The 115,343-nt window shown below is 41.8% G+C and carries 106 protein-coding genes and 5 pseudogenes (1 of these 111 running past the window's edge); 63 read left to right on the top strand and 48 right to left on the bottom strand.

Features of this window, described 5'->3' with window-relative positions; translation table 11 throughout:
* The 5 genes from V7K53_RS31060 to V7K53_RS31040 form a co-directional block, all read left to right on the top strand.
* A protein-coding gene (locus V7K53_RS31060) for a trifunctional serine/threonine-protein kinase/ATP-binding protein/sensor histidine kinase (protein WP_335201321.1) crosses the window boundary here: on the top strand, positions 1-5,243 show its 3' portion. 178 nt of this gene lie to the left of the window's left edge; 5,243 of the gene's 5,421 nt are visible here — the last part of the coding sequence; its start codon lies off the left edge, out of view; the stop codon is at positions 5,241-5,243.
* Between the two features lie 165 nt (positions 5,244-5,408).
* A complete protein-coding gene (locus V7K53_RS31055; RefSeq protein WP_335201320.1) occupies positions 5,409-6,674 on the top strand; it encodes a M16 family metallopeptidase in 1,266 nt (421 codons plus the stop codon).
* A gap of 66 nt (positions 6,675-6,740) precedes the next feature.
* Positions 6,741-8,036 (top strand): M16 family metallopeptidase, encoded by a 1,296-nt coding sequence (locus tag V7K53_RS31050; RefSeq protein WP_335201318.1) that lies wholly within the window; start codon positions 6,741-6,743, stop codon positions 8,034-8,036.
* Between the two features lie 106 nt (positions 8,037-8,142).
* Positions 8,143-9,138: a peptidoglycan-binding domain-containing protein gene (locus tag V7K53_RS31045; protein WP_335201317.1), complete on the top strand. Its 996-nt coding sequence runs from the start codon at positions 8,143-8,145 to the stop codon at positions 9,136-9,138.
* Positions 9,139-9,573: 435 nt separating this feature from the next.
* Entirely contained in the window at positions 9,574-9,927 is a 354-nt protein-coding gene (locus V7K53_RS31040; protein WP_292749212.1) for a phage holin family protein, read from the top strand.
* 4 nt (positions 9,928-9,931) lie between these two features.
* On the opposite strand, the gene V7K53_RS31035 is transcribed toward V7K53_RS31040, so the two are convergent.
* The 3 genes from V7K53_RS31035 to argS all read right to left on the bottom strand — a co-directional run bounded on the left by V7K53_RS31035 (position 9,932) and on the right by argS (position 12,881).
* The gene (locus V7K53_RS31035; protein WP_335201316.1) at positions 9,932-10,402 is read right to left on the bottom strand and encodes a cobalamin biosynthesis protein; all 471 of its coding nucleotides are present in this window, start codon (positions 10,400-10,402) and stop codon (positions 9,932-9,934) included.
* 37 nt (positions 10,403-10,439) lie between these two features.
* Complete coding sequence (locus V7K53_RS31030) at positions 10,440-11,003, bottom strand: Uma2 family endonuclease (RefSeq protein WP_335201315.1); 564 nt, start codon at positions 11,001-11,003, stop codon at positions 10,440-10,442.
* Between the two features lie 114 nt (positions 11,004-11,117).
* The gene (argS, locus tag V7K53_RS31025; protein ID WP_335201314.1) at positions 11,118-12,881 is read right to left on the bottom strand and encodes an arginine--tRNA ligase; all 1,764 of its coding nucleotides are present in this window, start codon (positions 12,879-12,881) and stop codon (positions 11,118-11,120) included.
* A 727-nt stretch (positions 12,882-13,608) separates the two neighbouring features.
* Between argS and V7K53_RS31020 the strand changes: the two genes are divergently transcribed.
* Positions 13,609-14,442, top strand: a complete 834-nt coding sequence (locus tag V7K53_RS31020; RefSeq protein WP_335201313.1) for a DUF4114 domain-containing protein — start codon at positions 13,609-13,611, stop codon at positions 14,440-14,442.
* Positions 14,443-14,566: 124 nt separating this feature from the next.
* On the opposite strand, the gene V7K53_RS31015 is transcribed toward V7K53_RS31020, so the two are convergent.
* Positions 14,567-15,835, bottom strand: coding sequence for a tetratricopeptide repeat protein (locus V7K53_RS31015; protein WP_335201312.1), 1,269 nt, complete (start codon positions 15,833-15,835; stop codon positions 14,567-14,569).
* Positions 15,836-16,056: 221 nt separating this feature from the next.
* Between V7K53_RS31015 and V7K53_RS31010 the strand changes: the two genes are divergently transcribed.
* Positions 16,057-17,205, top strand: coding sequence for a DUF711 family protein (locus tag V7K53_RS31010; RefSeq protein WP_335201311.1), 1,149 nt, complete (start codon positions 16,057-16,059; stop codon positions 17,203-17,205).
* A 2-nt stretch (positions 17,206-17,207) separates the two neighbouring features.
* On the opposite strand, the gene V7K53_RS31005 is transcribed toward V7K53_RS31010, so the two are convergent.
* Positions 17,208-17,876 (bottom strand): 2OG-Fe dioxygenase family protein, encoded by a 669-nt coding sequence (locus tag V7K53_RS31005; protein WP_335201310.1) that lies wholly within the window; start codon positions 17,874-17,876, stop codon positions 17,208-17,210.
* A gap of 239 nt (positions 17,877-18,115) precedes the next feature.
* Here V7K53_RS31005 and sfsA point away from each other — a divergent pair, with 239 nt between their 5' ends.
* The gene (gene sfsA / locus V7K53_RS31000; protein ID WP_335201309.1) at positions 18,116-18,841 is read left to right on the top strand and encodes a DNA/RNA nuclease SfsA; all 726 of its coding nucleotides are present in this window, start codon (positions 18,116-18,118) and stop codon (positions 18,839-18,841) included.
* 192 nt (positions 18,842-19,033) lie between these two features.
* On the opposite strand, the gene V7K53_RS30995 is transcribed toward sfsA, so the two are convergent.
* On the bottom strand, positions 19,034-19,435 hold the full coding sequence (locus V7K53_RS30995; protein WP_292776453.1) for a fasciclin domain-containing protein: 402 nt from the start codon (positions 19,433-19,435) through the stop codon (positions 19,034-19,036).
* A gap of 144 nt (positions 19,436-19,579) precedes the next feature.
* Between V7K53_RS30995 and V7K53_RS30990 the strand changes: the two genes are divergently transcribed.
* Positions 19,580-19,738, top strand: a complete 159-nt coding sequence (locus tag V7K53_RS30990; protein ID WP_335201308.1) for a hypothetical protein — start codon at positions 19,580-19,582, stop codon at positions 19,736-19,738.
* 299 nt (positions 19,739-20,037) lie between these two features.
* Here the strand turns inward: V7K53_RS30990 and V7K53_RS30985 are convergent, their stop codons facing one another.
* Positions 20,038-20,178: a hypothetical protein gene (locus V7K53_RS30985; RefSeq protein WP_335201307.1), complete on the bottom strand. Its 141-nt coding sequence runs from the start codon at positions 20,176-20,178 to the stop codon at positions 20,038-20,040.
* Here V7K53_RS30985 and modA point away from each other — a divergent pair.
* From modA to V7K53_RS30970, 3 genes are all read left to right on the top strand, one after another.
* Complete coding sequence (gene modA, locus V7K53_RS30980; RefSeq protein ID WP_335201306.1) at positions 20,177-21,031, top strand: molybdate ABC transporter substrate-binding protein; 855 nt, start codon at positions 20,177-20,179, stop codon at positions 21,029-21,031. The genes V7K53_RS30985 and modA overlap by 2 nt on opposite strands.
* 66 nt (positions 21,032-21,097) lie before the next feature.
* A complete protein-coding gene (locus tag V7K53_RS30975; RefSeq protein WP_335201305.1) occupies positions 21,098-21,703 on the top strand; it encodes a DUF642 domain-containing protein in 606 nt (201 codons plus the stop codon).
* A gap of 246 nt (positions 21,704-21,949) precedes the next feature.
* A complete protein-coding gene (locus V7K53_RS30970; protein WP_335201304.1) occupies positions 21,950-22,603 on the top strand; it encodes a DUF642 domain-containing protein in 654 nt (217 codons plus the stop codon).
* On the opposite strand, the gene V7K53_RS30965 is transcribed toward V7K53_RS30970, so the two are convergent.
* Together V7K53_RS30965 and V7K53_RS30960 are read right to left on the bottom strand one after the other, a co-directional pair.
* A complete protein-coding gene (locus V7K53_RS30965; RefSeq protein ID WP_335201303.1) occupies positions 22,600-22,764 on the bottom strand; it encodes a hypothetical protein in 165 nt (54 codons plus the stop codon). The genes V7K53_RS30970 and V7K53_RS30965 overlap by 4 nt on opposite strands.
* Positions 22,765-23,029: 265 nt before the next feature.
* Positions 23,030-23,691, bottom strand: a pseudogene (locus tag V7K53_RS30960) (IS1 family transposase); the annotation flags it as partial.
* Here V7K53_RS30960 and V7K53_RS30955 point away from each other — a divergent pair.
* The 3 genes and pseudogenes from V7K53_RS30955 to V7K53_RS30945 all read left to right on the top strand — a co-directional run.
* Positions 23,680-23,793: pseudogene (locus V7K53_RS30955) on the top strand (iron chelate uptake ABC transporter family permease subunit); the annotation flags it as partial. The pseudogenes V7K53_RS30960 and V7K53_RS30955 overlap by 12 nt on opposite strands.
* A gap of 199 nt (positions 23,794-23,992) precedes the next feature.
* Positions 23,993-24,220 (top strand): hypothetical protein, encoded by a 228-nt coding sequence (locus V7K53_RS30950; protein WP_335201302.1) that lies wholly within the window; start codon positions 23,993-23,995, stop codon positions 24,218-24,220.
* Positions 24,195-25,016: an ABC transporter ATP-binding protein gene (locus V7K53_RS30945; protein ID WP_335201301.1), complete on the top strand. Its 822-nt coding sequence runs from the start codon at positions 24,195-24,197 to the stop codon at positions 25,014-25,016. Before V7K53_RS30950 ends, V7K53_RS30945 begins: the two co-directional genes overlap by 26 nt.
* Positions 25,017-25,072: 56 nt before the next feature.
* Here V7K53_RS30945 and V7K53_RS30940 read toward each other — a convergent pair whose 3' ends face one another.
* A complete protein-coding gene (locus V7K53_RS30940) occupies positions 25,073-25,252 on the bottom strand; it encodes a hypothetical protein (protein WP_335201300.1) in 180 nt (59 codons plus the stop codon).
* A 50-nt stretch (positions 25,253-25,302) separates the two neighbouring features.
* Positions 25,303-27,369 carry a vWA domain-containing protein gene (locus tag V7K53_RS30935; RefSeq protein WP_335201299.1) on the bottom strand — a complete coding sequence of 689 codons (2,067 nt, stop codon included), beginning with the start codon at positions 27,367-27,369 and terminating at the stop codon, positions 25,303-25,305.
* Positions 27,370-27,672: 303 nt separating this feature from the next.
* Between V7K53_RS30935 and V7K53_RS30930 the strand changes: the two genes are divergently transcribed.
* The 4 genes from V7K53_RS30930 (at position 27,673) to V7K53_RS30915 (ending at position 30,845) form a co-directional block, all read left to right on the top strand.
* Entirely contained in the window at positions 27,673-28,521 is an 849-nt protein-coding gene (locus V7K53_RS30930; RefSeq protein ID WP_335201298.1) for an alpha/beta hydrolase, read from the top strand.
* 136 nt (positions 28,522-28,657) lie between these two features.
* A complete protein-coding gene (locus tag V7K53_RS30925; protein ID WP_335201297.1) occupies positions 28,658-30,115 on the top strand; it encodes an alpha-amylase in 1,458 nt (485 codons plus the stop codon).
* 252 nt (positions 30,116-30,367) lie between these two features.
* The gene (locus V7K53_RS30920) at positions 30,368-30,499 is read left to right on the top strand and encodes a hypothetical protein (RefSeq protein WP_335201296.1); all 132 of its coding nucleotides are present in this window, start codon (positions 30,368-30,370) and stop codon (positions 30,497-30,499) included.
* Between the two features lie 127 nt (positions 30,500-30,626).
* On the top strand, positions 30,627-30,845 hold the full coding sequence (locus V7K53_RS30915; protein ID WP_335201295.1) for a hypothetical protein: 219 nt from the start codon (positions 30,627-30,629) through the stop codon (positions 30,843-30,845).
* Positions 30,846-30,969: 124 nt separating this feature from the next.
* Here V7K53_RS30915 and V7K53_RS30910 read toward each other — a convergent pair whose 3' ends face one another.
* Both V7K53_RS30910 and V7K53_RS30905 read right to left on the bottom strand, forming a co-directional pair.
* Positions 30,970-32,367, bottom strand: coding sequence for an ATP-binding protein (locus tag V7K53_RS30910; RefSeq protein WP_335201294.1), 1,398 nt, complete (start codon positions 32,365-32,367; stop codon positions 30,970-30,972).
* Between the two features lie 286 nt (positions 32,368-32,653).
* Positions 32,654-33,670 (bottom strand): FecCD family ABC transporter permease, encoded by a 1,017-nt coding sequence (locus tag V7K53_RS30905; protein WP_335201293.1) that lies wholly within the window; start codon positions 33,668-33,670, stop codon positions 32,654-32,656.
* Positions 33,671-33,777: 107 nt separating this feature from the next.
* Here V7K53_RS30905 and V7K53_RS30900 point away from each other — a divergent pair, with 107 nt between their 5' ends.
* Entirely contained in the window at positions 33,778-34,020 is a 243-nt protein-coding gene (locus tag V7K53_RS30900) for a hypothetical protein (RefSeq protein ID WP_335201292.1), read from the top strand.
* A gap of 60 nt (positions 34,021-34,080) precedes the next feature.
* On the opposite strand, the gene V7K53_RS30895 is transcribed toward V7K53_RS30900, so the two are convergent.
* Entirely contained in the window at positions 34,081-34,704 is a 624-nt protein-coding gene (locus tag V7K53_RS30895) for a 4Fe-4S single cluster domain-containing protein (protein ID WP_335201290.1), read from the bottom strand.
* Positions 34,705-35,195: 491 nt separating this feature from the next.
* Here V7K53_RS30895 and V7K53_RS30890 point away from each other — a divergent pair.
* Positions 35,196-35,380 (top strand): annotated as a pseudogene (locus V7K53_RS30890) (glycosyltransferase); the annotation flags it as partial.
* On the opposite strand, the gene V7K53_RS30885 reads toward V7K53_RS30890, so the two are convergent.
* Together V7K53_RS30885 and V7K53_RS30880 are read right to left on the bottom strand one after the other, a co-directional pair.
* A complete protein-coding gene (locus tag V7K53_RS30885; RefSeq protein ID WP_335201353.1) occupies positions 35,358-35,606 on the bottom strand; it encodes an ISAs1 family transposase in 249 nt (82 codons plus the stop codon). The pseudogene V7K53_RS30890 and the gene V7K53_RS30885 sit on opposite strands and share 23 nt — an antisense overlap.
* A gap of 40 nt (positions 35,607-35,646) precedes the next feature.
* On the bottom strand, positions 35,647-35,976 hold the full coding sequence (locus tag V7K53_RS30880) for a transposase family protein (protein WP_335201289.1): 330 nt from the start codon (positions 35,974-35,976) through the stop codon (positions 35,647-35,649).
* A 151-nt stretch (positions 35,977-36,127) separates the two neighbouring features.
* On the opposite strand from V7K53_RS30880, the pseudogene V7K53_RS30875 reads away from it, so the two are divergent.
* A pseudogene (locus tag V7K53_RS30875) lies at positions 36,128-36,439 on the top strand (hypothetical protein); the annotation flags it as partial.
* Positions 36,440-36,550: 111 nt separating this feature from the next.
* Here the strand turns inward: V7K53_RS30875 and V7K53_RS30870 are convergent.
* Positions 36,551-37,792 (bottom strand): peptidase, encoded by a 1,242-nt coding sequence (locus V7K53_RS30870; RefSeq protein ID WP_335201288.1) that lies wholly within the window; start codon positions 37,790-37,792, stop codon positions 36,551-36,553.
* 643 nt (positions 37,793-38,435) lie between these two features.
* Between V7K53_RS30870 and V7K53_RS30865 the strand changes: the two genes are divergently transcribed.
* From V7K53_RS30865 to V7K53_RS30850, 4 genes are all read left to right on the top strand, one after another.
* The gene (locus V7K53_RS30865) at positions 38,436-40,508 is read left to right on the top strand and encodes a serine/threonine-protein kinase (protein ID WP_335201287.1); all 2,073 of its coding nucleotides are present in this window, start codon (positions 38,436-38,438) and stop codon (positions 40,506-40,508) included.
* 256 nt (positions 40,509-40,764) lie between these two features.
* Positions 40,765-42,009, top strand: a complete 1,245-nt coding sequence (locus tag V7K53_RS30860) for an O-antigen ligase family protein (RefSeq protein ID WP_335201286.1) — start codon at positions 40,765-40,767, stop codon at positions 42,007-42,009.
* Between the two features lie 15 nt (positions 42,010-42,024).
* Positions 42,025-43,170, top strand: coding sequence for a glycosyltransferase family 4 protein (locus tag V7K53_RS30855; protein WP_335201285.1), 1,146 nt, complete (start codon positions 42,025-42,027; stop codon positions 43,168-43,170).
* Between the two features lie 28 nt (positions 43,171-43,198).
* Positions 43,199-43,390 (top strand): hypothetical protein, encoded by a 192-nt coding sequence (locus V7K53_RS30850; RefSeq protein WP_335201284.1) that lies wholly within the window; start codon positions 43,199-43,201, stop codon positions 43,388-43,390.
* A gap of 24 nt (positions 43,391-43,414) precedes the next feature.
* Here the strand turns inward: V7K53_RS30850 and V7K53_RS30845 are convergent, their stop codons facing one another.
* Both V7K53_RS30845 and V7K53_RS30840 read right to left on the bottom strand, forming a co-directional pair.
* Entirely contained in the window at positions 43,415-46,117 is a 2,703-nt protein-coding gene (locus V7K53_RS30845; protein ID WP_335201282.1) for a chloride channel protein, read from the bottom strand.
* Between the two features lie 227 nt (positions 46,118-46,344).
* Positions 46,345-47,658, bottom strand: coding sequence for a TldD/PmbA family protein (locus V7K53_RS30840; protein WP_335201281.1), 1,314 nt, complete (start codon positions 47,656-47,658; stop codon positions 46,345-46,347).
* A 15-nt stretch (positions 47,659-47,673) separates the two neighbouring features.
* Here V7K53_RS30840 and V7K53_RS30835 point away from each other — a divergent pair, with 15 nt between their 5' ends.
* The gene (locus V7K53_RS30835) at positions 47,674-47,829 is read left to right on the top strand and encodes a hypothetical protein (RefSeq protein ID WP_335201280.1); all 156 of its coding nucleotides are present in this window, start codon (positions 47,674-47,676) and stop codon (positions 47,827-47,829) included.
* Between the two features lie 185 nt (positions 47,830-48,014).
* Here V7K53_RS30835 and V7K53_RS30830 read toward each other — a convergent pair whose 3' ends face one another.
* The 3 genes from V7K53_RS30830 to V7K53_RS30820 form a co-directional block, all read right to left on the bottom strand.
* Entirely contained in the window at positions 48,015-48,875 is an 861-nt protein-coding gene (locus V7K53_RS30830; protein ID WP_335201279.1) for a Tab2/Atab2 family RNA-binding protein, read from the bottom strand.
* 286 nt (positions 48,876-49,161) lie between these two features.
* Positions 49,162-49,809 (bottom strand): HAD-IA family hydrolase, encoded by a 648-nt coding sequence (locus V7K53_RS30825; RefSeq protein ID WP_335201278.1) that lies wholly within the window; start codon positions 49,807-49,809, stop codon positions 49,162-49,164.
* A gap of 165 nt (positions 49,810-49,974) precedes the next feature.
* A complete protein-coding gene (locus V7K53_RS30820; RefSeq protein WP_335201277.1) occupies positions 49,975-51,168 on the bottom strand; it encodes an NAD(P)/FAD-dependent oxidoreductase in 1,194 nt (397 codons plus the stop codon).
* Positions 51,169-51,363: 195 nt separating this feature from the next.
* Between V7K53_RS30820 and V7K53_RS30815 the strand changes: the two genes are divergently transcribed.
* A complete protein-coding gene (locus V7K53_RS30815; protein ID WP_335201275.1) occupies positions 51,364-52,350 on the top strand; it encodes a methyltransferase domain-containing protein in 987 nt (328 codons plus the stop codon).
* 331 nt (positions 52,351-52,681) lie between these two features.
* On the opposite strand, the gene V7K53_RS30810 is transcribed toward V7K53_RS30815, so the two are convergent.
* The 7 genes and pseudogenes from V7K53_RS30810 to V7K53_RS30780 all read right to left on the bottom strand — a co-directional run bounded on the left by V7K53_RS30810 (position 52,682) and on the right by V7K53_RS30780 (position 62,581).
* Complete coding sequence (locus V7K53_RS30810; RefSeq protein ID WP_335201274.1) at positions 52,682-52,918, bottom strand: hypothetical protein; 237 nt, start codon at positions 52,916-52,918, stop codon at positions 52,682-52,684.
* Between the two features lie 14 nt (positions 52,919-52,932).
* Entirely contained in the window at positions 52,933-54,960 is a 2,028-nt protein-coding gene (locus V7K53_RS30805; RefSeq protein WP_335201273.1) for a serine/threonine-protein kinase, read from the bottom strand.
* A 630-nt stretch (positions 54,961-55,590) separates the two neighbouring features.
* Positions 55,591-56,685, bottom strand: a complete 1,095-nt coding sequence (locus tag V7K53_RS30800; RefSeq protein WP_335201272.1) for a serine/threonine-protein kinase — start codon at positions 56,683-56,685, stop codon at positions 55,591-55,593.
* Between the two features lie 682 nt (positions 56,686-57,367).
* Positions 57,368-57,928: a hypothetical protein gene (locus V7K53_RS30795; protein ID WP_335201271.1), complete on the bottom strand. Its 561-nt coding sequence runs from the start codon at positions 57,926-57,928 to the stop codon at positions 57,368-57,370.
* A gap of 121 nt (positions 57,929-58,049) precedes the next feature.
* Positions 58,050-59,273, bottom strand: a complete 1,224-nt coding sequence (locus V7K53_RS30790; protein ID WP_335201270.1) for a type II secretion system F family protein — start codon at positions 59,271-59,273, stop codon at positions 58,050-58,052.
* 81 nt (positions 59,274-59,354) lie between these two features.
* Positions 59,355-60,485: pseudogene (locus V7K53_RS30785) on the bottom strand (type IV pilus twitching motility protein PilT); the annotation flags it as partial.
* Between the two features lie 89 nt (positions 60,486-60,574).
* On the bottom strand, positions 60,575-62,581 hold the full coding sequence (locus V7K53_RS30780; RefSeq protein ID WP_335201269.1) for a GspE/PulE family protein: 2,007 nt from the start codon (positions 62,579-62,581) through the stop codon (positions 60,575-60,577).
* A gap of 376 nt (positions 62,582-62,957) precedes the next feature.
* Between V7K53_RS30780 and grpE the strand changes: the two genes are divergently transcribed.
* Both grpE and dnaK read left to right on the top strand, forming a co-directional pair.
* Positions 62,958-63,704 carry a nucleotide exchange factor GrpE gene (gene grpE / locus V7K53_RS30775; protein ID WP_335201268.1) on the top strand — a complete coding sequence of 249 codons (747 nt, stop codon included), beginning with the start codon at positions 62,958-62,960 and terminating at the stop codon, positions 63,702-63,704.
* Between the two features lie 226 nt (positions 63,705-63,930).
* Complete coding sequence (dnaK, locus tag V7K53_RS30770; RefSeq protein WP_335201267.1) at positions 63,931-65,889, top strand: molecular chaperone DnaK; 1,959 nt, start codon at positions 63,931-63,933, stop codon at positions 65,887-65,889.
* Between the two features lie 247 nt (positions 65,890-66,136).
* On the opposite strand, the gene V7K53_RS30765 is transcribed toward dnaK, so the two are convergent.
* Entirely contained in the window at positions 66,137-66,415 is a 279-nt protein-coding gene (locus V7K53_RS30765) for a hypothetical protein (RefSeq protein WP_335201266.1), read from the bottom strand.
* 166 nt (positions 66,416-66,581) lie between these two features.
* Here V7K53_RS30765 and dnaJ point away from each other — a divergent pair, with 166 nt between their 5' ends.
* From dnaJ to V7K53_RS30730, 7 genes are all read left to right on the top strand, one after another.
* Positions 66,582-67,712 carry a molecular chaperone DnaJ gene (dnaJ, locus tag V7K53_RS30760; protein ID WP_335201265.1) on the top strand — a complete coding sequence of 377 codons (1,131 nt, stop codon included), beginning with the start codon at positions 66,582-66,584 and terminating at the stop codon, positions 67,710-67,712.
* Positions 67,712-67,969 (top strand): sulfurtransferase TusA family protein, encoded by a 258-nt coding sequence (locus tag V7K53_RS30755; RefSeq protein WP_099102520.1) that lies wholly within the window; start codon positions 67,712-67,714, stop codon positions 67,967-67,969. Before dnaJ ends, V7K53_RS30755 begins: the two co-directional genes overlap by 1 nt.
* Positions 67,966-69,087 carry a small ribosomal subunit biogenesis GTPase RsgA gene (rsgA, locus tag V7K53_RS30750; RefSeq protein ID WP_335201264.1) on the top strand — a complete coding sequence of 374 codons (1,122 nt, stop codon included), beginning with the start codon at positions 67,966-67,968 and terminating at the stop codon, positions 69,085-69,087. Before V7K53_RS30755 ends, rsgA begins: the two co-directional genes overlap by 4 nt.
* A gap of 3 nt (positions 69,088-69,090) precedes the next feature.
* Positions 69,091-69,258, top strand: a complete 168-nt coding sequence (locus V7K53_RS30745; protein ID WP_442940520.1) for a Uma2 family endonuclease — start codon at positions 69,091-69,093, stop codon at positions 69,256-69,258.
* Positions 69,259-69,934: 676 nt separating this feature from the next.
* A complete protein-coding gene (locus V7K53_RS30740; RefSeq protein WP_335201263.1) occupies positions 69,935-71,524 on the top strand; it encodes a glycoside hydrolase family 57 protein in 1,590 nt (529 codons plus the stop codon).
* A gap of 29 nt (positions 71,525-71,553) precedes the next feature.
* Positions 71,554-71,784 (top strand): DUF6888 family protein, encoded by a 231-nt coding sequence (locus V7K53_RS30735; protein WP_335192985.1) that lies wholly within the window; start codon positions 71,554-71,556, stop codon positions 71,782-71,784.
* Positions 71,768-71,965 (top strand): DUF6887 family protein, encoded by a 198-nt coding sequence (locus tag V7K53_RS30730; protein WP_069070282.1) that lies wholly within the window; start codon positions 71,768-71,770, stop codon positions 71,963-71,965. The genes V7K53_RS30735 and V7K53_RS30730 overlap by 17 nt, the downstream gene beginning before the upstream one ends.
* Before the next feature lie 82 nt (positions 71,966-72,047).
* Here V7K53_RS30730 and V7K53_RS30725 read toward each other — a convergent pair whose 3' ends face one another.
* The 5 genes from V7K53_RS30725 to petC all read right to left on the bottom strand — a co-directional run bounded on the left by V7K53_RS30725 (position 72,048) and on the right by petC (position 75,185).
* The gene (locus V7K53_RS30725; RefSeq protein ID WP_335201262.1) at positions 72,048-72,734 is read right to left on the bottom strand and encodes a Uma2 family endonuclease; all 687 of its coding nucleotides are present in this window, start codon (positions 72,732-72,734) and stop codon (positions 72,048-72,050) included.
* 136 nt (positions 72,735-72,870) lie between these two features.
* Complete coding sequence (locus V7K53_RS30720; protein ID WP_335201261.1) at positions 72,871-72,996, bottom strand: hypothetical protein; 126 nt, start codon at positions 72,994-72,996, stop codon at positions 72,871-72,873.
* Between the two features lie 35 nt (positions 72,997-73,031).
* Positions 73,032-73,382, bottom strand: a complete 351-nt coding sequence (locus tag V7K53_RS30715) for a DUF6717 family protein (protein ID WP_335201260.1) — start codon at positions 73,380-73,382, stop codon at positions 73,032-73,034.
* A 163-nt stretch (positions 73,383-73,545) separates the two neighbouring features.
* Positions 73,546-74,547, bottom strand: coding sequence for a cytochrome f (gene petA / locus V7K53_RS30710; RefSeq protein WP_292734102.1), 1,002 nt, complete (start codon positions 74,545-74,547; stop codon positions 73,546-73,548).
* 98 nt (positions 74,548-74,645) lie between these two features.
* Positions 74,646-75,185, bottom strand: coding sequence for a cytochrome b6-f complex iron-sulfur subunit (petC, locus tag V7K53_RS30705; RefSeq protein ID WP_292816980.1), 540 nt, complete (start codon positions 75,183-75,185; stop codon positions 74,646-74,648).
* 229 nt (positions 75,186-75,414) lie between these two features.
* Between petC and V7K53_RS30700 the strand changes: the two genes are divergently transcribed.
* On the top strand, positions 75,415-75,723 hold the full coding sequence (locus V7K53_RS30700) for a DUF3067 family protein (protein WP_335201259.1): 309 nt from the start codon (positions 75,415-75,417) through the stop codon (positions 75,721-75,723).
* Between the two features lie 136 nt (positions 75,724-75,859).
* On the top strand, positions 75,860-76,426 hold the full coding sequence (locus V7K53_RS30695) for a hypothetical protein (RefSeq protein ID WP_335192993.1): 567 nt from the start codon (positions 75,860-75,862) through the stop codon (positions 76,424-76,426).
* A 147-nt stretch (positions 76,427-76,573) separates the two neighbouring features.
* Here V7K53_RS30695 and V7K53_RS30690 read toward each other — a convergent pair whose 3' ends face one another.
* From V7K53_RS30690 to tatC, 5 genes are all read right to left on the bottom strand, one after another.
* Positions 76,574-76,903, bottom strand: coding sequence for a hypothetical protein (locus V7K53_RS30690; protein WP_335201258.1), 330 nt, complete (start codon positions 76,901-76,903; stop codon positions 76,574-76,576).
* Positions 76,890-77,261, bottom strand: coding sequence for a hypothetical protein (locus V7K53_RS30685; protein WP_335192997.1), 372 nt, complete (start codon positions 77,259-77,261; stop codon positions 76,890-76,892). Before V7K53_RS30685 ends, V7K53_RS30690 begins: the two co-directional genes overlap by 14 nt.
* Positions 77,262-77,305: 44 nt before the next feature.
* Positions 77,306-78,520 carry an NRAMP family divalent metal transporter gene (locus V7K53_RS30680; RefSeq protein ID WP_335201257.1) on the bottom strand — a complete coding sequence of 405 codons (1,215 nt, stop codon included), beginning with the start codon at positions 78,518-78,520 and terminating at the stop codon, positions 77,306-77,308.
* Entirely contained in the window at positions 78,517-78,945 is a 429-nt protein-coding gene (locus V7K53_RS30675; protein ID WP_335201256.1) for a hypothetical protein, read from the bottom strand. Before V7K53_RS30675 ends, V7K53_RS30680 begins: the two co-directional genes overlap by 4 nt.
* Before the next feature lie 235 nt (positions 78,946-79,180).
* A complete protein-coding gene (gene tatC, locus V7K53_RS30670; RefSeq protein ID WP_335201255.1) occupies positions 79,181-79,975 on the bottom strand; it encodes a twin-arginine translocase subunit TatC in 795 nt (264 codons plus the stop codon).
* A 523-nt stretch (positions 79,976-80,498) separates the two neighbouring features.
* On the opposite strand from tatC, the gene V7K53_RS30665 reads away from it, so the two are divergent.
* The 8 genes from V7K53_RS30665 to V7K53_RS30630 all read left to right on the top strand — a co-directional run bounded on the left by V7K53_RS30665 (position 80,499) and on the right by V7K53_RS30630 (position 91,099).
* Entirely contained in the window at positions 80,499-80,729 is a 231-nt protein-coding gene (locus tag V7K53_RS30665; RefSeq protein ID WP_335201254.1) for a hypothetical protein, read from the top strand.
* Between the two features lie 177 nt (positions 80,730-80,906).
* Positions 80,907-81,764: an SDR family oxidoreductase gene (locus tag V7K53_RS30660; RefSeq protein WP_335201253.1), complete on the top strand. Its 858-nt coding sequence runs from the start codon at positions 80,907-80,909 to the stop codon at positions 81,762-81,764.
* 677 nt (positions 81,765-82,441) lie between these two features.
* Positions 82,442-83,773, top strand: coding sequence for a P-loop NTPase fold protein (locus V7K53_RS30655; protein WP_335201251.1), 1,332 nt, complete (start codon positions 82,442-82,444; stop codon positions 83,771-83,773).
* Positions 83,749-88,923: an nSTAND1 domain-containing NTPase gene (locus V7K53_RS30650; protein ID WP_335201249.1), complete on the top strand. Its 5,175-nt coding sequence runs from the start codon at positions 83,749-83,751 to the stop codon at positions 88,921-88,923. The genes V7K53_RS30655 and V7K53_RS30650 overlap by 25 nt, the downstream gene beginning before the upstream one ends.
* A gap of 489 nt (positions 88,924-89,412) precedes the next feature.
* Positions 89,413-89,643 (top strand): DUF433 domain-containing protein, encoded by a 231-nt coding sequence (locus tag V7K53_RS30645; RefSeq protein ID WP_335201248.1) that lies wholly within the window; start codon positions 89,413-89,415, stop codon positions 89,641-89,643.
* Positions 89,640-89,993, top strand: coding sequence for a DUF5615 family PIN-like protein (locus V7K53_RS30640; RefSeq protein WP_335201247.1), 354 nt, complete (start codon positions 89,640-89,642; stop codon positions 89,991-89,993). The genes V7K53_RS30645 and V7K53_RS30640 overlap by 4 nt, the downstream gene beginning before the upstream one ends.
* 181 nt (positions 89,994-90,174) lie before the next feature.
* Entirely contained in the window at positions 90,175-90,402 is a 228-nt protein-coding gene (locus tag V7K53_RS30635; protein ID WP_335201246.1) for a hypothetical protein, read from the top strand.
* 73 nt (positions 90,403-90,475) lie between these two features.
* The gene (locus tag V7K53_RS30630) at positions 90,476-91,099 is read left to right on the top strand and encodes a Uma2 family endonuclease (RefSeq protein WP_335201245.1); all 624 of its coding nucleotides are present in this window, start codon (positions 90,476-90,478) and stop codon (positions 91,097-91,099) included.
* Here the strand turns inward: V7K53_RS30630 and V7K53_RS30625 are convergent.
* On the bottom strand, positions 91,093-91,227 hold the full coding sequence (locus tag V7K53_RS30625) for a hypothetical protein (RefSeq protein WP_335201244.1): 135 nt from the start codon (positions 91,225-91,227) through the stop codon (positions 91,093-91,095). The two genes, V7K53_RS30630 and V7K53_RS30625, sit on opposite strands and share 7 nt — an antisense overlap.
* Before the next feature lie 509 nt (positions 91,228-91,736).
* On the opposite strand from V7K53_RS30625, the gene V7K53_RS30620 reads away from it, so the two are divergent.
* From V7K53_RS30620 to psb35, 3 genes are all read left to right on the top strand, one after another.
* A complete protein-coding gene (locus V7K53_RS30620; protein WP_335201243.1) occupies positions 91,737-92,891 on the top strand; it encodes a KamA family radical SAM protein in 1,155 nt (384 codons plus the stop codon).
* 3 nt (positions 92,892-92,894) lie between these two features.
* Positions 92,895-93,884, top strand: coding sequence for a D-alanine--D-alanine ligase family protein (locus V7K53_RS30615; protein WP_335201242.1), 990 nt, complete (start codon positions 92,895-92,897; stop codon positions 93,882-93,884).
* A gap of 319 nt (positions 93,885-94,203) precedes the next feature.
* On the top strand, positions 94,204-94,431 hold the full coding sequence (gene psb35, locus V7K53_RS30610; protein ID WP_289797416.1) for a photosystem II assembly protein Psb35: 228 nt from the start codon (positions 94,204-94,206) through the stop codon (positions 94,429-94,431).
* A gap of 126 nt (positions 94,432-94,557) precedes the next feature.
* On the opposite strand, the gene V7K53_RS30605 is transcribed toward psb35, so the two are convergent.
* Positions 94,558-94,998 carry a Crp/Fnr family transcriptional regulator gene (locus V7K53_RS30605; protein WP_069074674.1) on the bottom strand — a complete coding sequence of 147 codons (441 nt, stop codon included), beginning with the start codon at positions 94,996-94,998 and terminating at the stop codon, positions 94,558-94,560.
* 604 nt (positions 94,999-95,602) lie between these two features.
* Here V7K53_RS30605 and V7K53_RS30600 point away from each other — a divergent pair.
* Both V7K53_RS30600 and V7K53_RS30595 read left to right on the top strand, forming a co-directional pair.
* On the top strand, positions 95,603-96,277 hold the full coding sequence (locus tag V7K53_RS30600) for a cadmium resistance transporter (RefSeq protein ID WP_335201240.1): 675 nt from the start codon (positions 95,603-95,605) through the stop codon (positions 96,275-96,277).
* 241 nt (positions 96,278-96,518) lie between these two features.
* On the top strand, positions 96,519-97,190 hold the full coding sequence (locus V7K53_RS30595; RefSeq protein ID WP_335201352.1) for a pentapeptide repeat-containing protein: 672 nt from the start codon (positions 96,519-96,521) through the stop codon (positions 97,188-97,190).
* A 563-nt stretch (positions 97,191-97,753) separates the two neighbouring features.
* Here the strand turns inward: V7K53_RS30595 and V7K53_RS30590 are convergent.
* Positions 97,754-99,439: a SulP family inorganic anion transporter gene (locus V7K53_RS30590; protein ID WP_335201239.1), complete on the bottom strand. Its 1,686-nt coding sequence runs from the start codon at positions 99,437-99,439 to the stop codon at positions 97,754-97,756.
* 397 nt (positions 99,440-99,836) lie between these two features.
* Between V7K53_RS30590 and V7K53_RS30585 the strand changes: the two genes are divergently transcribed.
* From V7K53_RS30585 to V7K53_RS30550, 8 genes are all read left to right on the top strand, one after another.
* Positions 99,837-100,100 carry a hypothetical protein gene (locus V7K53_RS30585; RefSeq protein ID WP_335201238.1) on the top strand — a complete coding sequence of 88 codons (264 nt, stop codon included), beginning with the start codon at positions 99,837-99,839 and terminating at the stop codon, positions 100,098-100,100.
* Positions 100,101-100,218: 118 nt separating this feature from the next.
* Positions 100,219-101,022, top strand: a complete 804-nt coding sequence (locus V7K53_RS30580) for a PspA/IM30 family protein (protein WP_194046522.1) — start codon at positions 100,219-100,221, stop codon at positions 101,020-101,022.
* Positions 101,023-101,024: 2 nt separating this feature from the next.
* Complete coding sequence (locus V7K53_RS30575; protein ID WP_335201237.1) at positions 101,025-101,399, top strand: HNH endonuclease; 375 nt, start codon at positions 101,025-101,027, stop codon at positions 101,397-101,399.
* Between the two features lie 162 nt (positions 101,400-101,561).
* Positions 101,562-103,301: a DnaJ domain-containing protein gene (locus tag V7K53_RS30570; protein WP_335201235.1), complete on the top strand. Its 1,740-nt coding sequence runs from the start codon at positions 101,562-101,564 to the stop codon at positions 103,299-103,301.
* Between the two features lie 57 nt (positions 103,302-103,358).
* Positions 103,359-103,976, top strand: a complete 618-nt coding sequence (locus tag V7K53_RS30565; RefSeq protein WP_335201234.1) for a Uma2 family endonuclease — start codon at positions 103,359-103,361, stop codon at positions 103,974-103,976.
* Positions 103,977-104,637: 661 nt separating this feature from the next.
* Positions 104,638-106,089 (top strand): glycoside hydrolase 100 family protein, encoded by a 1,452-nt coding sequence (locus V7K53_RS30560; protein WP_335201351.1) that lies wholly within the window; start codon positions 104,638-104,640, stop codon positions 106,087-106,089.
* Positions 106,090-106,165: 76 nt separating this feature from the next.
* Entirely contained in the window at positions 106,166-107,668 is a 1,503-nt protein-coding gene (locus V7K53_RS30555; RefSeq protein WP_335201233.1) for a 16S rRNA (cytosine(967)-C(5))-methyltransferase, read from the top strand.
* 57 nt (positions 107,669-107,725) lie between these two features.
* The gene (locus V7K53_RS30550; protein ID WP_335201232.1) at positions 107,726-108,148 is read left to right on the top strand and encodes a tellurite resistance TerB family protein; all 423 of its coding nucleotides are present in this window, start codon (positions 107,726-107,728) and stop codon (positions 108,146-108,148) included.
* A gap of 140 nt (positions 108,149-108,288) precedes the next feature.
* Here V7K53_RS30550 and V7K53_RS30545 read toward each other — a convergent pair whose 3' ends face one another.
* Positions 108,289-109,722, bottom strand: coding sequence for a cobyrinate a,c-diamide synthase (locus V7K53_RS30545; protein WP_335201231.1), 1,434 nt, complete (start codon positions 109,720-109,722; stop codon positions 108,289-108,291).
* Positions 109,723-109,957: 235 nt separating this feature from the next.
* On the opposite strand from V7K53_RS30545, the gene V7K53_RS30540 reads away from it, so the two are divergent.
* Positions 109,958-110,599: a glutathione S-transferase family protein gene (locus V7K53_RS30540; protein WP_335201230.1), complete on the top strand. Its 642-nt coding sequence runs from the start codon at positions 109,958-109,960 to the stop codon at positions 110,597-110,599.
* Between the two features lie 190 nt (positions 110,600-110,789).
* Here V7K53_RS30540 and V7K53_RS30535 read toward each other — a convergent pair whose 3' ends face one another.
* Entirely contained in the window at positions 110,790-111,158 is a 369-nt protein-coding gene (locus V7K53_RS30535) for a hypothetical protein (protein ID WP_335201229.1), read from the bottom strand.
* A 111-nt stretch (positions 111,159-111,269) separates the two neighbouring features.
* Between V7K53_RS30535 and V7K53_RS30530 the strand changes: the two genes are divergently transcribed.
* A complete protein-coding gene (locus V7K53_RS30530; protein ID WP_335201227.1) occupies positions 111,270-111,452 on the top strand; it encodes a hypothetical protein in 183 nt (60 codons plus the stop codon).
* A gap of 25 nt (positions 111,453-111,477) precedes the next feature.
* Here V7K53_RS30530 and V7K53_RS30525 read toward each other — a convergent pair whose 3' ends face one another.
* The 3 genes from V7K53_RS30525 to V7K53_RS30515 form a co-directional block, all read right to left on the bottom strand.
* Positions 111,478-113,256, bottom strand: a complete 1,779-nt coding sequence (locus V7K53_RS30525) for a cadherin-like domain-containing protein (RefSeq protein ID WP_335201226.1) — start codon at positions 113,254-113,256, stop codon at positions 111,478-111,480.
* A gap of 164 nt (positions 113,257-113,420) precedes the next feature.
* Complete coding sequence (locus V7K53_RS30520; protein ID WP_335201225.1) at positions 113,421-113,576, bottom strand: hypothetical protein; 156 nt, start codon at positions 113,574-113,576, stop codon at positions 113,421-113,423.
* A 94-nt stretch (positions 113,577-113,670) separates the two neighbouring features.
* Positions 113,671-114,369: a calcium-binding protein gene (locus V7K53_RS30515; RefSeq protein WP_335201224.1), complete on the bottom strand. Its 699-nt coding sequence runs from the start codon at positions 114,367-114,369 to the stop codon at positions 113,671-113,673.
* Between V7K53_RS30515 and V7K53_RS30510 the strand changes: the two genes are divergently transcribed.
* Complete coding sequence (locus tag V7K53_RS30510; RefSeq protein ID WP_335201223.1) at positions 114,307-115,050, top strand: sensor histidine kinase; 744 nt, start codon at positions 114,307-114,309, stop codon at positions 115,048-115,050. The genes V7K53_RS30515 and V7K53_RS30510 overlap by 63 nt on opposite strands.
* Positions 115,051-115,343 lie beyond the last annotated feature (293 nt).

The raw sequence follows: 115,343 nt of genomic DNA, 5'->3' as shown, positions 1-115,343 counted from the left end.
ATTTGAATCTACCTGGAATCATCCAAACCCATAGTCTAGAAACCTATCAGAATGGCTATGTGTTAGTGATGGAAGACTTTGGGGGAATTTCTCTAAAGCAGTGGCAAGACAGAGTAGAGAATAGAAAAATAGAGGAAACACCACAAGCTCTGATTGATTTTTTACAAGTAGCGATCGCACTGTGCAATACATTAGATATTCTAATTCGTCATCGTGTCATTCACAAAGATATTAAACCCGCCAATATTTTAATTAATCCAGAAACTAAAGAAGTTAAGTTAATTGACTTTAGTATTGCATCTTTATTACCACGAGAAACTCAAAGCCTTATGAGTCCTAGTGTATTAGAAGGGACACTTGGCTATTTGTCTCCAGAGCAAACTGGAAGGATGAATCGGGGGATTGATTACCGTACTGATTTTTATTCTCTGGGTGTAACTTTTTACGAATTACTAACAGGACAATTACCATTTCAATCGCACGAACCGATGGAATTGGTACATTGTCATATTGCCAAACTTCCGCCTTTAGTACATGAGATTAATCCACAAATTACACCTGTACTCTCATCTATTGTCAGCAAATTGATGGCGAAAAATGCCGAAGACCGCTATCAGAGTGCATTTGGGCTAAAATATGATTTAGAAAATTGTTTGGCTCAACTCAAAGAGACGGGGAAAATTGTAAGTTTCCCAATTGCTCAACGGGATGTGTGCGATCGCTTTATTATCCCAGAAAAACTCTATGGGCGCGAGCATGAAGTTGAAACTCTGCTCAAAGCATTTGAACGCGTTAGCAACAACCAAACAGAATTAATGCTGGTGGCTGGTTTTTCTGGTATTGGTAAAACAGCTTTAGTTAACGAGGTTCACAAACCTATTGTCCGGCAACGGGGCTACTTCATCAAAGGTAAATTTGACCAATTTAATCGGAATATTCCTTTCTCCGCTTTTGTGCAGGCATTTCGAGACTTAATGGGACAATTACTGAGTGAAAGTGATGTCCAATTGTCAACTTGGAAAAATAAAATTTTACAAGTGCTGGGCAATCAAGGGCAAGTCATTCTTGAGGTAATTCCTGAACTAGAACAAATTATTGGTCAACAACCACCTGCAACTGAACTTTCACAAAGTGCAGCCCAGAATCGCTTTAATTTACTCTTTCAAAAGTTCATTCAGGTATTCACTACAAAAGAACATCCATTAGTAATTTTTCTTGATGATTTGCAGTGGGCTGATTCTGCATCGCTCAAATTGATGCAGTTGTTGATGAGCGAGTTAGGAAGTGGAGCTTTACTTTTAATTGGGGCTTATCGAGACAATGAAGTATCTACCGCGCATCAATTGATGTTGACTTTAGCGGAGATTCGCAAAGCCAATGGTACAATTAACAACATTACTTTAGCTCCGTTAAGTAAAGCTAGTTTAAATCAATTGGTGGTTGATACCTTAAGTTGTTCGAGTAAAACTGCCCAACCACTAACGCAACTCGTCTATCAAAAAACTCAAGGAAACCCATTTTTTGCAACGCAATTTCTCAAAGTATTATATGAAGATGGACTGATTACTTTTAATTTTGCTCAAGGTTACTGGCAATGTGATATTGTTGCTGTGAAAGCACTGGCCCTTACGGATGATGTTGTAGAATTCGTAGCGCTACAGTTGCAGAAGTTGCCCGATGCAACGCAAGATATGTTGAAATTAGCTGCATGTATTGGCAACCAGTTTGATTTGCTAACCTTAGCAATTGTTTCTGAAAAATTGGAAACCGAAACGGCAGCATCTTTATGGAAAGCTTTGCAAGAAGGGTTAGTTTTACCTACTAGTGAAGTTTATAAATTTTTTCAAGATAATGAGCATAATTCTGACTCAAACCCCTTCAATTCTAATGTCCAAATCCCTATCTATAAATTTTTACATGACCGGGTGCAGCAAGCGGCTTACTCTCTAATTCCAGATGAAGAGAAACAATTTACCCATCTTAAAATTGGTCAATTACTCTTACAAAATACCTCTGAATCACAGCAAGAAGAGCGAATTTTTGAGATTGTCAGTCAGTTGAATCAAGGAATATTGTTAATTACCCAACCGGCTGAACGTCAACAATTAGCTCAGTTAAATCTGAATGCTGGTCGAAAAGCGAAAGAATCTACTGCTTATGGTGCAGCAATTCATTACTTCTATTCTGGAATGCAGTTGCTACCGATTAATAGTTGGGAAATCGCCTACGAATTAACTAGAAGTTTATACGAAGAAGCTGCCGAAGCTGCCTTTCTCAACAATGGATTTGAGCAGATGGAATCTCTGATTCAGGTTGTCATCGAACAAACAACCACCTTACTAGATAGAGTGAAAGTTTATGAAGTTCAACTCCAAGCTTATCAGGTGCGGAATCAATCATTCAAAGCGATCGCAACTGGACGCGAACTTCTGGCTCAACTTGGGGTAATATTACCTGAATCAGTAACACCTCCAGACATTCAGCAATATGTGGTCAACACCCTCTCGACTTTGGCAGCCAGAAGTATTGAGGGCTTAGTTGATTTGCCATTGATGGACGATACCAAAGCTTTGGTTGCTTTGCGGATTATGGCTAGCATTGCTCCCGCCATCCACCAAACTGCCCCTTATCTGTTCCCAATTATTGCCTGTGAAGAGGTGAATTTATCTCTTAAATATGGCAATGCACCACTTTCTGCACCAGGATATGCAGATTTTGGAATTGTACTTAATATTTGTAACCAACTCCAGTCAGGCTACGAATTTGGACAGCTAGCTTTAATGCTTGTGGATAGATTTAAAGCAAAATCTGTTCAAAGTATGACTCTATTTAAGGTGGGTGCATTAAATCAATTTAATAAACAACATGTTCGCACCTCAATTAGTTTATTACAGGAATCCCATAGTCTTGGGTTAGAGACAGGCGATTTTTTTCATGTGCTGGCATCGATGATTTTCAAGTTATTCTATGTCTATTTAAGTGGCACAGAAGTTTTGGAAATTCTCTTAGCAGATATCAAAGCCTACGAGTCTAATTTTGCCCAAAATCAGCGCTTATTAAATTGGTCGAATATAATCTGTCAAAGCATTAACAATTTAACCAAATATAGCGATCGTACAGAGCGCTTCATTGGTGAAGACGATCGAGATGAACAACTATTATCTGTGCTGCTCGAAGAGAATGACGAATTAACACTCCATGTATTTTTCCTAAGTAAATTAACACTCAGTTATTTGTTTGAGAATTTTCCGGCGGCAGTTGAAAATGGAAATCAGGGAGAGCAATACCTCAACGGTGGCGCAGGAATGCTATCTGTGCCTGTTTTCTACTATTACGATTCTTTATCTCGTCTGGCTGTCTATCCAACGGCTGAACCATCTCAACAAGAACAATTACTCTTAAAGGTTGGCGAAAATCAAGAAAAATTGCAGTTTAAAGCCAACTTCGCACCAATGAATTTCCAGCACAAATTTGATTTGGTGGAAGCAGAACGGCATCGGGTTTTGGGCGAAAAAATAGCAGCAATAGAATTATACGATCGCGCCATAACTCTAGCGAAAGCAAACGAATATATCCAAGAAGAAGCCTTGAGCAATGAGTTAGCTGCCAAGTTCTACCTCGACTGGGGCAAAGAAAAAATCGCCCAAGTTTATATGCAAGAAGCTTATTACTGCTATGCCCGTTGGGGTGCTAAAGCTAAAACTGAGGATTTAGAAAAACGCTATCCTCAACTTCTGGCTCCCATCTTACAAGGGCAGCATCATCGCTTTCAACTGAATTCAACTGTTGATGCATCATCATTTCCTCATCAAACTATCCACACAAATCTTTCTAGCAGCAGTATTTCAGAAGCACTCGATTTTGCCACCATCTTTAAAGCCGCACAAGTTCTTTCCAGTGAAATTCAATTAGAGCAATTACTCACTACTCTTTTGCAAGTAGTAATGGAAAATGCTGGGGCACAAAAAGCTGCATTACTTGTACTTCAACAGGGCGACTTAGTGGTTGAAGCTGTAGCTACTATCAATGAAGGAGTCAGTCTGGTATCTGCACCATTGTCAACCAGCGAAGGCATTCCCGTCACACTGGTGAACTATGTCAAACGCAGCTTGAAAACTGTTGTGCTGGATGATGCGACAGCACAAACTTATTTTATTGCCGACTCATATTTCATGCAGCAACAACCTAAGAGTGTGTTGTGTACGCCGATGTTAAATCAAGGTAAACTCATTGGGCTGCTATATCTAGAAAATCCGCTGACAATTGGGGCATTTACAAGCGATCGCACCGAAGTTATCCAACTGCTATGCGCTCAAGCTGCCATCTCTCTAGAAAATGCCCGTCTTTATCAAGAATCTCAAAATTATGCCCAAGAGTTAGAGCGATCGCTACAAGAACTTGAGCATACCCAATTACAAATGGTGCAAAATGAAAAAATGGCAACCTTGGGTAATTTAGTTGCTGGGGTGGCACATGAAATTAATAATCCGATTGGATTTCTCAAAGGCAGCCTTAACAATGCCGAAGACTATATTCAAGACTTACTCGCCCATATCCAATGCTACCAACAACATCATCCCAATCCGGCGATCGCAGTCATTGAGCATGGCGAAGAAATTGACCTAGAATTCCTGACTGAAGACTTACCAAAGCTAGTAGACTCAATGAAGGTGGCTTCAGAAAGGATTAAAGATATTAGCATCAGTCTCCGCACTTTTTCCAGAGCCGATACAGCCGAAAAAGTTGCTTGTAACCTCCATGAAGGGATTGAGAGTACGCTGTTGATTTTGAAGTATCGCCTCAAAGCTAACGAAAAACGTCCAGCAATTGAAGTCATCACTGAATATGGAAAATTACCACCAGTTAAGTGCTTTTTAGGACAGCTAAATCAAGTATTTATGAACATCCTTGCTAACGCCATTGATGCCTTAGATACATCCTGCGAGGGGCTTTCTTTTGCTCAAGCACAAGACAATCATCACCAAATACTGATTCACACCGAAGTATCCAGCGAGCAAAACATGGTGGCAATTCGCATCAAAGATAACGGTCAGGGGATGCCAGAGGAGATTAGAGCAAGGATCTTCGATCGCCTATTTACAACCAAAGAGGTTGGGAAAGGAACGGGATTAGGACTCGCGATCGCTCGTCAAATTGTTGAGGAAACCCATGATGGGCGGTTGAGTTGCAATTCTGTGCTTGGTGAAGGAACAGAATTTGTCATTGAGATTCCAGTGTTTTAACTAATTTGTGATTTTCCTCTCAATGCATAACGCGTCTAATTTTTCGGTAATGTGGAAAACAGCAATAGCATAATTCTTCAAATCTGTATAATTTGATTCTAAATTAGGTATCGTTCAGAGTTAAGATGACACAATTGCGTCAAATTGTGGTTAAAGCTACAAAAATTGTTAAAACAACTAACTTATACCGTATTTCCAGCCTCAGTCTTCCGACTAGAGAGTGGTTTAACTTTTATTCATCAAGAAATTCCCACCACTCCCGTAGTTGTGGCGGATGTTTGGGTGCGTGCTGGAGCCAGCCTAGAGCCAAAACCGTGGTTTGGTATGGCGCACTTTTTAGAACACATGATTTTTAAAGGTACGGCGACGCTACCCCCTGGAATGTTCGATTCCAAAGTGGAAAACCGGGGTGGTGTGAGCAATGCGGCGACAAGCTATGATTATGCTCATTATTCACTCACCACAGCTGCCCCTTATTTAAAAGATACTCTTCCCTACTTGGGAGAACTTCTGCTCAATGCGGCAATTCCAGAAGATGAATTTAGCCGGGAACGGGATGTAGTCCTAGAGGAAATTCGCTCTTGTCAGGACGATTCTGATTGGATAGGATTTCAAGCTCTAATTCAAAGCATCTATCCGCATCACCCTTACGGACGTTCGGTTTTGGGTACTGAGCAAGAACTGATGCAGCAATCGCCAGAAGCAATGCGCTGTTTTCACCACGCCCACTATCAACCGGAAAACATGACGGTGGTAATTGCAGGGGGTATAGCCCAGCAACCAGCTTGGGAAATGGTAAATCATTCATTTGCTGATTTTGCTGAACGCTCGAATTGTCCGCAATTTGAGAAAGTAGCAAAGCCAGTCATAGCAGGAATTCACCGTCAAGAACTGTGTTTACCACGCATAGAGCAAGCGCGATTGTTAATGGCGTGGCTGGTACCCGGAGTAGAAGATATACGTACTGGCTATGGTTTAGATTTGTTGTCGGTATTGTTGGCAGAAGGGCGGACTTCGCGTTTAGTGCGTGATTTGCGCGAAGATTTGCAATTGGTACAGGGAATTTGCAGTAGTTTTTCTCTACAACGGGAATCGAGTTTATTTACAATTACTGCCTGGTTAGAACCAGAAAATCTAGAGGAAGTTGAGTCCTTAATTTGCGCTCATTTGGATGATTTGCAGACTAAAGGAATTAGCGAACAAGAACTTGCCCGCACACGCAGACTTCTATGTAACGAGTATGCCTTTTCTACCGAAACGCCAAATCAACTGACAGGGCTTTATGGGTATTACAATACCATTGCCCAAGCTGAATTAGCTGTGACATATCCCCAGCAAATTCAGTCTTTTGATGCCAAAGAACTGCAAAAATTAGCTAAACAGTATCTATCGCTGGAGAATTATGCGATTACTATACTTAAACCGTGTTAGTCATTAGTTATTAGTCATTAGTAATTAGCAAAAGACGAATGACGAAGAACAAATGACAAATGACAAATGACAAAGGACAAACTAGAAATGACAACCTTGCTGCAAAAATCGCCCATCCATCGCACTGTATTGAACAATGGCCTTGTCGTGCTGGTGGCAGAAAATCCGGCTGCGGACATTATTGCGGCGCGAATCTTTGTGCGTGCCGGTAGTTGTAATGAAAACCGGAAGCAAGCAGGGTTGGCGCATTTGCTCTCAGCAGTGATGACAAAAGGATGTGATGGACTTTCTAGCTTGGAAATTGCCGAAAAAGTTGAGTCTGTAGGGGCGAGTTTGAGTGCGGATGCTGGCACTGATTATTTTTTGCTATCTTTCAAAACCGTAACATCCGATTTTGGGGAAATTTTAACATTGGCAGGGCGGATTTTGCGATCGCCGACTTTTCCCGAAACTCAAGTGGAACTAGAACGGCGTTTAGCACTCCAGGATATTCGTTCTCAAAAAGAGCAACCGTTCAATGTCGCCTTTGAACAAATGCGGCAGGTAATGTACCAAAATCATCCCTACTCCATGTCAGTGCTGGGAGATGAAACTACCATGAGTTGCTTAACTCGTGCAGATTTAGTGGAGTATCACCAGACTTATTTCCGTCCAGATAATGTAGTAATTAGTATTGCTGGTAGAGTCACACCCACAGATGCAGCAGCGTTAGTGGAAGAAGTTTTTGCTGATTGGGAATCCCCATCTCAGGCACTACCAATACTAAATCTACCTGAGATTAAGGTGGAACCGCAGGTAAGGGTTAAGCCAATACAGACACAACAATCAATCGTGATGCTTGGGTATTTGGGAACATCGGTGAGTTCTGTTGACTACGCCGCCCTGAAGTTGCTATGTACCTACTTAGGAAATGGGCTTTCTAGTCGCTTGTTTGTCGAATTGCGGGAAAAACGTGGTTTAGCTTACGAAGTATCCGCCTTTTACTCCACAAGGCTATTTCCAGCCTCCTTTGTAGTTTACATGGGTACAGCACCAGAAAATACCAGCATTGCTCTAGAAGGACTGCGTACAGAAGTAGATTTGTTGTGTACCACTGAAGTATCCGAAAGCGCGCTCCAAGCTGCTAAAAACAAGATCCTGGGGCAATACGCCTTGGGTAAACAAACCAACGGGCAAATTGCTCAGATATACGGTTGGTATGAAATTTTGGGCTTAGGAATTGATTTTGACACCAAGTTCCAAGAATTGATTGCAGCAGTGAGTGCCAAGGATGCGATCGCTTCAGCTTGTAAGTATTTAAAAGAACCTTACTTGTCTTTAGTTGGTCAAGAAGAAGCAATTAATCGAGCGATCGCGAACTGAAAATGTGCCGCAGCCACGCCCATCAGAGATATTGTAAAATACAGCAGCTGTTTTTTAGACCAAGCGGCTGTACCATTAGCATGAGAATATTCTGGGAGTGAATTCCATGCAAAGCAGCCTGACAGCAAGTATTTTGAGTTACTTAAAATTACTAGACCCAACTGTAAATCGCTGTAGAATGGAAAAACGGCAAAAGGATTGGTGGCCAAAGAGGTCTAAATCTTTATCAGCCATTAAAATACTCTTGTTCTCCGCTACGCCTCTACTTATTACCTCAACGACTCTAGTATCAATAGCAGCACCACAAAAAATTGTCCAAGTAAATCCTGGAAATAGTATCAACCGCCCTAGCCTCAAAGTTGGTAGCCAAGGCGAACGTGTAGCTGAACTTCAGGCAGCTCTGAAACTTTTGGGTTTTTATTCTGGTGCAGTAGATGGTATTTATAATGAAAATACAGCTACTGCTGTTTCCCGATTTAAACAAGCAGCTGGCTTGAATCCAGATGGCGTTGTTGATGCCAGCACTTGGCAACGACTTTTTCCTAATCAACCAGTAGCAGCATCAACTGCCCCTTCATCCCAGCCAAGATTTAACTCAGCTACAAATTTTCCTGTTCCAACCCAGGCTAGTAACCTTACCAACGTTGGAAATCCCAACCCCAACCCTCCCAGACAAGCTGTAACACAAGTTCCGACTAGACCAGAACCAAAACCTACTACCCCAAAAAAAGCTGTAACCCAAGTTACGACCAATCCTGAACCAAGACCTGCTACTCCCAGAAAAACTACAACTTCTAGCACAAAGAAACCGCCGAAGCGTACTACATCAACTACTAGAACTCAGTCAAACACAACTACAAAACGAACTCCTGGTATTCAATACACCTCAGAAGGATTGCCAATTTTGCGTATAGGATTACGTGGTTCTGAAGTTGTTAAGTTGCAACAACAACTGAAAAAGCTGGGTTTCTTAAAAGGTGATGCCGATGGAGACTTTGGCGAGACAACCGAAGCAGCGGTGAAAACTGCACAAAAACGCTATGGTTTAGAACCTGACGGCGTAGTTGGTGGCTCTACCTGGGAGGTTCTTTTGCGGCGTTAGGCATAGTATGAGCATAGCCAGCGTCTCCTTTGCGTGTAAGCAAAAACGTTGACAAAATGCTCCGAAGTTCTGATAACTTATTTCTTTTTTGGAAATCCCCAAGTTACAGAGGTTTTTCAACTTCAATAAACCTCTGTAGGGGTTTTGCGCTTCAAAGCATTTTTGATGAATTTAACTAAATCACCGTAAGTTCCCCACTTAAACTGTACTCAGGTTAGTGTGGGTAGTTCACTGCGGTACATCCTGCAATACGATAAAGATATACCGATTAGAAGTATCTCTCTTGCCAGTACTGAAAAATTACATTGATTTTAGGCTGATAAAAGATGGTGGCAACTTTAGGAGTCAAGCACAACAACACTCGACAGTGTTACAAATCACAACTGGCAATAGTGAAATTAATTAAACTTACTGCTAATTCCTCTAAAAAAACTTATGCAACACTTTTTATTAACTTGGCTCGGTACTGCGGTGGCGTTATTCATTACAGCTAATATCGTTCCGGGATTCTTTATCAAGAATTTCGTGACTGCCTTAATCGCTGCCTTTGTAATTGGTTTGGTTAATGCATTTATTAGACCAATTTTGCAGATTTTGGCGTTTCCGATTACCTTGCTCACCTTTGGTTTATTTACATTGGTGATTAACGCCTTAGCCCTTTGGCTGGCAAGTGTCCTAACTCCTGGTTCTGGTTTTGAAATTCAGGGTTTTTTACCTGCTTTGTTAGGTTCAATTGTACTAGCAATTGTTTCTAGCATAATTAACTATTTTTTGAGAGTTGTTGACTAGAAAATTAAGAAACTTTTGTAATACTAATAATATTTAAAGCTTGGGCAATAGCAAGAGTTACCGCTCCTGGTTGCCCTTGTATTTGGAAAATTTGTTTAGGAACTAAAAACTTCACTCGCAATTCTTCTATGTTTGTAAAGGGGAAAACAGTCAAAGATGTGAGTTGAGAAGCTGCAAGAATAGCAGCTGCCTCTGCTACGCTAGGTGTACCTACTTTATCGTCGGTAATTGTGGCAGGGTTGGGGACACAGACAGAGCGAAGTATTTCCGCAGGAAAGGTTTTTAGAGGCAAATTGCGGAGGCGACAAAGTTTGATTAAGCCAACTTCCGAGGCTTTAGTATCAATGGTAGCAATACCTGCGATCGCACTTGGAAAAAGTTGATTTTCTCGAAATACTTGCTCAATTGCCAGATCGATCAACTCCCATGATGTTCCCCGTTTACAACCGATTCCTACCCATAAAACCTGTTGCACTTGGTGTATTTCCTTACTCAATTCGTCAGGGTTTGGTTTACTCCAACAGCCAACCAAATAAATCTCCTACAGTCAGCCTCAACTCACTTGCAAAATCTGGCACAGGGAGTAAAGCTTCTGATTCATCCAACATGACTGGCTGTTGGTTGCGGATGTAGACAAATACCGTTTGTTCTTCTGGATCGATCAGCCAACCCATTTGTGTTTCATAATTCAGGCAATGTAAAATATTTTTTGTAACTTTCGTTTGTCTTTGGTCAGGCGATAGAATCTCAATAGTCCAATCGGGAGCTACTTGGAATACATTGGCAACTTCACCATTTTCATCGCGAGGAATTCTTTGCCAAGTAAACACAGAAATATCTGGAACTATTGACCTTCCACCAAAAGTACACCGCAGTTCTGGAAAAGCACGAGCAATTCGCTGGGGCTTGACTATTAAGTTGACAGTGCTAACCATTTCACCTTGAATTATACTGTGCTTTCCCTGTGGCATAGGTTTTTGAATAATTTGACCATCGATGTATTCACTAGCGGGTTTCGTTTCTGGTAAAATTAGAAACTCTGCCAAAGTTATGTTTTTAGATGGTGTCCGTACCATAACCGATCGCCTCCAGTCCAGCAATTCTAATTAAAAAACCGCAAAGTACACAAAGAAAAAATCAGCTTAACTCTTACTCTGCGTACCTTAGCGTACCTTTGCTTTAAAAAAATATTACATCCTCTCCAATACCTGAATTCCCAACAGAGATAATCCCAGTTTCAGAGTTCTAGCAGTCAAATCACATAAAACTAAACGGGATGTGCGCTGCGGTTCCTGTGCCTCTAACACCTGAACTCCCTGATTGCGATCGTAAAACTGATTAAACTTTTTACTCAGTTCGTACAAATACTCACATAAACGATTAGGCAGCAAGTCTTGCTCTACACTACTAATAATTTCATCCAGTTGAAGTAAATATTTTGCCAGCGCTAATTCTGTTTCATGTTCCAACAAAACAGCATTATTTTCCAACTCTTTAAAGTTAATATCACCCTTGCGGCTAATCCCCTGAATCCGCGCATAAGCGTACAGCATATAGGGCGCAGTATTACCTTTAAAATCCAGCATTTTGTCGTAGCTGAAGATGTAGTTACTGGTGCGATTTTGGCTTAAGTCTGCATACTTAACTGCGCTGATTCCAACTACTCTAGCAACTTCATTAATGAATTCTTCACTTTCTTGGCGTTCTTCTTCTTGTAATCTAGTTTTTAAGTCAGCATGGGCACGAGAAACAGCTTCATCTAATAAATCCCGCAACCGCACAGTATCACCAGAACGGGTTTTGAATTTTTTACCATCTTCTCCTAACACCAACCCGAAGGGAACATGGACTAATTCCACATCATCAGGAATCCATCCGGCTTTGCGTGCCACTTGGAAAAATTGGGCAAAGTGGTTTCCTTGTCCAGCGTCTGTAACATAAATTATCCGCTTTGCTTCATCCTGCTGAATCCGGTAGCGGAGAGATGCTAAGTCTGTTGTTGCGTAGTTATAGCCGCCATCTGATTTCTGCACAATTAAGGGCAAAGGTTCACCTTCTCTATTTGTAAACCCTTCCAAGAAAACACATTTTGCCCCTTGATTTTCTACCAGTAATCCAGATTTATCTAAATCTTCTACAACCCCAGATAGTAAAGGGTTATAGAAAGATTCTCCGCGTTCAGTTAACTTGATATCTAGCAACTCATAAATTATTTGAAACTCCCGCCGCGACTGTTCGCACAACAGTTTCCAAGCATGGAGTGTATCTTCTGCACCTGCTTGTAATCTGACGACTTCTTGGCGTGCTGTCTCTTGAAAAGCTTCATCAGCATCAAACCGCAGTTTGGCTTTGCGATAAAAAGAGACTAAATCACCAATATCTAAGGCATTAGCGGTGGTAAGCGCATCTGGGTAAACTTCCCGCAGATAGGCAATTAACATTCCAAACTGCGTACCCCAATCACCGACATGATTTAACCGCAGTACATCATGTCCTTGAAATTCTAAAATTCGGGCGATGGAATCACCAATAATTGTCGAACGCAAGTGTCCGACGTGCATTTCTTTGGCAATATTGGGACTGGAAAAATCAACAATTTCCCGCTTTGGCGTTTGCGCGGCTGGAACTCCCAGCCTGGGATCGGCTTGAATCGCGTTTAGTTGTGCTTCTAAATATGCTGTTTTCAGCTTGAGATTGATAAATCCTGGCCCAGCGATTTCTGGCGGTTCGCAGATTTCGGATACATCTAGTTTCTCAACGATCGCACCTGCGATCGCTCTTGGTTGCTTTCCTAACTTTTTACTCAGGGATAAAGCCACATTCGCCTGATAATCGCCAAATTTAGGATTGCTAGCAGGAACCAAAATTGGATCTACTCCAGCCAATTCAGCGCCAAAAGCCGCGATTAAAGCCTGCTCTACCTGAGCTTTTAGTTTTTCTTGTGTAGCGTTCATATATAGATTTTATCTGTGAAAGGGGGAATGTAGCTCTGGAAAAGCTTGATTATTTTAACCTTAAAAGATATTCATCAAGTCTAAGCAAAGACTGTCAATTTAAGGTATAACCCCCTGAAATTGTCTCCCATCCTTGGCATAACTTCTAGATTCTGACGATACCGAAGTCGATTTTGACAGACTACTAGTTAATCAAGCCAACTAAAGCGTAGTACGTAGTAAACACTTTAGCGCTTAAAACAAAGACTAAACTTATTTACCCAGGTTTCATTGATTTGATAGATTACTACGTTTCCCAACGTAAGTACGGAGATCTTCTCTATTTGTATAGCAGCGTATTAACTAAGCCTTGGCTTTGTTGATACGGATGACGGCACACCATTAGTTATCTACCTCATTTCAATGAAAATTCTTATAGATTAAGCTTTTAGCTTTTCACTATAGAAATTGCACATCTGATTTTCATAAAAAGTATATATTATTCATGAAGTTTTAATCATGCATAAGTTTAACTACTAAGTGTTGATAACAGTCTAATACTAGATAAAAAGTCTCTTTTTTCAGTAAAAATACTTTAGATAAAGGGCTATTTAAATATACTAGCAAAAGTAAATAGACAGATTGACGTTGCAGAAGTCTAGCTGTTAGAAGTAAGAGACAACTGAAGAGAGATAGCTGCTCATAAAAGCATTATCTAAATTGTCTTTCCTACTTAATGGCTCATAATATGAAACCTAATTTATTCACTGCCTTGATTGCCGCTACAGCTACATTAACCGGATTAGTTTCCAAAGTAGAAACTGCATCTGCTGCTGATTTTAATTGGAATAGTTCATGGACTCAACCAACTGTATATAATAAGTCTCAAACTGGTTTTAACGACGCTCCTTTTCAACAATTTGTCCAAGCAGAAAGTGCTGCCCTTCCAAACAGCGGACAATTTCAATTAGACCCCAGTAAATTAAATCTAAAATACGACCACGATGTTTCTGTTTACTTTATTAATGAGGGCGCAGGTTATAGAAACCAGTTAGCCTTTGAAGCTACAGGAACTACTAACAAGTCTGGGCTGCTTTTTAATGATATTTCTTGTGAAGGGACTGGATGTGTTGGCGGCTGGGGCGGTAACGCACTAAAACTAGGTGATGGGGTCAAAGTTGGTAATGTTACCGCAGGTACTCAACTTGATTTATGGTTGAGAGCCGATGGTTTGAACCGTGGCAACTCTGCCAATATATTTGGTACTAAAACTGCCTCTAATGCTGACGGACTACAGCACGCAGTTGCTTATGCTTACAACAACTACATCCTCCTGGCATTCGAGGATTTATACGGAGGTTTATACGCTTCAGGGATAGATTCTGCAACTGGTAAGTGGAATGAAAGTTCCGATCGCGACTTTAATGATGTTGTCGTCGTTCTTGATATCGGTGAGGCAAATGTTAAAGCGTTAATTGGTGCTACTGTTCCTGAACCATCTGTTACTATATCAATGTTTGCGGTGGGAGCAGTTGGTATGTTTGGATTGCGCCGCCGCCGTCAAAGTCGCACTTCTAACTAAACTTTGAGACGGTGCTTAATATAAGGTGCATTTAGTTCCATTGGAAAATAACAGGCGATCGTTCGCATTTTCACCCGTATAAATAATGTACGGGTGATTTTACGTTTGTAGTGGTATTTATATTTTATCTATTGCGATCGCGTTCTAAATCATCAATGACTTTTTGCAAATACCACTCGTCTGACATCCCAGGATGATAATCTTTGTTTTGCTGAATCAATCGTTCGGCAATTTCCCAGTATCCCCCAACCATTCGTAAAAGTCGCTGACGTAGCAGGTGATATTTTTGCTTTTTTGACTCTGGACTAAATTTCTGGATTTTTTCTAGGCTATTTAAGACTTGTTGATAATTTTCCCAGTCTTCTTGTTCGCAAAAAATACTCCCTGCCCGTTGATAATCTTCTACGGCGTTTTGTATTTCTTCTAAGCAAGTATAAGCAATGCCGCGATTGTAATAAGCTTGAGCATCATCAGAATTGATTTGCAACGCTTGGGTGTAATCTTGAATTGCACCGAGATAATTGCCCGTTGCCCGATAGACATTACCTCTGGCAATATAAACTAAGCCATCTTCGGGTTGCATCTGAACTGCTTGGTTGAGATCCGCGATCGCACCTTGATGATCTCCCAAGACAGAACGGGCTTTACCTCGGTTGCGATAGACAATGGCATCTTGAAAATTTAGTCGTAATGCTTGATTAAAATCTGCGATCGCTTCTCGATAATTCCCCATTTTATAACGCACAACCCCACGACAGCAGTAAGCTTGGGCATCTTGCGGATCGGCTTTTAATACCCAGTTTAAATCGGCGAGTGCTTCTTGAGTATCTCCCTTTTCAGCTTTTTCTAATAATTGCGTGAAATAATCATTGGTGGATAAAATTGGCGCATTGCTGGAAGGCGATTCCTGAAGGGCAGGTAATTCTTTAGGTTGTAGCTGTTTAATTCGTTCTAGACAAAGACGACAATTCTCTTTGTCCATTTGCTCTAGATATAACCCAGCAGCTTTTTTAAAGTTAGCGATCGCATCTTGAATATAACCCTGTTTGCGCCGCACCATTCCCCGCAGATTATAAGCAGCAGCATAATTGAGATTGAGACGAATCGCACGTTCAACATCATCTAGCGCTCCCGATAAATTTTTCAGCGCTACCCTAGCCAATCCCCGACAATAATATGCCTCTACACTCTCAGGATTCAGCTTTAGGGCTTCGGTATAATCTGAAACAGCTTTCAGAATTGCTCCTGAGTCATAATGTGCTAAACCCCGTTGTAAATAAGCTTCGCTAAAGTAAGGTGTCACTTGTAAAGCATGGTTAAATTCCTCAATTGCTCCCGCGTAATCTTTTCGCCTAGCCTTTTCCAATCCCCTATTGTAAAATTCGTCATTCATGGCATTTGTTTGGTTGATTCAGTTAATTGAATTCCAGCAGGCTTGTTTGTAGCCTAACCTATGCACTCGCCTTCATATTTTAAGTATATTTCATATTTTTTGTGAAATAAAAACAACACACTACCCTAAGTTGTTATAAATGGAATTTATCCAATAGAATATTGTACAATTACAAATTCTAGAGTTAAGTTTCATTCAAATATCACTAATTATTTATACTAATGAAAATTAGAACTATTACAACAGGTATATCAATTCAATCTCTCCAATATCAGGAAAAAATTAAGCAAGCTGCTGAGTTTAATCAGCAGGTGCAGATTTTGTTTGAAAAACAAGGATATGAAGTCCAAACAACTAGAATTGCTACTAATAGCTGGGAAGAATATCTGCAAGGCTTATCAAAAATCGAAATTATTAATGAAATTCAAGCTCTCGAACAACTTTGTCAAAATTTAAATATCAGCTTTTTCAATATTGGTTATGCCAGCAAATCTGAAACTATAGATATAATTCCAGATATCAATAAAAATACATCAACTATTTATTGCTCTAGCAAAATTGGGGACAGAGAAAACGGTATAAATTTTGAGAATGCTAAAGAATCTGCCAAAGCTATTAAACGTATTTCCCAAGAAAGTGAAAATGGCTATGGTAACTTTCGTTTTTGTGCATGGGCAAACTGCCAGCCAGATATCCCATTTTTTCCTACGGCATACCATATAGGCAATACATCTTTTGCTATAGGTTTAGAGTTAGGTGATTTAGTAATGCAAGCATTTTCACAAGCAAAGAATATTCTTACAGCAGAGCAACACCTGCAATTAATTTTAGAATTAGAATTAAATAAAATCGCAGTTATTGCTGAAAAAATCTCCGATAAATTTGCCGTTATATATAGAGGAATTGATACATCTCTAGCTCCATCTTTAGATAAAGAAAATAGTATTGCTTTTGCTTATGAAAAATTGATTAATGGCAAGTTTGGGCATTCAGGAACTCTCGCAATTTCTGGGATGCTGACTCGCGTATTGAAAAATGTATCAGTAAAAATCTGTGGTTATTCTGGACTAATGCTTCCAGTTTGTGAAGATGTTGGACTAGCTACCAGAGCTAATGAGCAAACATATAATATTACAAATTTATTATTATATTCAGCAGTTTGTGGCTGTGGACTGGATACAGTTCCGATTCCAGGTGATATCACAATAGAAAAAATTACAGCTTTATTAATTGATATGGCAACTTTAGCTATCAAATTAGATAAACCACTATCAGCAAGATTATTTCCAATTCCAAATAAAAAAGCTGGGGAAATGACTACATTCAATTCCCCATATCTCGTAGATTGTAAAATATTTACGGTTGACTAAAATTATTCTGAAAGCAAGCTGGGAGAAGTTAGCACAAAAACATCTCTACTTCCTTGAGCATCAATCTGTGGTTTGATAGGAGTGGTAAAGTGGAAAAACTCATGATCGTTGACTAATAAGAGTTCTCCCGGATTTAGAACTTTGCTAAACACAGGCTTTTGTTTTTTGTCAGTATATAGATGTGTTTCTCCACCTTGGATATTATCTCTATCTACTGAAAATATACCAATAAAATCAGTACCATCTTGATGGATACCTTCAGGTGCTGGATTACCCAAATTATCCGCCGAACAAATAGTTCGAATTTGATGAACTCCGATTTCAGCTTCAGGATGAAGTTTACAAGAATCACTAAATGCTAAGACAAGATTCTTAAAAATATCAAGTTCTATAAGTGCATCTTCTAATTCTGCAAACTCTCTTTTTATGTCACCCACTAATGGATTATACTCTTTACTTTGAAAGAGGTAGCCATGAGGTAATTTGATTAATTGATTTCCAGAAACCGTGAACCGAGATAATCTTCTGGAACGATAAGTGCCTTTGATATAAGGGTCAATAGGCATATTACTAAAAAAGGACTTAAAACCTTCTGGATTGATAGAATTTACCTTTCTTAGAGTAAACAGAAAAGCATATTCTAATTCTGTTGCTGTCCACACTTTTTGCATAGGATTTACCTCCTTGCACGTTGAAATTTTCCCAGATTGTTATGGGAGGCTTGTAATACTTAGTATATGCTACTTTTTATTACTATGTTGTCAATTTAACTACAAAAATTGACAATCCATGATATATGAAGTTACTCAACTTCTGTCGCAGGGCAGAGTAGCTGCTGAAAAGATTTGCAGATATGGGTTCGGTGGGCAAAAAATCGACGTATATTTACAAACAGCAACAAGGTTCCATAATGATAGATTGGCTTTACCGTTACCCGGCTTTATATCCTGGTATTTTACTCAAGCGTTACAAGCGGTTTTTTGCTGACGTTCAACTGACTTCTGGCGAAATAGTGACAGCACACTGTCCCAATACAGGGCCAATGACTGGAGTATCGACACCTCTAAGTGCCGTACAGCTTTCCAAAAGCGATAATCTTAACCGCAAATTGGCTTACACTTTAGAACTAATTCAGGTACATGACAATGAGCCGACTTGGGTAGGCATAAATACTTTTTTGCCCAATCGGGTGGTAAAGCTAGCTTTGGCGAAACATCTTTTCCCGGAATTGGGCAACTACAGCCAAATCAAGGGTGAGGTAGTTTATGGACTAGATAAAAAAAGTCGAGTGGATTTTTTCTTAACAGGCAGTGATCAGGAACGCCCGATTTATTTAGAAGTGAAAAATACAACTTTGTCTGAAGGGAGATTAGCCCTATTTCCTGACACGGAGACTACAAGAGGACAAAAACACTTGCGAGAACTGATGGCGTTGTTACCTTTCACTCGTGCGGTGATGCTTTACTTTATCAATCGCGGTGATTGTATCGAGTTTTCCCCTGGCGATCGCACAGATCCTATATATGGTAAATTATTGCGGGATGCGATCGCTCTCGGTTTAGAAGTCTTACCTTGCCGTTTTGAAATTTCCCCCGAAGGTATCCGTTATTTAGGTTTGGCAAAACTAAAAATTTGATTACAGCTAATTAACAGAGACTAGCAATTGCAACGTTTCTACATGCATAAAACAATAAATCCATCTAGATCCTGTCTAGATGGATTTATTGGTAGTTGATGTTTACTAAAAAACATTCAACCAGACTCTAATGAAGAAACGACTATAGGTAGTCGCCACCCCAGAAATAGCGATCGCTATTCTGACGTTTTGTTATGCAGGAATCAAAACTGTGTCAATGACGTGGATGACACCGTTATCAGCAGCAACATCTGCTGTTGCAACAGTTGCATCATTGATCTTAACGCCATTAGAAGCGTCAATTTTTACATCTGAACCTTCAACTGTTTTAGCTGTCTTCAGCTTAACTACATCAGCAGCAAGTACCTTGCCTGAAACAACATGATAGGTCAAGATTTTCTTGAGCTTTGCAGGATCTTTCAATAATGCATCTACAGTACCAGCTGGAAGCTTATTAAACGCTTCGTCAGTGGGTGCGAAGACGGTGAATGGACCTGCACCTTTAAGTGTATCTACCAGACCAGCCGCTTGGATTGCTGCAACTAGTGTCTTGAAAGAACCATTGTTGGTAGCAGTGTCAATTATGTTGGCCATGTGTTTTACCTAGTTCTGTGTAACTTGTTACAAATCTAAACTATTAGTTTAATAAAATCTATCTATCATTAGGTGTATGTTAAATCATTTTTTTTATTGATACCATAAGAGTTTGTATACATTTTTATACAAATAAAGAATTATATGTACATCCCTCAGGTGGATGAGTTATGGGCAATGCTGGATGCGCTCACTCTTTTTTACATACTGGTAGAGGCGATGAAGCGATCGCATCCAAAGATTGTTAGAGCAGCACTCACGATACCAACAAAGTTAGTTAGACTGACGAACAAAAGCATTTAGTTGGTATAAATAAAGCTTTAGATGTTTAGGATCTCTCTGAAAGTTTTATAGCAAAATCCTACTATATAGACTATGCAAGGTTTTTAGAGAATTTAAATATACTTGCATTAGCTTTTTGTCATGGTTCGCTGACCAAAAAAGTTGGTAATAAGCGTATTTAACTGATATTATTTCATCACTAAATACATTTCACTCGCTGTTTGTGTAATTCCACTTGGAAATAACAAACGGCCCATTACACCAATGCTTTTAGCAATTGTGATTGGCCGTTTATTTCCAGAATTTATGATGCGTAAGATTTACGCCAAAAATTTCTCTAACTCCCATTTATCTATATCCTCTACCTTCTGTGTAGTTGGTATTTCTATTGCCTGTGCATAAGTCAGGTATGTCAACAATGAGACTTTTAGGTAATATTTTCCCCAAACTATAACTTTCATGAACAGAAGAAGACTTATTGCTTGGATTGCTACAGCAGTGAGCAGCATGATGCTGGTAATAGGCTTGCAGTTCGTTAATTTATCACCAGCAAGCTCTGTAACGACACTTAACGTATATGCGGCTGTCAGCTTAACAAACGCGCTGAATACCATTAAGACTCAGTACCAAAATGCTAACCCAGGCGTCAATGTTGTTTATACGTTTGGTGCTTCTGGTACTTTACTGAGTCAAATACAAGCAGGAGCGCCAGCAGATATTTTCATTTCTGCTGCTAACAGCCAAATAGATGTATTGCAGAATTCAACCCCAAGTAAATTGGTTGCAGGTAGCCGTAAAAACGTTGTCAAAAACCGTCTAGTTTTGATTGCGCCTACGACATTTCCCGTTAGTGCTGGTAGTACTGCCCTCACTAGCTTCAATGGTTTGACCAATGCCAACATTACTGGTATTGCCATAGGTGACTACACAGGTACTCCTCCAGTTGTGCCAGCAGGAAATTATGCCAAACAAGTTCTCACTAGCCGAGGTATTTTTACTACTCTCAGTCCTAAATTATACCGTGCTGCCAATGTGCGTGCCGTCTTAACTGCTGTTGAAAATAAAACTCTTGTAGTTGGAGGTGTAACTAAAACTATCAGTGCGGGTGCTGTTTACAAAACTGATGCGGCCATTTCTAACAAGGTAAGAGTCGTACAAACTGCCCTCACAACAGAGAGCGATGCGATTGTTTATCCACTGGGTATACTCACTAGAACTAAAGTTTTAACGACGGCACAGAGTTTTTCTAACTACTTAAGTGGTAGTACTGCTCAGAATATCTTCAAAAATACTTACGGGTTTATCCTGCCTTAATCACCAGAAAGTAAATCAATCTTGTACTCGTTGTCGTGAATTTTGAACTATTTGGAGTCATGTCTTGTGAAGTTCACTAAAAAACTCTCAATTATTGTTTGTAGTTTGACTACTGCTTTCCTTCATACTGCTGTGATTACTAATACTTATAAGTCAGCAGCACAAGCTGAAAGACAAGAACTGATTATCAACGGGGGATTTGAATACGACTCTCTTATAGATCCAACTAATCCCGAAACTACAAATCCTAATGTTACAGGATGGGTTAAATCTGGTAATCCGATAGATATATCAGGTACTAAAATTGACAATTTTCCTAATACTGGTAAGCAGGGATTATCGCTTGGTGGATTTTCAGCCATTAGCTACATATCACAGACTATACCTACATTTCCTGGTCAACGCTATAAACTTATTTACTATCTTGCATCGACAGAAGAGGCACCCGATCTGAATAACAAATTTAAGGTTTTTATAGGTGGAAAAAAGGTTTATGTTCAAAAAAATACTCCTTACCAATCCTACACACAATACACATTAAATTTTAAAGCAGAAGGAAAATCCACTGAAATAAAGTTTGGCTCCCAAGCCAAGTATGCGTTTTTATATTTGGATGATGTGAGTGTCAAAGCTACACCTAAACATCAAGGGAAAAACTATGGGGATGAATAAACCATAGGTGAAAGCCTAAGCAATGTCTGGCTCAATAGTGTCAAGAATGCCACTAAAATTCATCTGATTGGTTTATTGAGAAAATTTGCCTTGGATGTATGAATCATTATCCACATCTATAGCTAACTCTTATAAACGAGAAGAAAGTGTTTATTTCTATTGACACTATTGAAAGCCAGCTAGCATGAATGTAACTATCAACTTGTTTTCATTGTCAAAATTTAGAATTATTTGGAGTCAAATTTCATGAATTTAACTAAAAAACTCTCAATTATTGTTTTTAGTTTTACTACTATTTTAATTAGCACTGCTGTGATTACTAATATTTATAATGCAGCAGCACAAGCGGCAGAACTTGTTAAAAACGGAAGCTTTGAACTCGATCCTCTCGTAGATCCTAACAATCCCAATGCTACAAATCCGAATATTACAGACTGGACTAAGTCTGGCGATCCGATGGATGTATCAGGGATAAGAATAAGCAATTTTCCTCAGCATGATAGTGGTAATCAGGGCTTATCACTTAGTGGATTTATAGACCTCAGCTACATATCACAGACACTTTCTACACAACCTGGTCAGAAATACGAACTTAGTTACTATTTAGCATCTATAGATGAGGCCCCTGACCTTGATAATCAATTTCAGACATTTGTAGGTGGAAATAAGCTTTTTGATCAAAAAGACATTTCTTTTCAACCATACACGCAATATAAGTTCAATTTCACAGCAGATGCATCATCCACAGAGTTAAAGTTTGGGGATTGGGATAAATATGGATTCTTATACTTGGATAATGTGAGTGTAAAACCTGTACCTGAGCCATCAACTATTGGAGGAATAGCAGTTACTGTTGGATTGTTGGGAATATGGCTGAAGAAAAAGAAGGCAATTAGCTAGGAAGAATAGCCCTCTTTTTCTTCAGCCACTTTACCAACAAGTTCTGATTGGGGGCCAATTTGAATTCCTTTATCCATTTGGGTAATTAAAGCCTCTTTAATAAAAGATGGGTTATGACCAAAAAGATTAATTCCCAATCCCATCATTATATTCGTTACCATCTACATCCCATATTTTGGAACCCAAAGAGCGATTAGCAACAATGGGATAATACATTTCTTTCAAGAGTAGATTAAATTCTCCTAAATTTTTATCATCAGATAAAAATTTAGGAGAATTTTGACACATTTGCTTTAATGTTTTGGTGCGATCGCTGTAGCTATTGATAAAATATTGTAAGTAGTCTTGCTGCTTAGTAAGTCCGGCTTTAGCTAGCAGCTTAGTTAGATTGTCTGAATTTTAGGCGTTGCTGAATCAAAATATGAATCATGCGATCGCCTCAAGGTTGCGGGCGCTATGCACCCGCACCGACACAGAACCATTCTTGAGATAATATATTACTAATCTAATTGATAGTTTCAGCATTTCTACGGTTTTAGAATAACAAAATGTTTTCCAATGTAGCCTAGCAAGATAATGTCGAAAACGACTGTTTTCTCCTTCTACCCGTGTCATATATATTTTACTAACAAGGCGATCGCCTGAATCAACAAAACATGGATAAACTTTATAACCATCTGTGACGTAAAAATAAGACTCCCAACACTTGATTCTCTGCCACAAAAGTTAAAATGTTTCTGAACTTCTGTCTCCTAATACCCAAGCTATAACTCCTGGAACACTGTGATTGACGACTGTCCACAACCAAACTTTGTTTTTTTCGATCCCACAGAAGTTTCGAGTTCATCTATTTCTCTTACTTCTGGTATCTCTTCTATTTTCGGTTGTTCTGGTAGGATGTTAGCTACCTCTTTCACCCAATTTATAACCGTAGTATGATAGCGAAGCGTTAGCGAGTCCGCGAGCGTCTGTACTTTTTTTACCCTTTCAATTGCGCGAGAACCAGAACTATTAACGTACATTTCTAGGCATTCACGCTTAATATCTTCAGAACATCCTTTTGGTTCATAAGATTCGATATATTGGCGCAATTATTAATTCGACCACAAGAAATACCCGTGGGAATTATGACAGCTTTAGTTGGTGCGCCATTCTTCGTTTACTTAGCCAAATATCAAGTAAAAAAATGAAGAGAAACTTACTGATTTTTCGTTATACAAAACTAGGATTTTCCTTTCGGATTCAAAACCAAGTTCCCAGCACTTTATTTATCTTGATAATTATCACCTTAGCAGCGATGGTAATTAACATAAGTAGAGAAAAATTCTTTTTTAGGTGTAGCATTAATAAAAGCGAATAGTGTGATATTTCATGTCCAGGTAATTAGTTATGATTCCCATAGTCATTGCACCCTACGCGCCAGTTGCTCATGCCATGACCGCGCTGGCTCCCCTTAATCCCCTATCTACCTGCGGGGAGGGGAAACAAAGCGCTGATTTAGTGGGGTGGGGTTCTTTGGGTTTTATAAGTAATCAAGCGGATATGATATTACATACTTACAAAATTATCGAAGATTCTCTTAAGTTTAATTATGTCAATGTCATTATTGAGCGATAATTTACATTATCAAATGTCAGCTAACAATTTGACTTTGGGTTATGACAATGCAACTATTATTAAGCATTTAGATTTAAACATACCAACAGGAAAAATAACTGCTTTAGTTGGTGCAAATGGCTGTGGAAAATCCACTTTACTACGGGGTTTAGCCAGATTATTAAAACCTCGTTGCGGTACAGTCTATTTAGATAAAACAGATGTATTTAAGCTATCAACAAAAGATGTTGCTAAAAAATTAGGAATTCTTACCCAAGGCCCCGTTGCACCAGAAGGATTAACCGTTCGAGATTTGGTAGCTTGTGGAAGGTTTCCTTATCAAAATTGGTTGCAGCAGTGGACAAAAGAAGATGAAAAATTAGTAGAACTAGCGTTAGAAATTACTGGAATTAAATATTTGGCAGAACGGGAGTTAAATACTCTTTCTGGTGGACAACGACAACGTGCTTGGATTGCAATGGCATTAGCTCAAGATACGGATATTTTATTGTTAGATGAACCAACTACTTTTTTAGATTTGGCACACCAAATAGAAGTTTTAGATTTATTGTATGATTTGAACCAAAACCAGCAACGAACGATTGTCATGGTGTTACATGATTTGAATCATGCCTGTCGTTATGCTGATTATTTGGTAGCCGTGAAAGAAGGTCAAATTTTTGCAGTTGGCGAACCTGATTTGACGATCACTGAAAAGATGGTAAGGGAGGTGTTTGGATTAGAATGTCGGGTGATCCCAGACCCGGTTTCTGGTACACCGATGTGTATACCAGTGGGAAGAAAGGGGAGAAAATAGAAGCAAATCAAAACCTTACACAGCAGAATACAGTTCAGTTAAGCATTTCTTCTTTCTTATCTTGCAGAGTAGGGAATCAGTTTTCTGACTAGCAGCGATCGCAAAACATCTCGCAGATATGCAATGCTCTCTTCTGAAATTAAATTGCTGTATTTATTGCAGATATCTAATACAGTAGAGAGCGATCGCTCTTTTGTAGATTGTGAATCTCTCCAAGATATTACAGCGGTTTTCAAGTAATTGAACTACAACACTCCCTACTCCCCGTCTCAGTTGTGGTCTAAAATCATTTTCTTGTAATCAACCCTCTAGATTGCTCCACTAGGCGAATAAACTCACCCCGATAGCCCTCCTGGTCTTCCCCCTTCCCTTGAGTTGCCAATTTCATCACCAAATCATAACTAGCATCTCCCTTATACTCAGAGTCACGCAACACCATCCCAAAGGTCGCTACCGCAGCAGCAAATCTCAGGTTTGTGGAGGGTATCTGGTCGGTTCTCAAATCATCATCTTGGATGGTTTGGGTAATTAATTGACTGGTGCTGTCTTGGGGCAACTTATAGCGCAGTTTCACCTGCATCAACTCATTACCAGCAGTATCCGAGGCAGTTTCACCAGAACGCTGATACCGCAAAGGGTCTATCTCTGGGAGTTTCACATCGCTTTTTGTACCAGTGGGAATTATTTCATAAAGCGCTGTCACAGAATGACCAGCCCCAATATCACCTGCATCTTTCTTGTCATCATTGAAATCCTGGTTTTGCAGCAGGCGGTTTTCGTAACCAATTAAGCGATATGCCTGAACTTTCGCCGGATTAAACTCCACCTGAATTTTCACATCCTTAGCAATAGTAAACAGAGTTCCCCTGAGATCGTTAACTAAAACCTTTTTGGCTTCCAATAGGGTATCGATGTAAGCGTAGTTGCCGTTACCCTTATCAGCCAGTTGTTCCATTTTTCCATCCTTATAATTGCCTGTGCCAAATCCCAACACCGTCAGGAAAATTCCCTGCTCTCGCTTTTGTTCAATTAATCGCGTCAGGTCGCCATCACTGGAAACCCCGACGTTAAAATCTCCATCGGTAGCTAAAATGACTCTGTTATTACCAGACTTGAGGAAGCTTTCTTTGGCTATCTTGTAAGCTAGTTCAATGCCCTGACCGCCAGCAGTCGAGCCTCCAGCCTTTAAGCGGTCAATCGCCGCCAGAATTGTTGATTTTTGACTACCAGGAGTAGCTGGTAACACCAATCCAGCATTCCCCGCATAAACTACCAAACTTACCCGGTCTTCAGGACGCAGTTGATTCACCAACAATTTGAGCGACTGTTGCACCAAGGGTAATTTATTCGGGTCATCCATAGAACCGGAGACATCAATCAGAAATACTAAGTTACTCGGTGGTAAGGTTTTGCTTTCTAGGCGTTTACCTTGCAAACCTACCTGTACCAGCTTGTGTTGAGGATTCCAGGGAGCAGCAGCAACTTCAGTGGTGACGGAAAAAGGTCGTTCGCCTTTTGGTTGGGGATAACTGTAGGTAAAATAATTGATTAATTCCTCAATTCGCACTGCATCCTTGGGTGGTAATTCTCCTTGAGTAATAAATCGTCGCACGTTGCTATAAGATGCTGTATCTACATCAATGGAAAAGGTGGAAAGGGGATCGTTACCGACGCGATGAAAGGGATTATCTTCAATCCGGTTATAGTTTTCTGTATTGAATCCGCTACCTGTTTGAGGTTCCGGGGCAACCCTTCCAATACTGCCACTTTGGAGTTTAGGCATATTAGCACGGTTAGCAACTTGATCCTGCACAGATGAGCCAGACGGAATACTAAGGGGTAGGGCTGTGGGTAAAGGTTGAGTCTTTCGGGTAGACTCAGTTTGAATACGTTCTCTGGTAGGCTGATTCGGAGTGATAGGACTACGAGCTTCCAATTCCTCTATCGGACTTTTTAGGGTTGCTAACTCCGGTGCAAATTCTGCCTGCAAGCGTTGCAGAATTTTCATATCTGCTGGGGCGACTATCTTGGGGTCAGTCGCTATCAGTTCATTGCTGCGATTCACACAGGCATTCAAGACTGTAGCAAACTCAGTCCGGGTTACAGGAAGAGTGCCAAAATTTTGGACGGGAACAACACAACTATACTGTTTTACCAATGCCTGGAGTGCTTGGTAGTCAGGGTGATTGGGTAGAATGGAAGTTTTTGGGGTAGAACTGGCAGGAGTCTGATTGGCTGGAACTGCAACCGTAGCAGACTGGCGTAAAATCGCAATTCCGACTGACGGTATCAATAAAAACAATATTACAATACTGACTCGCTGCCACATTTTCGACGGAATCGGGTAAGACATGGCTAAATCCTCACACTAAATTTTTTCTGTCACATTTGACTATTTACCTAGAATAGTCCTGAGCAGCTTGGGATTTGATAACCGTTTCAGTTTTGGTAACTGTAACTCATACAACACTAAGCATTCCCATCTAGTATTAGGGAATATCACAGTATTTGTTGGTATCGGCTCAGTAATCTGGGTTAAGTAAATTACTCATTTGTGACAAAGTTGGCGTGAAGTTTGATGAAGTTGTATTAGAGTTAGGAAACATCAAAAATCGGGAAACCTGGAAATAAAGTTTTACCTGATAAATAAAAGCTAATGGATAAACAGCAAATTATAAAACTGCTAATTGGTGATTTGACTTGGCAACGGCTAGTTAAATCTTTAATCTTTATCTATCTATTTTTTGCCGCATTTATTTATTTTCGGGCAGATAGCATGATTTTTCTATCTCAACCTTCTAGCTATCAAGATGACCCAACAATTCTGAAGTTAAGGAGTGGAAAAGATACGAATATCTCAGCTACATACTTATTGAATACTCAAGCTAAATATACTATTCTTTATTCTCATGGTAATTCTGAAGATTTAGGAGATATCAAGCAGATTTTAGAAAAATTACACGCGTGGGGTTTTAGTGTCTTTGCTTTTGATTATCGCGGTTATGGTACGAGTCAAGGAAAGCCGACAGAAAGTCATGCATACGAAGATATCAATAGCGCTTACAATTATTTGACCCAAAATTTAAAAATTCCACCTGAAAAAATTATAGTTTTGGGGCGTTCGGTTGGTGGTGGTTCTGCGGTCAATTTAGCAATGCAGAAACCAGTCGCTGGTTTAATTATTGAAAGCTCGTTTATTTCCGCTTTTCAAGTAATAGTGCCTTTTCGGATTTTACCTTTTGATAAATTTCCTAATCTGGACAAAATCAAAAAAGTAAAATCTCCGATATTAGTGATTCATGGAAAAGCAGATAACATAGTTCCTTTTGCTCATGGAGAAAAGTTGTTTAATGCTGCAAGATCCCCAAAACTTTCTTTGTGGGTTGAAGAGGCAAATCATAACGATTTATTCTCGATAGCTGAAGAAAAGTATCGTCAAACTTTGCAGGAGTTCACTAACCTTGTCAAGGCAAATCAGCAATTATCCCGTCCCAGTAATTCGTAATTGCTCTTTGTGAAGTCATCATTGAAACCTAAATAAATTCGGATGAAGTTAGGATGTGTGACAAAAGTAACATATCCTAGCATCAGAGATTTCTGACAGAAATCTGTAAAATCAAAGATTCTACAAAGGCGATCGCATGACTAATGGCGTAATAATGCAGTATTACCATTGGTACATCTCCGATGATGGTACGTTATGGGACAAGCTGAATAAAGCAGCCAATGAGCTAGCTGATGCAGGCTTCACTGCCTTATGGCTGCCGCCAGCTTATAAGGGTAGTGGTGGAGCATCGGATGTTGGATACGCAGTTTACGATTTGTTTGATTTGGGTGAGTTCAATCAGAAAAATACTGTTCGAACAAAATATGGAACACGCGAACAATACTTGAAAGCTATTAAAACGGCACAGGATGCAGGTATCCAAATATATGCCGATGTGGTTTTCAACCACAAAGATGGTGGGGATGAAATAGAACGCATCTCGGCCCAAGAAATGGATTGGAATGACCGCAACCGTCCAGTCAGCGATTGGTACGAAATTGCAGCTTATACAAAGTTCAATTTTTCTGGTCGTGGAGATAAATACTCCAGTATGAAATGGTATTGGTGGTGCTTTGATTCATTATCATACAACGCAGATACCAAAAGGGCAGACAAGCTCTACCGCCTTAAAGATAAACATTTTGAGACGGAAGTTAGCTACGAACACGGCAACTACGATTATTTAATGGCCAATGACCTGGATACAGGTAATGGCTTCGTGCGCGGTGAGTTGATGTATTGGGGGCGTTGGTTTGTTGACACCACAGATGTAGATGGCTTTCGCATTGACGCTGTTAAACATATCCGCTCTACTTTTTTCCGTGATTGGTTAAATCACCTGCGAGTGCATTTTGGTGGGCGGGAACTGTTTAGCGTTGGCGAGTACTGGTCTCAAGATATCAATGCCTTACACGGTTATATTGCCTCTAGTGATGGGCGTTTGTCGTTATTTGATGTGCCTCTACATTTCAAATTTCACCAAGCTAGTCGCCAGGGTAGTAGTTTCGATCTGCGATCGATTTTTGATAGAACCTTAGTTAAAGAACAACCTGCCCTAGCTGTTACCTTTGTCGAGAACCATGATACCCAACCTTGTCAATCCCTAGAGTCGCCTGTTGAACCTTGGTTTAAGCCCTTAGCCTATGCACTAATCTTACTGCGTCGGGAAGGCTATCCTTGCGTTTTCTATGCAGATTATTATGGGGCAAAATATCAAGATAAAGGACGTGATAATACCCTTTACTCTCACCGTTTCTTGATTGACAAGTTCTTGAAAGCGCGTAGAGAATACGGTTTTGGCGACCAGCATGATTACTTTGACCATCCCAATACTATTGGTTGGACGCGCTTGGGTACTAAGCAACACCCGGGTGCAATGGCTGTAGTGCTGACTAATAGTTCACCAGGGAACAAGTGGATGAACGTGTTCCGACCCAATCAGGAATTTTACGATGCCACGGGACATATAAACAATATCATTCACACCAATAACGACGGATGGGGAAATTTCCCATGTCCAGGTGGTTCAATATCGGTCTGGCTGCAAAAATAGTTTGAATAGAAAACTAAGGTTAAAGAGGTAGATAGTAAGGAGTTTCTCCACTATCTACCTCTTTGACAATAGTATTCAACCTAGAAGGGAGCAAAATTTTCAACAGGATTACGGAATTGAGATGACATCGCTTGAAGTCATAATCATCAGAACACAAACTGATTGCGTTCACTGAATTTTTTGCTTGACTAACTCCAAGCAAGAAATCTTAAAACAGCCAAATAATTAAAGCTATTAAGGAGATAAATTAAGATGAGTGAGAATAATAACCCACAACCCAAAACAAAAAAACAACCTCCTAATACAATAGGAAAACCACCTAAGACTGAATTTATTAACTCCGAACAACAACCCAAAACACCAAAATTATCAGATATTAATTGACCAGGAGTAATTCCTACTTAATCCATGCAGTAATTTTTGCGAGGAAATTAGGAGGTTGTCATGAAATAACTCAAGGCAACCTCTCTCAATTTATTTGATAGCTGAATATAAATTTTAGCTTAAACTTATGATACAAACTTCAAAAAAAATAGTCATTGAAGATATCTATCTTCAAGAGATCGAACTGACAGAGACTGAAGCTCAATCTATTAATGGTGGTTCACCGACTTTACCACTGCCACCACCTAGTAATGGTAGATTTTTGTTATTTTCTTTTGATTGGGTAGCACTTAATCCCCAACCCTTACCTCCAAAAACCTCTTCTACCCCAATATTTTCTTTATAACTACAAAACGAATTCTAGTGTAGAAGCCAATAAGAAACTAGAAGTCTGACGAAAATATTCATTTGCTGCTATATTTTGGGAACCATTGGTTCCCATTTCATTTTTAATTCCATTGCTTATTGATTCATTGATTTAATAAGGGCAAGCAAATAGTGAAACAAGTTCTGCCTGACTGCGACTCAAATGAAAGCGTACCGTGATGGCGATTTTCTACAATCCGGCGAACGGTTTCTAAACCAAGTCCTGAACCATGCCCCACTGATTTGGTGGTGAAAAAAGGTTCAAAAATACGGGTTTTAATTTCAGGTGGAATTCCACTACCAGAATCAATGATGTCAATATGGGCATAGCGATCGCAATGATGTGTTGTAATTTCTAGCAGTCCTTTACCATCCATTGCATCAATGGCGTTGTCAATTAAGTTCGTCCACACCTGATTTAGTTCGCTGCCATAGGCAAGAATTTTTGGAAGACTTCGATCGTAATTGCGTTGCACTTGGACACCGCACTTGAGTTTATGAGCAAACAATCGCAAGGTATCTTCCAAGCCTTGATGTATATCTACTTCTTGCTGAATGCCTCGATCGAGGTAAGAATAAGACTTCATCGCTTGCACAAGTTCGGAAATCCTCTCAGATCCTCGCAAACCATGTTTAATCATTGACATGACTTCAAAGGAAAGCGCTAGCCAGTGCAATCCCATTTCTCGCAATTCCGTGTCGTCGTTGCGCCAACGTTCCATGAGTTGCTTTAGGGTTTCAACCTCAACACCACCTTCCGCTAAAGGCTCTGCTAATTTCCATGCTTGGTTTACACCATAGTCTTCTAACCATTCCAGCAATATGTCTTCGCGATCGCTTAGTGTCACCGGATCTAGGCGATTATTCAAAATCGCATCATAGCCAAGATCGCGTACTCTCAACCAGTGTTGAGTATGGGCTTCCTCAACATTGCGTTGCCCATAAACTAAGTTCATTCGTTGCAACTCTAGGATCGCGGCTGGCATTTCTTTTAAAGTCCGAACCAAGGCTGCGGCTGGGTTGTTGAGTTCATGAGCTAAACCGGCGGCAAGTGTCCCTAAAGCTGCCATCTTTTCCCGCCCACGAATGAAAGACTCTAGCCCCCGGACACGACGTTGCATAATTCGGAAGACCATCCGCTCAAAATCACGACATTCATGCAGCAGTTTACGGAAATCTTCTCCTTTCATTTCATAGATGTGGCAATTCGTGAATGCCCGCATTGTCACAGGTGCAGGTTCATCTGTGAGTACTGGAATTTCACCAAAATAGGATGGGGCTTCGTGCTGCCCAATGGGAATTTCCACTCCTTCACTGCGGCGGGTGATGTTGATTTTACCTTTGACTAAGATAAATAAGCGACATACAGGGTCTCCCTCATAGGACAACACTTCTCCAGCAGAAAGTTCAACTGTTTGAGCGCGATCGCAAACCCACTGCAATCGCTCTTTGGGTAGCTGTTGAAATGGGTCTAAGTTGATTAATTCCTCAACACATAACATTGATTAACCTCCTTGAGGGGGCAGGGGGGATAATACCAATTCAAAATTCAAAACTTGTACTGAGCTTGTCGAAGTATTCAAAATTCAAAACTAAGAAAGCCAGACATAACATAGGTTTGGGAGTATTATCTGTCGCATTTTTTTTTCAAATGTAGGGTTATACAGGTGTGTTTCCCTATGGAGAATTTTGGCTTAAATAGTTGAAGAAGGCTTTAGTCTTAGTTTATCAGAATGCGCAAAAAACCCGATCTGTATATACGGTGGGGATGGATGGCGGCCCGATCGCTCAAGATTTATTAAAACCAGCAGAACGACGATAAAGTAACCAGATAAACACGGGTGAACCCAGCAAGGCAGTGACGGAACCTACTGGTAGTTCTACTGCTCCTAGTCTAGAGAGTAAATCTGCAAAAGTGAGTAACCATGCACCTGCAAGGGCGGAAAGTGGTAAAACAAAGCGATGATCTGTACCAACAATCAGGCGGACACCGTGAGGGACAACAAGACCGACAAATCCAACCAAGCCACTGATGCTGACTGCACCTGCGGCTAATAGAGTGGCGACACCACCAATTAACAGGCGCGATCGCGTCAACGAAAGCCCTAAACTTACAGCCAAATCATCTCCCAAAGCCAGGATGTTTAGCGATCGCGCCAGCAAGCATCCCCCGATTAATGCAACGATGATATAAGGGCCAGTTGTAGCAATTTCTTGCCAACCCCGTCCATTCAGACTACCAACCAGAAAACTGAGCGCAATTTGAATTTGCCCATCTTCAGCTAAAAGCAGCAATGTACTTTGTACAGCACCAAATAAAGAACTCACCGCCACTCCGCCTAAAATCAACCGCTCAACAGAAATTCCCGAACCTGAACGACCGAGTAAAATAACAATCGTGGCAGTTAAAATTGCTCCTATCCATGCTGCTAAAGGAATTGCGATCGGGAATATGTGGCACACAATCATCAGAATTACAAGTAGTCCCGCACCCGCTGAAATTCCCAAAATAAATGGATCGGCGAGACTATTACGTAACATTCCTTGCAGCAACGCTCCTGACATTCCCAAAGCTGCGCCGACAATAATCGCAGCCGTAATGCGTGGGAGACGTAAATCCCAGAGAATTGTCTGTTTAACCGGATCGCCTTTGTGGAGTATGGCTTGCCAAAATTCCGACATACTTAAAGGTACTGCTCCTTGAGAAAGCGACAGCGCTAGCGTTACCACCAGTGCTGTACCAAAAAGTAAAACAGCCCAAAATACGCGGTGTTCAGTAAAAATTTTCTGAAATGGTCTAGTCAAATTTATGATATGTATTTTTTTTAAATATAATCTGTCCCAAACAAAGCTGCATTTAAAGATAGCTTCTCGATGAGGGAGGAGAAATCTAAAAATTTGACCCTCAGAAGGTGAAAGTTGACCTTCAGAAGCTCAATGTTGACCCTCAGAAGGTGGAAGTTGACCTTCAGAAGGTGAAAGTTGACCCTCAGAAGATGAAAGTTGACCTTCAGAAGCTCAATGTTGACCCTCAGAAGCTCAATGTTGACCCTCAGAAGCTCAATGTTGACCCTCAGAAGCTCAATGTTGACCCTCAGAAGATGAAAGTTGACCTTCAGAAGGTGAACGTTGACCTTCAAAAGCTCAATTTTTAAGTTTTAACTCCCTCTTCTTCCCCTGCTCCTCTGCTCCCCTGCTCCCCTGCTTCCGTGCCCCTACGTTAGTTCTAGTCCACCTTGATAGCCAGTGACAATGCGTCCACCATTCTTGAGGATGTGGATTTCGATCTGGTCGCTAGCCCAAGTAATCTGGTCTTGGAAGTCCGGGTTTAAAACACGAACCCGTTGATTGCTAGAGGAGACTGGAGAATTGGGAGAATTAATTGCCAGAGATTGTACAAAAGGCCCGTCAATCAGGATATCGAGTTGTTCTAACAATGCTTGGGAACCTGGCGGTGCAGATTGGGACTGTAGCTGCTTAAGAGTAAACCCAGAAAAAGACATTACATTTAAACCAGCAGCTTTTATCTTCCGGGCTAAAGATGCTAGTGCCGTTGCTTGCCAAAAGGGTTCTCCCCCAGAGAATGTTACACCTGTGTTGCGGGGATTGCTGAGAATATTTTCGGCAAGGGCATCAACAGCAATCAATTGGTTAGGTTGAAAAGACCAGGAGTTAGTATTAAAGCAGCCAGGACACTCACGCAAACAACCTTGTACCCAGACGACTGCACGACAACCAGGGCCATTCACTTCTGACTGATCGACGTAACCCATAATATTGAGATAGCCTGGGGGAATTTCCATGAGTGCTAGCGATGGGTCAGTTGGCTTAATTTCCATCTCTTTAACTCCTTTTAGCCATTAACTATTAAATATAGCGAATCTCCACTTATATAATCGTGACAATAGTTATATAACTAGGGATTTAATTGTTGAAGAAGGCAGGAGGCAGTACCGATGAAACAAGTTTCACAGCCAAGAATGAAAGATTGAACCCAGAATTAATTAAAAATTATTATTTCTTTCAATTTTTAATCTTTAATTTTTAATTAAAACTGGTCAGGAGTCAGAATTCCCTGCTGCTTTCTGCCTCCTGTCCTCTGCCTTTCTTCGATAACCAATCTCTCAAAAACTTTTAGCGCTTTGGAAAAGTCCGCTTTCACTTACTAGACTGAATCTTGTCGGATTTTTGTCAAATCTATTACACAATTGCTACAAATATAATAATGAAAATTTTCTCATCAAAGTTTCATAAAAGACTCATGTAACTTTGGGAAGCTACTTAAGTTAATATGGCATCCATTCACTGAATAACTTAGGGACATTTAACCATGAGACTGATGGTATATTCCCACGATGGCTTCGGTTTCAGTAATATTCGCAGAATGCTGGCAATCTGCATTTACTTGATTCGATTCCAAAACTTTCTATTTTAGTTGTTTCTGGTTCGCCGATGCTGCACACCTTTTGTCTTCCGAAAAGACTAGATTATATTAAATTACCCTGCTTAAATCGATACCCATCGCATCAATGGTAATGATGCAGCCAGAGATGTCTAATATGTCCAATAGTGCTGGAATTACAGTGATTTCATTTGATTTAGAACTGACCTTTATTTGTCCCAAAACTAAACGATGTTCACTTGACCAGGCACTAACTGTGTGCAAGGCTTTTAGTTTTGATTCTCGGTCATAAGAGCCTCTATGAGTTTTGCCATCGATGGCTACTACTTCTACTCTCAATTTCTCAACCAATGATTGAACCCACTGCCGAAAACATTGCTCAAATTATGCAGGGGTTAATTCTCTCAAACACCCTTCTAAAAGTATCAGGGCTGGGGATTCCAAATGGTAGTTCTAAAAATGTTTGCAACCATTCTTTTTTATTGAGCCCATACTCCTCAATATCTTCCCAACCTTGAGCGCCGGCGATTACTGCCAAAATGGAAATGGTAATGATATCAGTAAGTAAATGCCATCTCGTCCTTTCTGTTCTTGGGTCTTTTACTTGTGTGAAGTATTCTTGAACCTTACTGGTAATGTCAAAACTGTCTACGCTGGGTGCAAAAGATGCTTTGGTTTTGCTTTTCTTGTTCTCAAATCCTGTTGACATTACTTTGATCTGGCAGTGAGATGAATAAAATCTTACCCTACCTCGGATGGTGTCACTTTGTTTCCAACAAAGATTGCTGATTGGGCGAGTCCTCTTGTCAATAGGTTTTGAGACGCGCTAACCCTGGTCTACGATGGGCTTTGCCTACGCAATTTTAGATGAGCCAACCACTGGCTTAGATAACGAAAACGAACACGCCGTCAATGAAGCACTCGATCGCTTAACTCAGAAATGCACAACCTTTATAGTTTCTCATAATCTTAGAGCCGTTAAACAAGCCGATTTAATTCTCTACATCGAAGACGGACAGATTTTAGAGCAAGGTACGCATCAAGAATTACTGCCCTTAGGTGGACATTACAGCGCAATGTATACCTGGAAATCTGCGGGAAATTCCCATGAGAGTCCTCATGTAGAGACGCGATTTATCGCGTCTTTAAAGACCAATTATCTACACCAATAACCCTTAAATGAACTTTGTACAATGGCATCGAGACTATTACGGTAAATAAAAAACATTCCGGGCTATATCCTACTCATAGCAATAGTCTCGATACCAGAATTGGTAATTACTTCAGAAAATAGTCAATCTATATTTACCGCGTTCCTGTGGATTTTTGGAAGTAATAACTATATAGTATGTATCATCTTCAGGCAACTTGGCTCGGTCAATTAAAGCACTGTAGACACCACTTTTGTCTTTGTCTTTATCGATCGCGATCGTCTGTCCTTTAGAATTTAGCAAAGCTACATAAGGAGAAAACTCTTCATCAACACTATCTACCCGAATACTTATCAGCTGATTTTTTTTACCTTGAAAATTAGAAACATTGTAAGCACCTCCATTTTGTTTTAGGGTTGAGCTTTTGGCAGTTAGTTGGTCTGATTCATCTAAAGTATAGCTAGCTCTATCATTCCTCAGAGCCAAACTATAGCGACCTGTATCTCCAGGATCTTGACTAGTAACAGCAATCTTGTAAATGCCATTCTTAGGCAGTCGCGCAAAAATGAATGCATCATCGCCACCACTGCTTTTATCCAAAGCGCCTTTTTTAACGATGATATTGTTATCAGGATCGTGCAGAAACAACAAGGGTTTTAAACTCAAGTTATTGGATCTACGTGTATCATTACTGCCAATTAGTCTAATTTGCACTAATTGATTTTCTCTACCCTCAAACTCATAGAAATGAAAATATCTACCTTCAGATTGAAAGTCACTTTTACTTAAAATACCTAATGCAACATCTACAAAGTTAATCTCTTTGTAAGTTGGTATTGCAGGTGAAGAAATCCCTGAATTATCGAAATTTTGGTTCCCATTTGTAGCTACATTAGAACTTGGCTTGCGAACTCTTCTGGAGCCACCATTATAACGATTGGCGTTTGAATTTGCAGTTCTAGTTCCAGAGGATCTAGATGCACCACCACCATTGGAACGATTAGAATTTGAGTTATAAGTCCTACGTCTAGACGATCTAGGAGTAGAGCTATTATCTGAAACGCTGGAAGTTCGTCGCTGAGAATTTTCTGTATTAGACGATACACGAGGAGTCTGCTGTACTGGTGACTCAATAGATATCTTCCGTCTTGGAGATACTGATGCCTGAGAAGCAGGAATTTGCTCAATTCCTTTTTTTACTGCTTCTGGTTGTCTCTCATCTGGTGATTTAGCAATTATGAAGTCTTGAGAACTGTGAGATTTCACCAAAGCACTTATAGGCAGTACATTACTTGTGATTAACAAACTACTACTCACGCAACCAATTAAAACATGACTTAATTTGCGACGATAGTTTTTGTTGTCTAATAGCATAATTACGCTCCTAATTTTGCCGATCGTTTTGTCTCTTCCTGAAAGACAAAATTAATACTAGTTGCTGTTTTAACCACAGCAGTTATTTAAATTGAAAGGGGAATTTAGCATATATACCTTAGCGGCTTGCAAAAGGCATCGCCTGTAATAAAATCAATTCGTATATCTTTCATACCCAAATATTTACCACAATCAAATCGGAAAAATTATATTTTCAATTTAGACTACTAAAGGAAATCTCAATTTCATAGGTATATACTGAGCTACAAACTTAAATTGCTGCTTTTCGGAATTTTGTCCAGATATTTTTGTAAACGTGACTAAATGGCTCACACAGATGTAATACACAAGCAGGCCTAATACCATTTCACGAAAAATCTGATACAGATGTAACTCCTGAAAGCTTTGCTGCATCTAAGTTTTTTAATTGCGAATTGAGAATTGTGAATTGGTATAACGCCCATTAATTCGTCAAAAGGCATCGCTCAAACACAATTTTTTGCAATTTATCTAAATTGTTCAATACCTGATGAGGTAAGGAAATTGGGGATTTGTATGGTGTCTCAGTGATATTTACTAACAAGAGAGATTATACTGCATGACTTAAGATGAATATATACCCCAACTGAAATGGATTCCCAGTATGCTCTGTTGTGTGAATCCCGATTGCCAAAAACCCTTAAATCCTGATAAAAACAACTATTGCCACAGTTGTAGAGCGGAATTGATACCCCTGCTAGGAGGTCGCTATCGTCCCACTCAGGTTTTATCAGACGAAGGCGGATTTGGTAGAACCTATCTAGCCAAAGATGTACACAAACTGAATGAATGCTGTGTTGTTAAGCAATTCGCGCCAAAACTTCAGGGAACTGGTCCGTTAACCAAGGCCGTTGAACTATTTAAACAAGAAGCGAGCCGACTGCAAGAACTAGCAGAACATCCGCAAATTCCAACTTTATTAGCTTATTTTGAGCAAAATAGCTATCTTTTTTTGGTGCAGCAGTTTATCGATGGGCAAAACTTGCTTAAAGAATCGGAAACGCGGTCAAACTATAACGAAACAGAGATTCGCCAACTTTTGCTAGATTTACTGCCAGTACTGAAGTTTATCCATTTGCGGGGAGTGATTCACCGAGATATCAAGCCACAGAATATTATTCGCCGTCAAAGTGATGGGCGATTAATCCTCATTGATTTTGGAGCTTCCAAGCTGCTGACAGCAACAGTGCAGACTAAAATGGGCACTGTTATTGGTTCACATGGTTACACTGCACTTGAACAGATGCAAGATGGAAAAGCTTACCCAGCCAGTGATTTATTCAGTTTGGGGGCTACTTGTTTTCATCTACTGACTGGGGTTCGCCCATCTCAACTGTGGATACATCAGGGTTATGGTTGGGTTGCATCTTGGCGGCAACATTTAACCAGTTCAGGTAGAGACGGGATTTCTATATCTGTAGAGTTGGGTGAAGTTTTGGATAAGCTGTTGCAACTAGACATCCAAAAGCGTTATCAATCGGCTGATGAAGTCATCAATGACTTGACACCTCAAATATCACCATTGTCATCAGTGCCCCCAACTATACTGACACCAACATTTGCAGCTTCCCCAGCAAACAAGGTGCCAGTTTCACCAAAATCAAATAACAATCTAAAAAGTCAACTGCTGTTAGGTTCTAGCATTTTAGTGTTGGGATTAGGGGGAGTTTGGTATTTTCAGTCTCGTCCCCAGACAGTCAGCGAGGCTCCTCAACCTATTTCTCAGCCTATTTCTCAGCCTATTCAGCCCCAAAAAAACGTCTCAGAAAATTCTTATTCACCCAAACCCTTCAATGGGCATTCTAGTGACGTGAATTCCGTAGCTTTCAGTCCTGATGGTACAACCCTTGGCAGTGCCAGTGATGATAAGACAATCAAGCTATGGAATCTGACGGGTGGACAGGAAATCCGCACTTTAGAAGGACATTCCAATTGGATTTGGACTATAGCTTTCAGTCCTGATAGTAAAATCCTCGCTAGTGGTAGTGCGGACAAGACAATCAAACTGTGGAATCTGGAGACAGGAAAGTTAATCCGCAGCTTGCAGGGAAATAGCGATGGAGTTACTTCTGTAGCTTTCAGCCCTGATGGCAAAACTCTTGCGAGTGGCAATGCTAGTAAGGATATGAAAATCAAACTATGGAATCTGGAAACAGGAAAGTTAATCCGCACCTTAGAGGGACATACCAGTGGTGTTGCATCTGTAGTTTTCAGTCCTGATGGTAAAACCCTTGCCAGCGGTAGCTGGGATAAAACAATTAAATTGTGGAATCTGGGGACAGGAAAGTTAATCCGCACCTTAGAGGGAAATGCAGAGTCGATTCTTTCAGTTGCTTTTGCTCCCGATGGTGTCATCCTTGCCAGTGGTAGTAAAGACAAGACAATTAAATTGTGGAATCTGAAAACAGGAAAGTTAATCCACACCTTAAAAGGACATAATGATAAGGTTAATTCTGTCGCCTTTTTGCCAAGCGTAGGTTCAAATGGTATCACCCTTGTAAGTGGCAGTAGTGACAAGACAATCAAACTTTGGAACCCAGTCACAGGAAAGGAAATCCGCACTTTGGAGACAGGTTCTGGATATATTTATGCCGTTGCTATTAGCCCAGATGGACAAACCATTGCCGGTGGTGGAAGTGGTGAGAACATTCTCAAAATTTGGCAGATGATTAATTAAAAATATCTGATAGTGTACATTCGCAATAGATTGCGACTTTTTTGGGTTCTATCCCAGAAAGAATATTTAGCTGTGCAAAAATATCAAATTAATCATAGCTTCAAAAGATGATATTGGCGAAGACTGTATTATGGTAATATTCTCTACGTGTTCAGAATTATAGCTTGAAAAAAATATCAAAATCTATCCCTAAACCTGCAAAAGTGGGTTTATATAGGTTTTATGCTGTCAAAAAAATATCTTTAAATAAAAGTTTATGATTAATATATTTTTTCTACTCATACTATTTTCTTCGCTTTTAGGTCGAATTAAATTTCCAGGAATAAATATTGGTATTCATTATTTATTACTTCCGGTATTTAGTTTTGGAATCATTAGTTTATCGTTAAAATCTATACCAGAAGTTGTTAAGAAACATAAAATAATTTTGATATCTATAAGTCTCATGTATTTGTGGATGTGGCTGTCCTCATTAATGAGCGAGTTTCCAAATATTGCTATTACTTATAGTCTAAAATACTCAACTTATTACATATTATTTTTCGCTTTTTTAATATTAACTTTTAAGAATACAACAACGCCATCTTTGACATTTTATTATCGTTGCATATTATACTTACTACAGATAATTGCAGGTTTAGGTTTTTTAGAGGTTTTACTTCCCAGCAACTGGATTTTTAAATCATTAAAGTTCCCCAGCTTTTATCCTGAGATTGGTTCAATTATGCAAAACCCTAATCAGTTTGGGGTCATAGTCGCCATTGGATTATGTTTAAGTCTGATTTTAGAAAAACAGAATAAAATTTCTAAAATTGAATTAAATATAAGTGAATTAATTTTTCCAATTTCCTTAGCTTTGTCTGCTAGCGGAAATGGTTGGGTAATTTTTATAATTGGGATGTTTCTTTTGCTGATATATAAAATTATTAGTTTTAGAAAAATGATTTATCTAATAAGCTTGTTGTTTTTATGCATTGTAACTGTACCAGTTTCTACATGGAGACTTGGTTTGGCAGATAGTAAAATATTCCCATTAATTAATGTATTTTTAGAAAATTCAAATTTAGCAAATCCAAACGAAAAAAAGCCTCATACTCTTGTAGTAACAGGTTTTTCAAGGTTTCAAATGTGGCAGGCAGCTATTAATGAAACTATTAAAAGACCATTTACTGGTATAGGTATAGGGGTTTTTCCAGACCAGATAGGAGTGAAAGTTTGGGGAAAAAAAGGTTATCATGCACACAATATATTTTTAAATGTGTCAGCAGAACAAGGAATTCCTGGATTATTACTATTTACTAATTTTTTAGCGAAAATAGCATTTAAAGTTAAATATGCTAATCCTTTAATTACTGTTCCAATTATTCTATTTTTAGTGTCTCAAATTCTAGATTTTTTTGCTGAAGACTATACTTTTACAACTATTGAGTTTTATTTTATAGCAGCAGCTATCAATTATCGAAAAGATATTGTCATGCAATTAAAACCTGAAATTATTTAAAATGCCAAAAAACTTATGATTGCTAAACCTCATCTTTACTTAATATTTCCGAATATATTTGATTTCAAGGGAGGTATTCAAGTTTACTCAAAATTTTTGCTGAAAGCTTTACAAGATATATATCCTGAAGCTGATTATGATGTGTTTCTAAAATATGATAAATATAGTTTAAAGCAGCCAGAAAAATTGCAGTTTTTAAGTTCAACAAGATTTCATTATTTTGGAGATTTACCAAAATTATTGCAACCAATTTTATTTGCCACGAAAATAATTATTTTAGCTATTCTTCAACATCCCGTTATAGTCATTTCCACTCATGTTAACTATGCGATTGTTTGTTATATTCTCAAATTTTTCACTGGAACTCCTTACTGGGTAGTTGCTCATGGCTTAGAAGTTTGGGATATCGAAAATAAAGCAACAAAATTTGCTTTAGAAAAAGCAGATAAAATCATTAGTGTTAGTAATTACACTCGCCAGCGCTTGCTTCAAGATTCAAATATTGATTCAGAAACAATAGTTATTTTACCTAATACATTTGATGCTAGTAAGTTTACAATAAATTCTAAACCTACTTACTTACTCAATCGATATAATTTAACAGATGAACAGCCTGTAATTTTAACAGTAACGCGGCTAGGAAGCACTGCAAAATACAAGGGTTATGACCAAATCCTTCATGCTTTAGTGAAAGTGCGGTTGTATCTCCCTAATGTTCACTTCATTCTTGCAGGTAAAGGAGATGATATACCTCGAATTAAAGCTTTAGTTACTAACTTAAATCTACAAGATTGTGTGACAATTGCCGGATTTGTTTCAGATAAAGAATTGTGCGATCATTACAATCTCTGCGATGTTTTTGCTCTGCCTAGTAAAGGAGAAGGATTTGGAATTGTTTTTCTAGAAGCTTTAGCTTGTGGTAAACCTGTATTGGCGGGTAATCAAGATGGTTCTATAGATCCCTTAGCTGACGGGAAGTTGGGATGTTTGGTCGATCCTGATAATGTTGAAGAAATTGCCGATAATCTGATTCAAATCCTGCAAGGTGATTGCTCTAATCCAGTAATTTACCAACCAGAACACTTACAACAAAAAACTATTGAAGCTTTTGATTTTAGCCAGTTTTGTGCAAGTTTAGCAAAGTTAGTTAGTAGTAATTAGTTACAATTTAATAAAATTTGGTAAAAAAATGGACGATTCAGTATTTGTTATATTTCTTGCCTTTGGATTTATTTGGGTTTTGATGGGAGTTGTCGGTTGGATTGCGTTTCTAAAATCTGAGGGTGAGGAAATTAAGTTTGGTAAGTGGGGACTTATAGTTGCTATTCCAATCTTAATACCAATAATTTTTACTCTAATTATTGGTGTATTGTATCATTAAAAAAATCACTAAAATCTATGTTTTTTACTTTTGCATCGCACCCCTAACCAAAATCACTGTACTTTCGACACCAGAAGCGATCGCTTCGGGAATATTACCTTGAATCGCTTGCTGTAACAATCCCTCGCGGGAAGCTCCCAAAACTACAACGTCGTAACCTTCGGTTTGCACTAGGTTAATCACACCTTCGGCGACTGAATTAGCTTGCACGGGGAGAGCAACTACAGTACTCGACAATTTGCGACGACGCATCAAATGGCGGATGGCTTGTTCTGAAATTGACATATCTGGCTTGAGTTCAGATGGCTTAAACACCTGTGTCAGGCGAATTTTTGGATCGTTTCCCAATGTAATTAAAGCCGGTAGCAATTTTATTGCCAGTGGGGAATTGGGGCCACCAGCCACTGGAACTAGCCAACGGTTAAATGAGTGCTGAGTGGGGAGTACTGTTAGCGGTAGCGGGGAGTTCAGTCCGTTCTGAGTGCGGAGTGGGGAAGGTGGGGCCCCCTCTGGGGATAAGGGGTAATGGGGAATTTTGCCCAGCTTGACTAATACAACTTCGCAGGTGGCTTGGCGAATTATGGTGTCAACAACGTTGCCAAAAATCCGACCAGGGGTAGATGTGTTACCTTTCCATCCCATTAAAATTAGGTCGATGTGTTGTTCGTTGATTGTCTCCAAAATTGCCTGCGCCACATCGTGGGTAACTCGAATCTGCGTGTGCAAGGGAATTTTCCACTTTTTTGCTAAGACTTCTGCCTGTCGTAGCAAGCGGCGACTTTTTGCCGTTCTTACCTGTGTTTCTGATGGGGAACTGTGGCGGGGTATCAGCATCACTTGCACGCAATCTATTTCATAATGGCGATCGCGGGCAATAGCTGCTGCCATTTGTAATAAAACACCTGCTGTTTCGGGATTAGCTACGGGTACTAATAATCTACCTCTACCAGTGCTGGGCGATCGCGTCTGGTAAACTATGTATGAAGGTTCTGGTCGCAGTTTTGGTGTCGCATTCTCACCATTGAGATGATCTGCTTCCGCCCGAATAATATCTGCACGGGTAATAATCCCAATCAGTTTTCGTCTATCTACCACCGGTAAGCGACTAATTTGATAGCGATCGAGTAAATATAGTACATTACTGAGGGTGTGAATTGGTGATACTGTCATCGGGACAGATGTCATAATTTCTTTTAATAAAATATCGGCTAGATTGCGATCGCGCAGTGTATGGTTTGTACTCTCGCGGATTTTTAACAAATCTGATTGCGTTACAATCCCCACTAACTTGCTATCTTCTACTACAGGGAAACCGCGATGATGGGAACGAGCAAAAGCTTGCATTGCTTCTTCCAAGCTCATCTCTGCATCTAGAGTTTCTACCCGTTCTTGCATGACATCTTTTGCAGTTAACTTGGTTAATGCTCCTTCCATCGCAACTTCTTTGGTGAGAGTAATACCTTTTAACTCCAAAAGTTTTTCATAAAGCGAACCAGGTACTACTTTATCCGCAACCAGGTAAGCGGCGACAGAAACAATCATCAAAGGTAGCACTAGGTTGAAATCTGTAGTCATCTCAAAAACAATCACAATTGCTGTGATTGGCACTTTGGAAACGGCGCTAAAAAATCCACCCATACCCGCTAGGGCGTAAGTCGTAGGAGAACCAACTCCGGTGAGATATAACTCAGATACACCGATGATGTGTCCTAAGCAAGAACCCAAAATCAGACTGGGAGCGAATAATCCCCCCGGCGCTCCCGAACCAAATGCAATCAGTGTGAGGATGAACTGGGCGGCAAAGGCGATCGCTGCGACGCTAGGATGGGAACCTCCAGTAATTAATGACTCCCGCAATCCCGTATTATCACGGAAGGATGGGGGCAGCATAGCGACGACAACACCAGAGATAAATCCAGCTAAAGCCACCCGCAAGGGTAAGCTGATGTGTAATCTTCGATAAAATTTAATACTAAATATAATACCGCGATTAAACAATGCACCAAACAAGCCTGCCAAAATACCTAACAGGATGAAAAAGGGAATTTCTGGGATGGAGAATTGGCTGGAAGATTTTACTAATTGCAAGTTAAGGTCAAGAGAGCCACCACCCAAAAGTCGAGATATCACCCCACCAATAAAAGAGGCGATAATGGCAGTTCCGAGAGTTAATCCTGATAAATCTTGGAGTAATTCTTCAACGATAAACAAGACACCTGCGATCGGGGCATTGAAAGCAGCAGCCAAACCCGCACCCGCACCAGCTGCAATCATCTGCCGTCGATGATCTGGAGAAGTGGGAACCCAACGACTCATTCCTGCTGCCAAACCAGCCCCCACTTGGACAGTAGGGCCTTGCCGTCCCAGCGTCATGCCAGAACCAATGGCGATGATGGCACTGAGTAACTTCACACCTGCTACCCGCCAAGATAGATTCACAGACACGTTGGCCAGAGAAGCTTTGACTTGCGGAATACCGCTACCAGCAGCCTCTGGTGCTAATCTATCCACCAACCATCCAGCCAGAAATCCCAGGACAAGACCAATTGCAGGTAGTACCAGCCATGCCGGCAAAAGGTGGGTAGTATGCACTCGCCATGTCCCCAACCATCCCGATCCGACTTTTAGGAATACCGCAGAGAGGGCAGCAACCAGACCGATAATACAGGCTTCGGCGATCGCTAAACCTCTTCTAGGCTGCCACCAGGTGCGAAAACGCTGATTCATACCAGTTTTGGATTTTAAATTTTGGATTACAAATCTTTCCTAAAAAGCTGTTTTGTGGAATCTTAGAGGATGGTTTAAAAGTCTATATTAAGGCTCATATCCCCGACTTCTTAAAAAAGTCGGGGATATTGTTATTCACAAATAATTTAGGATCGCTATACAAAAGCACTCTCCCCAATTACGAATTACAAACTTGTACTGAACGTAGCCGAAGTATTACGAATTACTTAATTGTTTCTTCCCGTGGTAGATAGCCCTTCTACTATCAGAGACGGAGTATAACAAGAACCATTCCAATCAACATCGTTGCCTAGTGTAACCAATTGCTTCAGGGCTGTGTAAACATTACCTGCAACCATCGTATCCTTAACACGCCCAATTACTTGACCATTTTGGACGCGGTAGCCTAAATCGACGTTGATCGAAAAATCTCCCGAAATACTGCCGCCACCACCCAACATTTGATCGACAATCAAGCCATCATCTAGTTGTTGAATCAAATCTGGTAGCGATGCCGAACCTGGCTGGATGAGAAAATTAAATAAACCAGGGGTAGGATAGCTACCTAAACCAGGGCGAAAACCATTTCCAGTGGTGTTAGTACCCAGTTGGGAGCCGGTGGTGCGATCGCCATAGAAATGCTGTAAAGTTCCATTTTGGATAAATACCAAAGATTGAGTCGGAGTGCCTTCGTCATCAAAAGGGCAACTGTAAGGGCCAGCTTCTGGATCTTGATAGAGAGTGAGACTGGGTGCAATTACTTCCTTACCCAAACGTTCTGCCCAAGGTGAAGCTGCTTCTAAAACTCGCTTGCCATTCAAAGCGGCTTGTACAGTACCCCAAAGCATATCGGCGGCTTTAGAAGTGAACAAAATCGGGACACGACCAGTAGGAGGTGAGATATTTTCACTCGACCAAATTAACCGTTGTAAAATTTGATTAGCTAATCTCTCTGGATCGAGTTCCCCCCGCTTGGTTTGACCATCAGCAACACTTAAAAAATCATCACCACGCACCCATTCTGCTGATATGTAGCAGCTGAGGGTAGTGTCTGTATAGTGACAATCTAAACCTTTGGTGTTGACCAGTCTAGTGGTTTCAATATCACATTCCCAGTCACCATTGCATACAACATCGGGATAGGCATCACGGATGAGTGCGATCGCTTCTTTGCCCCAGTCCACCAAAACCTCTATCGGGAAACTTTCTCCTAAATCGGGGTAGGAGGGCTGAGAGTTAGAGCCTAATTCTACAGTTTCCGGTTGATTTAGTTGACTCAGAGCCAGAGCTTTTTCCACCATTACTTCGGCTAAGACAGAACCGTAAGCCACCGTCAGTCCCGGACGCCCGTTTCGCCAAAGCCGTAGTGCTGTGCCTTCAGATTGGTTAGTTTCTAGCTGTTTGAGTCGGTTTGCCTCAAAAAACACTGGGCGAGAAAGCGATCGCGACTGATACACTTCAGCAGCTTCTGCTCCAGATTTTATAGCTAGTTCCAGCAACTGTTCGGCTAGTGTATCTTGTGACAAATTTTCAGAACCCATGACCCTTAGTGAATTGTGGATTTTGAACCGCATATCAACGCTGTCTCAACAGAAGTGCGATGTCTACGACGGGCTACGCCTACGCACTTTCCGGTGATGAACGCAGATAACTATCCAAAAATCATCAGTGTTTCTTTACAGTTACGATTTGAAACCGCAGATCGACACTGATGGACGCAGTTAATTATCCCAAATCATTGTCATGTCTCAACGGATCTAGTCATTTGTCATTTGTCATTTGTCATTTGTCATTGGGCACAAGAGGCGGAGGGGCAGAGGGGAAAAACTCTCCTCGGTCACTGAGCGTAGCCGTTCGCGCAGCGTCTCGTAGAGAAGTGCTGCTCCCCTGCCTATTTTCACAGATTAACCTCTTGCAACAGCCAAAAACCAGCAAAAGATTCTGCTTTGGGATCGGACTGTACACCGATAAAATGTACTCCATTAGCTTTTTGCTTGGCTGCTTCAAAACCTTTGGCTTCTGCTAAGATTTGAGGTTTTTTGATATTTGCCACAATCCAACTTTCAGTTACACCAGTTTCTAAAAGCAATCTCGCCTCCTCGCTGGTGTCAAATCTTAAAAAAGCTAACTCCAAACCAGACATCCACCCAGCCAAGGGCAACGCTCTCGATGAGAAAATCAAAATACCAGGAATACGAGCTTCAGGTGAAACTTTCGCCAACTCTAAAGGGAAAGCTTCACCAAAACCAATTTCCCACTCTGGCATATCAGCAAAATCCGCAGCATCTAAAGTAACAAATACCCACTGCTGTCCTTCCAAAGCATCTGGTAAACGTTGCGGCAAAGGTTTCTCCAAGCGGACTGAGGGATTAGTTCCCCCTTGATACCCTGCCTCTTGAGGATACACTTCTTTCATCCGCTGTTCTAACCATTGATTGAGAACCAAAGTACGGCGGCTAGGCTGGGCGGGAATGCCTATATCTTGGCAGGCTTTAGTAATCATATTGTTCATTTGGCGGCGGAAAAAGCGGATTTTAATTGGTGCTTTTCCAGCTTGGTCAATAGCCTCCTGCAATGCTGTCCGCAACCAGCCCGAATTTACCTGGGTACTGGGACAATATTGAGCATAGCGAAACAAAGAGTCTACTTTTGCGCCGATATCCAAGGGGCTTTCGCAGACTAAGACTTCCCAAACTTTTTTTTGATTATCGTCCAAAATCGGACGAGAGTAAAAATCGATTTCCCAAATACTGCCCATGTTTTGCGGTAAAAATCTGGCTGTTATGTTTTCCTGATATCTCGATCATACGAGTGTTAGGGCGCATTGGACATTGAAAAGAGGCAGAGGGGCGGATGAAATCGCAAACAAAACTAACACCGACAAATTGGATTTGTCGCAGGAAGATTATGTAATCAGCCAAAAACACTGAATCGTTAGTTTTATCAGATGTTTAAATTTTAGAAGAATGGCATAGGCTAGTAAAAACCGCAGGCATCGTTTCCATTTGAGGGCGATCAAAAATAGCGATCGCTAATGTATCCCCTCATTTACCACGGTTAATCCAAACGCCTCTGAGTCCAGCTGCTTTAGCTGCATGATAGTCTTCTACAATACTATCGCCAATATGCCATGCCGCCTCTGGGGAACATTTATGTTTGTCTAAGGCAATGGCAAAAATTTGTGGGTCGGGTTTAGCTGCACGTACCTGCGTAGAAATGGTGACGGAGGTAAAAAATTCTCTTAATCCCAAACTTTGCAATACTGAGTAAATCCGAGAATCAAAATTGGACAGCACCCCCAGGCTAACTCCCAACCGCCGCCAGTTGATTAAAGCTGGTAAAACATCGGGATAGACAAACCACGGTTCGCCAGTACCAAAGTGAATGTAAAGTTCGCTAAAAAAAGCCGAAAAGTCAGAAAATTCCTTGAGAACACCTGCCTTTTCAAAAGTGTTCAAGGCAATTATCCGCCACCAATCAAACTCACGCTGGGGAATATCTTGCAGTTCTGCATCTGGAAATATTGGCGGCGGCGCTGTTTTAAAGCTTTGGATGAAAGCTGTATTCAATGTTTCGGCTGAAACTGTAACGTCAAATTCCTGGGCTATCTGACTATAAACTTTGCCCACACTACCTTTGACATCGAAGAGTGTACCCACAGCATCTAAAAAAATAACTTTCGGTTGTTCCATTAAAGTTTGAAAATTTTGAATGTTGAATTTTAGATTTTGGCTTGTTAAGAGCTTCTGTGGGTAGAGTCTAGCATCTGCTAAGTAGATTGGCGGAAATTAAACAAATCATCGTAAATGTATTGGTTTTTTTACCAATGCCCAATTTGCAATTTCCAGCATTGAAAGTTATCGAGAAAGTGTTTCTATAATCGGACGGAATAGCCAATTAAAACCAACTTTCAGCTGATGGTCTAAAGTTGGCAATCTATATAAATAAGCAGCACGACGAGCGACGTATGCCAAGGGGCCATCTAGTTTAATTCCCAAACCAGTGAGAGTGGCGTTGTCTATTCCTAGTGCCATCATTTCTCCTAACTGTTGGTAGTGGAAGGGAAGGAGGGGGCGATTAGTCAAAGTTGCCCAGATATTCCAAGCAGTATAATCAGCTTGTTGAAAAGCCGCTTGTGCCGTAGCGGGGACTTGCTGTCCTTCAGCATCATGACAGTCTGCTAAATCTCCCAAGGCAAAGATTTCTGGATGGTCGAGGACTTGCAGATTGGATGTAGTGGTGATTTGACCGCGCTGATTTTGCTTGAGAGAAAGAGATTTCACTACGGGCGCAACCTTAGTTCCTACAGTCCAAATTACCAAATCCACGGGAATCGTATCTAGTTGGTTTTTGTACTCTAGGGAAATGCTATTTTGCTCGATTGATTCGACTTTGGTTTCTAAGTCAAGAAATACACCACGGGCATCTAAGGCTTTCTTTGCTGCTTCCCGATTAAACTCTGGGGAAGTTCGCAAAATTTGGTCGGCGATTTCAATTATCCGAAAGCGTCCTCTTTCGCCTAGTCTGTCGGCTAACTTACAAGCTAATTCTACACCACTGTAGCCAGCCCCAACGATCGCTACCCGAATTTTATCAGCATCCGATTCTTCTAAAAATCGCAGGCGTTCTTCTAAACGATAAGCATCAGAGATGGTGCGGAATGTGTAGGCGTAGGCTGCCGCACCAGGGACTAAATCTAGTGGTGTCTCACCTCCTAGCGCCAGCACTAATCGGTCGTAAGGAATTTCCGGGCCTTCTTGGATATTTACCCGTTGCCGATCGATGTCAATTCCAGACACAACACCTTGATAAAAACGCACCCCTGTGCCTTGTAAAATTTCTTCAAAGGGTGGGGCAATTTCCCAGGTTTGCAGTTCGCCAGTGAGTAATTCGTAAAGTAAAGGAGAGAATAGGAAGCGATCGCTTTGATCTACTAGAACAATTTCGGGTTTTTGCGTAGATTCCCAAGGTAATTGGCTTAACCGCAGGGCTGTGTAGAGACCACCAAAGCCTCCACCAAGGATACAAATTCTAGAAGTTTGTTCAGTCATCTATTCTATGTTATGGAACAATCAATATTAATTAGGCAACTAACTTCAGGGTAACTGAAAGTTTAGGTTTCAAAACCCTCCATTTGTATGAATGGTTTAACATCGCTAACTCAACACTGCTTCGATGAGAAAATTGGACAGCTTGCAGTCTAACAATTGGATAAACTTGTTAGAAAAGATTAAGGTTTTATTTCCATGAGTTGGTTTTTTTCGACGCTGGGAGTTTTCTTGGCACTAATGACGATTTTGCTAGCGTTGTATCTAATCACTGCGAGGCCTTATCAATCATCTAACTCTGTAGCCAATTCCTATGACGAATGGACTGAAGACGGTATTTTGGAATTTTACTGGGGTGAACATATCCACTTAGGTCATTATGGTTCGCCACCACAACGAAAGGATTTTCTCACTGCTAAATCTGACTTTGTGCATGAAATGGTACGTTGGGGTGGTTTAGATAAATTACCCCCTGGCACCACTGTCTTAGATGTTGGCTGTGGAATTGGAGGTAGCAGTCGCATCTTGGCACGAGATTACGGTTTTGCAGTCACAGGTATTACCATTAGTCCCCAACAAGTCCAACGCGCCCAGCAGTTAACCCAAGAGGAACTTGATGTGCAGTTTCTTGTCGATGATGCAATGGCACTTTCTTTCCCAGATGCTAGTTTTGATGTAGTTTGGTCGATTGAAGCTGGGCCACACATGCCAGATAAAGCCATTTTTGCCAGAGAGTTGATACGGGTGCTAAAACCCGGTGGAGTGATGGTTTTAGCCGATTGGAATCAAAGAGACGATCGCCAAAAACCGCTCAATTTTTGGGAGAAACGGGTAATGCGGCAACTATTAGATCAGTGGTCGCATCCGGCTTTTTCGAGTATTGAAGGCTTTTCCGAGCTTTTGGCAGCAACGGGATTAGTCGAGGGGGAAGTGATAACGACAGACTGGACGGAACAAACACTTCCCTCTTGGCTAGATTCCATCTGGCAAGGAGTGACCCGACCAGAGGGATTGGTGCGTTTTGGTCTATCTGGTTTCATTAAATCTCTGCGAGAAGTACCTACCCTCTTACTGATGCGGCTAGCATTCAGTGCTGGTCTGTGCCGATTCGGAATGTTCCGCGCAATCAGAGCTAAGTCGTTGCAGAAATCAACTAAACAGTATAGTTTGGTTAGCAGTTCCTGATAGCCTCGTTAGTTTTAGAGGTTATTTATAAATCAATATGGTTTGGATAACCACTCTTTACTTTCCTTGTATTCTGGGAAAAGGTTAAGAGTTAAGGGGTAAAGGATATATTTAAAACCTTTTCCTTTTCCCCTTTCGCCTTTAACCAAACCGTATTGGGGCATAAGCACTCATCCGGGTGCGTGCCTTTCAAATACTTACTGCTAACCTGAAAACAGCTTCGTTATTTTAATCCTAAACCTGCGATCGCGGCGATGGTTGGTGATGCTGCTCATTTTTACCCCTCCCAATTTGAGACAGTTTATCGCAATTGGGGATCGTGGGCTGGAGACTAGGGAATGGTTTGAGATTCAAAGGTAGATGAACGGAGTTCTGAGGTGGATTCATCCAGTTCAAAGGTGGATGGACGGAGTTCTGAGGTGGATTCATCCAGTTCAAAGGTGGATGAACGGAGTTCTGAGGTGGATTCATCCAGTTCAAAGGTGGATGAACGGAGTTCTGAGGTGGATTCATCCAGTTCAAAAGTGGATGAACGAGATTCTAACTCTCCTTCATCCCCAATCCCCAATCCCTAATCCCCACTTACTGAGACAACCGCCAAATCTTAATAGTGTTATCTTCACTACCGCTAACAAGGGTTTTGCCATCGGGAGTGAAAATAACAGATGTGACGGTGTTGGTGTGCCCCGCCAATGTGAGAATTTCTTCTCCTGTAGCTGTATTCCACAGTTTAATAGTGCGATCGCGGCTACCACTAGCAACAATTTTACCATCGGCACTGAAGGCTACGGATGTGACAGTATTGCCATGTCCCGCTAGAGTGCGAAGTTCTCTTCCCGTAGCTAAATTCCAAAGTTTGATGGTGCGATCGCGGCTAGCACTGGCTAAAGTTTTACCATTTGGGCTAATAGCCACAGTTGTCACCGTTTGAAAATTTCCTTCTAGTGTGCGGATTGGGTATCCTTTTGCTAGATTCCAGATTTTGATCGTTTTGTCAAAACTGCCACTGGCCAGAATCACACCGTTAGGACTAATAGCCACTGACCGCACCCAGAATGTATGCCCTGCTAGTGTCCGAATTTGCTCTCCCGTTGCCAAATCCCAGATTTTTATCGTGTTGTCATCACTGCCAGTAACTAAAGTCTCGCTATCAGCACTGATGGCTAGGGCATGAACTGAGTCAGAATGCCCTATAAGAGTGCGAATTTGTTTACGCGTTGCCAAATTCCAGATTTTAATGGTGTTGTCATCACTAGCACTAACTAGAAGTTTGCCATCTGGACTAATTACTACGACATTCACCTGCTGAAAATGCCCGTTGAGTGAAGAGATTAGTTTTCCGGTTGCGAGATTCCAAAGTTTGATTGTGCGATCGTCGCCACTGCTGGCTATGGTTTTACCATCAGGGCTGATGGCGACAGATAAAACTGAGTTTTCGTGTCCTTTGAGGGTGTTATCCAAGGAAACCTTACCCAAGCTAATCTGACTCAAAATCGCGTCATTTTTACCAGGACTATTTTGTTGAATCAACCTAGAGACCAAACTGGTTTGAATCCGGCGAAAATTTTTATACCAAGATTCGCTGAATCCAAATAACAGAATGAAAGCACTTACCAAGATTAAAATTCTCAGTAAGGGATAACTTTTTGGTAAAACTGGTGCTTTAGTTGGTGGTAATTTACCAGATGACTTACCCGCTGGGGGCAGTGCGAGGAGTTGTTTGGGAGTCAAGTCTCTCAGGACTTCTTCGGCTGACTGGTAACGTTCCTGGATATCTTTTTTTAAAAGCTTGTCGATGACAAAATCCAACTCAGGATTTATCGGACTCCGCAAATATTCTCGCCAATTACTTACCCAGGCGTATCCAGATTCCATCCACAACTGAAACGGCGAATTTCCCGTTAGTAGATGAAAGCAGGTAGCCCCCACACCGAACAAGTCGCTGGCGGGGAAAGCTTTCCCATCTCTAATTTGTTCTAGGGGAGAATAACCATGTGAACCAATGGATGTGCCAGATTTCTGCTGAACTTTGGCGGTAAATTGCTTTGAGGAGCCAAAATCAATTAAGCTTAATCGCCCATCATGTTTATTGCGGATAATATTTTCTGGCTTGATGTCTCGGTGAATAACTTTGCGATCGTGGATAAATTTTAGGATGGGTAGTAAATCTAGCAAAATAGATTGAATGTCTCTAGCGTTATAAGCCTTGCGCTGTTGCAACTCCTTTAACAAATTATCTCCATTAATAAACTGCTGCACCAAATATAGGCAGCCGTCTTGCTCAAAATAAGCTATCAAAGTCGGAATTTGAGGATGTTCCCCAAGGTCTTGTAGTCGCTGCGCTTCTTCGGCGAACAACTCCATCGCCTTTTTTTGCGACCAAGTTCCTTGGAATTTTGGAGCTAATTGCTTGATAACACAGCGTTCATTGAGTTTATCTACGTCTTCTGATAGATAGGTTCTGCCAAATCCCCCCTCATCTGAAAGGACTCGGATCACACGAAAGCGATTTCTTAAAAGTGACACCAGCGGGGTGCTACAACTTTGGCAAAACTTCTTTCCATTGGGATTCAGGGGATTTGAGCAATCGGGATTTAAGCAGCAGATCATGATCTGACAGGCGCGACTGCATGACAACTTAGGCTAAGTTTGTCCCGAACTTTCCCTTAAGATAATTGACTCTCGCTTACTTGTGGTAGATAAACCCTGTTCTGGGGATTGGGGAATTACTTATATAGTTAGCTTTTGTAAATAGTAGTCAGTCTTCCTCATGTGTGGAAAACTACGAGAGCCATAAGATTAATTATTCTATCGATTATATAATAATCTGAATAAAAATATTTTTTGGAACTTTTAAACCTAGTAATTTTGCTTGTATCTTGGCAAGCGACAACTGACTAAGTATTGAAGATAAACCCCGATTAATGAATCATTACTGACTATCAAATATAGTTAAAATGCTTACTAAATTTGTTTTAGCTATTTTAAATTGCCCATAATTAATTATTCATTTGATACTTCAGGTAAAAAGGCTGCAACTTACAGCAGGAGGCAGGAGGCACAGGGCAGTTCTTGCTGGAGGTAAAACTATTGCTAGCTCTAGCATTCACCCTTTCCAAATGTCCTAACTTATGTGACTACGGCTATACAGCAAATTTCAAGTCGATGCGATACACAAGCTAAGTCTGTTACCCAGGTATAAAGCATGTTTTACTCCTGAATTCTGAATTCTGCTGTATGTTATCTTGTTTCCTTGAATCTTGCTCTCCATTTCCGAATGGCATTAGCAGTTCTAGCTACAGGTGGCATGTATACATCATAATTTTCGTGTTGTATAATTTCATGCTGTGTAATTTTGTTTTGTGTAATTTCGTGTTGTGTAATACTTTTATTATTTAATTTTTGGGTAGTTAAACAGTTAGCCAAAGTCGGCAAATAACTTTCATTACTTAAAGCTTTCATCACTTCATCGGCAGTCTTAAACCGCTCCTCTAAAGTAATTTTCACCATTTTTCCTAAAATCTGGGCGAAACTGTTGCTGATATTTACTTGTTTTTGCCAAGATATTTCACCAGTTTTTGGGTCGTAGTCCAATTCTAAAGGACTTTTAGCAGTCAACATAAAAATACAAGTTACACCCAGTGCATAAATATCACTGGCATAAACTGGACGTAAAGAAAACTGTTCTGGTGGTGCAAATCCCCTAGTACCGATAAAGTTGGTATTGACAGCTTGATTGATTGAGTTTTCACAAACATCAACTAATTTCTCTTTCACCGCACCAAAATCAATCAGCACTATCCGCCCATCATATTCACACCGCAATAAATTTTGAGGCTTAATATCCCGATGAATCACATGATGTTTATGAAGATACTGTAATACAGGTAATAATTCCTGTAAGAACTGCTTAACTGAGGATTCACTTTTGGGCCCAGTTTGCCGCACTTCTCGCGCCAAAGTCAAACCCGGCACATATTCTTGAATTAAAAAGAACTCCCCATTCGCCTGAAAGTAGTCTAATAACATAGGAATTTGCGAATGACTACCGAGTTGGCCCAAAGTTCTTGCTTCTTTTTCAAAGCGCATACATGCCCTTTGCCAACTTTGGGGACTAGTCACTTTTGGACAAAGCTGTTTAATAACACACAGTGGATTCCCAGGTAATACGGCATTTTTGGCTAAAAAGGTCACACCAAAACCACCTCTACCTAAAATTTGCAGTATTTCATAGCGATCGCGAAATAGCCGTTTGGAACCACACATCTGACTCAACTGAGTTTGTTGTGAAATGCTCTCTTGATATTTCGTTGTTTTTTGAGGAAAACGATTCATTAGTATAAAGTATCTGCTTTTAAATGTCTCTAATTCTATGACAATTCTGTATTGGCAACAGTAAGATTACTGAATCTTTGCCAAATCCTCATTACTCTTCAAAAAGTAAAAATAAATTTTTGTAGAACTAGTCCTTTCACGGATGTGTGACGAGCTAATTTGTAGTTTTGTAAAGGTGAAAGTCTGTTGCGTGGGTATTTATAAAAATTTTGTATGAAGATACACATAATAAAACCCCTCTAGTTTAGCAAAAGGGGGACGGCGTAGCCGGGGTAAAAATATGCAGTTTCACGCTGAGTACATTTATAGATGCAAGGACTTACATCTTTACGTTCGCGGAGCTTCCCGCAGGGATGGGATGTTTTTTTGACTATACAGCAGATTTCAAACTAGTTAGGTACACAACGATTCGTCTGTTACCCAGGTATAAAGCGTATTTTACTTTTGAATTCTGCTGTAAGTACCGAATGGCACTAAGTTAAGCTGAAAGGTAGGCGGCGTAAGGATTGCAGAGGAGCAGGGGTGCAGAGGGGCAGAGGAGAATTTCTCTTGCTTCTTTCCGTATGCCTCTTGTTTCTGTCCGTATGCTTCTTCCTTCTTCTTTCTCCTCTGCTCCTCCGCTCCTCTGCACCCCTGCTGCCTCAACGATTTTCCCTTTTCTTAGTGCCATTCCTGTAAGTACCTAAGCTGGTGGAGTTTGTGAAGAGAAAATATCTGTGAGATTCTCCTCAACCAGCAAATCTGGTGTTTGTATAATAAATGGGAGTTCGGCTCCCATAAGACCTCTTTGGATGCGTTCTAAAGTCTCACTAAAAACGATAAACAGAGGATATACAGTATTAGCTCCCTCACTCAAAATATGACTGTGACGAAGAGGCATCAACCACTCATAATCATTGTCTAGATAAACTTGGGTTTGTCGCCAACGTCCTAACAAATCAGAAAAGTCTTCGTCAGCGCGATGAATAAAGACTAAAATTTCTGCACCAGTTTTGATTTTCCACTCTGGATCGCACATCAAAATTGCCACATCACAGGGTAAGCAAATCGTTTGTAGGGCTGTTGTAGCAGGATTGCGAAGCCGAACAATTGGCAAGGGTATAGTGATAACACTTTCATCTGGACGGCGCAGACTGGGAATCATCTCCAAGTATGGCCGATATTGCTTTAGTAAGGCGATCGCAGCTAGATGATTGCTGTACTCAGCCAAACTCGCTTCGTACTGAGATTTTTGCACAGTCATAGTTTATTAAATAGTGAGGAGTTAGGAGTTAAGAATAAAATTAATCAGTTAAAAGCTAAAAGTTAGGAATAAAAAATTTTAATTACTAACTCATAACTTATAACTCTTAACTATTAATCTTTTATCCCAGCTTTTCAAATACCGCAAACATAGGCAGATACATCGCTAGCAAAATGGTTCCCACCATTCCTCCTAGTACTACAATCATCACCGGTTCTAAAATACTGGTCATTGCTTTTACTGCTTGCTCGACTTCATCTTCATAGAAATCGGCAACTTTCATCAACATTGCATCTAATTCTCCAGTTTCTTCTCCGATACTAATCATCTGAATTGCCATAGCCGGAAAAACGGCATCTTTTTGTAAAGCAATGCTAATCATGCCTCCTTGTTGAATCTCCATACGGGCTGCGTCTATGGCATTGGCAATCACTTGGTTTCCTGATGTATCTCGGACAATTTCTAAGCAAGTTAAAATTGGTACACCTGAACGAGTTAAAGAACCAAAAGTCCGGCTAAAGCGCGCAACTGAAGATTTTTGAATTAAGTCACCAAACAATGGCAATTTGAGGGAAAAACGATCGATTGTGATGCGACCAACAGGAGTTTTACCGTATTGTGTAAAGGCAATTTTCAGTCCGATAAGAGCGCCAAGAAGGACGAAAGCACCCGGACTTCTCAGAAATTTACTAGCATCCATCAAGAATTGCGTTAAAGGTGGTAATGTGATTCCAAGTTGTACAAAAATTGTGGCGAAAATTGGAATCAGAAAAATAGTCATACCAAGAAAGATAGCAACTGCGATAAAACCCACAACAGTTGGATAAGACATTGCTGATTTAATTTGGTTTTGTAATCGGGCAACATCTTCTAACAACTTGGCTAAACGATTCAATACTTCGTCTAGAACACCACCAACTTCGCCAGCTTGAATCATACTCACGTATAATCCATCAAAACAGTCAGGATGCTTCCGCATTGCCTCTGAAAGATTCATTCCGCTTTGAACATCGGTGCTAATGTCTACAAGGGCTTGTTTCAATTTAGTATTACTACACTGTTCGGAAAGCACCCCCAGACTTCTAACGATCGCAACTCCCGCATTCATCAAAACGGCAAATTGACGCGAAAAAACGGCTTTGTCTTTCACAGAAACCTTAACCAAGGAATTCTGGAAATTTTTGAAGGCAACATCTGGCTGAAATCCCTGAGATTGCTTGAGTTCTTGGATTACAAAACCTTGATCTCTGAGATTAGTACGAGCTTGCACCAAGGATTCAGCAACAATTTTTTCTGTTCGAGATTTTCCTTGCGAATCCCGAACACGGGCAACGAAGTTTGGCATAAATAAATTCAAATTCAAATTTCAAAATTCAAAATAGTCAAGGAGATGAAATATGCTTCATCTCCTCTATCCCCAGTTTCTTTAATGTGCTTTGGCAGCCGCACCAGGTTTCGCACCTGCTGCCTGCGGTGGTACAGAAGTACCGATGAGACGTTGAATTTCATCAGGCTTAGAAGTCTTAGACATCGCCGCTTCAAAAGAAATCGTTCCTGCTTTGTAAAAATCAGCTAAAACCTTCTCCAGAGTTTGCATTCCCAATTTGCCGCCAGTTTGAATCGCTGAGTAAATTTGAGATGTTTTACCTTCTCGAATCAGGTTGGAAATAGCAGGAGTGACAATCAGAATTTCTTGAGCCATCACCCGACCATATTCACCGGGTTTAGGGTTTTTCTTGGACACCAAGGTTTGGCTAAATACCCCCACCAATGAGTTAGACAACTGCACCCGCACTTGGGTTTGTCTTTCATGGGGGAAAACGTCGATAATCCGGTCAACTGTTTGGGCGGCGGAACTCGTGTGTAGGGTACCAAATACTAAGTGTCCTGTTTCTGCCGCGGAAATCGCCAAAGAAATCGTTTCCAAATCGCGCATTTCCCCTACCAGAATAATATCTGGATCTTCCCGCAGTGCTGCTTTCAAAGCATTAGCAAAGCTCTTAGTATCTTCTCCTAGTTGCCGCTGGTGAACCAAGCTTTTAATTGGTTCATAGACAAATTCAATTGGGTCTTCCACCGTTAAAATATGTTCTGCTTTGGTGCGGTTAATCAAGTCAATCATTGCCGCTAGGGTAGTTGTCTTGCCGGAACCTGTAGGGCCTGTCACCAGAATAAGTCCTCTGGGTTTATCGCACATTTCCCGCACGATATCTGGCAGACCTAATTTTTCAAAGTTAGGAATCTTAGAACTTAATGCTCGTAAGCAAGCAGCATAAGCACCACGCTCTTTATAGACATTGACCCGGAAACGAGCCAAACCTTTGACACCATAAGAACAATCTAACTCCCAGGTCTGCTCTAGGGTTTTACGCTGGGTATTGTTGAGCATACTAAAAATCAGCCTTTGACATTGATCGGCTGTCAATACATGCTCACCTATAGGAGTAAGTTTGCCACTGATACGGAAGTAGGGAGGCAAACCTGCGGATAAGTGCATATCCGAGCCACCCATCTCAATCAACTGCTCCATCAAGTCTTCAATCATCATTTCCATAGTTTTGCTTCCTTTTAATGTTTTTTATTTGTCATTTGTCATTTGTTTAAGTTACTAAGCATCAACTAGTGACCAATGACCAATGACTAGTCTTAAAACCGAGCTGTCATACAGTAAGGACAATCCAGCCATTCTTGTTTCAATGTGGCATCGCAACTCCGACAGGTAAGACCAGTCTTACGTTTGGCTTTTAACTCTGCTTCCAAGCCAGTATCAGTAAACGTCACTCGTTCTACTTCTTCTAGAGTGGTGGAACCTTCACGCACTAAGTCCAAACTATAAGCCAGCAAGGTTTTCATACCCTCTTCTATTGCCACTTCCTTGATGCGTTCGGTGGGTGCATCTTCGTTGATCAGAGTTTGCAGGTTTTCGGTGACTCGCATAACTTCATAAACACCACAACGCCCTTTGTAGCCGACACCATTACATTTTGGGCAAAGGTGATTTTTGGCTTTGGCATCTGCGATCGCTTCTAATGTCAAAGTGTTAGCTTTATAGAAGGTGACTCCCACATCAGAGGAAGCTGATAGACCATAACGAGCTAATTCCTCAGTTGTGGGAGTGTAGGGAACACGACATTCAGAACATACACGCCGCACCAGACGTTGAGCTAAAACGCCAATTAGGGAACTAGAAACCATGAAAGGCTCAATCCCCATTTCTCCCAAACGAGCGATCGCTCCTGGGGCATCATTGGTATGTAAGGTAGTTAATACTAAGTGACCAGTCAAGGCAGCTTCAATCGCTGTTTTTGCCGTTTCCTTATCCCGCGTTTCACCCACCAGTAGCACGTCTGGATCTTGCCGCAAGAAAGCCCGCAGAGCAGTAGCAAAATCTAGCCCTTTTTCCCGAATCACCTGTACTTGAGTAATCCCTGGAAGACTGTACTCAATTGGGTCTTCTACAGTACTGATATTAATTCCGGGATCGTTCTTTTCTGATAGTGCAGAATACAACGAGGTTGTTTTCCCGGAACCAGTTGGCCCAGTTACCAAAATTAGCCCAAAAGGACGGCTGACCATATCCTGGACAATATGTAAAGTCTCTGGATCGGTAATTAACTTATCTAATCCCAGTTGGGTGGAAGAGTTATCCAAAATCCGCAGTACCACCTTTTCCCCGTAGCGACTGGGTAAGGTATTCACCCGGAAGTCCACCTTGCGTCCCTCAAACATCCGGCGGATACGTCCATCTTGGGGTAGACGGCGTTCAGCAATGTCTAGATTGGAGATAATTTTAAATCGGGCTGTCACCGCTGGGATGATTTTTTTCGGTAGGGGATCGAAAGCTTCGCGCAGTACGCCATCCTTCCGAAAGCGGATGCGTAAGTTTTCTTCTTGCGGTTCGATATGAATGTCAGAAACGCCCTCATGCAAGGCTTTAGCCAGGATTCTGTTGACTAGGTTGATGACTGGGGCATCCTCCGCGCCCTTCATCGCTGCCCCTAGATCGGCCTCCATTTCTTCAGGAGCATCCGAAAGATCGAGATTTCCGAGGTTTTCTAAATCCTGATTAATATCTGTAAACTTTTCTTGTTCCAGATGCTTCTGCTTAACAGCCATTTCATCCAGATATTGGTTGATTAGCTGTTGGTAATCTTCCTGGGTAATCACCATACGCTGTAAGGCCAAGCCTTGGGGGCGCAAGATGCGGTTCAGGTCATCAGAAGCCTCTAGATTATCTGGAGCGACCATCGCCACTAAAACTGAGGGCGGGGTTTGGTCTTCGTGTTTTGATAGTGGTACTAAGCGATGGCGACGGCAGATATCGACTGGGATGAGGGTTTCAATCAGGTTCCCCATCATCGTGTTGCCAACGGAATTGACTTCTGGATCGAGGAATTCAACTCCGTATAATATTTTCAGTTCAAATAGCTGCTGTTTTTTGTATTGCCTGAGCAACTCAGGCGATAGTTGTTGCCCAGTGATTGACTCTAATACTTCTGTTAAGGGTCTGCCAGATTTGCGGCTTTCAATTAATGCCTGCCTCATCTGTTCGGTATTGACATAGCCAGATTGCACTAGCTTGTTGCCGAAGGGCGAAAACTCTGTTCTGGTAGTTAGAGCGGTACTGCGCCGTTGTGGTGACGAGTAAGTCATAAATGAGCGAATGAGTAGGGGGAACCTCTGCTTAAAGTATTCCCAGGCTGTGAGACAGAATTCTCATTTACCAAAAAAGTCCTGAGTCACGTCGCTTTGCTTTGAATTCAAAATTAAAAATTCAAAATTAAAAATATTTTCAAATAAGATGAGGGGCGAGTCACATTTGGCGCTACTATTGCCAATTACTCGTTCGGGTTCCCGCCTTAGTGGTGTCTGGGCTAACGTGTTCACCATTTGTCACAATAAGAGGACGGTTATATCACTTCCAGGAACTTGTTGGCAATAAAATCAGCCCCAGTGGCACGTCGTGGATGACGACGGTTGCAAGCTGTGGAGATACACTGCCATAAATAGGATCTGGAATGAATAGACAATGATCGATGAAAATAAACAGATAAACAATACAAGCCAGCAATTGGGTGAACCAACAGAGGTAAAGCAAGCAATGAAGAGTGACTTCCCAGCCCAAACTAATTTCAATGAATCTGGCAGCGAGGTGACAGAGCAAGTGGCAGCCCAAACAAATATATCAGGCGATACTGCGGTCAATTCAGAAAATAGCGTCGCTGCAACTGAAAAAACTGAAGTAGAAAGGGCAGCTTTGGCAGAACTGACTCAACAAATCGAGTCCGTCAAAACGCAACTAGAAGAGCGTAGTACTCAATATATGCGGATTGCCGCTGATTTTGAGAATTACCGGAAACGCACTAGCAAAGAAAAAGAAGACCTAGAGTTGCAGGTGAAGCGGAATACGATTTTGGAATTGCTACCAGTAGTCGATAATTTTGAGCGGGCGCGATCGCACCTCAAACCGCAATCTGATGGCGAAATGACCATGCACAAAAGTTACCAAGGCGTTTACAAACAATTAGTAGATAGCTTGAAACGCTTGGGTGTATCGCCAATGCGTCCCGAAGGTCAAGAATTCGATCCTAACCTGCACGAAGCAGTAATGCGGGAACCTACGGATGAACATCCTGAAGGAACAGTGTTAGAAGAGTTAGTGCGCGGATATTACTTGGGCGATCGCGTGCTACGCCATGCAATGGTCAAAGTAGCTGCTCCCAAGGAAGATACACCTTTTGCACCAGAAGATCAGTCGAGTTCAGCCAGCAGTTAAGCTGTAGTCGCTCGCCTCGCTGACCTCAAGTGCCTGGGTTATAGCAAAGACGAGCATCGCGTACCTAAAACTTGGACAAGGCTTTGGATAACTCTCTGTGTTTCAACTTCTATCTTGCTATCAGCAACAGGGGTTGCACAGACGTTATCCGCTAGCCTTTGTTCTTAGCAGAAAAGTTAGTCCGCGACATATTACAGCAGAAATTTAAGTAAAAATACTGGCAAATATGGGAAAAGTTATTGGGATCGACTTAGGCACTACTAACAGTTGCGTCGCAGTTTTGGAGGCTGGTCAACCACTTGTGATCTCCAACTCTGAAGGTGGACGAACTACTCCAAGTATTGTGGGATTTGGGAAGAGTGGCGATCGCTTGGTTGGTCAATTGGCAAAACGCCAAGCCGTAACCAATGCTGAAAACACGATTTACAGTATTAAACGATTTATCGGGCGGCGTTGGGAAGATACTGAAATAGAACGCGATCGCGTCCCCTACAACTGTGTCAAAGGTCGAGACGAGACTGTTGATGTCCAAATTCGCTCAAAAAACTACACGCCACAAGAATTATCCGCCATGATCCTGCAAAAGCTGAAGCAGGATGCGGAAAACTTTTTGGGTGAGGAGGTTACTCAAGCAGTGATCACCGTACCAGCATATTTCACAGATGCCCAAAGACAAGCAACTAAAGATGCTGGCACAATTGCAGGTTTAGAAGTCCTACGAATCATTAATGAACCAACAGCTGCGGCTTTAGCTTTCGGATTAGAAAAGCAAGACCAAGAGCAGCTAATTTTAGTATTTGACTTGGGAGGCGGTACGTTTGACGTATCGATCCTGCAACTTGGGGATGGCGTTTTTGAAGTGAAGGCGACTTGTGGTAACAACCACTTGGGTGGAGACGACTTTGATAATGCGATCGTCCTTTGGATGATGGAACGTTTCCAAGAACAAGAGAAAATCGACCTTTCCAAAGACAAAATGGCGCTGCAACGCCTGCGGGAAGCTGCGGAAAAGGCAAAAATTGAACTCTCCAATATGGTGAATACCTCCATCAACTTGCCATTTATCACAGCGGATGACACCGGACCAAAGCATCTGGAGATGGAACTCAGTCGCTCCAAATTTGAAGAACTCGCCGCGAAATTAATTGAAGCAACCATCGAACCACTGATCCAATCGCTTAAAGATGCGGATCTCAAACCAGAAGCCATAGATCGGATTATTTTGGTAGGTGGTTCTACCCGTATTCCGGCAGTCCAAAACGCGCTAATTAAGTTTTTCAACGGCAAAGCTCCCGATCGCTCCATCAACCCTGACGAAGCTGTAGCATTGGGAGCAGCTATTCAAGCAGGTGTGTTAGGTGGCGAAGTCGATAATCTCTTACTACTGGATGTCACCCCTTTGTCCTTGGGAATTGAAACCTTGGGTGAAGTGTTTACCAAAATCATTGAACGCAACACCACGATTCCTACGAGTCGGTCACAAGTTTTTTCCACCGCAGTTGATGGACAAACCTCAGTGGAAATTCACATCCTCCAAGGTGAACGGGCGATGTCACGAGATAACAAGAGTCTCGGCAAGTTTCTGCTCGCAGGAATTCCCCCATCTCCCCGTGGTGTACCGCAAATTGAAGTATCCTTTGAAATCGATGTCAACGGCATCCTGAAGGTTTCTGCCCAAGATAAAGGTACAGGTAGAGAACAGAGTATCAGGATTACCAATACAGGTGGTTTGAGTAGCAACGAAGTCGAACGGATGCGCCAAGAGGCCGAACTGTTTTCCGAAGAAGATAAAAGACGTAAAGAACTGGTTGAACTCAAAAACCAAGCAGATAATTTGTTGTTCAGTTATGAATCTACGATCAAGGATAATAGCAACTTTATCGGCGACCAGATGAAAACCTTGGCCAGTGAAAAAGTTGCACAACTCCAAGCGGCAATGATTGACTCCAGCATTTCCACAGTGGAATTTAAGCAGCGCTTAGACGACTTCCAACAAACCTTGTTTGCAATTGGTGCTGATGTTTACAATCGAGCTAACAGCCAAACTGATGAGATTGAGGGGGGTTCATCTGGTCACTTTACCCCAGAAGTAGACTCACCAATGAATGGCACGCTGATACCACAATTCAACTTTGATTTTGACGAAGAAAGTACAGCTCAGGCTGATTATGAGGCGATAGATTAGGGTTTGGGCATTGGGCATGGGTAAGAAGGGTAAAGGGGAATGGGTAAGGGGGAAAGGGTTTATTTCTTCATCCTTTACCCTTTAACCTTTTCCCCTCTCTTGTTGCTTCCTCTGCTCCCCTGCTCCCCTGCTCCCCCACTCTCCAATTTGCAAATTTTTATTAAGACATTTTAATATATCTAAATATTTAGCGAAGTTTCACAAGACCCCAGCGGTTTGCTAGATTGTAGAAGCAAATTACTTTGGGCTAGGCAATGTGCAACTTCAGAGCCACTTCCATTGCATAAGGGTGGTTTTCCACACCTAATGGTGCGGCTAGCCCCTCTGGTTGATGGGCGAGGTTTTCCTCTCCTACGTAGCACAATTGTAAAAGAGACAGCCGACTCGGCAGTGAGAAGTCTGAGCAGAGGCTTCCCCTGTTCTTAACTTCTATAGCTTTTGTCGTCTCCCACGAGGAAAGCATCTGTTGCTCAAGATTTGTCGGTGATTTTTGTAAAAGGTAAAGGGTAAAATCAGTTATTAACAAAAATTAATTTTATCTTCTGCCTGCCTTCCGGCAAGCCGCCCTCTAAAGGACAATGTGTTGCTCTTGCATATCTGTAGGCAAAACACTTATCCATAGGGTAGCAAGTGACCGTGAATGACGTTCTACTGACTTCTGCTTTCTTCCTTCTAACTTTTACCTTTGCTATATGGCCCGCGACTATTATGAAATCCTGGGTGTCTCTCGTGACACTGACAAAGAAGAAATCAAACAAGCCTATCGCCGTCTAGCCCGGAAGTATCACCCAGATGTGAACAAAGAACCGGGGGCGGAGGATCGCTTTAAAGAAATTAACCGCGCTTATGAGGTACTCTCAGAACCCGAAACGCGCGCTCGTTACGATCGCTTTGGCCCAGAGGGTGTATCGGGTGCTGCTGGCGCGGGCTTTCAAGATGTCGGCGATATGGGTGGTTTTGCCGATATCTTTGAAAGCATTTTTAGTGGCTTTGCTGGCGGTATGGGTAATCCCACCCAACAAAGACGCCGCAGTGGGCCTGCGAGGGGTGATGACCTGCGGCTAGACCTGAAGTTAGACTTTCGGGAAGCGATATTTGGCGGCGAAAAAGAAATTCGCATTTCCCATCTAGAAAATTGTGAAGTTTGTAGCGGTTCTGGTGCTAAACCTGGAACCCGGCCTCGGACTTGTTCGACTTGTGGCGGTTCGGCTCAAGTACGGCGTGTGACTAGAACACCCTTTGGCAGTTTCACCCAGGTCTCGACTTGTCCCACCTGTAATGGAACAGGGATGGTAATTGAAGATAAGTGTGACGCGTGTGATGGTAAGGGCGCAAATCAAGTCACAAAGAAACTCAAAATTACCATTCCAGCAGGGGTGGATAATGGCACACGTTTGCGGATTTCTAGTGAAGGAGATGCTGGTCAACGTAGTGGTCCTCCTGGGGATTTATACGTTTACTTGTTCGTAAATGAGGACGAGGAGTTTCAACGAGATGGGATTAATATTCTCTCGGAAATCAAAATTAGCTACCTGCAAGCGATTTTAGGTTGTCGGTTAGAGGTAGATACAGTAGATGGACCAGTAGAACTAATCATTCCAGCTGGAACTCAGCCGAATACAGTGATGAAGTTGGAAAATCGCGGCGTACCCCGCTTGGGTAATCCCGTAAGTCGTGGGGATCACATGCTGAACGTATTAATTGATATTCCCAATAAAATCACCCCAGAGGAGAGGGAACTGCTGGAGAAGCTAGCTAAAATTAAGGGCGATCGGACTGGTAAAGGCGGTCTAGAAGGATTCTTGGGAAATTTATTTAAGTGATGATGCCCTCTTCTGTTTTAACTCCCGATGCTCAACTTGATTTACGCGGCACCCCTTGCCCGATTAATTTCGTGCGAACAAAACTACGTTTGGAGAAAATGCCATTGGGAGGTTTGCTAGAAGTCTGGTTAGACCCTGGTGAGCCCATTGAGCAAGTTCCTGATAGTTTGACAATGGCAGGTTATCAGGTGGAACAAATTACAGACTGCACTAGTTATTTTTCTCTGTTAGTGCGCCGTCCAGTTGCTAGCCAATGACAGGGGAAAATTTTGCCGCAACTGGACAGTTATTGGGTACGGTGGTGGCTGTACAGGCTAATTTTTACCGAGTACAGATGGATAAAGAGGCAGGGGAGCAGAGGAGCAGGGGAGCAGAGGAGAAACTGGATTTAAATGCCTCTTTGCCCTCGCCTCCTCTTTTGCTTTGTACCCGAAGAACACGCCTGAAAAAAATTGGACAACAGGTGATGGTAGGCGATCGCGTTGTCGTAGAAGAGCCAGATTGGGCTGGAGGACGGGGTGCGATCGCTGATGTTTTACCCCGTCAAAGTGAGTTAGATCGTCCGGCGATCGCCAATGTCAACCAAATCCTCTTGGTATTTGCCGTTGCCGATCCACCTTTGGAACCTTATCAGCTGAGTCGGTTTCTCATTAAGGCTGAGTCTACTGGCTTGGATGTGCTTTTATGCTTGAATAAAAGTGATTTAATTTCATCGCAAGAACAGCAAAAAGTTAGCGATCGCCTACTTGGTTGGGGCTATGAACCAATATTTATCAGCGTTAAAGATGGTATTAATACTGAGCAAGCAGCCAAATATTTGAGCAATAAAATTACCGTCATTGCTGGGCCTTCCGGGGTTGGTAAATCCAGTCTGATTAATACGCTAATTGACTCTGCCAAACTGCGAGTCGGAGAAGTTTCTGGTAAACTGGCTCGTGGTCGTCATACCACTCGCCATATAGAATTATTTGAGTTGCCTAGTGGTGGTTTACTGGCAGACACTCCCGGTTTTAATCAGCCGGATATGGATTGTGTCCCAGAAGAATTAATCCACTATTTCCCAGAAGCCAGAAAGCGGTTAGCAGTTGCTAGCTGTCGGTTTAGTGATTGTCTGCACCGAGACGAGCCTGAGTGTGTGGTGCGGGGAGACTGGGAACGATACGAACATTATTTAGAATTTTTGGACGCGGCGATCGCTCATCAAACACACCTACACCAACAAGCCGATCCAGAATCCACCATGAAGTTAAAAAGTAAAAGCAAAGGCAAAGGGCAGAGTCAATACGAACCCAAGTTAGAAAGTAAAAAATATCGCCGGATTTCCCGAAAGACTCAGTTACAAGACTTGCAAGAGTTATATCGGGATGAGGAATAAGGAGTGCGAGTCCAAGAATATTGGATTGCAAATTGGCAATTACAGCAGCTAGAACTTTATCGCAGAGAAGCTGCCCAATTAAAACTGATCGCAACCTTGTTGGCTGATGACGAAATCACATCACCACTTTTACCAGGTTTCGGCGTTCGAGTTCAGCGTTTTTTTATATAATTCTGGCGTAGACGCAGCCCGCACTTCTCTACGAGACGCTGCGCGTAGCTTGCTTGCTTCACCGGAGAGGTAGGACTTGGCTCAGTGACCATCCCACGGTAGGCATCGCTCATCAAACTCAGCTGCACCAACAAGCTAGGCAAAGGGCAGAGCCAGTACGAACCCAAGTTAGAAAGTAAAAAATACTGCCAGATTTCTCGGAAGACTCAGTTATAAATGACGTTTTTTTAAACCTAAGTAAGTCTCCCACAGAAACGCACGTTAACCCAGAATATTGCCGGGAGAAGAAGCAAACCCGTAATTGAGTAAGTCGGCGATCAAAATTCAATGTATATGAAGAAATATAAATTTGAAGTAAGGTGTGTTATGCCGTAGGCTAACGCACCTTGAATTGTTGAGGTTAGTTAGGTGAAAAATTGGCAGAACACTTACCAGCTAAAGGTCTTGAACCGGAGTAAATATTTTCAGTGTTGGATTATACAATAAACAAATAGGCAAATTTTACAACTAGTTAACAACAAAAGGCGATGGAGGTACAACAATTGTTGTACCCTCACAAGCACTGTAATTAACTAAATTGAAAACTATTCTTACGATCCCCATAAAGTCTTAAAATATTGTTAATTTCAGGCAAACCTCTCGACCTTCAACTTACAAGTATCACCCCAAAATCACTATGGCTATCGGCTACGTCGCGCTCGTACTCCACGCACATCTACCCTTCGTTCGTCACCCGGAAAGTGACTACGTGCTGGAGGAAGAATGGCTCTATGAAGCCATCACAGAAACCTACATCCCCTTATTGAAAGTATTTGAAGGCTTAAAGCGAGACGGTATCGACTTTAAAATCACGATGAGTATGACACCCCCTTTAGTGTCGATGCTTCGCGATCCTTTGCTTCAAGAACGCTACGAAGCACACTTAGCTCAACTAGAAGAACTCATAGCACTAGAAGCAGAACATAATGTCAACAACGGGCATCTTCGTTATTTAGCCGAACATTACGCGACTGAGTTTAGCGAAGCGCGTCAGCTATGGGAACGGTACGGCGGGGACTTGGTGACAGCTTTTAAGAAGTTCCAAGACAGTAACAACCTGGAAATCATTACTTGCGGCGCTACTCACGGCTATTTACCGTTGATGAAAATGTATCCACAAGCAGTGTGGGCGCAAATTCAGGTAGCCTGCGAACATTACGAACAAACCTTTGGAAAAGCACCCAGAGGCATTTGGTTGCCGGAATGTGCCTACTATGAAGGTTTAGAGCGGATGTTAGCTGATGCTGGGTTACGCTATTTCCTCACTGATGGGCATGGCATCCTTTACGCCCGTCCCCGGCCGCGCTTTGGCACTTATGCGCCAATTTATACAGAAACTGGTGTTGCTGTCTTTGGTCGAGATCATGAATCTTCGCAACAGGTATGGTCTTCTGAGGTGGGCTATCCTGGGGCGGCGGAATATCGAGAATTTTACAAAGATTTGGGCTGGGAAGCAGAATATGAGTACATCAAGCCCTATATTATGCCCAATGGTCAGCGGAAAAATACGGGCATTAAGTATCACAAAATTACGGGACGTGGCTTAGGTCTATCAGATAAGGCGCTCTACGACCCTTATTGGGCTAGGGAAAAGGCAGCAGAACACGCTGCTAACTTTATGTATAATCGAGAGCGGCAATCTGAGCATCTCTATGGCATAATGCAGCGACCGCCAGTAATCGTTTCGCCTTATGACGCAGAGTTATTTGGACATTGGTGGTATGAAGGTCCTTGGTTCATCGATTACCTATTCCGCAAATCGTGGTATGACCAAAAAACATATCAAATGACCCATTTAGCAGACTATTTGCGAGATCAGCCAACTCAGCAAGTGTGTCGTCCTTCGCAGTCGAGTTGGGGTTTCAAGGGTTTCCACGAGTATTGGTTGAATGAAACAAATGCGTGGGTTTATCCACATTTGCATAAAGCTGCTGAACGGATGATTGAAATTTCGCACCTAGAACCAGAGGATGAGTTGGGGGAAAAAGCATTGAACCAAGCAGCGCGGGAATTGTTATTAGCACAATCTTCCGACTGGGCATTTATTATGCGGACGGGAACGATGGTACCCTATGCAGTTAGACGGACGCGATCGCACCTGATGCGCTTCAATAAGCTCTATGAAGATGTGAAAATCGGCAAAGTTGACAGTGGTTGGTTGGAAAAAGTCGAGTTAATGGATAATATCTTCCCCGAAATTAACTATCGCGTCTATCGTCCGCTATAGTCTCACAAAAAATAATTAACAGCAGTAGGGTGGGCATTGCTCACCCTATATTAGTAGGAGGAGCGTTTATTTTACCAACAACAGAGCAAGCCTTTGCTTGTGTACGGGTTTGTCAAATGCTGTCAAATCTTTATAAAGACATCCGTTTATTTCGATTTGACGACACAACCGGGCAAGTTTACATCCTGGCTGGAGATGAACTCCAAGTCATTGTACTAAGTAATGGAATCTGGGATTTTGTCAATGAACCAGAATTATGAGCAAATGAGTTTTACAGAGTTGAGAGCTTACGTAGTGGAAAACCGCGAAGACATTGAAGCTCTACGTTTTTTAATGAGCAAACGTGACCCTAATTCTAAAGGCTATCCTATGCCTGTGACAGAAGCTGATATGCAAGCCCAGATGGAAATCATCAGGCGTAAGATTAATGGAGAACTTTGAGATTATTGTCTAATGCAGTAAGCATAATTAGGGTGGGTAAATCATACTCACCCTATTATTTTATTAACACTGCCGGATTTAGCTAAAGGCTATCTGGATCGATATTTAATTCTCGAAGTTTAGCAGCTAATCTTTGCGCTTTCTCTTCTACGGCTTGTCGTGCAGTTGCTTCCTCTTCATGGGTTAAGAGTATTTGACTCGTAGCTGGATTGTAAAAACGCAGTTTTCCGGCTTCCAGACGTAACTCTAGCCCCAAAACTTCACTAGGTAGAGATACCGTACCATCTGACAGGGTATTGGTTGCCACTGGGAAATAATTTCCATCGACCAAGTGTAAACCCTGGAGTTGTGGATTGAGATAATCGCCTGTGGGGTCATATTGGAAATATTCACACACTCCTAGAAAGGCATAAATTCCTTTCTTTGCACCTTGGTCTTTGCTGCGGGTGGCTTTTGAGGTAATCTCTAGAACAAAATCTGGGGTTTGATTATTTTCTTCCCAGGTTTTGTAAGAGCGTCTGTCACGGTTTTCTACTCCAAAGACTACAAATACATCTGGGGCTACGACTGATTCTGGATAACCTTTTTCGTAGTAAATAAATAGATTACCAGCGACGTATACATCTGGATGATTTTGAAAATAAATTTCCAGCACAGTGGTAGCGTATACGAGACACTTGCGCTGTAAATCACCTTCAGCCATTGGCTTCCCGTCCTCATCTGGGTACTCAATTGGGGTAACGGGGATATACTCTATTGAGACTGTCATCGGCAAATCCCTCAACTCAACTAGGGCTAGATTCAATAATATCGCTCAAAATCCTGTTGCCATGTTAATCATGTGCTGTGGGCTTCAAGTCTTGGGTATAAAAAAGTCTGCCATCCATTACAAGTAAATGCAATCATTAATCGATAACTACATCAGTTAGTAAATCATCCATTTCATCGCTCATTTCTTGGGTATAAGGAACAAGTCTAGAAGGCTTCTGCATAGCATCTTTCATCAAAAAGTTAAGGAAGAGGCCGATCATAATTAGTGCCCTCATCTTCATCAGCTTCATCAACATTATTGGTTTATTCTTGCTTTGAACTGAGCGTAAAACTCTTTGGGAGCCTCATCGAAATACTTAAATAGAGCAGGGCAAAGCCATCCTTCCCGATCTAAATCTGCACTGTAATACCAGTTACCTCCGTATTCTTCACGCCGCCAGTCAAACTTGAGTTGATAGCCAGGAAAGGGAGATGCAGAAAATACTAAACTGAACCCTGACTCTGCATCTGGAATCTGTGCCACCATTTTTTCAATAATTTCATCCGCCCCTGCTACGAAAGGCTCTCGAACTAGACTTACATTGTCATCGTCAAACACCCACATCTCGCCGAACTTATAGGGGTGAATAACCATAATTGAGTTCATAAAGTTTACCAGCAGTTAATACTGTTTCATTTTAATAATGATACAAATACGTTGGTAGAGGTACAGCAATTGGTATAAGTGCCAAATTTCCAGACTTTATGTAACTAACATTAAAAAAGACAGGCAACAAGCCTGTCTCGTAAGTAATGATTTAGCAGAGAATTTAGAAATTCATCTCAGCAGCTTGGACTTTTTCAACCTGCTTCTTCTTCAGCACAAGCATAACTTGAGCCAACATTACAAGAGCGATGAACGCAATCATCCATTTGACTCTAGATGCGTCTTGCAATACGATTTCTGCATCTATTTGACCGAATCCACCGACGTTCGGGTTGCTGGTCAAAGCATCACCAGTCTTAACTGCTTGCCCTTCGGAAACAAGTAGGTCTGGCCCTAAAGGAATCGTATCAACGACAACATCACCCGATTCAGGTTGGATGTTTACTAGATATTTGACGTTACCATCACCATCTTCCTCTTTGGCAATCTTGGTAATTGTGCCAGTAGCGGAAGCGTTGTAAACAGCGTTATTGCTCTTTTCGCCTGTGGGATAAACTTGTCCGCGTCCCCGATTACCACCTACGTGAACTGAATATTTACCGAAGTGGATGTTTTTGTCGGTTGCGGGGTTGGGAGAAAGAACTGGAAAGACGATTTCCTGATACTGTTCGCCAGGTAAAGGGCCGACGATGACGACGTTATCTTTGTCTTCGCTGTAGGGTTGGTAGAAAGTGTCGCCAACTTCTTCTTTAAGTTCTTCGGAAAGACGGTCTTCAGGAGCAATCTTAAAGCCTTCGGGTAGCATCAGTACAGCACCGACGTTCAAGCCAACCTTAGAACCATCAGCACCAACTTGCTGGGCGCTTAGATCGTAGGGGATTTTCACCACAGCTTTGAATACAGTGTCAGGTAGCACCGATTGGGGAACTTCCACTTCTGTAACCTTGGCGGCTAGGTGACAGTTGGCACAAACAATTCGCCCTGTTGGTTCGCGGGGGGTTTCGGGATAGGTTTGCTGTGCCCAAAAGGGATAGGCGGCAGCTGATTGGGGAAGGGCTAGATCGCTGGTGAAGTAAAATGTCACAGTAGCGATCGCTATGAGCAATGTTTTTACAATCGCTCTAGCACTGCGAGTTAATCTCGCTGTTAGGAAAACATTTCTCATCTCTATAAGGGCGACAATTGAATTAGTCATTAGTCATTGGTCATTAGTCATTAGTCATTAAGCCCTGAACAAAGGACAAATGACTAAGGACAAAATTATTAACCCCACCAAGGTGCATCACCTGTGCGGAAGTCGGTTTCAGTCCAAGGGGTTAAAACGATTTTGTCGTCGTTGACGCTGGTATGGGCTAAAGCCAGAGACAGAGGTGCTGGCCCCCGAACAACTTTACCAGTTTCGTCATACTGGGAACCATGACAAGGACACTTGAATTTGTTCTCAGCAACGTTCCAGGGAACTACACAACCTAAGTGGGTGCAGATGGCGTTAATGCCATAATCTTTGATCGCCTCTTTGCTGTCTACCACAATATAGGTAGGATCTCCCTTTAGTCCTTGGACTAGGTTGCGATCGCCTGCATTCCGGTTTTCGAGAAATTTAGTGACGCTAACATCGTTACCTAGCTCGTCTTTTGCCGTTACACCGCCACCGGCACCACCTGCTGCTGGTGGAATAAAGTACTTGACAACGGGATACAATGCACCCAGAGCTACTCCAGTGACAGTCCCAAAAGTGAGCAGATTCATGAACTGACGACGCCCCATATCGGGCACGTCTGCTGATTCAGAAAATTGAGCCATAATCTACGCGCTCTTTGTGTATTTTGTTAAGCATTTTGACAAAAGTACTAATACTTGAGCAACTCTTGTCTAAGTCGAAATGCTAGCGCTCACAACGATGCCATAATTCTTTGTTCCAAGATATAAAAAGCATCTTTTCTGTTAGCATTACATTTCTTTATATCCTTATCATACTGGAGTCACGGAACTTAACATCATAACTAAATGTAAAATCTGATTGAGAAAAGCTATGACAGGACAGGAATTACGCCAGATGTTGCTTGATAAGTGGGGATATTCTTACGATGTCCAGTTCCGACGGGCACAGGGAAAGATATTTTTGCAAGTAATGTGGAAATATCTAGAGCAAGCTTCTTTTCCCTTGAGTGAGACGGAGTACCAAGAACATCTCGATACCATTGCCAATTATCTTCATGCCTTGGGTGGTTCAACACAGGTAGAAACTTTTATTGCCCAAACCCGCGATCGCCCCCGGCTCGGCAAAGCTGTTAGCATCCCTCTAGATTTGGGCGAACGTTCTTCGGAATGGATATTGTGACCGATTATTGCATTAACGTTAATAAATTTCTAAGTATTTTCTAGTATTTTTTATTCAAAAATACCATATCGTCCTGTATAATCCTTTTACTTATTGGTAAGGTAAGAAAAAATACACGTTTTCAAGGAAAAAACAAATGGCTTTTATCTCAACATTTGAAATTCTTCTTAAGCCTCAACTTCCAAAGAGCATTACAAGTACAAGACCTGAACTTAGCCCGCTAGCGAGAACAGTTCTCCAGGGCTATTTCCTGACGATTTCTAATGTCACTAATGAACTCGTATCTCTGGCCCTTGTAGTTACAACCAGAACGCCCGGACTAGAGCCTGACAAAATTCTCACTCGTCTAGATACCACTGGTATAAATGGCCCTGTAAGCAGTGATTTTGACTCTATTGACCCTAAAGGAGAGATAAAAAAGTCACGCTTTACATTTCCCCTCAATGCTAATGATACAGGCTTATTTATTCTGCAACCGGATGCTACTAATAAGGAACTTGTAAAAGAGGCTAATTTTGAGTTGCGGGGTTATGTCGAGATATCCATTAGTTTAGTATCAACTCCTAAAACAGCTCAGTTGCTAATCACTCCTGAGCATCGAGGTACATTTTTTGGCACAGAGAAAGCCGAGCTAGGTGAGATTGCTTATGCCTTGCCTCTTGCTAATGGAAAAAGTCTATTTGAGTTAAGTAAAGATAGTTAACTCTATTTAATAGAAACTAGTTTAGAGGTTGTTTGAAAAGGGTCAGTTCGAGCCTTAAATGCAACTCAGAGAAGCGATCGCAAGTCCCATAGCCCTCATTATCTCGTTCAACTCCTCGATAGCCAGAGTAGTCAAGACGTTGGTTTTTTATTTTTTGGAAGTCTCTAATGCTTTTAAATCATCCAAGGTACAGAGCAAACGAGGCTTTTCAGGGTCAGTCAAATCTAACTGCTCCCAAGATATTGTGTAGCCACTGTGGATCTTGTGCGCCCCAAGGAAATGTAAGATCCTCAACCCAATTGCCCAAGCCGATAGTCTTTCTAACACAGCAGTGGTTCCAATCAGATATTCCTGAATAACCCATTCTTCACCCTGTTGTTCGGCATGTACTTCCTCAATGCGTCCGGCGGGTTTACCAGTTGAATCCAATACTTGTTTACCCAGTAGCAGTTCCAGATGAATTTCACGAGTTGCCATGTTCTGCCCCTGGAATTCGGCCAATAATGTGTTCCCGAAGCCATTTTTCATAAGCTAATGCCGGAGTTTTGTCAGCTTCAATCTCGACTTCGACATCAATACCAACATCTCGCACTTTTGACCACGGAATTCTAAAGGGTTCACTTTGTTTAGCACCCCAGCTACTTTCAATTGCTGCTACCCACCTTCCTAAACGCGGATGAATGCGTCGTGCAAGAGTTGTCATACCAGTTTCGATATAAAGGAGTCGTGGCGGTTCTCCATCGCGTAATTCTATGACAATGCCATCGACTTTGCCCAGATGGCGGCGATCGCTGTCAACTAATTGGTTATCAAGTACATCTCTAATAATGTTCATTTTCTATCACTTCCAGTTGATTATTAACGGTCACATACCAGCGATCACCCTCCAAGAATTTCTAGTGGAATAGCAACGATCGCTAACACGAATGTCAGCACAATTGTAAAGATCACAACACTATTACTTATCCAACCGTTGCGATACTTGCCGACATATAATTCATCGTTCATCAATACCAAAAATGGCACAATCACAGGCGGCAAAATCACTGCTGTAATCGCCATTGAAAACAAAGTCAATTGTAATGGGTCGATTCCAAATACCATTAATAAAGAAGCGAGAAAGACAAACACAGTGTAGACCAAACTAAAACGTGCGGCATCTTTTGGTTTCAGATTTTCGCCCCAATTCCAACCAAAGGATTGAGCAACAATATAAGCTGTGTCGAGAGTCACCTCCAGTGCTGCACCAAAACAAGCAATGCCCAAGGATGCTGCAAATAGGACAAAGCCCCAGTAACCAAAAGTTTCTGTCAACATCAACGCCGCTTGTTCGTAGCTATCTACCTCAACGCCTTTGGGTTTGAGTACTAGTGCTGACACAATCAGCACCCCTAGCGATACGACGCTACCAAAGCTCATTCCTAAACCGGCAACGGCGCGATTTACACCGATATACCCTTCATCCCATTTATCTTCTACTGCCCCAGATGAGTAAAAGTAAAATAAATAGGGGCTAATCAAAGCCCCCAAAATCCCAACTCCAAGATATAAATAATGAGCAATATCTTGTTGTGGCAGAGTTGGCAGCAAACCACTGCCAAGTTGTGTTAGAGATGGATGCAACTTAAAAGTAGCGACAACAAAAACTAGTGTCACCAACCCTAATACGGAAATACCATTTTCAATAATGCCAAAGTTGCCGTACCAAATTAGCAACCAAATTGCAAAGGCAACGGGTAAAGCATACCACTGAAAGCTAATACCCGTTAGCAGTTGTAAGGCAATACAAACACCACCGATTTCAGCTGCTAAAACTAGAAAATCAACTGCGATTTCTGCAATCAGTGGAATAATATAAAAATTAAACCCAAAACGTTCGCGCACCGCAGCAGCTAATGTATGCTTGCTAACTGCTGCTAACCGCCCAGACATTTCTACCAAAAAAATCACACAAATTGTACCCAGAATAATCGCCCAGATTAGTTGAAAGCCGAAAATAGATCCAGCCTCTGCTGCTGTAGCGATCGCACCCACATCTAAGAAGCCACCTATACTAGTCACAATGCCCAGCGCGATTTCAAAAACTTTCTTCATGGTTTATTCTGCTGTGGTAGTTGCGAGTCTAGTGTTCGTCCTTCTAGCGATAAGTCCCCAATTCTTTGTACCACTACAGAATAATTTTCTTGTTCAATTGCGGTTGATATTTGCTCTGTGATTTTTGCTAACCGTTTGATATGACCCAAAAGCGCTAACTTGTAAGGCTGGGGAATAGCTGTAGATGATTCTATTTGGGCTATGTTGTCGGTTTCTGTTTGGAACTCTTGCTGTGCTTTCTTCAGTGTTTGTTTCGCATAGACCTTTGGCACAGCACCTCGTACCCAAGCATCAGCAACCATTTTGCTTGTAGCTGTCCATGATTTTACAGTTTGTAGTTCTTGTGTAAGCCTATCTGTGGCTGCTTTGCTACAAGCGGTTAATAATGTCAACGCTAATAAATAACCTATAAATATCCTTTTCATCAGATGTCTGTCTTCGTAGCCCTCCTTAGAACTTAGCTGAATTCTAGTAAAAATTTACCATAGCCGTTGGTTTCGACTCCGCTCAACCAACTGAGCAGTCGAGAGTTGAGCGTATCGCTAAAGCGAAAGCTCCGCTAACGCGTAGCGTCTTGCAGAGAAGTCGAAACTCGTCAACAGAGGTATTTTTTTATGAGAAATCACCTTATTCACTGTCACCTATAACCTGTTCCAAATTTTATTTACCTGTAAGCTTCACCAGTCCAACACCGCCGAAATAAAGCGCTAAAACTGCTCCCGCTAAGAGACTTTGAGTCAAGGGGTCAGTAGAAGGCGTCAGAACAGCTCCTAAAACCACTGCTCCCATAATCACGTAACGCCAACCAGAAACCATTCGTTCTGACGAGACAATGTTCAAATTACCAAGCAACAGTTGAATAATGGGAATTTGAAATGCTAAACCTGTGCTGAATAACAGTAGCAGCACAAATTCAAAATATTTATCAATTGACCAAAGTTGTTCGACTACATCTGCTCCGTAGCTAATGAAAAATTTCAAGGCTGCGGGGATAAGGAGTAAATAGGCAAATACTAAACCTGCTCCAAACAGTACACTCGAACCCAAAACCACAGGCCCCAGTAAACGGCGTTCGCGGCGAGTCAGTCCTGGAAGCACAAACTGGATAATCTGGTAAAGAATGAAAGGACTAGCAAGTACGATGCCAGTGTAAGCTGCAACTTTCAGGGAGACAAAGAAATATTCTCCAGGTGCGAGTTGGAGAAATTTTACTCCTTGTGCTGGAACCTCAAGTAACTGGACAATCGGCTTAACGGCAAAGAAACAGCCAATAATGCCCACTGCTACGGCAATCAACGAATAGAAAATCCGTTGTCGCAATTCTTCTAGATGGTCGAAAAGGGACATTTCGACTTCACCAGGCAACTCATCAAGAGGATTGGTGTCTGAGTTGCCATATCCTTCTGGGTCGAGGTTAGGAACGTTTACAGTATCTACGTCTTGTGAAGGCGTCACTTCGCTTCGCTCCGAATTGAAAATTCAAAATTCAAAATTAACAATGCCATAAATAAATTTAGGGGATTGTATCTTTTTTTCGGTCATCGACCATTTTGCTGACTCAGCACTCTTCATTATTTTATCTGGGGAATGCAGCTACTAAGATATGTTTTTGGGTGCTGTGGGTTTTTTGTCCTGTTTTTTGGGTTTGCATCTGCATAAGTTAGTAGGAAGACATCTTGTAGGCAATGCCTAACCTAAAATAGAAAGGGTGGAACCGATAAATTATAAATCATGTCTCTGCGGCTAGTAGTCTGTCCGATTAATTCTGATGAGTTTGTAAGTAAGCACTTCAGTGTTTAGAGAATTAAGAACTAAAATCCTTACTACGAGCTGGCTTACCCATCAATTTAAACTTGACAGACTACTGCGCTGAGTAAATTAGCACAATATCAACATTTAATACTCAGTTTGAAAAATCCGGTTTATCTAGGTGACATCTATACAGATGGTAATCGGAAATTGTTAACTGAGGTTGGGTATGAAGCGGATAATTTGCATTGCCCTCATGGCATTGCCTGTTCATTTTTACAATGTTGGGCTAGGCAATACTTCTAGTAGTGACGTGGCAACTGTTAAAAACCAGTATCCCACAATACCTGCTCTAATTGCTCGCAGTACAAATGCTCAATTACGCATTTTGCCGTGGCAAATATCGGCTAGAGATGACCAAACCGAAGATTGCCTTCGGTTTGGTACTTGCAAAGATTAGACTTCTTGCAGAAATAGGGGAAAGGGTAAGGGGTAAAGGGGAAAGAGATGGAATTTCCTCTTACCCTTTAACCTTTACCCTTTCCCCAACCGGAAAGCAAAAGTCACTTTTGCAAGAGGTCTATTGATACTAATTCGTAATTCGTAATTACGGCAGCCCCATCATCAAAGAAAATTAATGGTTGTAGAAAATCAACGTACAGTAGTGGTTACAGGAGCCTCAACAGGAATTGGTCAGGCTACTGCTTTGCTTTTAGACCAATTGGGCTTCTCGGTTTTTGCTGGAGTGCGTCAAGATGTTGATGCTCAAACACTTAAACAGAAAGGATCGCCAAGGCTGATTCCGATTTTTTTAGATGTTACTGATGCTGAATCGATCGCAGCTGCGGTTGATACGGTAACAAATGCAGTTGGTGGTGTGGGAATTTTAGGTTTAGTGAATAATGCCGGAATTGCTGTTCCTGGGCCGTTAGAATTATTAGCGATCGCTGAATTTCAACACCAGATGCAGGTTAATGTCACTGGACAATTAGCTGTGACACAAGCATTTCTGGGTCTTTTACGCCAAAGTCGGGGCCGAATTATCAATATGGGTTCCATTTCTGGTAGAAGTCCAACGCCGTTTTTGGGCGCTTATAATGCTTCTAAATTTGCCTTGGAAGCACTCACTGATGTGATGCGGATGGAGTTACGACCTTGGGGAATCTCGGTTTCAATTATTGAACCTGGTTCTATTGCTACCCCAATCTGGGAAAAGTCTCTTAGTCAATCTGAAATAGCACAATACGATTTACCACAATCGGCACAAAATCTCTACGGTCAAGCAATGAATATTGTCCGCAAGAAAATGCAGATTCTCGCATCTAAGGGAATTTCTGCGGATATTGTGGCTCAAGTTGTTGTCCATGCGCTGACTGCAAAAAAACCCAAGACGCGCTATCTTGTTGGACAGGATGCCAAAATTGGAGCGCTGATCAAGCATATTTTGCCCGATCGGCTACATGACAGGATAATTTTATACTCAATGGGGCTGTAGATTCCTGATTGTCAATACTTCAGATGTCATCACTCTGAATGCAAAGGCTGTCATTAACAAAATCATGGTTTTATTATGAAAATCATGATTTTCATTCACAAAGTTATGGTTTTCATCAAAAAAATCATATTTTTATCAACAAAATTATGGTTTTCATCAAAAAAATCATATTTTCATTAACAAAATCATGATTTTCATCAATAAAATCGTGCTGATTTCAGAACGAGAAGCAAAATCTAGTCAAAAAGTGACTTTGAACTCAATTTGACTTAATCAACGTTTTTGCTAAAAGCCTTATGTTATAAGGATTGTAGATTATTTTTTTGTAAAATTAACGAAAGCTTGTTAATAAATCAAGCTGACGATCGGTTCAAGAGAGCGACAAAACTGTACTTAACAGTACCTTTTTTTGTGTTGGATATTTTTAATATTCATAAGAGTACCTTATTTAATCTTAGATATTTTTGCTATTTGTACTTATAGTAGTATTTTTGCTTACTTTAACTAAGACATCCCGATCGAGATGTGCTAGATCGAACATAGATATAATCAATTATCCTGAATGCTGCTAGTTTAGTTAATAGTTTGATTAGAATAAGGCATAAATTACCTAAAATCAATATATTTATCTACTAGTAAATTTTTGTATCCCCATTCCTGAGTGAACTTGATTAGTTATGCTCCTAGATTTAGAAAGATTTTATCAAGCTTGCAATCCGAGCAGACCTCTAATTATAGGAAACCCTAGCGATCGCAGGTACTATATCGATTTTGCTGCGGTGCGGGGTGGCAAAATTATCGAAGCTTTGCAGCGGACAATCGCTAGAATATCGCCAGATATCCCAACCTGTCAACTATTTACCGGACATCTCGGCTGTGGGAAATCAACAGAGTTGTTGCGCCTGAAAGCTGAATTAGAAGTGCAGCAATTTCAGGTAGTTTACTTTGAGTCTACCCATGTCTTAGAAATGGCTGATGTGGATGTGACTGATATTTTGTTAGCGATTGCAGGCCAGGTGAGTGAAAGCCTAGAAGCGATGAAAATTAGGCTCAAGCCTCGTTACTTTAGTAAGTTGTTTGGTGAAGTTGTGGATTTCTTGCAGACACCAATTGACGTTGGGGTAGAAGCAGAGTTGTCTGTAGGGATTGCCAAAATTACAGCTAAAACAAAAGAAAGTCCCCAATTGCGGCGGCGGTTAAGAGATTATTTAGAACCGCGAACCGCAAATATTTTACAGTCAATTAATCAAGAATTATTAGAACCTGCCAACAAAGAACTCAAAACCAGGGGTAAAAAAGGATTGGTGGTAATTGTTGATAACTTGGATCGAGTCGCAATTCGACCTTTACCATCGGGGCGATCGCTGCCAGAATATTTATTTATTCAGCGTGGCGAACAGTTACGCAAACTGAATTGTCATGTAGTCTATACTATTCCTTTAGCCTTGACTTTCTCCAACGATAGCGCCGAACTTCAGCATCGTTTGGGCGGTGGAGTTGCCCCAAAAATGTTACCGATGATACCTGTGCGTTTGCGCTCTGGCGAGATTTTTCCCCAAGGGCTAGCAATGATGCGACAAATGGTGCTAGCTAGAGCTTTTCCAGACATTTTACCTAGCGATCGGTTAGGCTTAATTACAGAGGTGTTTGATAGTTTAGAAACCTTAGACCGATTGTGCCTAATGAGTGGGGGTCATGTACGCGACTTATTAGGTTTACTGTTTGACTGTCTGCGAGAACAAGATCCACCCTTTGAGCGGGAATGTGTCGAACTGGTAATTCAAAGACAGCGGGATTACCGAGCCAACGCTATCGACCCCCATGAATGGGAATTAATCTTTCAGGTGGTGCAACAGCAACGAGTTAGAGGTGATATAGAATACCACACCCTCTTGCGAAGTCTATTTGTATTTGAATATCGCGATCATCAGGGAGCTTGGTTTGCCGTCAACCCAGTTTTAGCAGAGACGGAAAAATTTAAATCATGGTTGAACGACACGCACAAGTAGATATAACAGCAGCTAATGAGCGGGCTTTACGAAGTTTGGGGAGAGCAATTACCCTTTCTAGCGGTCAATTTTCCCTGGTTTTGGTGTGCTGCAATTATCGAGTTTTGCAAGAGCTTATGCTGCAACGACTCGAAGAACTCTCTTCAGGAGTACACCACATTCAAAAGGTAGTTCTGCCGCATAATGCCAGAAGTCTTTACACAAGTATTCATTTACAACTGCTAACCGAAGCTAATCCGCCATCGGCGTTGATGATTTTGGGTTTAGAGTCAGTAGATGGACTCGACGATTTTCTGAGGTCTATTAATCATATTCGGGATGAATTTCGCAAACGCCACCCATTTCCAATGATTGTCTGGATGAATGAGGAAGTGTTGCAAAAGGTAGTCCGTTTAGCACCAGATTTTGCTAGTTGGGCGGCGACACCGATTCGGTTTGAAATGACAACTCAATCACTGCTGCAATTTCTGCAACAGGAAACTGACTCTTTATTTGCTACGGTGTTAGCAAACGATGCTGCACAACACCAACCTCCTCAACTTGCAAAGCATTATTCTACTGTCGAGCAAGTCTGGGAACATAGTTATGAACTCCACTTTGCCATTAGAGAGTTGCACAATCGTGGTATTACCTTAGAGCCAGAACTACACGCCAGTTTAGAATTTGTTTTTGGTCTAGATAATTATATTAGCGATCGCATCAATACAGGTTTAAGCCATTTTCAGCAAAGCTTGCAAGTTTGGCAGAAGTTGGCAGAGAAAGGGGGAGTAGGGGAGCAGAGGGGCAGAGGGGCAGGGGAGCAGGGGAGCAGGGGAGCAGAGGGAAATCAGGGGGATAAAGAAGTATTTTCTTCTTCATCTCCTCCATCTCCCCCATCTCCTTTACTGCTGCGACAGGGAATCTTACTGTTTTATATTGGGTTGTGTTATTGCCGTTTTGCAGAGCAAAATCAAATAGAAAACCGCCGCCATTGGTACACTGCTAAATCTTATTTTCAGCAGTGCTTGAATATTTTGCAGATAGCTGGGCGTTTGGATATAGTTGCTGGATTTATTAATCAACTCGCTGAGGTTTTGCAATATCTGCAAGAGTGGGAAGAATTGCAGACTGTTGCTCAAAAGTCTTTGGAGTTACATCAAACCTATGGTAGTCAAATCCAATTAGCTTGTGACTACGGTTTTCTGGCGCAAGTAGCTGTGGAGCAGTCGCGGTGGGTACAGGCGAGTATCTTAGCACACGTATCGCTGCTGAAATTAGGTGAGGCGCAAAAGCAGAACGACCCTTATAACTGCTTATTTCCATTATTATTGGCGCAGATTTACTATTTAGTATTGGCAAAAGCACAGCGAAATGTCGGCGAGCTAGAAGTTGCTCGTGAATATCTCGACAAGGCGACAAAAGAACTGCCGGCAGCCTTAGAAAGCAGTGCCCATCAATACGATGCCCATCGTTATATTCGCTTATTGCGGAGACTGCGATCGCTCTACTTTGAAGAAGGGCGATATTTAGAAGCCTATTACATTCGACAGAAACGCCGTTCTGTTGAGCAACAGTACGGTTTTCGGGCTTTTATTGGTGCAGGGCGCTTGCAACCCCAAAGACAGGCAACAAACCCAGCATTAATGTCACCTTCTGGAAGTAGTAGCATTGCTTTAGAAATTGCTGCTTCTGGTCGAGAGCGTGATATTAATAACTTAATTGGCAGAATTAGCCGCGCCGATCAAAAGTTGACCGTGATTCACGGTCAATCGGGGGTGGGTAAGAGTTCCACTGTCACGGCGGGCTTAGTTCCAGCGCTGCAAAATCGAGCCATTGGCGATCAAATAGCCGTGCCTGTGGTACTGCAAGTTTATACCGATTGGGCACGGGAATTAGGGAAGTCTTTAAGTGAGGCGATGTTTAGTGACGCATCCCTAGCGATTTACGCTGATATTAATCCAGAAGCAGCCATTGAAGCGGAGGCTTTACCTTACTCTGACACACCGTTCACCATTGCTAGCATTTTACAACAACTCCAAGAGAATGCCGATCGCCATTTGATTACAGTTTTAATTTTTGACCAGTTTGAAGAATTTTTCTTTGGTTATAGCGATCGCAATCAAAAGCAAGAGTTTGATAAATTTATTAGCGACTGCCTCAATATACCCTTTGTTAAAGTCATCCTTTCCTTACGAGAAGATTATTTACATCGGTTATTAGATTTCAAACATCTCTCGGCACTGGAAGCGATTAACAATAATATTCTCGACAAGCATATTCGCTACCAGTTAAATAATTTTTCGCCAGAATATGCGAAAGCAATTATCCAAAAATTGACCGAGCGATCGCAGTTTAATTTAGAACCCGCTTTAATTGATGCTTTAATCGAAGATTTATCCACAGAATTTGGAGAAGTCCGCCCCATTGAATTACAAGTTGTGGGAGCGCAAATTCAAGATGAGCGCATTACTACCCTAGAAGAATATCAACCATATAGACCGAACAAACTCATCGAGCGATATATCAAGGAACTGATTAAAGACTGCGGCCCAGAAAATGAACGAGCCGCGTTACTTGTCTTATATTTATTAACAGATGAAAGCAACAATCGGCCTTTTAAAACTCGTGCTGAGTTAGCGGCGCAGCTAGCAGAATTAGAAGATGCTGACAAATTAGAGTTAGTCTTAGAAATTTTAGTGCGCTCCGGTTTAGTGGTTCTTTTTCCTGATGTCCCAGAACGCTATCAACTGATTCACGATTATTTAGTAGACTTGATTCGCTATCTGCAACAACAAGAATCGAGCTTACAGGTACAACTAAATCAGTTGCGCTACAAAGTAGAACAAAGTAAAGCTGAGATTGAGCGACTTAAGAGCGAACTTAGTCAAAATAAGCAGCGTTCTAAATTGGTAACTCCTCATCCCCAACAGGGAGTAGACTTATTAACAGAATTGCGAGAATTACACAAACGGGAAGAATTAAGTCAGTTAGAAATTGAGCAATTACGAGCTGAACTTAAAGAAAAAGAGTTAACAGCTAAACTTGCCGAAAGTCAAAAGAAACAAAGGCTTAGTGAAGCTCAATTAAATCGTTCGCTGAAAATTGCTCTAACCGCTTCCGTTCTCGCCATCTTAGGATTAAGTGTTTCCATAGTGACAGCGGTAGATAGCGAAATTAAAACTCTCAGTGCATCTAGTGAAGCCCTCTTTGCCTCGCAAAAAGGTATTGATGCTTTAAAAGAAGCTTTAAAAGCAGGGAGAAAATTACAACAAACAGTCTGGGTAGATTCCTATACAAGAGAGCAAGTACAGACGGCGCTCTATCAAGCAGTTTCAGGGGTCAGAGAATATAACCGCTTGGATGGGCATATATCTGGGGTAAATAGTGCTACATTCAGCAGCGATCGCTCTTTAATTGCCTCAGCCAGTGCGGATACTACAATAAAACTTTGGCTTCCCGATGGTAGCTTAGTCAAAACCTTGTCGGGACATGAGGATGTAGTTAATAGCGTTAGTTTCAGCCCAGATAGTCAAATCATTGCTTCCGCCAGTCAAGACAAGACGATAAAACTTTGGAGTCGAGAAGGTGAACTGCTTGCTACCTTCTTAGGGCATCAGGGTGTGGTGAATAGTGTTAGTTTCAGCCCAGATGGCCAGATTATTGCTTCAGCGAGTACAGACAAAACAGTGAAACTGTGGAGTCGCGATGGTAAACTGCTCAAAACCTTGCAAGGACATGATGGTGCAGTCTTAAGTGTCGCTTGGTCAAATGATGGTCAAACCTTAGCTTCTGGGAGTGCTGATAAAACGGCGAAACTGTGGAGTCGGGATGGTAAACTGCTCAAAACCTTGCAGGGACATGAGGATGCAGTCAAAAGTGTAGCTTGGTCGCCGGATGGGAAAGCGATCGCCTCTGCTAGTTTAGACCAGACAATCAAACTGTGGAATGTTGAGGGGAAACTCTTGCGAACCTTATCGGGACATAGTGCTGGAGTTACCAGCGTCAGTTTTAGCCGCGATGGTAACACGATCGCTTCTGCAAGTACTGATGAAACAATCAAACTCTGGAGTTCTGAAGGTGTGCTGCTAGGAACCCTGAAAGGACATAACAATTGGGTTAACAGTGTCAGCTTCAGCCCAGACGGTCGCACCCTTGCTTCCGCCAGTCGGGACAAAACTATTAAACTTTGGCATTGGGATGATGTGTTACTGCGAAAGCCGAAAGCCGATAATGATGACTGGGTAACTAGCATCAGTTTTAGCCCAGACGATCGCACCTTGGCAGCAGCAAGCCGAGACAAAACTGTAAAACTTTTCAATCGAGACGGTAAACTACTGCGTATATTAACGGGGCATCAGGGTCAAGTTTGGGGTGTAGCTTGGTCGCCCGATGGTCAAGTAATTGCCTCGGCTAGTAAAGATAAAACAGTGAAGCTTTGGAATGGTGACGGTCAATTGCTTAACACCTTACAGGGTCATAATGATGCCATTTTGAGTGTAGCTTGGTCGCCTGACAGTCAAGTAATTGCCTCCGCTAGTAAAGATAAAACAGTAAAACTTTGGAGTAGGAACGGTAAACTGCTTAACACCTTGCAGGGACATCAAGAAGCGGTGAATTGGGTAAGCTTTAGCCCAGATGGCAAGTTGCTAGCCTCAGCCAGCGATGATAAAACCGCGAACATCTGGAGTTTACAGGGTAAATTGCTATACACATTAACTGGTCATAGCCGCCGGGTAAATGGGGTTGCTTGGTCGCCTGATGGTCAAAGCATTGCCTCAGTGAGTATTGATAGCACAGTGAAGATTTGGAATCGAGACGGTCAGTTGCTAGATAATCTTACGGGCGATGGCGATAGTTTTATCAGCGTCAGTTTTAGCCCCGATGGCAAGACTCTGGCAGCTAGCAGTGATGACAAAGTGAGGATTTGGAACCGAGAAGGAACGTTGCTGATTGCTTTGAAAGGCGATAAAGATGAGTTAACCAGCGTCAGTTTCAGCCATGACGGCAAGACTCTGGCTGCGGGTAGTGGTAATAGCACAGTAATTTTCCGAGATTTAGCAGATATCCAACTGGATAAATTGCTGGCGCGGGGTTGCGATTTGCTACATGATTATTTGCAGACTAACCAGAAAGTAATTAAGAGCGATCGCGCCTTGTGTTCTAGTAGGTGATAGCCTATTTGATTATCAAATTTACTTTTTATTTTTGCCTAGACAAAAAACATCTAGAAAAAAGTCTCAAATCTATATACAGAGAGATTTTGACATCGTTTTGCCTGGTTTATTGATATATCTAGGTTTGAGCCATTTCTGAGATAATGGTGTATCTCCCTTGCCCTGCACGGGTTTGAGGCTTGTTTCTCCCTCAAAAATGTTTAAGTCCCGCTATAAAATAAGTCAGACACATGAAATGTCCCGCGTGCGAACGGCGTATCGCGTTATATATATTAATGGGACTTAGACAAAAAACATCTAGAAAAAAGTCTCAAATCTATATACAGAGAGATTTTGACATCGTTTTGCTTGGTTTATTGATATATCTAGGTTTGAGCCATTTCTGAGATAATGATGTATTTCCCTTGCCCTGCACGGGTTTGAAGCTTGTTTCTCCCTCAAAAATGTTTAAATCCCGTTAATCATCTATCTAAATAATTTTAATTCATGCAAAAAATCGTATCCGATCCAAAAATAATGATGGGCAAACCTGTCATTTCAGGAACTCGTATTACAGTTGAGTTAATTCTTGAAAAGCTTGCTGCGGGTGAAACACCTGAACAAATACTCGAAGCGCATCCACGACTTACCGATGAAGGAATTAAAGCAGCTTTGGCATTTGCGGCTCAAGCTTTAAGGTATGATGTGGTTTATCCAACAATTGATAAAGCTTCTTGAAGTTTTTAGGAGACGAAAATTTAGATTGGCAAATCGTTGAACGTCTACGGCTAGATGGTCACGAAGTTTTGTATGTTGTGGAAATGCAACCAGGAAGTCCTGACGATGAAGTTTTGAACTTGGCTAATAATGAAAGTGCAATTTTGTTGACATCAGATAAAGATTTTGGTGAGTTAGTTTTCCGTTTGCGTCGAATTGCGGCAGGTGTGGTGTTAATTCGGTTATTCGGTTTATCTTCAAATGATAAAGCAGAAATTATTGCCAATGCCATTAATGAACACACAGATGAATTATTAGGAACTTTTACTGTTATTTCATCTAAAAGTATTCGTATTCGTAAAATAACGTGAATTTTAGATGCGATTGGAGATGGAATAAACAGTGCGATCTGTTAAAGGCTTTTAGATAAATCCCAAGGGCGATCGATCGCGCCTTGTGTTCTGGTAGGTGATGAAGAAGAATGTTGAAAGGAGTTATATATTAAATTAATCATCTATCCAAATAATTCTAATAATGTAGTGTACTAGCTGCATGATTTACACAGGTTGTATATGGAGCGATCGCTCTTTTTCATCCTTTTGTATCTCCAGCACCTTGGCAAATATACAATTCGCTTTCCAATCGCTGTTGATTGAGGGGTTATTTTTGGTTAAGAGCGATGTCTACGGCTTGCTACGCCTACGCACTTACCAAATTTCTGTGCGCCTCTGCATGACGAAACCTCAAGCTGTTATTTCAGAACTACGGCAGAAAAATTAGCCAGGACTCATAGACAAAGCTGTACATCTTGGTAGCATTGAGTGAAGTACCCGTCAGCAAGGGAGCGAGGGCGATGTACGCAACCGTCACACAACCACTGACTTTTGAAGAGTTTCTTGCCTGGGATGATGGTTCAGGCAGAGAGTTTGAGCTATTGGATGGGATTCCCGTGCCATTATCAGAACCAAATGCAAATCATGAGGATTTGATCCAGCGACTGTGTGCCTACTTAGAAAATCACTGCCAAGAGAATGACCTGCCTTACGTGTCGCGCCAGTCCAAGCAGGTTAGGCTCAAAACAGCACCAGGAGAAAAGGAAAAAAGCCGGAAAGCAGATATTGTCATATTTGCAAGAGTTGAATGGCAGAGGATGAAAACTATCTCTAGTTCTGCTGCTGCATATATTCCACCACCCGGAATCATTGAGGTTGTTAGCAACAATTGGAAGGACGACTATCTGACAAAACTTGCTGAATATGAAGACTTAGGCGTTTTCGAGTACACCATTGTAGACTATGCTGCTTTTGGTGGCATTCGGTTCATTGGTTCTCCCAAGCAGCCAACCATTACAATCTACCAACTTGAAGGTGCAGAGTATTTACCCCCAAAGGTGTTTCGAGGGGAGGATCGAATTGATTCTAGATTGTTTCCGAACATTTCCTTAACGGCTGAACAGATTTTTGCAATGAGTCACTGATTAACCCGACGATTTATAGCTACTACTAACCAAGTGCTTTCTGTCTCAGCTAATGTCGGAGTCGTCAGTTGAACTTCTGGCGGCTCCACATTTTCTATTATTGGAATTTCTGGAGGATTTTCTGACATCACTCAAATTCACACAATACTTTGAGCAGATGGTCTAGTTAATGGTATTTCATCAATCTCGGTACCTAAAAGCTGTTGCCAACTCAGGACTAATGATCGCTTTGGTGCAGGCTCTGAGTGCGATCGCACCACGAAAAATCCTTACATAATTAAATATGCGACATCGCTCTATGTATTAATACGACACAACAACACGTAAAGCCGATTGCCTCAAGGTAACAAAGACACTGTAAAAGCGATCGCTATTATTACAGCATAAGTATTTCCTGTATAGGAAGATACTTGTCGTAAATCTTGAAATAGATTTTTTTATTTTACCTAAAAATCTAGGTAAACATACTAATACACTGTGACGGAAATTTGCTTACCTTTAACAAGGGGTTTGAGTAGGGAAATTCATGAATTGTCCCTACTTGTCTGCTTGCTTAATTGAGATCGTAGCTGGATTTGCGCCGCACTCTATTAGGCTGTGATTTGTTTATTATTCTCAGCTTAATTTCTGTCTAATCATGATCAAAAACACTATTCTAAATCCTCTAGTAACTGATATTCGGTGTGAAGAAATTTGTCAGATTTTGGGAGAGACTTACAATCAAGAACGTTGGAACGATTGGCGCTGGCAAATGCGGCATCGGTTAACTAAGCTGGAACACTTTCAGAAGTTATTAAGGCTTAGTACTACCGAAGAACAGGGACTTTTAATTGCACCAGAAAAGTTTGCTGTAGCCGTAACTCCATATTTTGCATCACTACTCGATCCAGAAGATCCCCTTTGCCCACTACGGTTACAGGTGATACCACGGCAAGAAGAACTAATAGTTAGTCCAGCAGACATGGTAGATCCATGTGGTGAGGATGGCGACACTCCAGTACCAGGACTTGTACACCGCTACCCTGACCGAGTGTTGCTACTTGCCCTAGATAGTTGTGCCGCTTATTGTCGTTACTGCACCCGCTCTCGTTTGGTGAGCCAAGGTGAGATGTACCCAGTAACGCGACGGTTGGATGCGATCGCTGCTTATCTGGAGGAACATACTGAGATCCGTGACGTGCTAATTTCCGGTGGCGATCCTCTATTGATGGCTGATGAACCTTTAGACAATTTGCTTAGGCGGCTGCGTGCCATTAAACATATTGAATTTATCCGCATTGGTTCTCGTGTGCCGAGTTTTTTACCGCAGCGAATTACACCAGAACTGGTTGCCTTACTTCGTAAACATCGTGTGTGGCTATCTTTGCACTTTTGTCATGTGCAGGAACTTACCCCAGAAGTCGCACAAGCTTGCGATCGCCTCGCTGATGGCGGGATTCCTCTAGGCAGCCAAACTGTGCTGTTAAAAGGTGTGAATGATTCTGAAAAAGCCCTGAAGAATCTGTTTCACGGTCTTCTTAAGCTGCGTGTACGACCTTATTATCTTTATCAATGCGACCCTGTTGTTGGGACTGCACATCTGCGAACGAGCGTGCAAACTGGGCTTGATTTAATTTCTAAATTACGCGGTCATACTACTGGCTACGCCGTACCAACCTATGTAATTGATGCCCCTGGTGGTGGTGGCAAAGTCCCAATTCAAGCTGAGACTCTAGTTGCTTATGAGAATGGTACAGCTACAGTGCAAAATTGGGCAGGTAAAACGTACACCTATACAGATCCAGTGGAGTAAACTATGGGGTTATTCATTGGTCTGTGTTATGACCTGAAGGCGGACTATCTTCAGGCTGGTTTCAGTGCCTCTGAGGTGATGGAGTTCGACGATGAAGAAACCATCATCGGGCTAGAAACTGCACTATTGCAGTTAGGTCATCAGGTTGAACGTGTCGGTAATGGTAGGGAACTTGCTCTGCGTTTGGCAAAAGGCGATCGCTGGGATTTGATTTTCAATATTGCTGAGGGTTTAAAGGGTCGCTCTCGTGAAGCTCAAGTTCCGGCAATCTGTGAATTATTCGCTCAACCTTACACCTTTTCCGATCCGCTTACCTGCGCCCTGACGTTAGACAAGGCGCTTGCTAAAAGAGTAGTGCGCGATCGCGGTTTGCCGACAGCCCCCTTTGAGGTCGTGAATACTACCGCAGAAGCAGCGGTTGTATCGCTACCAATGCCACTTTTCCTTAAGCCTATGGCGGAAGGCAGTTCTAAAGGGGTAACTGGTCGTTCTCTTGTCAAAGAACGCGAGGAAGTAGTAAATGCTTATCAAGCGTTACACGAACTTTTTCAGCAACCAATACTCGTGGAAACCTTTCTTCCTGGTAGAGAAGTAACAGTAGGCATTGTTGGCAACGGTAGCAACTCACGGGTAGTAGGTGTGATGGAAGTAATTTTTACAGGACAAGCAGAAGCCTTCGCTTATACTACCCTCAATAAAGATGAGTATCTAGAACGGGTATCTTATCGTTTACTCATAGATCCCGAACCACTGGCAGCACAGGCAAGGCAACTAGCGCTGGATGCTTACCATACTCTTGGTTGCCGTGATGCTGCCCGCGTGGATCTGCGCTGCGATGCTAGCGGTGTATTGCAGTTTATGGAGCTTAACCCATTGCCAGGGCTACATCATATCCGCTCAGACTTGCCAATTATGGGACGTTTGGGTGGTGTGACATACACAGAAATCATTGCTCAAATAGTCGAGTCTGCATGGCAAAGATATAAATACTGAATAAAAGGCAGGGGGACAGGTACAACTAGTAGTTCGCTAAGGTAACTTGGAGGGGATAACGGGCGGGGGGAACGGGGAAAGGTTTTAAATCCCTTACCCTTTTCCCTTTCGCCTTTCCCCAGTCCTCACAAGCGCATTTTTGGGTTGGCAGACCACTAGGTGCAACAAACAAACCTACACCTGTCAGTTACTTCCCCCTCCCCTCTGGCATTTTTTATGCAATATGAAGTTGCTCAAACTAAACTACAGAGGGATGTTAGGTGATACGCTCATCTTATAGTGTGTTAAATACTGTTACCTAACTGTGGAGAATATACTCATGAATTTATTATTTATGCAAACAGCAGCACCAGCTATAGATGCTGGCCCTCATTTTCCTGTTGCTTTTACCTTGGTGTATGTCGTTGGTTTTATTGCCGCTGTCACCATTGGCTCAATAGCTTGGTACAACTCGAAACGCCCCGCAGGTTGGGAAAGCAAAGAACGTCCTGATTTTGTGCCTAAAGTTGATAAAGAAGAAACTCCAGGTTTGGGTGAACCTAAGTAATAAGCAGTGATGAGTGCTGAGTTTAATAATCAAACTTACAGCAGTTTTCATTTATTTTGAACCAAATTTTACATTATCCAAAACCCTTGTAGAGACGTAGCACTGCTATGTCTCTACAATTGTCTATTAACTCCGCAAAGAAGTTACATTCATATCGTCGTTCAATCTGCGAATCAGACGGGATAACTCACGAATGATATTCACCGCAATTTCGGGAGTTTCTTCGATCGCATCATATAGTTGCTCTTGCGTCAGTTCTAAAAATTCACAAGGTTCTAGAGTCGTGGCAGTGGCAGATCGAGGTTGAGTATCGAATACTGCCATCTCACCAAAATATTTTCCCTGTTCCACCTCTGCCAACTGTTTATTCCCAATGTGAACTTTAACTCGACCGGAGACGACAATATAGAGCGATCGCCCTTCTTCTCCCTGTCGAAAGATGGTGTAATTAGCTGGGAATGACAATTCGTTCATCACTGAAGTGAGCCGCACAATAAAATCATCCCGCAATTCCTTAAAAATCGGGACTCGCCGGACAAATAATAAACGGTCAACACTGGTTAGCATAATTACAAGTTAAAAATTCAACATTACTGAACAGCTCAAAACTGAAGTCAGAGGGCGATTAGTCATATTACCGATGTTGAATGCTGGCCGTCAAGGATATTCGAGCCTTTACTATCTGACAAGGGTTCTCTTCAATAAGAGCGATGCCTACGGCGGTAAACTACGCATAAAAGTTTCTCAAACAATAGCTTAGTATTCAATACTACTCGTTTTGTGCATTTTGAACTCAGAATTTAGTTTAGGGAAAAGGTTAAAGGTTTTTTCTTTCCATTTTTCCTGATGAGTGTCAATGAATACAAAGCCCAAAACATCTAGTAAAATTGTCAATCACTTTTATTTATCATTTTAAAAAACAAGAGTATTTGCTCTTATTTGGCTGAAAGCCATAATATTAACTTCATGAGCTCCCAAGGTACCTTGCTGAGAAAAAAATCACCAATTTGATTGGAGGCGATGCCTCTAAAAATTGGGTAATTGGCTGATAAATAACGAATATCGCTCGGTTGTCGTTAGAAAAACAGTCACAAAATCTCTTAACCTGCCCTCACATCGAGAAGCAGAGAGGATTAAGACAAACAGCATTAAATTACTGTGAGCAACAACTATGGCTTGGCTAATTAGTACATTATTGATTGGAATCTCTGTCGCTTTTGCAACCACCTTTGACGACAACTTATATTTGACGGCTTTCTTCGGGAAAGTCAATCGTAACTTTCGTCCTAAGCATATTGTTATCGGTGAATTTCTGGGATTTACTACCTTAGTATGTGCTAGTCTCCCTGGCTTCTTCGGTGGTCTGCTCATTCCCAGCAGTTGGATTGGTTTACTAGGTTTACTTCCCATCACCATTGGTATCAGTAATCTCATCAGTCGAGAAGAGGAAGAAGAGACAGTACAAGCAGTGTCAGTTGACTTCAACTCTCCGGTAAAATCTGGACGCCAGAAGAAATCAATATTCGCAACCATCCGCGATCCTCAAACTTACCGTGTTTCTGCTGTCACCATTGCCAATGGAGGAAACAACATTGGAATTTATGTACCGTTGTTTGCTAGTAGTAATCTTCCAAGTTTGGGCGTAATTGTCTGTGTTTGCTATTGCAGTATTGGGATGTGGTGTTTACTCTCTTACAACTTGACTCGTAATCCTCTGATGACTCCCGTTTTAACTCGCTACGGTCGAAAAATCTTCCCCTTTGTCTTAATTTACTTGGGACTCTCTATCTTAATTAAAAGTGAAACATATCGACTTTTACCTAGTCTGGCAATGCTTGGGAACTAAGTATGAGGCGATCGCCCCCCTCCAGTGGATGCTCCACGCGATCGCAATTCCTGATGTAGGCAAAAAAATCAGCGATCGTTTCCCATCCAAAAAGATTTATTAATCACTTGAATTTATCAATATGAATAACAATAATATTTGCTCTTATCAATCAAGTTATCTAAAGTGAGAATAAAGCACATTATCGATGGCTCTTAATAAAAGCAAGTCCACCAATAGGAATCAGATTATGAAGGAACTAATGAATCAATCAAACTCTAAAAAATTAACTCAGTGGCTCGTAAAAACAGTGTTTCTGGTAGTTGTAGCGGGATTTACTCTGCTTATCCAGCCCAGCGCTAGAGCGCAAACACTAACACCATCCATACCTACGGAATCTGAACTAGCTCCAGTTGAATCACCAATGGAGCCTGTAACCGCACCAGCAATATCTCCAGTTGTATCGCCAATGGAGCCTGTGACAGCGCCAGTCATATCACCGGTTGTATCGCCAATAGTGTCTGTAGCAGAAAACGTTAGACATTTATTACAAACCAATGAATGTGTCGGCTGTAACCTCGCTGGGGCAATGTTAAAGGACGCAAACCTGCAAGCAGCAAACTTGGAGGGTGCTAACTTACAAAATGCAGACTTAGAAAGGGCTAACTTGCAGCAAACAAACTTACAAGGAGTTAACTTTCAAGGAGCAGATTTAGGCAAGGTAAACCTTTGGGGAGCAAACCTTGTAGGAGCAAACCTTTTTGATGCAGACCTAGAAAAAGCCAACCTCTTGGGAGCAAATCTGCAAACCGCTAACCTACAAAACGCAGACTTGGAAAATACAAATCTGACAAATGCAAACATCCAGGGAGCTAACCTGATGGGCGTTGATTTGGACGATGCAATCAGACCGGAAGGATTCGCTATTCAGTAATTAAACTGAAGTTCTACGTGCGAGTTGAATAAAAAATATCAAAAGCCTGATTCAGCAATGAATACAGGCTTTCACTAATTCGTAATTCGTAATAAACGTAGATGCAAAGGGGCTTGCCGCCGATTAGTACAGAGACGCAGAGAACGCAGACAGAGGAGAAATAGAGAGGATGTTTAAAAAGTTTTTTTGGTAACATGATGGGTAGGCAAGTTCGTAGTAAGGACTTTAGTCCTTACTACAAACTTTTCATTACTAGCTTAGACATTGTACTAGTACAGTACCGCGTAAATAAACATACCATTTCCAATGGCGCAAGAGCTTAGAATACAATTCTTTTGACTTTTCACTTGTGCCTTGCAGTACTAAAATAATTTGCGACTTTTCAAACATTCTCTTAATGGCAAAATATTGTTATATCAGGTTCGGTTTAACACTAATAATATCTGTAGGTTGGGTTGAGGAACGAAACCCAACATTTGCTCCATGTTCATGTTGGGTTTCACTGTGGTTCAACTCAACCTACATAGATAGATTTTATTATAAGTAATTACCCGAACTTGATATTAGTCAATTAATTCCAGCAATTCTTTTGTTTTCAAATCGGCTGCTACAGGTTGAGAACATGCAATCTGAGGAGAGATCGAGCAAATCGCCTCTGTGGTTGTTTCAAAACAATTTGATAACCCAATTGTTTTTAACAATCCTGTACGTTCTAATAGTTGTTGGACTTCGGGTTGTAAACCTGTGAGAATTAATCTGCAATTGTGCCGTTCCAAGTCGTGATAAATATCCTCTAAAGCTACTAACCCAGTTGTGTCCATATTTGGCACAAACCGCAACCGCAAAATTAAATATTTCACTTCCGGTTCATCCCGGAGGAAGGTAGCAAATCGTTCAGCAGCACCAAAAAATACAGGGCCATCTACCCGATAAACGGCAATTTCTTTACCTAATTCTAAAGGAGTACCAGGGGGAAAAACTTCGGTTTCAGGTATTTTAACTAGGCTTAAATCGCTCATCCGTTTAATGAACAAAGCTCCGGCTGCAATCAATCCCACTTCGACAGCGAGAACTAAGTCAAACAAGATTGTCACTAGCCAGGTGAGAATCATCACCGCAAAGTCGGAGTAGGTAGCACGCATCAATAAACCAATGGCTTCCCACTCAATCATCCGCAGACTAACCACCATCAAAATCCCAGCAAGTGCTGCTAAAGGAATCTGCGCTGCTAGGGGTGCTAAAGTTAAAACGATAATCGCTAAGGCAACACCGTGAATTACCCCAGATAGCCGGGTTTTGCCGCCAGAACGGACATTTACAGCAGTTCGAGCGATCGCACCTGTGGCGGGGATACCACCAAAAAATGGCACAATCATATTAGCCAAACCTTGACCAATTAATTCGCGATCGCTATTATGTTTCTCGCTGACAGTCATGCCATCAGCCACTACCGCGGATAGCAAAGATTCAATACTTCCCAGTGCAGCTAAAGCCAAAGCTGGGTTAATTAGTTCCCGAATCACACTAAAATCATTCCAGTGGGGAATACCTTGAGGCATCGGTAAAGATTGGGGAATCGTGCCAATTGTTGGTACATTCAGATGGAAAGCAGAAGCGATCGCAGTAGCTAACACCAGTCCCACTAAAGAACCTGGTATTGTTGTATTGATCCTCGGCCACAAAAGATTGGTGGCAATCACCACAACTGCCAAGGCAACTGCTGCCCAATTAAGAGCTTCTACATGAGTTAGACTTTGCCAAAGTCCGGGTAAAAAATGTTCGCTACGCGGTAATTTTAAACCAAAGAAATTATTTAACTGACCACAAAAAATAATCACGGCAATACCATTAGTAAAACCTGCCGTCACCGGATAGGGAATAAACTTTACTAACTGTCCAAGTTTGGCAACCCCCAAGGCAATCTGGATAATCCCAGCCATCACCCCAGCAATCCAAACTTTTTCAAGGCCGTACTTGGCGACAATTCCCACCAAAACCACAGCCATTGCACCTGTTGGCCCTGTAATCTGTACTGAGGAACCACCAAAAATTGCGGCGACAATTCCCGCCACAATCGCGGTGTAAAGTCCCGCCTTTGGTTCCACACCACTGGCTACCGCAAAGGCTAAAGCCAAAGGCAATGCCACCACTGCTGCTGTTAACCCTCCCGTCAAATCGCCACGCAGTCCACCAAACAAGCTACCCAGCCGCAAAAGCTGTGGTTCTTTGAGGATATTAGATGTTGCCATATCGTCATTTTCAACTCTTATACACAATTTGCTGAAGCACACACAAATGTTATTCCATCTTTTCGGTAGATTTCATCAGGGTTGTTGATAATTCCCTGATTGCGTATGGGTTTTGGTTCAAGTTCGTCTATTTGCTGATTAATAAAAGCGCAGGCTTACTTGACATAATGGGTATAGTATGTATGTGGAAGTTGGCGATCGCTACAGAGTTCCTTAGCAGGACTACTGCTGGTTGGTTTGATAGCTTTGCATGTTTTGGCAAATAAGCTCGAACATGGAGAAGTAACGCATAGCAGCTAACGTCAATGCAGCCCAAAAATTGGATGTTTTTAAGCAAATAAGCGTATTTTTAGGATTAACTTTATAATTTCTATGAGTACAAATTTGGTAAATACTAATGTTGCAATCGATTGTAGGAGTGTACAAGAACGGTAAAATACAACTTTTAGAATTACCATCTGATGTATCAGAAAGCCGTGTTATTGTAACTTTTTTAGAACCAGTAAAATCTAAAATTCACAAGCAGATAATGCAGTTTGGTATATTTTCTGGGAATAAACAATCAACAGAAAACGATTTTCAAGTTACTGAATTTCATGGAGATACCGATGTTATCTCAAAACTTAAGATAGCAGAAGGCTGCACTTTACACAAAATTTAAGAATAGAAAGTAAGATTTCATTGATTATTACGAGGCAGTAAAAGCGTACTTTGTTTAAGCTTGAATGTAGTATAATTTACTATTTTAATCTAAGTAGTATATAGAAGAGAAAAACATTATGGGACTAGGCGATCGCATCAGCCGCATAATCAGGGCAAACCTAAACGATATGGCAGGTAATTTCAATTACGGAGAAGGCGCAGTGTTTATTGCTGGAGGAACAGCGGCTGGTGCTGTTGTTTCTCAAACCGTTGGTGGCATGGGATTAGCAGCCGCAGGAACAGCTATTGGTATTGGTGCGCCTCACTTGATGGCTACAGGAGCAGTTGCTGGTATGGCTGCTTATGGGACTAAGAAGGGAATAGAAAACCGAGATCCCTTGGTTTTGGGTGCCGCAGGACTAGGAGCGGTTGGTGGTGCTGGAGTTTCTGCCACTGTTGGAAATATGGGGTTACTTGCAGCCGGAAGCGGCTTTAGCATTGGTATGGTTCCTGTTGCTGCGGCTGGTGCAGTAGTTGGACTTGGTGCTTATGGTTTATTGAGGCTCCTTGATGGAGGTCAAGATACTAATGACCCAAAGAAAGTTATTGAATCCCTCAACCAAACACGACTAAGCATAGTGCACAATATTCATTATGTTAAAGCTAGCAAAGAAAGGGTGCAAATAAATTACAAGCAAGCTCAAAAGGAAGTCCAAACCTGGTATCGAATAGCTGTATTAGCTATGAAAAAAGAACGTGAGGATTTGGCTCGTGAAGCCTTGACTCGTAAGTATACTCACCAGCAAACTGCTGATACCCTTGAAAATCAGCTTAATCAGCTAATAACAATAATAGATAATCTCAAAAGTGATTTAAGGTTTATAGAAAGAACAACTGCCCAAATTAAAACAGAAGCAAGCTCAAGCTATGGGTGGGTTTAACAATGGCAAAAAAGGCTCCTAATGAATTCCAAAAACTGGTACGAGGGATGATTCGGAATTTTGCCGTTCTAGTGAATGAGCCAAAGCCTGCGAAAGCCAAGAAGACAGAGATTAAAAAAACAGCTTTTACCAAATCCCAATCTCAACCCAAGCAGGAAGCAAAAAAACGATCGCGTCATATTCCCCTATCAGTTCGTTTTACAGTTCTGCGAAGAGATGGTCATAAATGTGTTTCTTGTGGAAAAAGTCCACCAGAAGTCACGCTAGAAGTTGATCATAAAGAGCCATTTTCTAAAGGAGGCACTAACGACATTAGTAACTTGCAAACGCTGTGCTTCGAGTGCAATCGTGGCAAAGGTGCAAGTAGCGGAATATAAAGGATATAAATTTCTGTCAAAGATTATAGATAGCCCTTCAGTGAATTTACTGGAGGGTATTTGCTATTCTAAAAAGACTTTATCTCAACTCAGAAAGGATAAAAACCCGATCGTACTTTGCCTTCTTTCTTCTAGTTTGTTTCTCTTCAAAAATAAAAACCAGTGACACAAAACTCTAAAACAGGCGTAGCATTTATTGCAGGCGGAACCCTAGCAGGTGTTGGTGTTTCCGCAACAGTTGGCGGGATGGGACTAGCAGGCGGATTTGGTGCAGTTGGTATTGGTGCAACTCCTGTAGTCGGTGCTGGCGCTGTGGCTGGTGCGGCTGCTTATGGTGCTTTTAAAGCCATAGCAGAAAAAGATGCAGCTGCCTTCGCTACAATGGGAATTGGTGCAGTCGGTGGTGCTGGTGTTTATAGCGTCGTCGGTGGTATGGGTTTAGTCGCACCTAAAGTAGGGCTAGCATTTGGGATTGGTGCAGTACCGATGGCAGGAATTGGTGCAGTAGTGGGACTCGCCGCCTATGGTATTGCCAAACTGTTAGACGAATCGGAAATTAGCGAAACTCCAGCACAGCTTTTTGAGCGAATGGAAGAGAAAGTTTTGCAGATGAGCTACTATTCCGAAGCAGTGATGGAATTAGAAGCATTTTTATCTGGTGACGATCTCAACCAAAAATTTGCTGGTTTGAAAGTCGAAGATGAGTTACAAGCACTTAAAGCTGAATTCAAGAAAAAATCAGAATTTGTTACGCCTAAAGCTTCTACTCCCAATATTGAACCAGAAAAAATATCTCCGACAACCCAGCTACCTGAAACCTGGAGATGTGTACGCACACTTAAGGGACACTTAGCGGCAGTTAATGCGATCGCAATCAGTCCTGATGGTACTACCTTAATTAGTGGCAGTGATGACAGACAAGTTAATTTGTGGAATTTGAAAACCGGAAAATGGCTTTACACATTCTCAGGACAAGCAGAAGCAGTTTTATCTGTTGCTATCAGCCCTGATGGACAGCAGATTGTAAGTGGTAGTGTAGATCGCAAAATCAGCAGTTGGCAGATGGACACAAAAAAATTTATCCACACATTCTTTTATTTAAACTCTGCTTATAGTCATAATGGTTTTATTAACTCAGTAGCCTACAGTCCTGATGGAGCAATTCTTGCTAGTGGTGCTGCTGATAAGACAATTAGAATTTGGGGACGCTACACGGGAACAGTAAAACGCACATTGAATGGACACTCAGATGCAGTTTTGTCTGTCACTATCAGTCCTGATGGTAAAATCCTTGCAAGTGGTAGTGCCGATAAAACTATTAGGCTTTGGGATACCAAAACTTGGGAACAACGCTATATTCTCACTGAACATTTGGGTGCAGTGAATACAGTTGCTATCACTAATAACAGTCAAACTCTTATTAGTGGTAGCACAGACACCACAATTAAACTGTGGAATCTCCCAACTGGAGAATTACTTTCTACTTTAACTGGACACTCAACGGCGGTTTTGTCTGTTGCCATTAGCCCTGATGGTAAAATCCTCGCCAGTGCCAGCCGAGACGGTACAATCAAACTTTGGAACCTCCGCACCGGCGAATTACTACAAAATCTTTCTGGGTGTAATCCCGTTGCTTTTAGCCCTGATGGTAAAACGCTGGTAAGTGGTACTAATGGTGGAAGCATCAAGATTTGGAGTCAATTTACTCTCGACTCTGGATTATCGGGAGAATGGTGGGAAGTCTTGGGTGTAAATCAAAGCGATCGCCCCAATGTTGTTAAAATTGCCTACCGTCGATTAGCAAGATTGTATCATCCTGATGTTAATAGTTCTGCGATCGCAAAAGCCTCAATGCAAGCAATTAATCAAGCTTATAAAGAATTCCAGCAGCAGGTAACATGAAGTTAGTAGTTTATCGATGCTAGTCAAAATATGAATAATATTTGAGGAAATAGTGTTATGTTTCAACATTTAGTAGAAGCGATAAATTTTGAAGAATTCGTCGAACTGAAACCGGAGAACGGCAGATATGAATTACATAAAGGAGTAATAGTTGAAATGCAGCCGACAGGGGAACATGAGTTAGTCAGAGCATTTCTGATTAGAGAACTCAATTTTGAGATTCGGAGGTTTAACCTAGCTTATTCGATTCCTGCTCAAGCATTAATCAAATCTGTTGATAAAAAATCTAGTTATATTCCAGATGTGCTGGTATTGAATATCCCTAACTTAATTAATGAACCACTTTGGAAAAAATCATCAACAGTTACTCAAGCTGCATCAATTCCATTAGTAGTAGAAGTTGTGAGTACAAATTGGCGAGATGATTACTTTCTCAAATTCGGTGAATATGAAGAAATTGGGATTCCAGAATATTGGATTGTTGACTATGCTGCTCTTGGTGGAAAACGGTTTATTGGCAATCCCAAGCAACCGACAATATCAGTTTACAGATTAGTGGAAGGCGAGTACCAAGTAACTCAGTTTTGTGGTAACGATCGCATTCAATCACCAACTTTAATAGAGCTAAATCTAACTGCTGAACAAGTGTTTAAGGCTGCTTCGGGAGAACAGTAATGAACATCATGCTAATACTCAGTATTTATATACTTGGTATATTCTTTGTACCTTATGGGCAGTATTTTGACTTAGCACTCTTGATTATTTTTGACGCACTCCGATAAACATTCCATATCATCTGTCAGCAGGGTAATATATTTAACCCTTGAGAAGTATTGACATATTAAAATTTTTTAGCCCTCATCTTGCATCTTAAGAAAAAACGTTATAAATTATTAGATAATAGGGGAAAATATGACTTATTAGTGTCAAAAACTAATCCTGCTCAAGTAAATATACTGCAACCAGTTTTAACTTCACACAATTCCTAAACAGCACTGAAGATATGTTTTTGTTTGGTAAAGCAAAGATTCTGGACAGACAACGGAACCATAAATAATCTAAAAATATATCTTATGTGACTGTTTTTAGGGAAAATGTTACTACTTGCGGTGGAAAGCAACAAGTATAATTCACCAAAATAGTAATAGATTACAAGCAATTAACTAACAATAAAATTGCATAAATATCAGCAAAATTATTCCTTGTTAGTTGATTATTATTTTGCCCAATTATCTTTGCTATTCAAAGAATCGTTTTTGTTATGCTGAGAATAGCAAAAGTAATAAATGAAGACCATCTACCACAAATTCACAATCCTTATGGAGTTATTCTGGTAATGCACCTAAACGAATTGGAAACTACTGAGAATTTAAAAGAAGTCGAAGAAGCATGGCTAGCACTAGAAAAATCAATTCTCTATTATCAAGGTCGCCCTGTTGGGACAGTAGCCGCTTATGATGCTTCTGTAGAAGCGCTCAATTACGATCAGTGCTTTGTCCGAGATTTTGTTTCTTCAGCTCTAATTTTTCTGATTAAAGGTAGAACTGATATTGTTCGTAATTTCTTAGAAGAAACCTTAAAGTTACAGCCTAAAGAAAAGGCATTAGATGCCTATAAGCCAGGACGAGGATTAATACCAGCTAGCTTTAAAGTGGTATCAGATAATGGACAAGAATATTTAGAAGCTGACTTTGGCGAACATGCGATCGCTAGAGTTACACCTGTAGATTCTTGCTTGTGGTGGATTATTTTGTTGCGCGCTTATATAGTCGCCACAAAAGATTTTTCTCTCGCCTATCAACCTGAATTCCAAAATGGAATCAGGTTAATTATGGAAATCTGTTTGGCGAATCGTTTTGATATGTACCCAACGCTGTTGGTTCCAGATGGCGCTTGTATGATTGACCGTCGTATGGGCATTTATGGGCATCCTCTAGAATTGCAAGTCCTCTTTTACACGGCATTGCGTGCATCTCGTGAACTGCTAATTTGTAAAGGTAATTCTGATATTGTTGAAGCCATTGATAACCGCTTGCCTCTTTTATGCGCTCATATTCGCCAGCATTATTGGATAGATATTAATCGTCTGAATGCAATTTATCGCTTCAAAAGTGAAGAATATGGTAAGGGTGCTGTTAATCTGTTCAATATATATGTAGATTCCGTTCCTTATTATGAATTAGATAAGTGGTTGCCAAAAAAAGGTGGTTATCTAGCAGGTAATGTTGGCCCGTCGCAGCTAGATACTCGCTTCTTTTCACTCGGAAACTTAATGGCAATCATTTCAGATTTAGCCACAGAAGAACAGTCACAAGCGATTATGACTCTCATTGAGGATCGATGGGATGATTTGGTGGGAGATATGCCAATGAAAATTTGTTTCCCAGCTTTGGAACATGAAGAATACAGAATTGTGACTGGATGCGACCCCAAAAATATACCTTGGTCGTATCATAATGCTGGTAGTTGGCCTGTTTTAATGTGGATGTTGGCGGCGGCGGCTGTAAAAAGTAATAGAACAAATCTCGCACAAAAGGCGATTGAAGTTGCCCAAGGGCGCCTTAGTACAGATGAATGGCCAGAGTATTACGATGGGAAAAAAGGGCGACTGATTGGGAAACAAGCTAGGAAATATCAAACTTGGACAATTACTGGGTTCTTATTAGCAAAAGAACTGATGGCAGATCCCAGTTCTTTACCATTAATCAGCTTTGGAAAATTACCAGCAGAACAGGTTTCTAGAGCGTGTGAGTTTGAAATCGCTAGTGTAGACCCGTATATGACTTGATAGGGAAGTTAGGAGTTGGGAGTTGGGAGTTGGGAGTTAGAATACAAAAGCCTCCTGACTCCTGAATCGTGTTTTCATGACAAACCCCCGTCAATTAGCTTTTATCGCCCTACGAGATGTTCGTAAGGGGGCTTATGCTGATGTTGCCCTAGATAGAGTACTGCAAAAATTTAATTTGCCTGATTGCGATCGCCGCTTAGTGACAGAATTGGTTTATGGGAGCGTCAGAAGGCAACGCACTCTTGATACTCTCATAGATCAACTCGCTAAAAAGAAATCTCATCAACAACCACAAGATCTCCGTACCATCTTACATCTGGGCTTTTACCAGCTGCGTTATCAAGAGCGTATTCCCGCCTCGGCTGCTGTTAATACCACAGTCCAACTAGCTAAAGAAAACGGTTTTTCTGGACTCACGGGTTTTGTGAACGGTCTATTACGCCAGTATCTCAGAAACGCAGGGGGGCAGAGGGGCAGGGGAGCAGGGGAGCAGGGGAGCAGCACTTCTCTACGAGACGCTGCGCGTAGCTTGCTTCCCCGGAGGGATACGGCTACGCTCTGTTACCGAGGGGCAGAGGAGAAAGATTCTTTGTTACTTCCCCAGTTCCCAATTGCCCATTTTGATCCGTTAGAACTTCCAGAAAACCCTGTGGAACGCTTGGGCATTTTACATAGTTTTCCTGACTGGATTATTCAAGTTTGGTTAGAACAACTGGGTTTAACTGATACAGAACAACTATGTGAATGGATGAACCAATCACCAACAATTGACTTACGCATCAACCCACTTCGCACTACCATTGAGGAAGTTGAAGCGGCTTTGCAATCTGCTGGTGTTTTGGTAAGACGCATTCCTCATTTACCCCAAGCTTTACGATTTATTGGTAATACTGGGTCAATTCAAAAACTACCGGGTTTCAAAGAAGGTTGGTGGACTGTACAAGATGCTAGCGCTCAATTGGTAGGTCATTTGCTCGACCCTCAACCAGGTGAAGTAGTAATTGATGCCTGCGCTGCACCAGGGGGGAAAACAACCCACATCGCTGAATTAATGACAGATGAGGGTAAAATTTGGGCTTGCGATCGCACTCCTTCTCGCCTTCGCAAACTCCAAGAAAATTCTCAACGGCTAAATTTACAATCTATTCAAATTTACACTGGCGACAGTCGCCACTTCAGGCAATTTCAAAACACCGCAGACCGCGTATTACTCGATGCTCCATGTTCTGGTTTGGGAACTATGCACCGTCATGCTGATGCGCGTTGGCGACAGACACCAGAATCTGTCCGAGAACTTTCGGATCTGCAACGAGAACTACTAAGACATACATCAACTTTTGTCAAACCTGGTGGTGTACTAGTTTATGCTACGTGTACATTGCATCCAGCGGAAAATGAAGAAGTAATTTCGGCGTTTTTAGCTGAGTCACCTCAGTGGCAAATTGAGTCTCCTAGTGGCGTGGAGTTACCTGATTCTACCGAGAGGACACCTCAAGGTTGGTTTAAACTTTGGCCCCATCGACAGGATATGGATGGTTTTTTTATGGTGCGCTTAAGAAAAACCAATAATTCCGAATGAATACTGTTTAGGATTGTACGATTTGGTGGAGGCCTGAATCTACCAGAGGAGGCAGCAATGGTTTCCCCTTCCAATGTAAAAAACTTAGTTAAAATCCTGATTGGAGCAGCCTGGATCGATGGCAGAATCCAGCCAGAAGAACGGCAATATCTCCGCGAAATAGCTCAAGCAAAAGGTTTAGCTAACGACCCAGAAATTAAGCCTTGGCTGTACGAATTAGTTCCTGTGCAGCCAAAAGAATGCTACGACTGGGTGCGGGAGTATCTAGGCGATCGCCCCAGTCTTGAAGATTGCGAAAATCTGATTGAAGCCATCAGTGGCTTAATTTATAGCGATGGTGAAGTTGCCGTAGAAGAAGCCAGGCTCCTGACAGAATTGCAGGATATAGTGAAGCCGAATGATTCAACTCAACCAGCTCACACTACGCTTCTCAAACAAATTCAAAAGCTTTACCGCCGTTGGGTTGAAGTCCAAAACTAACATCGAGTTATAAGTTGATCCAAGAGGAGGCGGTGAATTATCTCACTGCCTTTTTATGTCTCTTCGTCCCCATACTCCGTACTCCGCGATAAATCGCGTCTCTACATGAGGGTTTTGGGGTTATCTGAACTGTATTGGCTTTAAATCCACGTTGTTGAAGATGCTACTTTTAGACATTCTTTAAGAAACTGCTGGGGAATTTCTCTACTTTCTCCCCAATGCTGATGAACATAAGAAGCATGAATATTTGCAGGTAAACCCCATCCTTCACATCCCATATTTTCGTCACAATCATAGCGAGAAGTTTCAAATAGGGGTTGAGTCGGAGTTAAGGTTAAATGGGAACGATGAAACTCATGTCCGTAAACAGTTGTATTTGCCTTAACTAACAAATTATCTTGCAAAGCGACTGCACGGCGATAGCCCAAAGTTAAACGTCCACCCATCACAGCAGATGTTGGTAGCACTCCCGCCATTGACCAAGATTTACCCTCAAAATCGATAATTTGCTCGCACAAATACATTAATCCGCCGCATTCGGCAACCGTAGGTATTCCTTTAAGTATTGCCTTTTTTACTGCATCACGAACGCTGGTATTTTCTGCGAGTTGCTGGGCAAAAACTTCCGGGAAACCACCGCCAAAATACATTCCCTGGATATCTTTTGGTATGTCAGCATCTTCTAAGGGACTCCAGAAAACCAATTCTGCACCAAGTTGTTGCAGCAAATCGAGATTATCTTGGTAGTAAAAATTAAACGCGCGATCGCGGGCTACTGCAATCCTAACTGGAAATGAGGCAGATAAGGAAGATGAAGCAGAGAAAGAAAAGCTTTCTGATTTTAACAAAGGTAATAGGCGTTGCCAGTCGAAGCAAGTATCTCCTAAATCGGCGAGGCGATCGATTAAAGCATTGAGTTCGGGAAGTTCGGCTGTGGGTACTAAACCCAAGTGGCGATCGGGAATTGTGATATTATCTTGACGGCGCATTACGCCGAGAATAGGTAAATGTAAGGGTTTTAGGGAATCTTTGAGCAAAGAGAGATGGCGATCGCTCCCGACGCGATTTAATACTACTCCAGCTATTTTAATTCGGGGATCAAAAGATCGATAGCCGTGCGCGATCGCAGCTACAGAACCAGATAAACGACTGCAATCAATCACCAACACCACAGGTAAATCTAACAGCCGCGCAATGTGTGCAGTACTAGCAAAGTCAGTAATTTGTCCTTTGTCATTAGTCATTAGTCCTTGATCACTTGCAAATGACAAAGGACTAATGACCAATGACGAAACACCATCAAACAATCCCATCACCCCTTCCACTAGGGCATATTCACTCAGTTGGCTATGATGGGCAAAACATTGCTGAACGTAAGCTTCAGAAGTCAGCACGGGGTCTAAATTGCGACAAGCACGACCAGTTACGTGTTGATGAAACATCGGATCGATGTAGTCTGGCCCCACCTTAAAAGATTGCACCAAGCGATCGCGACGGTGTAAAGATGCTAAAAGGGTGAGCGTGACTGTTGTCTTACCCACCCCACTACGTTCCCCGGCAATGACTAAAGCCATAAATGAAACAAATTAGGTTTTTATGCAGCAACTATTTCGATTATTGGCTGTGTGTCTATCGTCACTTTTTGCAAAAGCAGATGCACCAGTTTCTCCAACCGACTAACTCAAACTTATACCAATTAGAAACAAGAAAACCAGCCAATTAGGGGAGTTGGGCTGAAAAAGTCTAATAGTATAGTTAAAAATTAGCCCAGAGTCAGATAGCAATAAGCTACCAAAAAAGGAACGTTTTATGATAGTTGTGCATCATCTTAACAACTCGCGATCGCAGCGGGTGCTGTGGCTGCTTGAAGAATTAGGGATCGAATACGAGATCGAGTTCTATGAACGCGATGCAAAAACGATGATGGCACCGGAGTCACTGCGCCAAGTTCATCCCCTGGGCAAGTCACCAGTAATCACAGATGGAGATTTGGCGATCGCTGAGTCGGGCGCTATCATCGAATACCTCGTTAATCGCTATGGCAATGGTCGCTTAGTTCCGGCATCCGATACACCAGAGCATCTACGCTATACATATTGGCTGCATTACGCCGAAGGCTCTGCAATGCCACCTCTGGTGATGCGATTGGTCTTGAATAATTTCGGGGAAGGAGACAGCAGCGTTGTTAATGGATTCGTCGCGCCTCAAATCAAACTTCATTTTGACTACATAGAAGGTGAACTTCGTAAAAGTACGTGGTTTGTAGGGGAGGAATTCACCGCCGCCGATATCCAAATGAGCTTTCCTCTCGAAGTAGTGGCTATGCAAAAAGAAGAGGCAAAGAACTGGCCAAAGATCAAAGAATTTGTCGATCGCATTCATGCGCGACCTGCTTACAAACGTGCGCTTGAGCGTGGAGGCGAATATGACTATATGACAAAGACACGATAAATCATGACAAAGACGCGATAAATCGCCGTCTCCACAAAGGACTAATTGTACAGACGGCGATTTATCGCGTCTCTTGCTCTTGCTTGAACTTATAAGAAAAACAAGGTTGAGCAACTATTTGCCCAACTTTGTTTTTCTTATCTGTTGTGTAGAGCGATCGCACATGTAAAATGTCTTAATTTTTCCTAGTTCATGATGCGACTAATTTTTTGCGGCTGGGACGCTTGTACTCTGATTTTTTCTTCAATCCTACCGCTTGAGCTTGATCGCTATCTAATCCATATTGTCCGCGCACAACTTCTTTCATCGCTAATACCGCATTGTGAAATTCCCATTCTGCTAATCGCGCAGCATCAGCAGCCGCACGGTATAAAGTTAGTTTCTCAGTTTCGGCTTGTTGCTGGGCTAACATAGCTTGATAAGCTTGCTGTAAGTTTGTAGCAGAGGCATCAGCACGGGTTGTTTCATAAGTGGCGATCGTTTGCAAGCCGTGCCATGAATTAATATCTTCACTAATTAATTGAGGGCGCAAACGGCGTGTTGTATCTTGGGTTGGCATATCAGCATACTGTTGTAAGGTACATATTTAATGTACCCATTGCAACTCTAAAGCTATTAGTAAGGTGAAGTTTTTAGATAAAACAAGGTTAAAGAAAGGGTAAGCTCATTTTTGCAGGTCGATGCACCTAAGTTGCAGGTCGATGTATCTAAGTTGCAGGTCGATGCATCTAAGTTGCAGGTCGCTGCATCTAAGTTGCAGGTCGATGCATCTAAGTTGCAGGTCGCTGCATCTAAGTTGCAGGTCGATGCATCTAAGTTGCAGGTCGATGCGTTTAACCAATTTGTAGGGTGAGCAAATATTTGCCCACCCAATACAGTTAAACAGAGGTAAAATTGCTCTGTGCCAGCGTCATGGTATTAAACCCAGTCAGCACCGCTAAAGTTTGATTGCCTAAACGAATCTCATTACCAGAGAAAGACAACTGACTATAGCTCAAACCAGCCAAGCCGATTTTATCGCTCTGACCTAAACTAAAGTCAGTGATTGTATCCCGACCTGCGGCTTTCTCCAAAACAAAGATATCGCTACCAGTACCGCCAGTCAGGTTATCATCTGCCTTGCCACCGTTGAGGAAATCGTTACCCGCACCACCAACAAGTAAATCTTGACCATTACCTCCTAAAAGACTGTCGTTACCGTCACCACCATAAAGTGCGTCTTCACCGTTATCACCTTCGAGATGGTCATTACCAGCCTCACCATAGAGTGTGTCTTCACCGTTACCGCCTAAAAGCGTGTCGTTGCCAGTACCGCCATTGAGCGTGTCTTCACCATTTTCACCCACAAGCTTATCGTTACCAGCATTTCCCGATATGATATCGTTACCGTTAAGTCCGTTAATGATGTCATTGCCGGATGTGCCATCAAGAATATCGTTTTGGTTAGTGCCTTCGCGGTCTTTGCCGATTGCCAACGTTACTATCCCCAAGTCAGTGCCACCGTTGCCATCGCTGAGGGTATAGTTAAAGCTGCCATCGCCAGTGAAACCTGTGGTAGGAGTAAAGACCACGTTGCCACTGCCATTTAAGGTGACAGTACCATTAACAGCGTTACTTACAGCAGTGATGCTCAAAGTAAAACTGTCTACATCTGTATCGTTAGCCAACAGGTCAGCAGCCAGTAGGGTCAAAGGTGTATTTTGATTGGCGCTAGCAGAGTCATCACCGGCTACAGGTGCGTCGTTGACGGGAGTTACTGTTAGGTTAAAGGTATCGTTAACACTGGCATTACCCGTGTCCGTTGCGGTAACTTTAATGCTAATTGTGCCGTTATTTGGGTCATCAGGGGTGCCGCTAAAGGTGCGGGTATTGGAGTCAAAGCTTAACCAGGTAGGTAAGGAGTTGCCGTTAGCGAGAGTGGCAGTATAAGTTAAACTGTCACCAGCATCGACATCAGCAAAGGTATTGGCTGGAATAGTAAAGCTGAAGAAACCATCTTCTAGGGTTGTTTGGTCTGCGATCGCATCTGCTAAAGTTGGCGCATCGTTAACTGAGGTTACAGAGAAAGTCTGAGTTTGTCCAGTTAAGGTTGCTGTGCCATCAGTGACATCGTAGGTCAGATTAACTGCGCCGTTAAAGTTGGCAGTTGGGGTGAAGGTATAAGTCCCATTCAAGTTGTTCACCAATGCACCGTTACTTGCAGTTAAGTTAGCAACTGAAAGGGTATCACCATCCAGATCGCTGAACCCTGCTAACAAGTTAGCCGCAGTAATTGTGATGGCTGTATCTTCGGCGGTGTTGCTTAAAGTGGCTGTGGGTGAACCTGTGGGCGCATTGTTATTCTCGAAGAACAGGGTATTGCCGTCAGAATTCCCCACAAAAGCATCGAGGTCGCCATCGCCATCGATATCGGCAAAGCTGGACGAGGAAACAAAACCCACATCCGTCAGTCCGAAGGGGTTGGTGGCTTCAAAGGTGAAGCTGGGAGCAGCCGTAGTTCCAGTATTGCGGTAGAATGTGGTATTGCCGGAAGCACTACCCACAAAAGCATCCAAGTCCCCATCGCCATCGATATCGGCAAAGGTGGGGTCACCCGCCAACTCATTCGCCAGTCCGAAGGGGTTGGTAATTGGGGCCTTAAAATTCGGGTCAGACATGGTTTTTATCCTTTGATGAGTAAATAGACTTCTTGCAAAAGTCGGGGTAAAGGGTAAGGGGGAAAGGGTAAAGAAACTCAAAATCCTTTCCCTTTAACCTTTACCCTTTTCCCTAAGAGTGCAAAAACATATTTTTGCAAGAGGTCTAATGATTTGTTTGGGAATTAAAGACTGCAAAGACTTAAGAAGCGCGATCGCAGGGCGATGAAACTTAATTGCAGGGCTATGCAACTGAGTTTCATCTCTTTGGAGTGAGCAAATATTTGCTTACCCCAAAGAGATGAAACTAAACATCGTTTGGCGCGATCGCAACTAGGCATGGGGTGATTCCTGTTGTTTTGGGCGCGTTTGATTAAATACGCTTTATGGGCGAAAATGCGATCGCATCACCAATCAGCCAAAAAGGCTATAATCCTAAATTGTGATGAAATCAGCAGATGTGAGAGTGGTGGTATTAATACCCGTCAGCGTTGCCAGGAGTTCATTGGTGCTGGTAATAAAGATGTTGCTGCCAGAGAAAGACAGAGCGCCGAAACTAAGACCGCCAGACAAACCAATTACATCTGCTCGACTAAAATCGGTGATGGTATCGGTGCCGTCTAGGGCGGCGAAGATGAAAGTATCAGAACCATTGCCACCAGTTAAGATGTCGTTACCAGTACCGCCTGTCAGTTTATCTGCGCCGTTACCGCCATTGAGGGTATCATTGCCGGCACTGCCATTGAGGGTGTCTTCGCCGTTGCCGCCAGAGAGGCTATCATTGCCTGCTGTGCCGTTGAGCAAGTCGTCGCCGTTACCACCAGAAAGGTCAGTCCCCACAGCAACGGTGACATTACCAGTGTCAGTGAGGCTACCATCGCTGAGGGTGTAATCAAAGCTGGCATTACCACTGAATCCAGTAGTTGGGGTGAAAACAATAAAGTCATCTGCCGTGTTGCTGGCTGTGCCGTTGTCATTCAGGACTGCCGCACCGTTGGTAGCATTACTGACACCTGTGATGCTGAGGGGGTTGCTGTCCGGATCGGTATCATTTGCCAGTAAGATACTAACTTGAATGCTGACGGCAGTATTTTTGGCAGTGGTAGCACTATCGTTAACAGCTACAGGAGGCAAATTAGCAGGGGCAGGCTGGTTCTCGTAGAACAACGTATTGCCGTCATAATTCCCTACAAAAGCATCGAGGTCGCCATCGCCCGTGACTTACACGATTCAGTATCGCAGACATTGTTTACTGTGGCGACAATTGCCGAAGCTTTGCCTAGAGTCTGGAAACGCAACTCAGAAACAGCCCAACAGGGATTAGAAGAACTCGCCCAATTGACACAAGGGGCGTTAGCAGAAATGCGGAATTTACTAGTCGAGTTGCGTCCTAATGGTTTGGTAGAGAAACCTTTAGGTGAATTACTACACCAGTTAACCAAAGGAATTCAAGGACGGGCAAATTTACAGGTAATAACAACAGTGGAAGGCGATCGCTCTCTGTCTAATGAGGTGAAGCTTGTCTTCTACCGGATTACTCAAGAGGCACTGAATAATATTATTAAATATGCCCAAGCAACGCTTGTATCAGTCAGCCTCGGCAGCGATTCACAAAAGATGGTTTTGCATATTAGTGATAATGGCTGTGGTTTTGACTCCAACAAAATACCATCTGGTCATTTGGGAATAGCAATTATGAAGGAACGAGCTGAATCTATTGGCGCTATTTTCTATTTGTCAAGCAATTTAGGAGAGGGGACTGAGATTGTCCTGAGTTGGTCAACCGCTGTAAATAAAATAGGCAGTGAGGAGTAAGGAATTGGGCACTTGTACTTCGACTACGCTCAGGAACCGCGGAGCCGTTGGCGCAGCCTCTCCAAGAGTTGTATTGAGCATGGGGCATAAATAAAGTTAACTACTAAAAGCGTAATTTTTTTTTGATTGTTCATTGGTAAGGGCTTTAGACGTATTTGCTTTTTGTAATATAGTTATGTTTATTTGAATCGACTTACTTAGCCCTCTTCTGTCACTCTCCGGGATGAGCAAGTAGTAACTAAGTGAAATTATCCAGAAGCATAACAGGGTTTAAATTGATTCATTGCACTAAT

Origin of the sequence: Nostoc sp., assembly GCF_036917355.1 — a bacterium.
Taxonomy (GTDB): domain Bacteria; phylum Cyanobacteriota; class Cyanobacteriia; order Cyanobacteriales; family Nostocaceae; genus Nostoc.
The sequence above is the reverse complement of the archived record's forward strand: the minus strand, read 5'-3'. Positions and strand labels throughout refer to the sequence as shown.

Coding starts and splice junctions, on each gene's coding strand:
- V7K53_RS30985 (WP_335201307.1), bottom strand. CDS start 20,178: ATGAAAGTTATAGTTTGGGGAAAATATTACCTAAAAGTCTCATTGTTG.
- V7K53_RS30820 (WP_335201277.1), bottom strand. CDS start 51,168: ATGACTGAACAAACTTCTAGAATTTGTATCCTTGGTGGAGGCTTTGGT.
- V7K53_RS30860 (WP_335201286.1), top strand. CDS start 40,765: ATGATTAATATATTTTTTCTACTCATACTATTTTCTTCGCTTTTAGGT.
- V7K53_RS30730 (WP_069070282.1), top strand. CDS start 71,768: ATGAACCAGAATTATGAGCAAATGAGTTTTACAGAGTTGAGAGCTTAC.
- V7K53_RS30660 (WP_335201253.1), top strand. CDS start 80,907: ATGGTTGTAGAAAATCAACGTACAGTAGTGGTTACAGGAGCCTCAACA.
- V7K53_RS31040 (WP_292749212.1), top strand. CDS start 9,574: ATGCAACACTTTTTATTAACTTGGCTCGGTACTGCGGTGGCGTTATTC.
- psb35 (WP_289797416.1), top strand. CDS start 94,204: ATGAATTTATTATTTATGCAAACAGCAGCACCAGCTATAGATGCTGGC.
- V7K53_RS30720 (WP_335201261.1), bottom strand. CDS start 72,996: ATGATCGGCCTCTTCCTTAACTTTTTGATGAAAGATGCTATGCAGAAG.
- V7K53_RS30715 (WP_335201260.1), bottom strand. CDS start 73,382: ATGAACTCAATTATGGTTATTCACCCCTATAAGTTCGGCGAGATGTGG.
- V7K53_RS30590 (WP_335201239.1), bottom strand. CDS start 99,439: ATGGCAACATCTAATATCCTCAAAGAACCACAGCTTTTGCGGCTGGGT.
- V7K53_RS30755 (WP_099102520.1), top strand. CDS start 67,712: ATGATGCCCTCTTCTGTTTTAACTCCCGATGCTCAACTTGATTTACGC.
- V7K53_RS31005 (WP_335201310.1), bottom strand. CDS start 17,876: ATGCAAAAAGTGTGGACAGCAACAGAATTAGAATATGCTTTTCTGTTT.
- V7K53_RS31050 (WP_335201318.1), top strand. CDS start 6,741: ATGACAAAGGACAAACTAGAAATGACAACCTTGCTGCAAAAATCGCCC.
- V7K53_RS30655 (WP_335201251.1), top strand. CDS start 82,442: ATGCTCCTAGATTTAGAAAGATTTTATCAAGCTTGCAATCCGAGCAGA.
- V7K53_RS30805 (WP_335201273.1), bottom strand. CDS start 54,960: ATGATCTGCTGCTTAAATCCCGATTGCTCAAATCCCCTGAATCCCAAT.
- V7K53_RS31045 (WP_335201317.1), top strand. CDS start 8,143: ATGCAAAGCAGCCTGACAGCAAGTATTTTGAGTTACTTAAAATTACTA.
- sfsA (WP_335201309.1), top strand. CDS start 18,116: ATGATAGATTGGCTTTACCGTTACCCGGCTTTATATCCTGGTATTTTA.
- V7K53_RS30620 (WP_335201243.1), top strand. CDS start 91,737: ATGATCAAAAACACTATTCTAAATCCTCTAGTAACTGATATTCGGTGT.
- V7K53_RS30635 (WP_335201246.1), top strand. CDS start 90,175: ATGATTTACACAGGTTGTATATGGAGCGATCGCTCTTTTTCATCCTTT.
- V7K53_RS30870 (WP_335201288.1), bottom strand. CDS start 37,792: ATGCTATTAGACAACAAAAACTATCGTCGCAAATTAAGTCATGTTTTA.
- V7K53_RS30790 (WP_335201270.1), bottom strand. CDS start 59,273: ATGCCAAACTTCGTTGCCCGTGTTCGGGATTCGCAAGGAAAATCTCGA.
- V7K53_RS30525 (WP_335201226.1), bottom strand. CDS start 113,256: ATGTCTGACCCGAATTTTAAGGCCCCAATTACCAACCCCTTCGGACTG.
- V7K53_RS30825 (WP_335201278.1), bottom strand. CDS start 49,809: ATGGAACAACCGAAAGTTATTTTTTTAGATGCTGTGGGTACACTCTTC.
- V7K53_RS30965 (WP_335201303.1), bottom strand. CDS start 22,764: ATGGTAACGAATATAATGATGGGATTGGGAATTAATCTTTTTGGTCAT.
- V7K53_RS30685 (WP_335192997.1), bottom strand. CDS start 77,261: ATGAACATTATTAGAGATGTACTTGATAACCAATTAGTTGACAGCGAT.
- V7K53_RS30585 (WP_335201238.1), top strand. CDS start 99,837: ATGTTGCAATCGATTGTAGGAGTGTACAAGAACGGTAAAATACAACTT.
- grpE (WP_335201268.1), top strand. CDS start 62,958: ATGATCGATGAAAATAAACAGATAAACAATACAAGCCAGCAATTGGGT.
- V7K53_RS30740 (WP_335201263.1), top strand. CDS start 69,935: ATGGCTATCGGCTACGTCGCGCTCGTACTCCACGCACATCTACCCTTC.
- V7K53_RS30690 (WP_335201258.1), bottom strand. CDS start 76,903: ATGGCAACTCGTGAAATTCATCTGGAACTGCTACTGGGTAAACAAGTA.
- V7K53_RS30995 (WP_292776453.1), bottom strand. CDS start 19,435: ATGGCCAACATAATTGACACTGCTACCAACAATGGTTCTTTCAAGACA.
- V7K53_RS31015 (WP_335201312.1), bottom strand. CDS start 15,835: ATGAATGACGAATTTTACAATAGGGGATTGGAAAAGGCTAGGCGAAAA.
- V7K53_RS30795 (WP_335201271.1), bottom strand. CDS start 57,928: ATGACTGTGCAAAAATCTCAGTACGAAGCGAGTTTGGCTGAGTACAGC.
- V7K53_RS30830 (WP_335201279.1), bottom strand. CDS start 48,875: ATGGGCAGTATTTGGGAAATCGATTTTTACTCTCGTCCGATTTTGGAC.
- V7K53_RS30855 (WP_335201285.1), top strand. CDS start 42,025: ATGATTGCTAAACCTCATCTTTACTTAATATTTCCGAATATATTTGAT.
- V7K53_RS30880 (WP_335201289.1), bottom strand. CDS start 35,976: ATGTCAACAGGATTTGAGAACAAGAAAAGCAAAACCAAAGCATCTTTT.
- V7K53_RS30910 (WP_335201294.1), bottom strand. CDS start 32,367: ATGTTATGTGTTGAGGAATTAATCAACTTAGACCCATTTCAACAGCTA.
- V7K53_RS30595 (WP_335201352.1), top strand. CDS start 96,519: ATGAATCAATCAAACTCTAAAAAATTAACTCAGTGGCTCGTAAAAACA.
- petA (WP_292734102.1), bottom strand. CDS start 74,547: ATGAGAAATGTTTTCCTAACAGCGAGATTAACTCGCAGTGCTAGAGCG.
- dnaJ (WP_335201265.1), top strand. CDS start 66,582: ATGGCCCGCGACTATTATGAAATCCTGGGTGTCTCTCGTGACACTGAC.
- V7K53_RS30605 (WP_069074674.1), bottom strand. CDS start 94,998: ATGCTAACCAGTGTTGACCGTTTATTATTTGTCCGGCGAGTCCCGATT.
- dnaK (WP_335201267.1), top strand. CDS start 63,931: ATGGGAAAAGTTATTGGGATCGACTTAGGCACTACTAACAGTTGCGTC.
- V7K53_RS31030 (WP_335201315.1), bottom strand. CDS start 11,003: ATGGTACGGACACCATCTAAAAACATAACTTTGGCAGAGTTTCTAATT.
- V7K53_RS30850 (WP_335201284.1), top strand. CDS start 43,199: ATGGACGATTCAGTATTTGTTATATTTCTTGCCTTTGGATTTATTTGG.
- V7K53_RS30865 (WP_335201287.1), top strand. CDS start 38,436: ATGCTCTGTTGTGTGAATCCCGATTGCCAAAAACCCTTAAATCCTGAT.
- V7K53_RS30815 (WP_335201275.1), top strand. CDS start 51,364: ATGAGTTGGTTTTTTTCGACGCTGGGAGTTTTCTTGGCACTAATGACG.
- V7K53_RS30545 (WP_335201231.1), bottom strand. CDS start 109,722: ATGGCTTTAGTCATTGCCGGGGAACGTAGTGGGGTGGGTAAGACAACA.
- V7K53_RS30675 (WP_335201256.1), bottom strand. CDS start 78,945: ATGAAAAGGATATTTATAGGTTATTTATTAGCGTTGACATTATTAACC.
- V7K53_RS30695 (WP_335192993.1), top strand. CDS start 75,860: ATGGCTTTTATCTCAACATTTGAAATTCTTCTTAAGCCTCAACTTCCA.
- V7K53_RS30560 (WP_335201351.1), top strand. CDS start 104,638: ATGCACCTAAACGAATTGGAAACTACTGAGAATTTAAAAGAAGTCGAA.
- V7K53_RS30630 (WP_335201245.1), top strand. CDS start 90,476: ATGTACGCAACCGTCACACAACCACTGACTTTTGAAGAGTTTCTTGCC.
- V7K53_RS30990 (WP_335201308.1), top strand. CDS start 19,580: ATGTACATCCCTCAGGTGGATGAGTTATGGGCAATGCTGGATGCGCTC.
- rsgA (WP_335201264.1), top strand. CDS start 67,966: ATGACAGGGGAAAATTTTGCCGCAACTGGACAGTTATTGGGTACGGTG.
- V7K53_RS30600 (WP_335201240.1), top strand. CDS start 95,603: ATGGCTTGGCTAATTAGTACATTATTGATTGGAATCTCTGTCGCTTTT.
- V7K53_RS30930 (WP_335201298.1), top strand. CDS start 27,673: ATGGATAAACAGCAAATTATAAAACTGCTAATTGGTGATTTGACTTGG.
- V7K53_RS30725 (WP_335201262.1), bottom strand. CDS start 72,734: ATGACAGTCTCAATAGAGTATATCCCCGTTACCCCAATTGAGTACCCA.
- V7K53_RS30555 (WP_335201233.1), top strand. CDS start 106,166: ATGACAAACCCCCGTCAATTAGCTTTTATCGCCCTACGAGATGTTCGT.
- V7K53_RS30950 (WP_335201302.1), top strand. CDS start 23,993: ATGATTCCCATAGTCATTGCACCCTACGCGCCAGTTGCTCATGCCATG.
- V7K53_RS30580 (WP_194046522.1), top strand. CDS start 100,219: ATGGGACTAGGCGATCGCATCAGCCGCATAATCAGGGCAAACCTAAAC.
- V7K53_RS30970 (WP_335201304.1), top strand. CDS start 21,950: ATGAATTTAACTAAAAAACTCTCAATTATTGTTTTTAGTTTTACTACT.
- V7K53_RS30800 (WP_335201272.1), bottom strand. CDS start 56,685: ATGAATCGTTTTCCTCAAAAAACAACGAAATATCAAGAGAGCATTTCA.
- V7K53_RS30615 (WP_335201242.1), top strand. CDS start 92,895: ATGGGGTTATTCATTGGTCTGTGTTATGACCTGAAGGCGGACTATCTT.
- V7K53_RS31020 (WP_335201313.1), top strand. CDS start 13,609: ATGAAACCTAATTTATTCACTGCCTTGATTGCCGCTACAGCTACATTA.
- V7K53_RS30780 (WP_335201269.1), bottom strand. CDS start 62,581: ATGACTTACTCGTCACCACAACGGCGCAGTACCGCTCTAACTACCAGA.
- V7K53_RS30920 (WP_335201296.1), top strand. CDS start 30,368: ATGAGTGAGAATAATAACCCACAACCCAAAACAAAAAAACAACCTCCT.
- V7K53_RS30535 (WP_335201229.1), bottom strand. CDS start 111,158: ATGCCAACCCAAGATACAACACGCCGTTTGCGCCCTCAATTAATTAGT.
- V7K53_RS31010 (WP_335201311.1), top strand. CDS start 16,057: ATGAAAATTAGAACTATTACAACAGGTATATCAATTCAATCTCTCCAA.
- V7K53_RS30650 (WP_335201249.1), top strand. CDS start 83,749: ATGGTTGAACGACACGCACAAGTAGATATAACAGCAGCTAATGAGCGG.
- petC (WP_292816980.1), bottom strand. CDS start 75,185: ATGGCTCAATTTTCTGAATCAGCAGACGTGCCCGATATGGGGCGTCGT.
- V7K53_RS30540 (WP_335201230.1), top strand. CDS start 109,958: ATGATAGTTGTGCATCATCTTAACAACTCGCGATCGCAGCGGGTGCTG.
- V7K53_RS30945 (WP_335201301.1), top strand. CDS start 24,195: ATGTCAATGTCATTATTGAGCGATAATTTACATTATCAAATGTCAGCT.
- argS (WP_335201314.1), bottom strand. CDS start 12,881: ATGAACGCTACACAAGAAAAACTAAAAGCTCAGGTAGAGCAGGCTTTA.
- V7K53_RS30840 (WP_335201281.1), bottom strand. CDS start 47,658: ATGGGTTCTGAAAATTTGTCACAAGATACACTAGCCGAACAGTTGCTG.
- V7K53_RS30845 (WP_335201282.1), bottom strand. CDS start 46,117: ATGAATCAGCGTTTTCGCACCTGGTGGCAGCCTAGAAGAGGTTTAGCG.
- V7K53_RS30550 (WP_335201232.1), top strand. CDS start 107,726: ATGGTTTCCCCTTCCAATGTAAAAAACTTAGTTAAAATCCTGATTGGA.
- V7K53_RS30935 (WP_335201299.1), bottom strand. CDS start 27,369: ATGTCTTACCCGATTCCGTCGAAAATGTGGCAGCGAGTCAGTATTGTA.
- V7K53_RS30895 (WP_335201290.1), bottom strand. CDS start 34,704: ATGGAAATTAAGCCAACTGACCCATCGCTAGCACTCATGGAAATTCCC.
- V7K53_RS30700 (WP_335201259.1), top strand. CDS start 75,415: ATGACAGGACAGGAATTACGCCAGATGTTGCTTGATAAGTGGGGATAT.
- V7K53_RS30680 (WP_335201257.1), bottom strand. CDS start 78,520: ATGAAGAAAGTTTTTGAAATCGCGCTGGGCATTGTGACTAGTATAGGT.
- V7K53_RS30925 (WP_335201297.1), top strand. CDS start 28,658: ATGACTAATGGCGTAATAATGCAGTATTACCATTGGTACATCTCCGAT.
- V7K53_RS30565 (WP_335201234.1), top strand. CDS start 103,359: ATGTTTCAACATTTAGTAGAAGCGATAAATTTTGAAGAATTCGTCGAA.
- modA (WP_335201306.1), top strand. CDS start 20,177: ATGAACAGAAGAAGACTTATTGCTTGGATTGCTACAGCAGTGAGCAGC.
- V7K53_RS30665 (WP_335201254.1), top strand. CDS start 80,499: ATGAAGCGGATAATTTGCATTGCCCTCATGGCATTGCCTGTTCATTTT.
- V7K53_RS30575 (WP_335201237.1), top strand. CDS start 101,025: ATGGCAAAAAAGGCTCCTAATGAATTCCAAAAACTGGTACGAGGGATG.
- V7K53_RS30625 (WP_335201244.1), bottom strand. CDS start 91,227: ATGTCAGAAAATCCTCCAGAAATTCCAATAATAGAAAATGTGGAGCCG.
- V7K53_RS30645 (WP_335201248.1), top strand. CDS start 89,413: ATGCAAAAAATCGTATCCGATCCAAAAATAATGATGGGCAAACCTGTC.
- V7K53_RS30915 (WP_335201295.1), top strand. CDS start 30,627: ATGATACAAACTTCAAAAAAAATAGTCATTGAAGATATCTATCTTCAA.
- V7K53_RS30520 (WP_335201225.1), bottom strand. CDS start 113,576: ATGCCTAGTTGCGATCGCGCCAAACGATGTTTAGTTTCATCTCTTTGG.